76 protein-coding genes, 3 tRNA genes and 1 riboswitch are annotated in these 88,220 nt (G+C 73.5%); of the genes, 46 read left to right on the forward strand and 33 right to left on the reverse strand.

Features of this window, described 5'->3' with window-relative positions:
- Window positions 1-35: 35 nt before the first annotated feature.
- The 6 genes from DRV84_RS08045 (at window position 36) to DRV84_RS08070 (ending at window position 6,738) form a co-directional block, all read left to right on the forward strand.
- Window positions 36-722, forward strand: a complete 687-nt coding sequence (locus DRV84_RS08045) for an adenylate kinase (RefSeq protein ID WP_115979372.1) — start codon at window positions 36-38, stop codon at window positions 720-722.
- A 48-nt stretch (window positions 723-770) separates the two neighbouring features.
- A complete protein-coding gene (locus tag DRV84_RS08050) occupies window positions 771-1,049 on the forward strand; it encodes a DUF4212 domain-containing protein (RefSeq protein ID WP_115979373.1) in 279 nt (92 codons plus the stop codon).
- Window positions 1,050-1,053: 4 nt separating this feature from the next.
- Window positions 1,054-2,841, forward strand: a complete 1,788-nt coding sequence (locus DRV84_RS08055; protein WP_115979374.1) for a sodium:solute symporter family protein — start codon at window positions 1,054-1,056, stop codon at window positions 2,839-2,841.
- 54 nt (window positions 2,842-2,895) lie between these two features.
- Window positions 2,896-4,749, forward strand: coding sequence for a DUF294 nucleotidyltransferase-like domain-containing protein (locus tag DRV84_RS08060; RefSeq protein WP_115979375.1), 1,854 nt, complete (start codon window positions 2,896-2,898; stop codon window positions 4,747-4,749).
- 88 nt (window positions 4,750-4,837) lie between these two features.
- Entirely contained in the window at window positions 4,838-5,344 is a 507-nt protein-coding gene (locus DRV84_RS08065; RefSeq protein WP_115979376.1) for a hypothetical protein, read from the forward strand.
- Window positions 5,341-6,738, forward strand: coding sequence for a 3'-5' exonuclease (locus tag DRV84_RS08070; RefSeq protein WP_115979377.1), 1,398 nt, complete (start codon window positions 5,341-5,343; stop codon window positions 6,736-6,738). The genes DRV84_RS08065 and DRV84_RS08070 overlap by 4 nt, the downstream gene beginning before the upstream one ends.
- Window positions 6,739-6,887: 149 nt before the next feature.
- Here the strand turns inward: DRV84_RS08070 and DRV84_RS08075 are convergent, their stop codons facing one another.
- Both DRV84_RS08075 and DRV84_RS08080 read right to left on the reverse strand, forming a co-directional pair.
- The gene (locus DRV84_RS08075; RefSeq protein WP_115979378.1) at window positions 6,888-7,430 is read right to left on the reverse strand and encodes an RSP_2648 family PIN domain-containing protein; all 543 of its coding nucleotides are present in this window, start codon (window positions 7,428-7,430) and stop codon (window positions 6,888-6,890) included.
- Window positions 7,427-8,623, reverse strand: coding sequence for an RSP_2647 family RNA methyltransferase (locus tag DRV84_RS08080; RefSeq protein ID WP_115979379.1), 1,197 nt, complete (start codon window positions 8,621-8,623; stop codon window positions 7,427-7,429). Before DRV84_RS08080 ends, DRV84_RS08075 begins: the two co-directional genes overlap by 4 nt.
- Before the next feature lie 103 nt (window positions 8,624-8,726).
- Here DRV84_RS08080 and edd point away from each other — a divergent pair, with 103 nt between their 5' ends.
- Both edd and eda read left to right on the forward strand, forming a co-directional pair.
- Window positions 8,727-10,529 (forward strand): phosphogluconate dehydratase, encoded by a 1,803-nt coding sequence (edd, locus tag DRV84_RS08085; protein ID WP_115979380.1) that lies wholly within the window; start codon window positions 8,727-8,729, stop codon window positions 10,527-10,529.
- A 689-nt stretch (window positions 10,530-11,218) separates the two neighbouring features.
- Window positions 11,219-11,866: a bifunctional 4-hydroxy-2-oxoglutarate aldolase/2-dehydro-3-deoxy-phosphogluconate aldolase gene (eda, locus tag DRV84_RS15960; protein ID WP_239995028.1), complete on the forward strand. Its 648-nt coding sequence runs from the start codon at window positions 11,219-11,221 to the stop codon at window positions 11,864-11,866.
- Between the two features lie 438 nt (window positions 11,867-12,304).
- On the opposite strand, the gene DRV84_RS08095 is transcribed toward eda, so the two are convergent.
- Genes DRV84_RS08095 through DRV84_RS08105 form a run of 3 tightly spaced genes read right to left on the reverse strand, consistent with a single transcriptional unit; the run spans window position 12,305 to window position 15,530 of the window.
- Complete coding sequence (locus DRV84_RS08095) at window positions 12,305-12,571, reverse strand: hypothetical protein (RefSeq protein WP_115979382.1); 267 nt, start codon at window positions 12,569-12,571, stop codon at window positions 12,305-12,307.
- Window positions 12,568-12,750, reverse strand: a complete 183-nt coding sequence (locus tag DRV84_RS08100; protein ID WP_115979383.1) for a hypothetical protein — start codon at window positions 12,748-12,750, stop codon at window positions 12,568-12,570. Before DRV84_RS08100 ends, DRV84_RS08095 begins: the two co-directional genes overlap by 4 nt.
- On the reverse strand, window positions 12,747-15,530 hold the full coding sequence (locus DRV84_RS08105) for a [protein-PII] uridylyltransferase family protein (RefSeq protein ID WP_115979384.1): 2,784 nt from the start codon (window positions 15,528-15,530) through the stop codon (window positions 12,747-12,749). Before DRV84_RS08105 ends, DRV84_RS08100 begins: the two co-directional genes overlap by 4 nt.
- Window positions 15,531-15,630: 100 nt before the next feature.
- Here DRV84_RS08105 and DRV84_RS08110 point away from each other — a divergent pair, with 100 nt between their 5' ends.
- From DRV84_RS08110 to DRV84_RS08125, 4 genes are all read left to right on the forward strand, one after another.
- Window positions 15,631-16,098 (forward strand): YbaK/EbsC family protein, encoded by a 468-nt coding sequence (locus DRV84_RS08110; RefSeq protein WP_115979385.1) that lies wholly within the window; start codon window positions 15,631-15,633, stop codon window positions 16,096-16,098.
- A 135-nt stretch (window positions 16,099-16,233) separates the two neighbouring features.
- Window positions 16,234-16,641 carry a DUF2852 domain-containing protein gene (locus DRV84_RS08115; protein WP_115979386.1) on the forward strand — a complete coding sequence of 136 codons (408 nt, stop codon included), beginning with the start codon at window positions 16,234-16,236 and terminating at the stop codon, window positions 16,639-16,641.
- A gap of 58 nt (window positions 16,642-16,699) precedes the next feature.
- Complete coding sequence (locus tag DRV84_RS08120) at window positions 16,700-17,143, forward strand: RDD family protein (protein ID WP_115979387.1); 444 nt, start codon at window positions 16,700-16,702, stop codon at window positions 17,141-17,143.
- 79 nt (window positions 17,144-17,222) lie between these two features.
- Entirely contained in the window at window positions 17,223-18,044 is an 822-nt protein-coding gene (locus DRV84_RS08125) for an arginyltransferase (protein WP_115979388.1), read from the forward strand.
- Window positions 18,045-18,259: 215 nt separating this feature from the next.
- Here the strand turns inward: DRV84_RS08125 and DRV84_RS08130 are convergent, their stop codons facing one another.
- The 3 genes from DRV84_RS08130 to DRV84_RS08140 all read right to left on the reverse strand — a co-directional run bounded on the left by DRV84_RS08130 (window position 18,260) and on the right by DRV84_RS08140 (window position 22,783).
- Window positions 18,260-20,617, reverse strand: coding sequence for a TRAP transporter large permease (locus DRV84_RS08130; RefSeq protein ID WP_115979389.1), 2,358 nt, complete (start codon window positions 20,615-20,617; stop codon window positions 18,260-18,262).
- A 13-nt stretch (window positions 20,618-20,630) separates the two neighbouring features.
- Complete coding sequence (locus DRV84_RS08135; protein WP_115979390.1) at window positions 20,631-21,569, reverse strand: TRAP transporter small permease subunit; 939 nt, start codon at window positions 21,567-21,569, stop codon at window positions 20,631-20,633.
- Between the two features lie 128 nt (window positions 21,570-21,697).
- The gene (locus DRV84_RS08140) at window positions 21,698-22,783 is read right to left on the reverse strand and encodes a TRAP transporter substrate-binding protein (RefSeq protein WP_115979391.1); all 1,086 of its coding nucleotides are present in this window, start codon (window positions 22,781-22,783) and stop codon (window positions 21,698-21,700) included.
- Window positions 22,784-23,272: 489 nt separating this feature from the next.
- On the opposite strand from DRV84_RS08140, the gene DRV84_RS08145 reads away from it, so the two are divergent.
- The 4 genes from DRV84_RS08145 to DRV84_RS08160 all read left to right on the forward strand — a co-directional run bounded on the left by DRV84_RS08145 (window position 23,273) and on the right by DRV84_RS08160 (window position 27,189).
- A complete protein-coding gene (locus tag DRV84_RS08145) occupies window positions 23,273-25,030 on the forward strand; it encodes an acetolactate synthase 3 large subunit (RefSeq protein ID WP_115979392.1) in 1,758 nt (585 codons plus the stop codon).
- A 135-nt stretch (window positions 25,031-25,165) separates the two neighbouring features.
- Window positions 25,166-25,729 carry an acetolactate synthase small subunit gene (gene ilvN, locus DRV84_RS08150; RefSeq protein WP_115979393.1) on the forward strand — a complete coding sequence of 188 codons (564 nt, stop codon included), beginning with the start codon at window positions 25,166-25,168 and terminating at the stop codon, window positions 25,727-25,729.
- A 96-nt stretch (window positions 25,730-25,825) separates the two neighbouring features.
- Entirely contained in the window at window positions 25,826-26,980 is a 1,155-nt protein-coding gene (locus DRV84_RS08155; RefSeq protein ID WP_115979394.1) for an aromatic ring-hydroxylating oxygenase subunit alpha, read from the forward strand.
- Window positions 26,977-27,189: a hypothetical protein gene (locus tag DRV84_RS08160; RefSeq protein ID WP_115979395.1), complete on the forward strand. Its 213-nt coding sequence runs from the start codon at window positions 26,977-26,979 to the stop codon at window positions 27,187-27,189. The genes DRV84_RS08155 and DRV84_RS08160 overlap by 4 nt, the downstream gene beginning before the upstream one ends.
- A gap of 4 nt (window positions 27,190-27,193) precedes the next feature.
- Here DRV84_RS08160 and DRV84_RS08165 read toward each other — a convergent pair whose 3' ends face one another.
- The 5 genes from DRV84_RS08165 to DRV84_RS08185 all read right to left on the reverse strand — a co-directional run bounded on the left by DRV84_RS08165 (window position 27,194) and on the right by DRV84_RS08185 (window position 34,499).
- Window positions 27,194-28,021 (reverse strand): DUF2189 domain-containing protein, encoded by an 828-nt coding sequence (locus DRV84_RS08165; RefSeq protein WP_115979396.1) that lies wholly within the window; start codon window positions 28,019-28,021, stop codon window positions 27,194-27,196.
- A gap of 72 nt (window positions 28,022-28,093) precedes the next feature.
- Entirely contained in the window at window positions 28,094-29,221 is a 1,128-nt protein-coding gene (prfB, locus tag DRV84_RS08170) for a peptide chain release factor 2 (protein ID WP_115979397.1), read from the reverse strand.
- 77 nt (window positions 29,222-29,298) lie between these two features.
- On the reverse strand, window positions 29,299-31,815 hold the full coding sequence (locus tag DRV84_RS08175) for a penicillin-binding protein 1A (protein WP_115979398.1): 2,517 nt from the start codon (window positions 31,813-31,815) through the stop codon (window positions 29,299-29,301).
- Between the two features lie 115 nt (window positions 31,816-31,930).
- Window positions 31,931-33,142, reverse strand: coding sequence for an N-acetylmuramoyl-L-alanine amidase (locus DRV84_RS08180; protein WP_239995029.1), 1,212 nt, complete (start codon window positions 33,140-33,142; stop codon window positions 31,931-31,933).
- 202 nt (window positions 33,143-33,344) lie between these two features.
- Window positions 33,345-34,499 carry a pyridoxal phosphate-dependent aminotransferase gene (locus DRV84_RS08185; RefSeq protein WP_115979399.1) on the reverse strand — a complete coding sequence of 385 codons (1,155 nt, stop codon included), beginning with the start codon at window positions 34,497-34,499 and terminating at the stop codon, window positions 33,345-33,347.
- A 122-nt stretch (window positions 34,500-34,621) separates the two neighbouring features.
- Here DRV84_RS08185 and DRV84_RS08190 point away from each other — a divergent pair, with 122 nt between their 5' ends.
- Both DRV84_RS08190 and DRV84_RS08195 read left to right on the forward strand, forming a co-directional pair.
- Window positions 34,622-35,380 carry a DsbA family protein gene (locus tag DRV84_RS08190; RefSeq protein WP_115979400.1) on the forward strand — a complete coding sequence of 253 codons (759 nt, stop codon included), beginning with the start codon at window positions 34,622-34,624 and terminating at the stop codon, window positions 35,378-35,380.
- A complete protein-coding gene (locus DRV84_RS08195; protein WP_115979401.1) occupies window positions 35,361-36,086 on the forward strand; it encodes a DsbA family protein in 726 nt (241 codons plus the stop codon). Before DRV84_RS08190 ends, DRV84_RS08195 begins: the two co-directional genes overlap by 20 nt.
- Before the next feature lie 58 nt (window positions 36,087-36,144).
- On the opposite strand, the gene ispG is transcribed toward DRV84_RS08195, so the two are convergent.
- The 3 genes from ispG to hemA form a co-directional block, all read right to left on the reverse strand.
- Window positions 36,145-37,272 (reverse strand): flavodoxin-dependent (E)-4-hydroxy-3-methylbut-2-enyl-diphosphate synthase, encoded by a 1,128-nt coding sequence (gene ispG, locus DRV84_RS08200; RefSeq protein ID WP_115979402.1) that lies wholly within the window; start codon window positions 37,270-37,272, stop codon window positions 36,145-36,147.
- A gap of 77 nt (window positions 37,273-37,349) precedes the next feature.
- Window positions 37,350-38,633: a helix-turn-helix domain-containing protein gene (locus DRV84_RS08205; RefSeq protein ID WP_115979403.1), complete on the reverse strand. Its 1,284-nt coding sequence runs from the start codon at window positions 38,631-38,633 to the stop codon at window positions 37,350-37,352.
- Between the two features lie 103 nt (window positions 38,634-38,736).
- Entirely contained in the window at window positions 38,737-39,960 is a 1,224-nt protein-coding gene (gene hemA / locus DRV84_RS08210) for a 5-aminolevulinate synthase (protein WP_115979404.1), read from the reverse strand.
- 188 nt (window positions 39,961-40,148) lie between these two features.
- Between hemA and DRV84_RS08215 the strand changes: the two genes are divergently transcribed.
- Both DRV84_RS08215 and DRV84_RS08220 read left to right on the forward strand, forming a co-directional pair.
- The gene (locus DRV84_RS08215; RefSeq protein ID WP_115979405.1) at window positions 40,149-41,525 is read left to right on the forward strand and encodes a M20/M25/M40 family metallo-hydrolase; all 1,377 of its coding nucleotides are present in this window, start codon (window positions 40,149-40,151) and stop codon (window positions 41,523-41,525) included.
- Window positions 41,526-41,693: 168 nt separating this feature from the next.
- The gene (locus tag DRV84_RS08220) at window positions 41,694-42,464 is read left to right on the forward strand and encodes an IclR family transcriptional regulator (protein ID WP_115979406.1); all 771 of its coding nucleotides are present in this window, start codon (window positions 41,694-41,696) and stop codon (window positions 42,462-42,464) included.
- A 58-nt stretch (window positions 42,465-42,522) separates the two neighbouring features.
- Here DRV84_RS08220 and DRV84_RS08225 read toward each other — a convergent pair whose 3' ends face one another.
- The 6 genes from DRV84_RS08225 to DRV84_RS08250 form a co-directional block, all read right to left on the reverse strand.
- A complete protein-coding gene (locus DRV84_RS08225) occupies window positions 42,523-43,575 on the reverse strand; it encodes a glycosyltransferase (protein WP_115979407.1) in 1,053 nt (350 codons plus the stop codon).
- Window positions 43,572-45,155, reverse strand: a complete 1,584-nt coding sequence (locus DRV84_RS08230) for an ABC transporter permease (RefSeq protein ID WP_115979408.1) — start codon at window positions 45,153-45,155, stop codon at window positions 43,572-43,574. Before DRV84_RS08230 ends, DRV84_RS08225 begins: the two co-directional genes overlap by 4 nt.
- The gene (locus DRV84_RS08235) at window positions 45,152-45,961 is read right to left on the reverse strand and encodes an ABC transporter ATP-binding protein (protein ID WP_115979409.1); all 810 of its coding nucleotides are present in this window, start codon (window positions 45,959-45,961) and stop codon (window positions 45,152-45,154) included. The genes DRV84_RS08230 and DRV84_RS08235 overlap by 4 nt, the downstream gene beginning before the upstream one ends.
- Window positions 45,951-46,946: an ABC transporter substrate-binding protein gene (locus DRV84_RS08240; protein ID WP_115979410.1), complete on the reverse strand. Its 996-nt coding sequence runs from the start codon at window positions 46,944-46,946 to the stop codon at window positions 45,951-45,953. The genes DRV84_RS08235 and DRV84_RS08240 overlap by 11 nt, the downstream gene beginning before the upstream one ends.
- Window positions 46,947-47,008: 62 nt before the next feature.
- The gene (locus DRV84_RS08245) at window positions 47,009-48,643 is read right to left on the reverse strand and encodes an alkaline phosphatase family protein (RefSeq protein WP_115979443.1); all 1,635 of its coding nucleotides are present in this window, start codon (window positions 48,641-48,643) and stop codon (window positions 47,009-47,011) included.
- A complete protein-coding gene (locus DRV84_RS08250) occupies window positions 48,640-49,395 on the reverse strand; it encodes a CDP-alcohol phosphatidyltransferase family protein (RefSeq protein WP_115979411.1) in 756 nt (251 codons plus the stop codon). Before DRV84_RS08250 ends, DRV84_RS08245 begins: the two co-directional genes overlap by 4 nt.
- Before the next feature lie 123 nt (window positions 49,396-49,518).
- Between DRV84_RS08250 and DRV84_RS08255 the strand changes: the two genes are divergently transcribed.
- From DRV84_RS08255 to DRV84_RS08275, 5 genes are all read left to right on the forward strand, one after another.
- The gene (locus tag DRV84_RS08255) at window positions 49,519-50,055 is read left to right on the forward strand and encodes a cytochrome b (protein WP_115979412.1); all 537 of its coding nucleotides are present in this window, start codon (window positions 49,519-49,521) and stop codon (window positions 50,053-50,055) included.
- 25 nt (window positions 50,056-50,080) lie between these two features.
- Entirely contained in the window at window positions 50,081-51,658 is a 1,578-nt protein-coding gene (mdoH, locus tag DRV84_RS08260) for a glucans biosynthesis glucosyltransferase MdoH (protein ID WP_115979413.1), read from the forward strand.
- 622 nt (window positions 51,659-52,280) lie between these two features.
- Entirely contained in the window at window positions 52,281-53,786 is a 1,506-nt protein-coding gene (locus DRV84_RS08265) for a glucan biosynthesis protein (protein ID WP_115979414.1), read from the forward strand.
- A gap of 83 nt (window positions 53,787-53,869) precedes the next feature.
- Window positions 53,870-55,210, forward strand: a complete 1,341-nt coding sequence (locus DRV84_RS08270; protein ID WP_115979415.1) for an ABC1 kinase family protein — start codon at window positions 53,870-53,872, stop codon at window positions 55,208-55,210.
- A 121-nt stretch (window positions 55,211-55,331) separates the two neighbouring features.
- Window positions 55,332-56,777 carry a pyridoxal phosphate-dependent decarboxylase family protein gene (locus DRV84_RS08275; protein WP_115979416.1) on the forward strand — a complete coding sequence of 482 codons (1,446 nt, stop codon included), beginning with the start codon at window positions 55,332-55,334 and terminating at the stop codon, window positions 56,775-56,777.
- Between the two features lie 467 nt (window positions 56,778-57,244).
- On the opposite strand, the gene DRV84_RS08280 is transcribed toward DRV84_RS08275, so the two are convergent.
- A tRNA-Leu gene (locus DRV84_RS08280) sits at window positions 57,245-57,329 on the reverse strand.
- 134 nt (window positions 57,330-57,463) lie between these two features.
- Window positions 57,464-57,558, forward strand: a riboswitch (TPP riboswitch).
- 46 nt (window positions 57,559-57,604) lie between these two features.
- Here DRV84_RS08280 and thiM point away from each other — a divergent pair.
- The 5 genes from thiM to DRV84_RS08305 all read left to right on the forward strand — a co-directional run bounded on the left by thiM (window position 57,605) and on the right by DRV84_RS08305 (window position 60,967).
- Complete coding sequence (gene thiM / locus DRV84_RS08285) at window positions 57,605-58,396, forward strand: hydroxyethylthiazole kinase (RefSeq protein WP_115979417.1); 792 nt, start codon at window positions 57,605-57,607, stop codon at window positions 58,394-58,396.
- A complete protein-coding gene (gene thiE / locus DRV84_RS08290; protein ID WP_115979418.1) occupies window positions 58,393-59,001 on the forward strand; it encodes a thiamine phosphate synthase in 609 nt (202 codons plus the stop codon). The genes thiM and thiE overlap by 4 nt, the downstream gene beginning before the upstream one ends.
- On the forward strand, window positions 58,998-59,804 hold the full coding sequence (thiD, locus tag DRV84_RS08295) for a bifunctional hydroxymethylpyrimidine kinase/phosphomethylpyrimidine kinase (protein WP_115979419.1): 807 nt from the start codon (window positions 58,998-59,000) through the stop codon (window positions 59,802-59,804). The genes thiE and thiD overlap by 4 nt, the downstream gene beginning before the upstream one ends.
- Window positions 59,805-59,806: 2 nt before the next feature.
- Entirely contained in the window at window positions 59,807-60,571 is a 765-nt protein-coding gene (locus DRV84_RS08300; RefSeq protein ID WP_115979420.1) for a 3-oxoacyl-ACP reductase, read from the forward strand.
- Between the two features lie 321 nt (window positions 60,572-60,892).
- Window positions 60,893-60,967 (forward strand) — tRNA-Val (locus DRV84_RS08305).
- 43 nt (window positions 60,968-61,010) lie between these two features.
- Here the strand turns inward: DRV84_RS08305 and DRV84_RS08310 are convergent.
- The 3 genes from DRV84_RS08310 to DRV84_RS08320 are packed head-to-tail and all read right to left on the reverse strand — an operon-like array spanning window position 61,011 to window position 63,651.
- On the reverse strand, window positions 61,011-61,826 hold the full coding sequence (locus DRV84_RS08310; RefSeq protein ID WP_239995030.1) for a 3-deoxy-manno-octulosonate cytidylyltransferase: 816 nt from the start codon (window positions 61,824-61,826) through the stop codon (window positions 61,011-61,013).
- 4 nt (window positions 61,827-61,830) lie between these two features.
- The gene (gene kdsA, locus DRV84_RS08315; RefSeq protein ID WP_115979421.1) at window positions 61,831-62,658 is read right to left on the reverse strand and encodes a 3-deoxy-8-phosphooctulonate synthase; all 828 of its coding nucleotides are present in this window, start codon (window positions 62,656-62,658) and stop codon (window positions 61,831-61,833) included.
- A gap of 24 nt (window positions 62,659-62,682) precedes the next feature.
- Window positions 62,683-63,651, reverse strand: a complete 969-nt coding sequence (locus DRV84_RS08320) for a KpsF/GutQ family sugar-phosphate isomerase (protein ID WP_115979422.1) — start codon at window positions 63,649-63,651, stop codon at window positions 62,683-62,685.
- 232 nt (window positions 63,652-63,883) lie between these two features.
- Here DRV84_RS08320 and DRV84_RS08325 point away from each other — a divergent pair.
- Window positions 63,884-63,960 (forward strand) — tRNA-Asp (locus DRV84_RS08325).
- A gap of 192 nt (window positions 63,961-64,152) precedes the next feature.
- On the opposite strand, the gene DRV84_RS08330 is transcribed toward DRV84_RS08325, so the two are convergent.
- The gene (locus tag DRV84_RS08330; RefSeq protein WP_115979423.1) at window positions 64,153-64,578 is read right to left on the reverse strand and encodes a Fur family transcriptional regulator; all 426 of its coding nucleotides are present in this window, start codon (window positions 64,576-64,578) and stop codon (window positions 64,153-64,155) included.
- A gap of 95 nt (window positions 64,579-64,673) precedes the next feature.
- On the opposite strand from DRV84_RS08330, the gene DRV84_RS08335 reads away from it, so the two are divergent.
- A complete protein-coding gene (locus DRV84_RS08335) occupies window positions 64,674-65,615 on the forward strand; it encodes a DMT family transporter (RefSeq protein ID WP_338052689.1) in 942 nt (313 codons plus the stop codon).
- 18 nt (window positions 65,616-65,633) lie between these two features.
- Here DRV84_RS08335 and DRV84_RS08340 read toward each other — a convergent pair whose 3' ends face one another.
- Together DRV84_RS08340 and DRV84_RS08345 are read right to left on the reverse strand one after the other, a co-directional pair.
- Window positions 65,634-67,046, reverse strand: a complete 1,413-nt coding sequence (locus DRV84_RS08340; protein WP_115979424.1) for an FAD-binding oxidoreductase — start codon at window positions 67,044-67,046, stop codon at window positions 65,634-65,636.
- Window positions 67,047-67,112: 66 nt separating this feature from the next.
- Complete coding sequence (locus DRV84_RS08345) at window positions 67,113-67,484, reverse strand: VOC family protein (RefSeq protein WP_115979425.1); 372 nt, start codon at window positions 67,482-67,484, stop codon at window positions 67,113-67,115.
- 92 nt (window positions 67,485-67,576) lie between these two features.
- On the opposite strand from DRV84_RS08345, the gene DRV84_RS08350 reads away from it, so the two are divergent.
- Window positions 67,577-69,025 (forward strand): TrkH family potassium uptake protein, encoded by a 1,449-nt coding sequence (locus DRV84_RS08350; RefSeq protein WP_115979426.1) that lies wholly within the window; start codon window positions 67,577-67,579, stop codon window positions 69,023-69,025.
- Between the two features lie 277 nt (window positions 69,026-69,302).
- Here the strand turns inward: DRV84_RS08350 and DRV84_RS08355 are convergent, their stop codons facing one another.
- Window positions 69,303-71,051 (reverse strand): trypsin-like peptidase domain-containing protein, encoded by a 1,749-nt coding sequence (locus DRV84_RS08355; RefSeq protein ID WP_115979427.1) that lies wholly within the window; start codon window positions 71,049-71,051, stop codon window positions 69,303-69,305.
- 169 nt (window positions 71,052-71,220) lie between these two features.
- Between DRV84_RS08355 and DRV84_RS08360 the strand changes: the two genes are divergently transcribed.
- The 9 genes from DRV84_RS08360 to DRV84_RS15600 all read left to right on the forward strand — a co-directional run bounded on the left by DRV84_RS08360 (window position 71,221) and on the right by DRV84_RS15600 (window position 82,199).
- Complete coding sequence (locus tag DRV84_RS08360; protein ID WP_115979428.1) at window positions 71,221-72,159, forward strand: glycine--tRNA ligase subunit alpha; 939 nt, start codon at window positions 71,221-71,223, stop codon at window positions 72,157-72,159.
- Window positions 72,160-72,202: 43 nt separating this feature from the next.
- Window positions 72,203-72,727, forward strand: coding sequence for a DUF6446 family protein (locus DRV84_RS08365; RefSeq protein WP_115979429.1), 525 nt, complete (start codon window positions 72,203-72,205; stop codon window positions 72,725-72,727).
- Between the two features lie 9 nt (window positions 72,728-72,736).
- Window positions 72,737-75,001, forward strand: coding sequence for a glycine--tRNA ligase subunit beta (glyS, locus tag DRV84_RS08370; protein WP_115979430.1), 2,265 nt, complete (start codon window positions 72,737-72,739; stop codon window positions 74,999-75,001).
- A 139-nt stretch (window positions 75,002-75,140) separates the two neighbouring features.
- Window positions 75,141-77,681 (forward strand): putative PEP-binding protein, encoded by a 2,541-nt coding sequence (locus DRV84_RS08375; protein WP_115979431.1) that lies wholly within the window; start codon window positions 75,141-75,143, stop codon window positions 77,679-77,681.
- Between the two features lie 169 nt (window positions 77,682-77,850).
- Window positions 77,851-78,492: a cell wall hydrolase gene (locus DRV84_RS08380; RefSeq protein WP_115979432.1), complete on the forward strand. Its 642-nt coding sequence runs from the start codon at window positions 77,851-77,853 to the stop codon at window positions 78,490-78,492.
- Window positions 78,493-78,587: 95 nt separating this feature from the next.
- Window positions 78,588-79,514 carry a dihydroneopterin aldolase gene (locus DRV84_RS08385; RefSeq protein WP_115979433.1) on the forward strand — a complete coding sequence of 309 codons (927 nt, stop codon included), beginning with the start codon at window positions 78,588-78,590 and terminating at the stop codon, window positions 79,512-79,514.
- A gap of 41 nt (window positions 79,515-79,555) precedes the next feature.
- Window positions 79,556-80,563 carry a dihydropteroate synthase gene (gene folP / locus DRV84_RS08390; RefSeq protein ID WP_115979434.1) on the forward strand — a complete coding sequence of 336 codons (1,008 nt, stop codon included), beginning with the start codon at window positions 79,556-79,558 and terminating at the stop codon, window positions 80,561-80,563.
- Window positions 80,560-81,906, forward strand: a complete 1,347-nt coding sequence (glmM, locus tag DRV84_RS08395) for a phosphoglucosamine mutase (RefSeq protein ID WP_115979435.1) — start codon at window positions 80,560-80,562, stop codon at window positions 81,904-81,906. Before folP ends, glmM begins: the two co-directional genes overlap by 4 nt.
- A 131-nt stretch (window positions 81,907-82,037) precedes the next feature.
- A complete protein-coding gene (locus DRV84_RS15600) occupies window positions 82,038-82,199 on the forward strand; it encodes a hypothetical protein (protein ID WP_158547777.1) in 162 nt (53 codons plus the stop codon).
- Between the two features lie 61 nt (window positions 82,200-82,260).
- Here DRV84_RS15600 and ilvC read toward each other — a convergent pair whose 3' ends face one another.
- Window positions 82,261-83,283, reverse strand: coding sequence for a ketol-acid reductoisomerase (gene ilvC / locus DRV84_RS08400; RefSeq protein ID WP_115979436.1), 1,023 nt, complete (start codon window positions 83,281-83,283; stop codon window positions 82,261-82,263).
- 133 nt (window positions 83,284-83,416) lie between these two features.
- Between ilvC and DRV84_RS08405 the strand changes: the two genes are divergently transcribed.
- From DRV84_RS08405 to DRV84_RS08420, 4 genes are all read left to right on the forward strand, one after another.
- Window positions 83,417-83,872, forward strand: coding sequence for an Lrp/AsnC family transcriptional regulator (locus tag DRV84_RS08405; protein WP_115979446.1), 456 nt, complete (start codon window positions 83,417-83,419; stop codon window positions 83,870-83,872).
- The gene (locus DRV84_RS08410; RefSeq protein WP_115979437.1) at window positions 83,869-84,321 is read left to right on the forward strand and encodes an Lrp/AsnC family transcriptional regulator; all 453 of its coding nucleotides are present in this window, start codon (window positions 83,869-83,871) and stop codon (window positions 84,319-84,321) included. The genes DRV84_RS08405 and DRV84_RS08410 overlap by 4 nt, the downstream gene beginning before the upstream one ends.
- A gap of 453 nt (window positions 84,322-84,774) precedes the next feature.
- The gene (locus tag DRV84_RS08415; RefSeq protein ID WP_147298843.1) at window positions 84,775-85,173 is read left to right on the forward strand and encodes a hypothetical protein; all 399 of its coding nucleotides are present in this window, start codon (window positions 84,775-84,777) and stop codon (window positions 85,171-85,173) included.
- Window positions 85,174-85,324: 151 nt separating this feature from the next.
- The gene (locus DRV84_RS08420; protein ID WP_115979439.1) at window positions 85,325-85,861 is read left to right on the forward strand and encodes a hypothetical protein; all 537 of its coding nucleotides are present in this window, start codon (window positions 85,325-85,327) and stop codon (window positions 85,859-85,861) included.
- A gap of 763 nt (window positions 85,862-86,624) precedes the next feature.
- Here DRV84_RS08420 and DRV84_RS16235 read toward each other — a convergent pair.
- Window positions 86,625-86,879, reverse strand: a complete 255-nt coding sequence (locus tag DRV84_RS16235) for a DUF6538 domain-containing protein (RefSeq protein WP_115979440.1) — start codon at window positions 86,877-86,879, stop codon at window positions 86,625-86,627.
- A gap of 380 nt (window positions 86,880-87,259) precedes the next feature.
- Window positions 87,260-87,691 (reverse strand): hypothetical protein, encoded by a 432-nt coding sequence (locus DRV84_RS08430; RefSeq protein ID WP_115979441.1) that lies wholly within the window; start codon window positions 87,689-87,691, stop codon window positions 87,260-87,262.
- Window positions 87,692-88,220 lie beyond the last annotated feature (529 nt).

An 88,220-nucleotide genomic window follows, 5' to 3' on the forward strand; every position in this document is an offset into this window, starting at 1 on the left:
CTCGTCGAAAACCGCATGAACCGGGAGGACACGTGATGGACGGCACGGCGACGGGGGCCACGGGCCCGGTGCTGATCCTGCTCGGCCCCCCGGGCGCGGGCAAGGGTACGCAGGCGCGCCGGCTGCAGGAGGCCTTCGGCCTCGTGCAGCTTTCGACCGGCGACATGCTGCGCGCGGCGGTCGCCGAGGGCACCGAGGCCGGGCGCGCGGCGAAGGCGGTGATGGACGCGGGCGATCTGGTCTCCGACGAGATCGTGACCGCGATCCTCGCCGAGCGGCTCGACGCGCCGGACTGCGCGCAGGGCGCGATCCTCGACGGCTTCCCGCGCACGACGCCGCAGGCCGAGGCGCTCGACCGGCTTCTGGCCGAGCGCGGGCGCGGGCTCGCCGCGGCGATCAGCCTCGAGGTGGACGACGCGGCGATGGTCGACCGCATCGCCGGCCGCTTCACCTGCGCCGGCTGCGGCGAGGGCTACCACGACAGCGCCAAGCGCCCGGCGGTGGCCGACACCTGCGACCGCTGCGGCGGCACGGAGTTCACCCGCCGCGCCGACGACCGCGCGGAGACCGTGGCCGCGCGGCTCGAGGCCTACCACCGCGAGACCGCGCCGCTCGCGGCGCATTACGACGCCCAGGGCAAGCTCGAGCGCATCGACGCCATGGGCGAGATCGACCGGATCGCGGCGGACCTCGCCGCGATCGTCCAGCGGGCGCAGGCCTGATCCACCGCGCCCGGAACGGCGCACGCGACGAAAGAGGAGGAGCCGCCGATGGCGGAAAGAACGAACGACGGGGCCGCCGGATCCGGCAAGGCCTACTGGACCGCGAATCTGAGAGTGATCAAGTGGAGCCTGGTGATCTGGGCGGTGGTGAGCTTCGGCTTCGGCATCCTGCTGCGCCCGCTCCTGTCGGGGATCGAGGTCGGGGGCACGGACCTCGGCTTCTGGTTCGCGCAGCAGGGCTCGATCCTCGTCTTCCTGGCGCTGATCTTCTTCTACGCCTGGCGCATGAACAAGCTCGACCGCGAGCACGGCGTGGACGAGGAGTGAGATCATGGACCAGTTCACAATAAACGTTCTCTTCGTGGGCGCCTCCTTCGCGCTCTACATCGGCATCGCGGTCTGGGCGCGCGCGGGCTCCACCTCGGAGTTCTACGCGGCGAGCCGGGGCGTGCACCCGGTGACCAACGGCATGGCCACGGCGGCCGACTGGATGTCGGCGGCCTCCTTCATCTCGATGGCGGGCCTCATCGCCTTCACGGGCTACGACAACTCCAGCTACCTGATGGGCTGGACGGGCGGTTACGTGCTGCTCGCGCTGCTGCTCGCGCCCTACCTGCGCAAGTTCGGCAAGTTCACGGTGCCCGAGTTCATCGGCGACCGCTTCTACTCGAAGCCCGCGCGGCTCGTCGCGGTGGTCTGCCTGATCGTGGCCTCGGTGACCTACGTGATCGGGCAGATGACCGGCGTCGGGGTGGCCTTCGGGCGGTTCCTCGAGATCTCGAACACCGCCGGGCTCCTGATCGGGGCCTGCGTCGTCTTCGCCTACGCCGTCTTCGGCGGCATGAAGGGCGTGACCTACACGCAGGTCGCGCAGTACTGCGTGCTGATCACCGCCTACACGATCCCGGCGGTCTTCATCTCGCTGCAGCTGACCGGCAACCCGATCCCGGGGCTGGGGCTCTTCGGCGAACACCAGGCGAGCGGCGAGCAGCTGCTGGTGAAGCTCGACCAGATCGTGACCGAGCTCGGCTTCAAGAGCTACACCGAGCATCACGGCTCCACGATCAACATGGTGCTCTTCACGCTCTCGCTGATGATCGGCACAGCGGGTCTGCCGCACGTCATCATCCGCTTCTTCACCGTGCCGAAGGTCTCGGACGCGCGGTGGTCGGCGGGCTGGGCGCTCGTCTTCATCGCGCTCCTCTACCTCACGGCGCCGGCCGTGGGCGCGATGGCGCGGCTCAACATCACCGACCTGATGTGGCCGCAGGGCACCGACCAGCAGGCGGTGAGCGTCGAACAGATCGAGAGCGATCCGGCCTACGACTGGATGGCGACCTGGCAGGAGACCGGGCTCCTCGGCTTCGAGGACAAGAACGGCGACGGGCGCATCCAGTACTACAACGACGCCGACCCGGCGATGCAGGAGCGCGCGGCCGAGGAAGGCTGGGAGGGCAACGAGCTCACCAACTTCAACCGCGACATCCTCGTGCTCGCCAACCCGGAGATCGCCAACCTGCCGGCCTGGGTGATCGGCCTCGTGGCGGCCGGCGGCATCGCCGCGGCGCTCTCCACGGCGGCGGGGCTGCTGCTCGCGATCTCGGGCTCGGTGGCGCACGACCTCTTCAAGGGGCAGCTCACGCCGAACATCTCCGAGAAGGGGGAGCTTCTGACCGCGCGGATCGCCATGGCGCTCTCGATCGTGGTGGCGAGCTATCTCGGCCTCAATCCGCCGGGCTTCGCGGCGCAGACCGTGGCGCTCGCCTTCGGGATCGCGGCGGCCTCGATCTTCCCGGCGCTGATGATGGGCATCTTCTCGACGCGCATCAACAACCACGGCGCGGTCGCGGGGATGCTGACGGGTCTGCTCTTCACGCTGATCTATATTTTCCTGCACAAGGGCTGGTTCTTCATTCCGGGCACGAACAGCTTCCCGGACACGGTGGACGGCTCGCTCTTCGGCATCCAGTCGACGGCGATCGGCGCGATCGGCGCGGTGCTGAACTTCGCGGTGGCCTACGCGGTCTCGCTCTCGACGGCCGACACCCCGCGCGAGATCAAGGAGCTCGTGGAAAGCGTCCGCGTGCCCCGCGGCGCGGCCGAAGCGCAGGATCACTGACGCGACAGGGGCGGGCCCACGGGCCCGCCCTTCCCTTATCAGGAGGCGCGGCACATGACCGAGCCGGTCCCCGACACGCCTGCCGCCGCCCCCGATCCGGAGGCGGACGCGGCATTTCTGGCCGCCGCGCACCCTTGGGACATCCTCTCGCGCGAGCGGCTCGAGGCGATCGCCCGGCAGATGGGCCGCCGCCGCCTCGCCCCCGGAGAGACGCTCTACGACGTGGGCGAGACGCTGGATTTCGTGGCCGTGCTGCGCGCGGGCGGGGCCGAGCGGCTGGACGCGCGCGGCGCGACCGTGGCCGAGCTCGCCCCCGGCGCCACGCTCTCGCGGCGCGGCGCGCTGCGCGGCGAGCCCACGCGCACCGCGCTCCGCGCCACGCAGCCGAGCGAGGCGCTCACCCTCGAGGGCGCGGAGTTCCGCGCGCTCTGCCGCGACGTGCCCGCCTTCGGGCGCTTCTTCTCCGCCGGGCCGCCGCGCGCCGCGGCGCGCTCCGATCTGGCGAGCCTCGCGGTCTCGGCGCTGATGACCGCCACGCCCGAGACCTGCCCGCCCGAAACCCCTGCGCGCGAGGCCGCCGCGCGGATGCACGCGCGCGGCATCTCCTCGCTCTGCGTGGCGACCGACGGGCAACTCCTCGGGCTGCTGACGCTGCGCGACCTGACCGGGCGGCTCCTCGCCGAGGGGCGCGCGCCCGAAACGCCGGTGGGCGAGATCATGACCGCCGCGCCGATCACGCTGCCGCCCTCGGCGCTCGGCTCCGACGTGCTGTCGCTGATGATGGAGCGGCGCGTCGGCCACGTCCCGGTGGTCGAGGGCGGGCGGCTCGTCGGCATCGTCACGCAGACCGACCTGACGCGCGCGCAGGCGCTCGGCGCGGGCGAACTGGTGCGCGGCGTGGCCGAGGCGCCGGACGCCGACGCCATGGCGCGGGTCACCGCGCGGTTGCCCGAACTCCTCGCGCAGCTCGTCGCCGCCGGCGCCCGACCCGAGGCGGTGACGCGCCAGATCACCGACGTCGCCGACGCCGCGACGCGACGGCTGCTCGCGCTGGCCGAGGACCGGCTCGGCCCGCCGCCGGTGCCCTACCTCTGGCTCGCCTGCGGCAGCCAGGGCCGGCAGGAGCAGACCGGCGTCTCGGACCAGGACAACTGCCTGATGCTGAGCGACGCGGTCACCGACGCCGACATGCCCTATTTCGAGCGCCTCGCGCGCTTCGTCTCGGACGGGCTCGCCACCTGCGGCTACGCCTACTGCCCGGGCGACATGATGGCGACCAACCCGCGCTGGCGCCAGCCGGTGCACGTCTGGCGGGACTACTTCGCCGGCTGGATCGCGCATCCCTCGCCCGAGGCGCAGATGCTCGCCTCGGTGATGTTCGACCTGCGCCCGATCGGCGGCGACGCCTCCCTCTTCGAGGGGCTCCACCGCGAGACGCTGGACGCCGCCTCGCGGAACTCGATCTTCACCGCGCACATGGTCTCCAACTCGCTCAAGCACGCGCCGCCGCTCGGGCTCTTGCGCGGCTTCGCGACGATCCGCTCGGGCGAGCACCGCCACCAGATCGACCTGAAGCTGAACGGGGTGGTCCCGGTGGTCGACCTCGCGCGGGTCTATGCGCTGATGGGCCGGATCGAGGACGCGGGCACCCGCGCCCGGCTCACGGCCGCGTCGGCCGCCGGCGTCGTCTCGGAGGCCGGGGGGCGCGACCTGATCGACGCCTGGGACCTGATCGCGGCGACGCGCCTCGGCCATCAGGCGCGGCGCATCGCGCGCGGCGCCGCGCCCGACAACTACATGGCGCCCTCGGAGCTTTCGGAGTTCGAGCGCAGCCACCTGCGCGAGGCCTTCGTCGTCGTGCGCACGATGCAGTCCGCGCTCGGCCACGGCAAGGGCGCGCTGTCGTGACCGCGCGCCGCGCCTTGCCGCGCGCGGCGCGGGCGCCCTAGGATCACGGGCGGCGCGCAAAGGGGGAGGCGCGCCGGGGAGGAGAGCGATGTTTCTGGAACTGATCGCCACGATCTTCGCCGGCTTCGCCGCGGCGGGCGTGGTGCTGCTGATCGACAAGGCGACGCGGGGGCGGCTTCCGCGCTGGCTCGCGCCGGTGGCGGCGGGGGCGGCGATGCTCGCCGCGACGATCTCGAGCGAGTACAGCTGGTACGGGCGCACCGCCGGCGCGGTGCCGCACGACTTCACGGTGATCGAGACTGTGGAGAGCCGCGCGATCTGGCGGCCCTGGACCTATCTCGCGCCCTTCACCGAGCGCTTCGTCGCGCTCGACCGCGCCTCGGTCCGGCAGAACGCCGTGCGCGCGGAGGAGCGCCTCGCCGATCTCTATTTCTTCGGCCGCTGGGCGCCGGTGCGCCAACTCGAGATCCGGGTGGACTGCGCGCGCGGCGCGCGGGCGCTGCCGGGCGACGGCGCGGGGGGCGAGGTCGTCTGGCAGGAGGTCGGCGCGGAGGATACCATCGTCGCCGCCGTCTGCGGGGAGGCGGCGGCATGACCCCTCTGCGCTGGAGCCTCAGATTGCGCATCCTCCTCTTCTTCGTGGCGCTCTGGGCGGCGGCGAGCCTCGCGGTGGCCGGCGCGCTCTGGCTCGGCTGGGCGCGCGGCGGCGGCTCGGGGGGCTTCGTGCTCGCCGGTGTGGCCTCCGCCTTCGCGCTGATGGGGCTCTCGGCGGCGGTCTGGCGGCTCTTCGACGCGCATGTGGCCGTGCCGGTGGAGCGGCTGGCCGCCGGTCTGCGCGCTGGCGCGCACGGCGGCACGGGGCCGGACCGGGAGACGGCGAAGTTCCTCGGCGATCTGGGCGACGCCGCGGCGGAGGCGGCCGACCGGCTGGGCGCCGCGGAACTGACGGCGGCGAAGCGCGTGGCCGAGACGACCGCCGCGCTCTCGGCCGAGCGCGAGCGGCTGACCGCGCTCCTCTCGGAGCTGCCGGTCGCCACGGTTCTCATCGGGGCGGACCGGCGCATCGCGCTCTACGACGGGCAGGCGGCGGCGCTTCTCGCGCGGGCGGGGGTCCCGCGGCTCGGCGCGCCGATCACCGACTACCTCGAGGGCGCGCCGATCGAGGCGGCCTACGCCGCCGCCGCCACGGGCGAGGCGCGCTTCGAGGCGGTGCTCGCGCGGAGCACTACGCGCGCGCCGGCGCGGCTGCGCCGGCTCGACGGGGACGGCAGCGCGCTCCTGATCCTCGACGAGACGGCGGCGCTCGCGCCCGAGGACGCGCGGCCGATCGTCTATGACTTCACCCTGCTGGAGCGCGCGCCGGAGCCCGTGCTGGAGCACCGGGCGCTGCGCGATCTCGCCTGCGTGGTGCTCGACACCGAGACGACGGGCCTCGACCCCGAGCGCGACGCGCTGGTGCAGATCGCCGCGGTGCGCGTGCTGGGCGCGAAGCCGGTGCCCGGCGAGCGCTTCGAGACGCTGGTGAACCCCGGCCGCCGCATCCCGCCCACGGCGACGCGGGTGCACGGGATCGGCGACGCGCATGTGGCGGAGGCGCCGGATGTGGCGGAGGCCGTCGCGCGGCTGGGCGATTTCGCGCGCGACGCGGTGATCGTGGCGCACAACGCGCCCTTCGACCTGCGGTTCCTGACCCGCGCGGGCGGCGACTGGCGCCACCCGGTGCTCGACACCGTGCTCCTCTCGGCGGTGCTCTTCGGGACGGGCGAGGCGCATTCGCTCGACGCGCTCTGCGCGCGCCTCGGCGTCGAGATCCCGGAGGACCGGCGCCACACCGCCATGGGCGACACCGAGGCGACGGCGGAGGCCTTCTGCCGGATGCTCCCGATGCTGGAGGCCAAGGGGCTGACCACCTTCGGCGACGTGGTCGCCGAGACGCGCCGGCACGGCCGGCTGCTCGCCGATCTGAACGCCGCGCCCGCGCGGGCCTGAGCCTCAGCCGAGCGCCCGGCGCCGGAGCGATGGCCACCGGACAGGGCCCGGCCCATGCGCCGCCACGACGCGCGGGCAGGACCGGGCGGCCGCGAGGGACCGACGGCGGACGGGACGCGCCGGCGCGAAGCGGGGCCCGGGACGCAGCGTCAGCCGAGCGCCTTGCCGAGGCGCGGCAGCCGCGCCTTCTTCAGGAGGCGGCGCATCTCCCAGCGCTCGCCCGAGAGCGCCTCGGCCCGCGCGCGCACGGCCTGTGCCGCCTCTTCCACCATGCCGGGCGCGCCCTTCCAGAGCCCGAGGAGGAGCGCGTCCGGGTCCGCGCGAGAGAGCCCGACCTCGGCGAGCACGCCGCGCGGGAAATCCTGCGCGTTCGCCGTCACGATCACGTCGGCCGCCCCCTCGATCGCCGCGGCGAGCACATGGACGTCCGCCGGATCGGGGAGCCAGAGCCGCTCCGTCAGCGCCTCCGCGGGCGGCGGCAGCATCGCCTGCGGCCATGCGGCGGCCAGCTGCGCGATCTCGCCCTGCGCGACGGCGCGTTCGGCGTCGCCGCGCCGGGCCGCGGCGCGCTCCCACTCGCGCAGGAGGCGCGCGGTCCAGAGCGGCCGGAGCCCGCCGCGCGCCGCGACCTCCAGGAGCATCTCCCGCATGACGGTGGGATAGAGGACGCAGGCGTCGAGCAGCGCCCTCACAGCCGGAAGGCCAGCGTCTTGAGATAGCCCGTCTCGGCGAGCATCGGATGCTGCGGGTGATCGGGCCCCGCGCCGCCCGTGCGCAGAAGCTGCCCGCGCCGGCCGCCGCGCCCGATGCCGCGCACGCTCGCTTGCCGGAAGCGGGCGAGATCGGCGGCATGCGAGCAGGAGCAAAGCATCAGGAAGCCGCCCTCGGCCACCAGCGGCGCGGCGAGGCGCGCGACCCGCTCGTAGGCGCGCAGCCCCTTGTCGAGCGCGGGCTTCGAGGGCGCGAAGGCCGGCGGGTCGCAGACCACGAGATCGAAGCGCGCGCCCTCGGTGGCGAGCGCCTCCATTGCCTCGAAAGCATCGCCGCGGCGGGTGGCGAAGCGATCGGCGACGCCGGTGCGCGCGGCGCCCGCCTCCGCCAGCTCCAGCGCGGCCGCCGAGCCGTCCACGGCGAGCGCCGCCTCCGCCCCGCCCGCGAGCGCGGCGAGGGAAAACCCGCCCGCGTGGGAGAAGACGTCGAGCATCCGCGCGCCCCGCGCGAGCCGCGCGGCGAAGGCGTGGTTCGGCCGCTGGTCGTAATAGAGCCCGGTCTTCTGCCCGCCGGTCAGATCGGCGAGATAGGTCGCCCCGGTCATCTCCACGGGTACCGGCCCGTCGGGCGCCTGCCCGATCAGCACGGCGCTCGCGTCGTCGAGCCCCTCGAGCGCGCGGGCGCGGCTCGCCGCGTTCTTCAGGACATGGCGCACGCCGGTCACTTCCGCCAGCGCCTCCGCGAGGGGACCGAGCGCCGCCTCGGCCCAGGCGGCGTTGGGCTGGATCACCGCCGTGTCGCCGAAGCGGTCGATCACCACGCCGGGCAGCCCGTCGCCCTCCCCGTGCACGAGCCGGTAGAAGGGCGCGTCGTAGAGCCGCGCGCGCAGGTCGAGCGCCGCGGCGAGGCGGGCGCGCAGCCAGTCCGGCCCGATCTCCGCGCCCGGGTCGCGGTCGAGCACGCGCAGCGCGATCTTCGAGCCCGGGTTGACGGCGACCGTGGCGAGCGTCTGGCGGCCCGCGTCCTCGAGCGTGGCGATGGTGCCGGGGGCGAGCGCGCGGGTGCGCCGGTCGAGCACCACCTCGTCGGCGAAGACCCAGGGCGCGCCGTGGCGCACCGGGCGGGGATCGGCCTTGGGCCTCAGGCGGACGACGGGGCGGGGATCGGCGGTCATGCCCGCCCCATAGCCCGCCCGCGCGCCGGACGGAAGCCCGCGCCAGGGCGCGCGGTTGTTAGCGCTGACAGCGGATGCTATCTCTCACCTCGGGAGGAGAGCCATGCCCCTCGATCCGACCATCGCCCGGGTCACCGAGACCATCGTCGCGCGCTCGGCCGAGACGCGGCGCGAGTACCGCGACCGCATGCGCCGCGCCGCCGAGGACGGGCCGCGCCGCGCGCATCTGTCGTGCTCCAACCAGGCGCATGCCTACGCCGCCTCCGGCCCCGACAAGGAAACGCTCGCGGGCCACCGCGCGCCCAACCTCGGGATCGTGACGGCCTACAACGACATGCTCTCGGCGCATCAGCCGTTCGAGCGTTTCCCCGACGTGATCCGCGCCGCGGCGCGCGCCGCGGGCGGCACCGCGCAGGTCGCGGGCGGCGTGCCGGCGATGTGCGACGGCGTCACCCAGGGCCAGACGGGGATGGAGCTCTCGCTCTTCTCGCGCGACACCATCGCGCTCGCCGCCGGCGTGGCGCTCAGCCACAACACCTTCGACGCGGCCGCGTATCTCGGCGTCTGCGACAAGATCGTGCCCGGCCTCGTCATCGCGGCGGCGACCTTCGGGCACCTGCCCACCGTCTTCGTCCCCGCCGGCCCGATGACGAGCGGCCTGCCCAACGACGAGAAGGCCGAGGTGCGCAAGCGTTTCGCCGCCGGCGAGGTGGACCGCGAGGCGCTGATGCGCGCCGAGATGGCGGCCTATCACGGGCCGGGCACCTGCACCTTCTACGGCACGGCGAACTCCAACCAGATGCTGATGGAGATCATGGGCCTCCACCTCCCGGGGGCGAGCTTCGTGAACCCCGGCACGCGCCTGCGCGACGCGCTGACGGCGGCGGCGGTGGAGCGGGTGCTGTCGCTCACGCAACTCGGAAACACCTACACCCCGGCCTGCGACGTTCTGGACGAACGCGCCTTCGTCAACGGGATGGTCGGGCTGATGGCGACGGGGGGCTCGACCAATCTCGCCATTCACCTGCCCGCGATGGCGCGCGCGGCGGGCATCCTGCTCGAGCCGGAGGATTTCGCCGCCGTCTCCTCGGTCACGCCGCTGATGGCGCGGATCTATCCCAACGGCCTCGCCGACGTGAACCACTTCCACGCCGCGGGGGGCATGGCCTACCTGATCGGCGAGCTTCTGGAGGCCGGGCTTCTGCACGCCGACGTCGCCACCGTCGCCGGCCCCGGCCTCGCCCGCTACACCGAGGAGCCCAAGCTCCGGGGCGAGACGCTCACCTGGGAGCCCGGCCCGCGCGAGAGCGCGAACGACCGCATCCTGCGCCCGCACGCCGATCCCTTCCAGCCCACGGGCGGGATGGTGCAGCTCACCGGCAACCTCGGCGAGGGGGTCGCCAAGATCTCGGCGGTGAAGGAGGAACACCTCGTCGTCGAGGCCCCGGCCCGCGTCTTCGAGGCGCCCGAGGACGTGCTCGCCGCCTTCAAGGCCGGCGAGATCGCCGAGGACTGCGTGATCGTCCTGCGCTTTCAGGGGCCGCGCGCGAACGGCATGCCGGAGCTGCACGGGCTGACGCCGGCGCTCTCGGTGCTTCTGGATCGCGGGCTGAAGGTGGCGCTCGTCACCGACGGGCGCATGTCCGGGGCGAGCGGCAAGGTCCCCGCGGCGCTCCACCTCAGCCCCGAGGCCGCCGCCGGCGGACCCCTCGCGCGGGTGCGCGACGGCGACGTGATCCGCCTCGACACGACGGCCGGCACGCTGTCCGCCGAGGCCGACCTCGACGCGCGCACCCCGGCCGCGCCGGATCTCTCGGGCAACCAATGGGGCACCGGGCGCGAGCTCTTCCAGCTCTTCCGCGACCGCGTGGGCGAGGCGCGCCGCGGCGCGTCGAGCCTGATCTGAGCGATGGCGCGCGGGGTCCATCGAAGCGCCCCGGACGGGCGCGCTCGCCCGTCCGACACGGGGCGGCGCCGCGCCGCCACGTCGCGGGTCGGCGCATGGCGGACGCCGGCCGCCAGCGCGGTATTCTGCGACAGCACCCGACGCGGGCGCGCTAGCCCTTCCGCCACGGGGCGGGGCAGTGCCGCGACATCGCGGTTCTGCGTAAGGCGGACGCCGGCCGCCAGCGCGGTATTCTGCGACAGCACCCGACGCGGGCGCGCTAGCCCGTCCACCACGGGGCAGTGCAATACCGCCACGTCGAGGGAGAGCGCATGGCGGACGCCGGTCGCCAACATGGCATCCTCCGAAAGCACGCGACGTGGGCGCCGGGCCCTCACCGCCGCGAGCCGTCCCGCGCGCGCGGCATCTCCCGAGGGCGCCGCGCCCGCGGCGCGCGCCAGGGTTGCCCGCCGACGCCACGCCACAGGACCGCATCGCCCGGGCGAGCGCCCCGCACACCCGCGCGACGCGTGCGCCCCGCGCCGCCCCGACGCCGCGGCGTCCGGTGTCCCGGTCTGCGGGACACTACATGGCGTCGCCCGCCGCCTCCCCGCGGCGGAGGCGCGGCGCGTCGCCCCCGGCGCCTTGGCCGATCCGGACCGGACGGGTCCCGGTTCCCCGGCTCCGAGATCCCGCCGCCGAGGCCGCCCGTGACGGCGCCCCAGCCCCCCGCCGAGGCGAGCCGCAGGCTCCGCGCCCTCTGCGCCCGCGCGCCGGTGATCCCGGTTCTGGTGATCGAGGACGCGGGCACCGCCCGCCCGCTCGCCGAGGCGCTGGTCGCCGGCGGGCTTCCGGTGCTGGAGGTCACGCTGCGCACCCCCGCCGCGCTCGACGCGATCCGCGCGATGGCCGCGGTGGCCGGCGCGGAGGTCGGCGCGGGTACCGTGCTCGGCCCCGAGGACGTCGCGGCGGCGCGCGCGGCCGGGGCGCGCTTCGCGGTCTCGCCCGGCGCGACACCCGCGCTGCTCGCGGCGGCGGAGGGCGAGGGCCTGCCCCTCCTGCCCGGCGCGGCGACGGCGTCGGAGGCGATGGCGCTCCTGACTCGCGGCTACGACGTGGCGAAGTTCTTCCCCGCCGCGCCCATGGGCGGGCCGGCAACGCTCGCGGCGCTGGGCGGCCCGCTGCCGCAGATGGCCTGGTGCCCGACGGGCGGCATCACGCCCGAGACCGCGCCGGACTACCTCGAGCTCGACACCGTGCTCTGCGTCGGCGGCAGCTGGATCGCGCCGCGCGCCCTGCGCGACGCGCGCGACTGGCCCGCCATCGAGGCCCGCGCCCGCGCCGCCGCGGCGCTCTGAACGCGGGGCGCGCTGCAGCCTGTCGGAGACAGCGCCCGCGGACCTCGGGTCCCGCGAGAGGGTAAACCCATCGCGGGATCGCGGCACCAGAGTGCCACGAGCACCGCCCGCCGCCGCCACGCGGCGACCCGGCAGGGGTCACGCGCCGGTCGAGCGAGGAGCGCCGTCACGCGCGACGCGCGCAGCCCGGCCTCGGCGAGGACGGCGCGACCGACGCGACGGGCGCGCGAGCCACGCGGCGCGACTTGCGCGGCGCAGGCGCGACCGCCATGCCGGGGCCGCGCGGCGGGGCAAACCGGTTGCGCGAGGGGCGCGCGGCCCGATTTCGCCGCGACCGGCGCGCGTCAGCGCGGGCCATGCGGCGGGAAGTGTCTCGCTGATCCCGCGCCCGGCGAGGAGCGCGGTCACGCGCGACGAGCGCGCCCGCCCGACGCGTCCTCAGTCCCGCGCGCGCCGCCGTGCGCCGCCGCGGCGGCGGGGGGTGGCGCTCTCGGCGAGGCCCTCGCGCAGGACGCGGGTCATCGGGTGATCCTCCGGCGCATCGGCGTGGCGCGCGAGCAGCGCCTCGATCGCCGCGCGCGGCGCGGCGCCCTCGGGGAGCGCGAGCGCCCAGTCGAAGAAGATCGAGCGGCACTCCGCCTCGGTGATCCCCTCGATGCGGTAGGCCTCCCGGATCAGGCCCTTGGGGTCTGGCTCCGCGGTCATGCCCCGCGCGCCTCCGGCATCAGCCCCACGCGACCGCCATAACCCGGCGCCCGCGTCGCGCAGCACGATGCCGCCCGCTCGCCCGCGCCGCGCCGCGCCTCCGCGCGGCGCGCGCCCGCGACCCCGTCGGCCCCACGCCGCGACAGGATCGTCGCCCCGGCGCCCCTCTCCTCGGTCATGCCTCGCGCTCCTCCGCCTCCGGCAGCGCGGCGTCGATCGTCCGGGCCGCGCGCGCCGTCACCTCGTCCAGCCGTGCCCGCAGCGCCGCCGGCCCCTCGATCCCCGTCAGCCGGGCGAGGAAGGCGCCGCCCCCCTCGCCGATGCGGTCCTCGTCGAGCGGTCCCTCGCTCAGGAGCTTCGAAGCGAGCTGCACCTGCCAGAGAAGCCGCGCCGCCCCGGCGAGCGCCGCGTGCCCCTCGGCGTCGATCAACCCCACCTGCGCCGCCGCCGCGAGCCCGTCCGCGGCATTCTGCGACGCCTCCGCGGCAAGAAGCGCGCCGGTCTGCGCCACGAGGTCCACGTCCTGCAGCCGCCCCGGGCCCAGCTTGGCGTCCCACGGCCCCTCGGGGCTCTTGGCCGCGCGCACCCGCGCGCGCATCGCGGCCGCCTCGCGCAGCACCGTCCCGCGCGGCTTGCGGCCGAGCACGCCGCGGCGCACCGCCTCCACGTCCGCGGCGAGATCCGCCTCGCCCGCCACCGCCCGCGCCCGCGTCAGCGCGAGGTGCTCCCAGACCCAGGCCTCGTCGCGGTGGTAGCTCTCGAAGCTCGCGAGCGAGGTCGCCACCGGACCCTGCCGGCCCGAGGGGCGCAGGCGCATGTCCACGTCGTAGAGCTGCCCCTCCGCGGTCTGCGCGCTCATCGCGGTCACCAGCGCCTGCGTCAACCGCGCGTAATAGGCCCGCGCCGAGAGCGGGCGGCGCCCCTCCGACCCTTCGGCCCCCGCCGGGTCGTAGATCACGATCAGGTCGAGGTCGGAGACCGGCGTCATCCGCCGCGCGCCGAGCGATCCCATGCCGAGCACCACCGCGCCCCGCCCGGGCGGCGCGCCGTGCTTCTGCGCGAACTCCGCCACCACCTCGGGCCAGAGCGCGCGGAGGCTCGCCTCCGCCAGATCGGCATACTGCGCGCCCGCCTCGGTGCAGCCGATGCGCCCGCGCAGGAGATGCACACCGATGCGGAAATGCACCTCCTTCGCCCAGCGCCGCGCGGTGTCGAGCTTGCGCTCGTAGTCCTCCGCCTCGGCGAGCTCGCGCTGCAGCGCCTCGGTCAGCGCCGCCACCCCCGGCACGGGCTCGAAGAAATCGCCCGCGATCACCGCGTCGAAGACGCCCGAATGCCGCGCGAGATACCGCGCGAGCGCGGGCGCGGTGCCGGCAATGTCCACGATCAGGTCGACGAGCTGCGGGTTGGCCTCGAAGAGCGCGAAAAGCTGCACCCCCGCGGGCAGCCCCGCGAGGAAGCCGTCGAAGGCGGCCAGCGCCTCCTGCGGGTGGGCGGTGCGCGCGAGCCGGGCGAGGATGTCGGGCTTCAGCCGCTCGAAGATCGCCACCGCCCGGCCCGAGCGCAGCGCCGGATAGGTGCGCCAGCGCTCGGTGATCGAGGTATCGAGCTCGGGCACCGGCGCCGCGGGCCGCGCCGCGTCGGGCGCGAAGAAGCCCTCGGTCAGCTCGTGCACCTCCGTCAGCCGGTCGTGCAGGTCGCGGCGCAGCTCGCCCTCGTCGCGGTCCATGAAGGCGGCGAGCCGGGCGAAGCCTTCCTCCGTGCGCGGCAGGTCGTGGGTCTGCTGATCGCGCAGCATCTGCACGCGGTGCTCCACCTCGCGGTGGGCGCGGTAGTGATCGGCGAGCGTCTCCGCCGCCGCCTCGGGCACCCAGCCCTTGCGGGCGAGCACGCCGAGCCCCTCGACCGTGCCGCGCACGCGCAGGTCCGGATCGCGCCCGCCGGCGATGATCTGGCGGGTCTGGGTGAAGAACTCGATCTCGCGGATGCCGCCGCGGCCGAGCTTCATGTCGTGCCCCGGCAGGGTGATCGGCCCGGCGAGGCCCTTGTGCTCGCGGATGGCGAGGCGCATGGCGTGCGCGTCCTCGATCGCCGCGAAATCCAGATGCTTGCGCCAGACGAAGGGCCGCAGCGCCTCCAGAAATCGCGCGCCCGCCTGCACGTCGCCCGCCGCGGGCCGCGCCTTGACGTAGGCCGCGCGCTCCCAGGTGCGCCCGAGGCTCTCGTAGTAGCTTTCGGCCACGCCCATGCTCAGGATCACCGGCGTCACCGAGGGGTCGGGCCGCAACCTGAGATCGGTACGGAAGACGTAGCCCTCCGCCGTCTGCTCGGCCAGAAGCGCGGTCATCCGGCGCACCGCCCGCACCAGCCCGGCGCGCGCCTCCTGCACCGCGTCCTCCGGATAGCGCGTCTCGTCGAAGAGGCAGATGAGATCGATGTCCGACGAATAGTTGAGCTCGAAGGCGCCCATCTTGCCCATGGCGAGCGCGACCGCCCCGCAGCCGGCGGCGAGGTCGTCCTCCCCCTGCCCCGGCAGCCGCCCCCGCCGGATCTGCTCGGCGAGCCCGGCGCGCAGCGCGAGGCCCGCGGCGTGGTCGGCGAAGCGGGTGAGCGTGCCGGTCACCTCCTCGAGCGGCCAGACGCCGGCGAGATCGCAGAGCGCGACGGCGAGCGCGACGCGCCGTTTCGCGCGGCGCAGCTCCGCGCCGAGCTGGTCGGGCGCCACCTCGGCCACGCGCGCCAGCTCCGCCGCCACCGCCGCCTCCGGGTCGGCGAAAAGCGCGGGCAGCCAGGCGCATTCCTTCTGCACGAGGGTGGAGAGATAGGGGCTGCACCCGGCCGCGCCCTCGATCAGCCGGGCGAGATCGCCCTCGGCCTCCGGGCAGGCGGCGCGGGCCTCCGCCCCGAGATCGGGCTCGTGGGGGCGGGGCAGACGGGTGATGCGATGCGCGAGATCCATGCCCGGAGATGGACACGCCCGCGCGGCGGGGTCAATCCGCGCCGCCCCCTTGTCAATCCGGGCGAAAGCCTCTTGGCTCGGGAGCACTGGAGGGCACGGCATGAGCAAGAGCGTGACCCGCGTGCGCGCGGCGCTGGAGGCGGCGGGGCTGCCCGCGGACATCCGCGAACCGGGCGAGACGCGCACGGCGGAGCAGGCGGCGGCGGCGGTGGGCTGCGCGCCGGACCAGATCGTGAAGTCCCTGATCTTCCGCGGCGAGGAGAGCGGGCATGTGCGCCTTTTCCTGGTGCCGGGCGGGCGGCGCCTCTCCCCGGTGAAGGCCGCGGCGGCGGCGGGCGAGGCGCTCGGCAAGGCCGACGCGGCGCTCGTCCGGGCCGAGACGGGCTTCGCCATCGGCGGCGTCGCGCCGGTGGGCCACATCGCGCCGGTGGCGACCTGGATGGACCCGCGGCTTCCCGAGTTCGCGGAGGTCTGGGCGGCCGCCGGCACGCCGCGCCACGTCTTCTCCGCCGCGCCGGAGGCGCTGCGCCGGGTCACCGGGGCCGTGACCCGCGACGTGACGGAGTGATTTTTCGCCGTCAGAGAAGGACTTGCGCCGGAAATGTAAAAAGGTTTCACATGGCCCCTTGCAAGAGCCCGGCGGGCGCACGATCTGGGTGATGTGAAAGGCATTCACATCAACGACCACGCACCGGAGAGAGACATGACACACGCCGCGACCGACCTCCCCCACCGCCCGAGCGCCTCCGGCTGGCTCGCCCGGGCCGAAGCCTGGCTCGACGCGCGCGGAAAATTCGCCTGGATCGCCGCGATGGTCCTCGGCTTCGTGCTTTTCTGGCCCGCAGGCCTCGCACTGCTCGCCTACATGATCTGGAGCAAGCGCCTTGGCACGTCCTGCCGCGGTCGCGCCGAGCAAGCACACGTCGGGGCGACCGGCAACAGCGCCTTCGACGCCTACAAGGCCGAGACGCTGCGCCGGCTGGAGGAGGAACAGCACGCCTTCGAATCCTTCCTCGAACGGCTGCGCGCCGCGCGGGACAAGGCGGAGTTCGACCAGTTCATGGAAGAGCGCGCCCGCAAGGCCGCCGAAGCCCGCCCCGACGACGCCTGAGACGACCGCCGCCGCCCGCACCGGGCGGCGGCCTGCCCCCGACCGGAAAAGGCCCGAGATGCACAGCTACGACGCCCGCCTGCCCGACCCGGACCGCCAGCCGGAGTTCTACGCCGACGTCCCCGTAAAGCGGCTCGTCGCCTGGGCGATCGACGTGGCGCTCGTCGCCGTGCTCTGCCTGCTCGTCCTGCCCTTCACCGCCTTCACGGGGATCTTCTTCTTCCCATTCCTGATGCTGGCGGTGGGCCTCGCCTATCGCACGCTCACCATCGCCGGACGCTCCGCGACCTGGGGCATGCGGCTCATGGCGATCGAGCTGCGCGACCGCCGGGGCGAGCGGCTCGACGGCGGGCAGGCGCTTTTGCACACGGCGGGCTACACGATCTCCATCGCGGTGCCGCTCCTGCAGGTGATCTCGGTCGTGCTGATGCTGACCGGCGCGCGGGGTCAGGGGCTCACCGACCTCGTCCTCGGCACGGTGATGCTGAACCGCCGCGCCTGATCCGGCGCCCCCGCGCCGGGGCTCTTGGCCCGCCGCGGAGGCCTTGCTATCGTCGCGCTAAAGGATAGCTGGGACGGGAATGCGACACACCCTTCCGATCGCGCCGCAGTTCTACGTGACGGCCCCGCAGCCCTGCCCCTATCTCGAGGGGCGGATGGAGCGTAAGCTTTTCACCGCGCTCACGGGCGAGAACGCCGAGGCGCTCAACGACACCCTGTCGAAACAGGGCTTCCGGCGCTCGCAGAACGTGCTCTACCGCCCCTCCTGCTCGGAGTGCTCGGCCTGCCTGTCGGCGCGGATCGACGTGGCCGCCTTCACACCCTCCAGGAGTCAGCGGCGCACGCTGCGCCGCAACGCGGGCCTCCTGCGCCGCGTCACCTCGCCCTGGGCGACCGAAGAGCAATACGCGCTCTTCCGCCGCTACCTCGACAGCCGGCACTCCGACGGCGGCATGGCGGACATGGACGTCTTCGAGTTCGCCGCCATGATCGAGGAGACGCCTGTGCGCTCGCGCGTGATCGAATACTCCGACGGCGACACCGGCGAGCTCGTCGCGGTCTGCCTGAGCGACATGCTCGACGACGGGGTGAGCATGGTCTATTCGTTCTACACGCCCGACCGCCCGAAGGCGTCGCTCGGCACGCATGCCATCCTCGACCACGTGGAGCTCGCGCGCGAGGCCGGGCTTCCTTACGTTTACCTCGGCTACTGGGTCCCCGGCAGCCCCAAGATGGGCTACAAGGCGAATTTCGCCGGCCTCGAGGTCTACGCCCAGGGCCATTGGCAACGGATGCGCGACCCGCGGGACTACGACACCGAGCTGCACCCGCTCTCCACCGATCCGATCGCCGAACAGGTGGCCGGGATCACCCTGCCCGGCGCACGCCCGGCCAAGGGCTGACGCTTGAGCGATGGAGGGGGCGCTGCCCCCTCTTGGCCTCCGGCCAATTCACCCCCGGAGTATTTGGACCAAGATGATGGGAGCGGTCAGCGTCTCCCAGCCCATCATCTTGGCATAAATACTCCGGGGGGTGAGGCCCGGACCAGGCCGAGGGGGGCAGCGCCCCCCTCACCGCACGAAGTGCCACAGCGTGTGCGGCCGCGAGGCCGCTCATCTCAGTTCGGGATCAGGTCCGGAACGATCGTGACGATGCCCGGGAAGAACCAGAGGATCGCGAGGCCGAGCACCTGGATCGCCACGAAGGGCAGCACTCCCTGGTAGATCTGTCCGGTCGTGATGCTCCGCGGCGCGACGCCCCTCAGGTAGAAGAGCGCGAAGCCGAAGGGCGGCGTCAGGAACGAGGTCTGCAGGTTCACCGCGATCATGATCGTCACCCATTTCGGATCGAACCCGCCGCCGTAGATCACCGGGCCGACGATCGGGACGACGATGTAGATGATCTCGAGGAAGTCGAGCACGAAGCCCAGCATGAAGAGCACGAGCATCACGATGAGGAAGACCGTGTACTCGTTGTCGAAGCTCCTGAGGAACTGCTGGATGTAGTGCTCGCCCCCGAAGGAGATCAGCACCAGGTTCAGGAGCTGCGAGCCGATCAGGATGGTGAAGACCATCGAGGTGACCTTCGCCGTCTCGCGCACCACCGGCGTCAGCACCCCGCCGCGGAAGAGCACGAAGCAGCCGTAAAGCAGCCCGAAGAGGGCGAAGAGATAGGCCGCCTGCGCCACGAGGAAGGCCACCCAGGTGTCGAAGCCGGCCGCCTCGGTCTCGATCCGCAGGTCGAAGTTCACGCCGACGAGCAGCATGATGATGAGCGCGAAGGTCGCGCGGATGATGATCTTGCCGGAGCGATTCTCATCCCGCAGGCGCCGGTAGGCGGCGAGCATGATCGCCCCGGCCGCGCCGAGCGCCGCCGCCGGCGTCGGGTTGGTGATGCCGCCGAGGATGGAGCCCAGCACCGCGACGATCAGCACGAGCGGCGGGAAGACCACGCGCAGGAGTTCGTTCTGCGCGAGCCGCGCGAAGGCGTGGCGCACGCCGTAGAGCGTGAGGGCGATCGGCACGGCGAGCCAGAGCGTCGTCACCGCCGGCGACGTCAGCGGCGAGATCAGGACCACGTCCGCGAGGATCGCGAGCGCCACGCCGCCGAGGCCGACGGCGATGGGCGTCGGATCGGCCGACGGCGCGATGCCGCGCGCCGTCGTCAGCACCAGCGCGAGCAGCAGGAACGCGACCGCGATGCCGGTGCCGACGGGGGCGACCTCGGCCAGGTTCTCCTGAAGCCGCGCCGCGCGCTGCTCCTCGGTCAGTTCCTCGGCCTCCTCGACGCCGCCCGCGGCGTCGAGCGCCTCCTGCTCGGCGACCGCCTGATCCCAGGCGTCCTGGCCGTGCACGTCGATCATCGCCGCGCGGCATTCGTCGGAGACGTTGGTGCGCAGCGAGGCGCCCTCGCCCTGTTCGGAGAAGCGCGCGACGCTCACGTCCTGGCTGCCGACGAGGCCGATCTGCCCCGAGAGCACGGTGAGCCCGATCAGCGCCGCCGGCACGGCGGCGAACCACGTCCAGCGCTCGCCCGGCGTGGTCGGTTCGCTCGCGTCGCCGCCCTCGGAGACGACGGGCGGCGCCTTCGATGGGTTGAAGAGCGCGAAGCCGAAGGCATAGGCCGCGTAGAGCCCGGCGAGCACCAGCCCCGGCAGCAGCGCCGCCTGGAAGAGGGTGCCGACCGAGACGACCGCCGGCTCGCCGAGGAGCGTCAGCGCGTCGCGGCAGCCGAGGTTCTGCGCGCGCTGCTCCTGCGCGCGGGCGTAGATGTCGCCGGCGAGCGTGCCGAGGAGGACGATCACGATCGAGGGCGGGATGATCTGCCCCAGCGTGCCGGAGGCGGAGATCACGCCGGTGGAGAGCTGCGGCGAATATCCCGCGCGCAGCATCGTCGGCAGCGCCAGGAGGCCCATGGTCACGACGGTCGCGCCCACGATCCCGGTGGAGGCGGCGAGGAAGGCGCCCACGACCACGATCGACACGGCGAGGCCGCCCGGCAGCGGCCCGAAGACGCGCGCCATGGTGGTCAGCAGCTCCTCGGCGATGCGCGAGCGCTCGAGCGTGATGCCCATCATCACGAACATCAGCACGGCGAGCAGCGTCTCGATCGACTGCCCGGCGAGCACGCGCTCGTTGATGCGGTTGACAATGAAGCTGATGTTGCGGTCGAGCGCCGTCTCCCAGCCGCGGGGGAAGACGGATTCCTCGATGCGAGGCAACTCGGGGTATCGGAAGACGGAGATGCTGTCCGGCCTGACGCCCTGCTGCACGAGGGCGTTGTAGGCCTGCGAGCCCGTGTCGATCGCCTGATGGATCAAGAGGCCGGCGCTGTCGAGCGCGGCGATGATCCCGAAGGAAATCACGCCGGCGCCGCCGATGGCGAAGGCCACCGGGAAGCCCGACAGAATTCCTGCGAACAGACACAGGAAGACGATGATCAGGCCGATCTCGACGCCGTCCAGTCCGAATAGCATGTGTCCCCGCCCCTCAGCGTGTTTCGAGCACGTGTTCCGCGCTTTCCGTCGTCGTGTCGCTCAGCGAATCGCGATCGAGATACCTGGCCTCGCTCTCCTCGCCCTCGCGGAACTCCAGATACGACCGCCAGAGCAGCGCCACCGCCTGCAGGAAGACGAGCCCGGCGAAGGCGACGAGGAGCACCTTGAAGAGGAAGTAGGCGTTGAAGCCGTTCGGGCTGAAGCCGATGGTCTCGACGTTCCAGCGAAAGGCGCGCGCCTTCATCAGGAGCCGGTCCAGACCTTCGGAGGCCGAGGGCTTCGGCGTGACGAGGTGGCGCCAGAGAAAGAACCAGCCGTACATCCAGGTGATGACGGCGATCGGCATCATGAAGAAGAGCGCGCCGAAGATGTCGATGATCTTCTTGGTGCGGAAGCGCGCCGGCGAATAGAAGAGGTCCACGCGCACGTGGCCGTGCTGCACGAAGGTGTAGCTCACGCAGAGCGCCACGATCATCGCGTTGTAGAGCTTGAGCTCTTCGGACCACCAAGAGACGTCGAAGCTGACGGCGGTGCCGAAGCCGAGCGAGATCTCGGAGGCGGCGAAGATGCGCTGCATGAAGACGATGATCACCTGCTGCAGCACCATGATCAGCCCGGCCCAGGCCGCGACGCGCCCGAGCGCGTTGGCGAAACCCTCGAGCGCGATCACGCCGCCCCAGAGGAAGGCGTTGCGCCAGATGCCGACGGCGGTCAGCACCAGCACGGTCGTGAACACCACGAAGAAGAATTCGACCGAGCCGCCGTAGTAGACGACCCGCATGACGGCCTCGGGGTTGGACCAGTCGAGCCAGAGCTGCGGATGGGTGATCGCGTAGCCCAGATTGTAGAAGGCCATCGCGATCTGCGTGACCAGCCACGTCACGGCGTCCAGAAGACCGCCGAGAACCCCAGTGGTGTTTGCCTCGTCCATGGTCGAAACCGCTGATGCCCTGTGGTGGGTTGGCGTCGCGGGGGCGGCTCAGCCGCGGCGAACGCCCCCGCGACGCATCGCGCCCCCGCACGGGATGCGGGGGCGCGCGCAGGCGTGTGGCGCGGGGCTCAGATGCCCACGACGCGGTTGCGCTGCTGCGTGAAGGTGCCGGAGGAGCGGCTGATCCACTCGGCCGAGCTGCGCAGCGATTCCATGTAGCTGTCGTAGCACTCGGCGTAGATCGGGTCGTCCATGGGCTCCTGCGCGACTTCCTCGGCGGCGGCGCCGAAGGCGTCCCAGACGGAGTCGGGGAATTCGCGGATCTGCACGCCCTCGGACTGCAGGCGCTGCAGCGCCGAGGAGTTGTTCGCCATGAAGAGCGACATCGTCCAGAGGTTCGAGGCGCGCGCGGCCTGCTCGATCGCGGCCTGATGCGCCTTCGGCAGATCCTCGTAAACCTCGCGGTTGACCGTGAGGTTCAGGTTCGGACCCGGCTCGTGGAAGCCCGCCGTGTAGTAGGTCTTGGTGATCTCCTGGAAGCCGGCCGATTCGTCGGCCCAGGGGCCGATCCACTCGGTGCCGTCGATCGCGCCGGAGGCGAGCGCCTGATAGACCTCCGCGCCCGGCAGGTTCTGCACCGAGGCGCCGAGCTTGCCGAGCACCTGGCCGCCCTGCCCCGGCATGCGGAACCGGAGACCCTGGAAGTCCTCGGGGCCGTTGATCTCCTGGCTGAACCAGCCGCCCGACTGCGGCCCGGTGTTGCCGGCCGGGAAGGCCTTCAGGCCGAAGATGCCGTAGAGATTGTCGGCGAGCTCCATGCCGCCCTGGTGGTAGTACCAGTTGTTGAATTCCTGGAAGGTCATGCCGAAGGGCAGCTGCGCGAAGAACGACAGCGCCGGGTGCTGACCGAGGAAGTAGTAATCCACCCCGTGGTACATGTCGGCCTGGCCGGCCGAGACCGCGTCGAAGACCTCGAACGCGCCGACGAGCTCGCCGGCGGCCTTGAGATCGACGGTCAGCGCGCCGTCGGTGATCGCGGTGATCGCGTCGGCGCAGTATTGCGCGCTGTCATGGACACCGGCGAGGCCGCGGCCCCAGGTGGTGACCAGCGTCAGCGTGCGGCGGCCCTGCGCGATGGCGGGGGCGGCGAGCGCGCTCGCGGCGGCGGCGGAGCCCCCGAGCGCGGACGCGCGAATGAACGAACGACGATCCATCGTGTAACTGTCCTCCCTTGTTTGCGGCCCGCCGCAGACGTGGCCGGGCCGTTCCGAAGCGTGGCCGGACACTAGCGAGGCCATTTCGCGTTTGGAACAGCAAACTTCCACTTTCCGCAGGGTCGCCGGGTAATTTTCTGACCCGCGGGCGCGCCTGCGGGACCGAATGCCTCGCGTCGCGGCAATGCGTCGCAGGCATGAGCTGCGCAAGATCATGACCCGTGCACCCCCGTTTGGCGAAATCTTCTCCACCGACCGCGCCGCGCGCGGGCGCTTTGCGGTTGACGGGACGGGGTCTGCATGCCTATCTCGCGGGCAGACGAGGAGAGCGCGCAGTGACGACCCCGATCGTAATCGTAGGTGGATGGCGCATGGGCCGGTGATCCGGAACCCTCACGGGACCCCCATGCGCCCCCGGATCGGTTCGACGGGGGCTTTTTTGTGCCTGTTCTCGGCACGATGACTGAACGCCGGAGATGGAGTGACGGCATGACCAGGGCGATGACCGGAGCGAAGATGGTGGTCCAGGCGCTGAAGGATCAGGGCGTGGACACGGTATTCGGCTACCCGGGCGGCGCGGTGCTGCCGATCTACGACGAGATCTTCCAGCAGAGCGACATCCGCCACATCCTCGTCCGGCACGAACAGGGCGCGGTGCACGCCGCCGAGGGCTACGCGCGCTCCACCGGCAAGCCGGGCGTCGTGCTGGTGACCTCCGGCCCCGGCGCGACCAACTCGGTCACCGGCCTGACCGACGCGCTGATGGACTCGATCCCGATCGTCGTGCTCACGGGGCAGGTGCCGACCTTCCTCATCGGCTCCGACGCCTTCCAAGAGGCCGACACTGTGGGCATCACCCGTGCCTGCACGAAGCACAACTGGCTCGTGAAGGACCCGGCGCGGCTCTCGGGCACGATCCACGAGGCCTTCCACGTCGCCACCAACGGCCGGCCCGGCCCGGTTCTGGTGGATATCCCCAAGGACGTGCAGTTCGCCACCGACAGCTACACGCCCCCCGCGCAGGCGAAGCTCGGCCACTACCAGCCGCAGGTGAAGGGCGACATCGAGGGGATCACCGACCTCGTCGCCGCGATCGAGCGCGCCGAGCGGCCCGTCTTCTACACCGGGGGCGGCGTCGTGAACTCCGGCCCCGCGGCGAGCCAGCTCCTGCGCGAACTCGTGGACGCCACCGGCATCCCGATCACCTCGACGCTGATGGGCCTCGGCGCCTACCCGGCCTCGGGCGACAACTGGCTCGGGATGCTGGGGATGCACGGCCTCTACGAGGCGAACCTCGCGATGCACGGCTGCGACCTGATGATCAACCTCGGCGCGCGCTTCGACGACCGGATCACCGGGCGCATCGACGCCTTCTCGCCGGGCTCGAAGAAGGCGCATGTCGACGTGGACCCCTCCTCGATCAACAAGGTGGTCAAGACCGACTACCCGATCGTCGGCGACATCGCCCATGTGCTCGAGGACGTGCTGCGCGTCTGGAAATCGCGCGGGCGCAAGGTCAACCGCGAGGCGATCACCCGCTGGTGGCACCAGATCGAGGAATGGCGCAAGGTCGACTGCCTCGCCTTCAAGGCGGCGCCGCAGACCATCAAGCCGCAGCACGCCATCGCCCGGCTCGAGGCGCTCACGAAGCACCGGCGCGACCGCTACATCTGCACCGAGGTCGGCCAGCACCAGATGTGGGCCGCGCAGTACCTCGGCTTCGAGGACCCGAACCGCTGGATGACCTCCGGCGGCCTCGGCACCATGGGCTACGGCGTGCCGGCCTCCATCGGCGTGCAGGCGGCGCATCCCGACGCGCTGGTGATCAACGTCGCCGGCGAGGCGTCGTGGCTGATGACCATGCAGGAGATGGGCACGGCGGTGCAGTACCGCCTGCCGGTCAAGCAGTTCATCCTCAACAACGAGCGCCTCGGCATGGTGCGCCAGTGGCAGGAGCTCCTGCACGGCGAGCGCTACTCGCACAGCTGGTCCGAGGCGCTGCCGGATTTCGTCAAGCTCGCCGAGGCCTTCGGCTGCAAGGGCATCCAGTGCAGCGACCCGGCCGACCTCGACGACGCGATCCAGGAGATGCTCGACCACGACGGGCCGGTGATCTTCGACTGCCTCGTGGAGAAGCACGAGAACTGCTTCCCCATGATCCCCTCCGGCAAGGCGCACAACGAGATGCTGCTCGGCGAGGCGGAGACGCAGGGCGCGATCGACGAGAAAGGCTCGGTGCTGGTGTGACCGCGGGAGGGGGGCTGTCCGCCCCCCTCTTCGCCTGCGGCGAATTCACCCCCCGAGAGTATTTCGGCCAAGATGATGGGCCGGGGGCAGCGAAACGAAGCGGCCGCCCCGGGCGGCGACGAGAGGACGAGGCGGATGTCCGCACTGAATATCGAAAAGGGCTCGAGCAAGCATTCGGCCTACAACCTGCGCCCGACCTTCTCGGACGTGCAGGAGACGCACACGCTCGCCGTGCTGGTGGACAACGAGCCCGGCGTGCTCGCGCGGGTGATCGGGCTCTTCTCCGGGCGGGGCTACAATATCGAGAGCCTGACGGTGGCGGAGGTGGATCACACGGGCCATCTCAGCCGGATCACCATCGTCACCACCGGCACGCCGCAGGTGATCGAGCAGATCAAGGCGCAGCTCGGGCGGATCGTGCCGGTGCACGAGGTGCACGACCTGACGGCCGAGGGCCGCGCGGTCGAGCGCGAGCTCGCACTCTTCAAGGTCGCCGGACAGGGCGACAAGCGGGTGGAGGCGCTGCGCCTCGCCGACATCTTCCGCGCCAACGTCGTGGACAGCACGCTCGAGAGCTTCGTCTTCCAGATCACCGGCACCTCGGAGAAGGTGGACGCCTTCGCCGACCTGATGCGGCCTCTCGGGCTGATCGAGATGGCGCGCACGGGCGTCGCCGCGCTCTCGCGCGGGGCGGAGTGAGCGCGCGTGTCGGCGGCGGATAAGCGAGGTCGCAAAGAGGCGCGCGCGATCTGACGGAGAGTCTAGTCTCGCTCCACCCAACAGGAGAGCGAGGCAATGACCGTGACCGATCTGTCGCATGTCCGTCGCCCCGTCGCCGAGGCGCAGGGGCTGCCCAACGCGCATTACACCGACCCCGCCCTCTACGCCGAGGAGCGGGAGGCGCTGCTCTTCCGGCAATGGGCCGGGCTCGCCGTGGCCGCCGACGTGCCCGAGCGCGGCGACGCGGTGCCGATCGATTTCCTCGGCATGCCGCTTCTGCTGCTGCGCGACCGGGCGGGCGCGGTGCGCGTCTTCATGAACACCTGCCGCCACCGCGGCATGATCCTCGTCTCCGAGCCGCGGCGCATCGAGGGGGCGATCCGCTGCCCCTATCACTCTTGGTGCTACGGCACCGACGGGCGGCTCGTCTCGACGCCGCACGTCGGCGGGCCGGGGCGCAACACCCACGACGCGATCCGGCGCGACGAGCTCGGGCTGATCGAGGTGCCGAGCGCGGTGCGCTTCGGCGTGGTCTGGATCAACGTCTCGGGCGACGCGCCGCCCTTCGAGGAGGCGATGGGCGATCTGCTCGACCGCTGGGCGGAGTTCGACCGCGACTGGGTGCACGGCGGCGCCGACAGCCGCTGGGACCTGACGGTGGAGGCGAACTGGAAGCTCGCGGTGGAGAACTACTGCGAGAGCTACCACCTGCCGTGGGTGCATCCGGGGCTGAACAGCTACTCGCGGCTCGAGGATCACTACAACATCGCCCTGCCGGGGCGCTTCTCGGGTCAGGGCACGCGGGTCTATCGCCAGCTCCGGGGCGAGGACGGCGCGGTCTTTCCGGATTTCGACGGGATTTCGCAGGCCTGGGACACGGCGGCGGAATACATCGCCGTCTATCCCAACGTGCTCCTCGGGGTGCACCGCGACCACGCCTTCGCGATCCTGCTGATCCCGCAGGGCCCGGAGCGCACGCTGGAGCGCGTGCATCTCTTCTACCCCACGGCCGAGACCGACGCGGGCCTGCGCGCGAAGAACACCGAGCAGTGGCATACCGTCTTCGCCGAGGACATTTTCGTCGTCGAGGGCATGCAGCGCGGGCGCCACGCGGCGGGCTTCGACGGCGGACGCTTCAGCCCGGAGATGGACGCGCCCACCCACTGCTTCCACGACTGGGCGGCGGCCGGGCTTCAGGCGTGGCGGGCGATGGCCCGCGCGGCGGAATGAGCGGGCTCGACGCCGCGCTGATGGCGGCGCACGAGGCGGGCGACGGCGCCGGGCTCGCCCGGCTCTACGAGCGCGCGGCGGAGACGGCGGGCGACGTGGACGCGGCCTGCTTCTTCCTGACGCATGCCTATGTCCATGCGCTCGAGGCGTGCGACCCGCGCGCGCGCCACCTGCACGGGCGGCTCAAGGCGCACGGGCGCGAGGCCTGAGGGCTCAGGGCGCGGCGTCGCCCCCGGCCGCCGCCGCGGGGGCCGCGCCCGGCGCGGCGGCCTCGGCCTTCATCCGGCTGTAGAGATGCCAGGAGGCGTGGCCGAGGAGCGGCAGCACCACGAAGAGGCCGAGGAACCACGGCACCATCGCCGCGAAGGTCAGCGTCGCCACCGCCGCGCCCCAGCCGAGCATCGTGACCGGGCGCGCCGCGACGCTCTGAAAGCTCGTGATCATGGCGGTGACGAAGTCCACCTCCCGGTCGAGGAGGAGCGGCAGGGCGACCACCGTCAGCGAGAAGAGCACCGCCGCGAAGCCCGCGCCCACCGCCGCCTCGACGCCCAGCATCGCGAGGCCATTGGGCGTCAGGTAGATCTCGTAGGAGGTCGAGACGTTGGTCATCGTCGACAGCCCCATGAAGAGCGCGAAGATCATGTGGGCGAGGAAGAACCAGAAGAGAAAGAGGATGATGATGACCGCCGAGATCGAGGGCAGCTGGCGCTGGCTCTGGCGCAGGACGACGCCCGCGACGCCGGGCCAGTCGAGCGGGCGCCCGGCCTCCAGCCGGCGGCTCACCTCGTAGATGCCCACGGCGGCGAAGGGGCCGATCAGCGGAAAGCCGATCGCCGCGAAGACGAGCCAGTAGCTCTCGCCCGTCCAGCGGGTCACGAAGACCATCGCCCAGCCGCCGAGCACGTAGACCGCGGCGAAGCCGAGCCCGTAGGCCGGCGCGCGGCGGAAGTCGCGCCAGCCGCGCACCAGCGCCTCGCGCAGCATGGCCACCCGCACGGGGGCGAGCGGCGGCACCCCGTGGGGCGGCGTCTCCTCGGCCATGGGCCTCCCCTCCCTGCGACCGTCCGCCGCATGAGATAGGGGGCCGGCCCCGGAATCAAGGGGCGGTGGGCCTCAGGCCTCTTCCTGCATGTCCGAGCGGCTCTTGCCCGCGGCCTCGTCGGCGAGCGCGGCGGCCATGAAGGCGTCGAGATCGCCGTCGAGCACGCCCTTGGTGTCGGAGGTCTCGTGGTGCGTGCGCAGGTCCTTCACCATCTGGTAGGGCTGCAGCACGTAGGAGCGGATCTGGTTGCCCCAGCCGGCCTCGCCCTTGGCGGCGTGCTGCGCCTCGATCTCGGCGTTCCGCCGGTCGAGCTCCATCTGGTAGAGCCGCGACTTCAGCGCCTTCATGGCGATGTCGCGGTTCTGGTGCTGCGACTTCTCGGAGCTGGTGACGACGATGCCCGTGGGCTCGTGGGTGATGCGCACCGCCGAATCGGTGGTGTTGACGTGCTGCCCGCCCGCGCCGGAGCTGCGGAAGGTGTCGACGCGGATGTCGGCGGGGTTCACCTCGATCTCGATGTTGTCGTCCACCACCGGATAGACCCAGACCGAGCTGAACGAGGTGTGCCGCCGCGCCGAGCTGTCGTAGGGCGAGATCCGCACGAGGCGGTGCACGCCGGATTCGCTCTTCAGCCAGCCGTAGGCGTTGTGGCCGCGGATCAGGTAGGTCGCGGACTTGATGCCCGCCTCCTCGCCCGGCGTCTCGGCCTGAAGCTCGACCTTGTAGCCGCGCTTCTCGGCCCACCGCACGTACATCCGCGCGAGCATCGCCGCCCAGTCGCAGCTTTCCGTGCCGCCGGCGCCGGCGTGGATCTCGAGATAGGTGTCGTTGGGGTCCGCCTCCCCGTCGAGGAGCGCCTCGAGCTCCTTCGCGCGGGCGGTCCGGGCGAGCTCGGTGAGCGCGGTCTCGGCCTCGGCGACGACCTCCGCGTCGCCCTCGGCCTCGCCCATCTCGACGAGCTCGACGTTGTCCTCGAGCTGCTGCTGTAGGGACTTAACCGTCTCGATCCGGTCGACCAGCGTCTGGCGCTCGCGCATCAGCTTCTGCGCGTGGGCCGGATCGTTCCAGAGGTCCGGGTCCTCGACGCGCGCGTCGTATTCCTCGAGCCGGTGGGCGGCGGTCTCCCAGTCCATCCGCTGACGCAGGAGCGCCAGCGACTTCTCGATCTCGTCCACCGCGTTCTGTGCCTCGGCACGCATGTGCAAATCCCCGGAACTTCAGGTCGGCCCGTCGAGCGGGCGTGATATCGGAGCCGCCCGCGGGCGGCAAGGCGCGCTCAGTAGAGCCCGCCGGAACTCATCGAGCCGAAGCTCGCGCGCGGACCGACGGTGCCCGAGTCGCCGGTGGAGGTCGTGACCTCGCGCGAGCTGTCCTCGCCGGGCGCGATCCGGTCGAAATCGCTGCCCACCGCGAAGCCGCCGTCGTAGGCGACGCCGAAGATCGGCTCCTCGCCCTCGCGGAAGTATTCGGCGACGACGTTCTCGCCCGTGGCGTCGTCGGGCAGGCGCGCGCCGCTGTAGCGGTCGATCTTGATGAACCGCCCGCCCTCGGGCACTTCGAAGGCCTCGCCGCCGTATTTCTCGACCGCCTCGGTCATGAACTCCTGGAACACCGGCCCGCAGAACGCCCCGCCGGAGGCGCCGCGCCCGAGCGGGCGGGGCTGATCGTAGCCGATGTAGCACCCGGCCACGAGGGTCGAGGTGAAGCCCACGAACCAGACGTCGCGCGCCTCGTTGGTGGTGCCGGTCTTGCCGGCCGTCGGCACGGGAAGGTTGACCGTGCGCGCCGCCGTGCCGCGCTCCACCACGCCCTGCATCATCGAGGTGAGCTGATAGGCGGTGATGTCGTCCATCACGCGGCGGCGGTCCGAGACGATGCGCGGCCCCTGCCCCTGAGGCAGCGTGGCGTCGTCGCAGTCGATGCAGTCGCGCTGATCGTGGCGGTAGATGGTGCGCCCGTAGCGATCCTGAATTCGATCCACGAGCGTCGGCTCCACCCGCTCGCCCCCGTTGGCGAACATCGCGTAGGCGGCGACCATGCGGTAGAGCGTCGTCTCGTCCGAGCCGAGCGCGTTGGCGAGATAGCGGCCCATGTCCTCGTAGACGCCGAAGCGTTCGGCGTAGCGCGCCACCGTGTCCATGCCCACCTCCTGCGCGAGGCGCACGGTCATCAGGTTCCGCGACCGCTCGATCCCGGTGCGCAGCGGCGTCGGCCCGTAGAAGCGGTTCGAGGCGTTGCGCGGGCGCCAGACGCCGTCGGGCGTCTCCACCTCGATGGGCGCATCCACGACGATGGTGGCCGGCGAATAGCCCGAATCGAGCGCCGCGGCGTAGACGAACGGCTTGAACGAAGATCCCGGCTGGCGCTGCGCCTGCGTGGCGCGGTTGAAGACCGAATGCTGGTAGGAAAACCCACCCTGCATGGCGATCACGCGGCCGGTGTTGACGTCCATCGCCATGAATCCGCCCTCGACCTCCGGCACCTGGCGCAGCGTCCAGCGCAGGAAATTCCCCGCCTCGTCCCGCATCCGGCGGACATGCACCACGTCGCCCCGCGCGAAGGTCTCGAAGAAATCGCCCGGCAGCCAGTCGATATCCTCGCGCGGGATGGCGATGGGCGCCTCGCCGGAAAAGGGCACGCCCTCGATACCGACGAGCAGCCGCTGCGCCTCGATCTCCAGCACCACCGCCGGGCGCCATTCGCCGTCGAGATCGATGTCGCGCGCCACCTCCGCGTCCGAGAGCGCCGCGCGCCAGGCCGCCTCGTCGTCGAGGAGCGCCGGGTCGATCCGCTCGCCCGTGCCGCGCCATTCGCCCTGCTGGCGGTCGTAGTCCTCCAGCTTGCGGCGCAGCGCCTCGGCCGCGACCTCCTGCATCTCGGGGTCGATCGTGGCGCGCACCGTCAGACCGCCGGTGAAGAACTGCTCCTCCCCGAAGTCGCGGGACAGCTGGCGGCGGATCTCGTCGGTGGGATAGTCGCGCGGCGGCAGCTTGGCGCGGAAGCTCTCGAAGGCGCCGCCCTGCACCGTCCGCAGCGGCCGCTCGCGCTCCCGGTCGTAGGCCGCGCGGTCGAGATAGCCGTTCTCGTACATCTCCTCGAGCACGAAGTTCCGCCGCGCCATGAGGCGCTCGGCGTTGCGGACCGGGTGATAATCCGACGGCGCCTTGGGCAGCGCGGCGAGCGTGGCCGCCTCGTGCGGGGCGAGCTCGCCCAGCGTCTTGTTGAAGAAGGTCTGCGCCGCCGCCGTCACGCCGTAGGAGTTCTGCCCGAGGTAGATCTCGTTCAGGTAGAGCTCGAGGATCTCCTCCTTCGTGAGGGTCTGCTCGAGCCGGGTGGCGAGGATGATCTCCTTGATCTTGCGCTCGATCCGCCGGTCGCCGGACAGCAGGAAGTTCTTCATCACCTGCTGCGTGATGGTGGAGGCGCCGCGCAGCGTCTCGCCGCGCGTGCGCACGGCCTCCACGATGGCGGCGGCGATGCCGCGCGCGTCGTAGCCCGAATGCTGATAGAAGTTCTTGTCCTCGGCCGAGATGAAGGCGTGCTTCACCAGCTCCGGGATCTCCTCGGCGGGGGTGAAGAGCCGGCGCTCGCGCGCGAACTCGTCCACGATCGCGCCCTCGACGGAGTAGATGCGGCTGATCGTCGGCGGCTGATACTGCGCGAGGCTCTCGTGGCTCGGCAGGTCGCGGCCGTAGACCCAGAAGACGCCCCCGATCGAGAGCGCCGCGACCACGAGGCCGAGGGTGAGGAAGCTGAAGATCGCTCCGAAGACCGAAAGGATGAACCTGAGCACGCCGCGCTCCCGCAGATTTGGTCGCCTTGCTACACCCGCGCGGTGCGGCGGTCAAAAGAGCCGCGCGCGTCGTCCGGATATGGGGACGCGCAGCGCGGATGTCAGGGGGCGCGCGTCACCGCCGCCGCAGCGCCGCCTCCGCCGCGTCCGCCGCCGCCCAGGCGCGCACCCCGTCGCGCACCCCGCGGGCGAGGCGCGCGCGCCAGTCGGGATCGGTCAGCCGCTCGAGGTCCTCCGGCGTCGAGAGGAACCCCGCCTCCAGAAGCACTGAGGGGATGTCGGCGGCCTTGAGCACGGAAAACCCCGCGCTGCGCAGCGGGCGGGAGTTCACATGCCCCGTCGCGCTCGCGATGCCGTCCACCATCGCCCGCGCCAGCGCCTCGGCGCGGGGCTGCGTGTCGAGCCGGGCGAGATCCATCAGCACGTCGGCCACCACGTCGTCCGTGCCCCCGAGGTCGAGCCCGGCGAGCAGATCGGCGCGATTGTGCCGCTCGGCGAGCGCGGCCGAGGCGGCGTCCGAGGCGCTCTCGGACAGGGTGTAGACGGTCGCGCCATGCGCCACGCCGGCGGCCAGCGAATCGGCGTGCAGCGAGATGAAGAGATCGGCCCGCGCCCGGTGCGCCCGCGCCACGCGCCGCTCGAGGGAGACGAAGACGTCGTCCTCGCGCGTCAGCACCACCTCGAAGCCCGCGCGCACCAGCACCTCGCGCAGCTCGCGGGCGAAGGTCAGCATGAGATGCGCCTCGTTCACCCCGCCCGCCTCGGCGCCCGGGTCGATGCCGCCGTGGCCCGGGTCGAGCACGATGCGCAGGGGGCCGTCCCGCGCGCTCTCCCGCGCGGGCTCCACCGGCGCGGGCTCCGGCAGGTCGAAGCGCGGGTCCTCCGGCGCCCCGGCGCGCGCGTCGAACTCAGCCTCCGACACCGGGGCGAGGAACACCCGGAGGCTCGCCTGCCCCGTCAGCGCGCTCACCGAGAGCCCCGCCTCCTCCACGGCGAGGGGGCGGTCCAGATCGGCGACGAAGCGGGTCCAGCCATCGCGGAAGGCCCCGAAGCGCACCGCGCCGAGGCCCTCGGCCGCGAAGAGCGCTGGATCGACGCCGGTCCAGTCCACCTCGCGGAAGTCGAGCACCAGCCGGTCGGGGTCGGCGAGCGTGAAGACGCGCCACGGCACGCCCTGCGTCAGCTCGAGGTCGAGTCGCACCCCGCCCCCGGCGGCCTCGGCGCCCGTATATTCCGGCACGACGCGGGCGAGGCCGCCCGGCGTCTCCGCGGCGGTCATGCCGGCGGCCCACGCGATCCAGAGCGCGGCTGTCACGATCAAGCGCATTGCAAAGCCCTGCCCGGCCCTTCGGTGTTTCGCCGAAGGCTACCCGAAACGCGCGCGCCGCGGAACCGCCGCCGCTCATCGGTCCCTCCGGTCCCTCTTCGCGAGGAGCGCCCGCCCGGGCGCGACCGTGCGTCAGGCAATGTGCCCCACCCGGGCGCGCCCGGGCGTCAGCCGTTGTGCCCCCGCTCGGCGCGCCCGGGCGTCAGGCGATGTGCCCCCGCGCGCGCATGAAGGCCTCGAGCCGGGCGAGCCCCTCGCGGATGTCGGCCGTGCCGGTCGCGTAGGAAAAGCGCAGCGTGCCGCCGCCGCGCGCCGGGTCGAAATCGAGCCCCGGCGTCACGGCGACGCCCGCCTCCTCGAGGATCGCCTTGGCGAAGCCGAGCGAGTCGTCGGTGATCGCGCTCACGTCCGCGTAGACGTAGAAGGCGCCGTCCGGCGGCGCGATCTCGGTGAAGCCCGCCTTCGGCAGCCCCTCCAGCATCAGCCGGCGGTTCTCGGCGTAGGCGGCGAGGTTCGCCCGCAGTTCCTCGCCCGCGTCCAGCGCGGCGAGCGCGGCGACCTGCGCGGCGTGGGACGGGCAGATGAAGAGGTTCTGCGCCAGCCGCTCGACGCGGCGGACGTGGTCGGGCGGCACCACCATCCAGCCGACGCGCCAGCCGGTCATCGAGAAATACTTGGAGAAGGAATTGATGACATAGACGTCGTCCGAGACCTCGAGCGCCGTGACCGCCTTCGCCTCGTATTCGATGCCGTGGTAGATCTCGTCGCTGACGAAGGCCGCGCCCGCGCCCTGCGCCCAGCCGATCAGCCGTGCGAGGTCGTCCCGCCCGAGCATCGTGCCCGTCGGATTGGCCGGCGAGGCGACGAGAAGCCCCGGGAGCCCCTGACCCTCGAGTTCCGCCGGCACCGGCTGATAGCGGTTTTCGGGCTGCGTCGGGATATCCACCGCCTCGAGGTCGAGCGCGCGCAGGATCTGGCGGTAGCTCGGGTAACCCGGCGCGCCGATGCCCACCCTCTCGCCCGCGTCGAAGAGCGCGGTGAAGGCCAGCACGAAGGCGCCCGACGATCCTGCCGTCACCACCACCCGCGCCGGGTCGAGGTCGAGGCCGTACCACTCCCCGTAGAGCCGGGCGATGCGCGCGCGCAGCTCCGGCAGGCCGAGAGCGACGGTGTAGCCGAGAGGCCCCGCCTCCATCGCCTGCGCGAGCGCGGCGCGCGCCGCGGCGGGCGCCGGCGTACCGGGCTGGCCCACCTCCATGTGGACGATGTGACGGCCCGCGGCCTCGGCCGCACGCGCGGCCTCCATCACGTCCATCACGATGAAGGGATCGACCTCGCCACGCCTTGAGTTCCGCATCGCACCCTCGCAGATTGTCCCCGACGCTTGTTCCAGCCGCCGGGGACGAGGTCAATCCGGCCCGGCCTTGGCGGCCGAGCGCCGATGTGATCTTGTCGCCGCGCCCCAAGACGGAGACCCGAATGACCCTTTTCCGCCCCCGCGCCGGCGCGCTTTTCGCCGCGCTCACGCTCGCCGCGCCGGTTCAGGCCCTCGACCTGACCGACATGACCGAGGCCGAGCGCGCGGCCTTCCGCGCCGAGGTGCGGTCCTACCTGCTCGAGAACCCGGACGTCATCATGGAGGCGGTCTCGGTCCTCGAACAGCGCGAGGCCGAGGCGCAGCGCGCCGCCGACCGCGAACTCGTCGCGGCCCACGCGGACGAGATCTTCGACGACGGCTATTCCTGGGTCGGCGGCAACCCCGAGGGCGACGTGACGCTGGTCGAATTCCTCGACTACCGCTGCAGCTACTGCCGGCGCGCGCACGACGAGGTGGCCGAACTCGTCGAGAGCGACGGGAACATCCGCCTCGTCGTCAAGGAATTCCCGATCCTCGGGCCCGAGTCGCTCGCCTCCTCGCGCTTCGCCATCGCCGCCAAGCAGGTGGCCGGGGACGACGCCTACCACGCCGCCAAGGAGGCGCTGATCCGCATGACGGGCGAGGTGACGGAGGTCACGCTCAGCCGCCTCGCCGAGACGCTCGGCCTCGACGCCGACGCGATCCTCGCGCAGATGGAAAGCCCCGAAGTGACGGAGGAAATCCGGCGCACCCGCGCCCTCGCCGACACGCTGGGGATCACGGGCACGCCGACCTTCGTACTGCCGGACCGCATGCTGCGCGGCTATGTGCCGCTCGAGGGAATGCGCCGGGTGGTGGCCGATGTGCGCGACGCGGAGTAACGCGGCGCTCGCGCTCCTCCTCGCCGCCACGCCGGCGGCGGCCTTCGACCCGGGCGACATGACGGCGGCCGAGCGCGCGGCCTTTGGCGCGGAGGTGCGCGCGCTCCTGCTCGAGGAACCCGAGATCGTGGGCCGCGCCCTCGCCCCCGGCCCGAGCTACGCCGAGGAGGCCGCGCGCGACAGCGCCATGCTCGACGGCCTCGCGGGGGCGCTTTACGACGATCCGGCGGATTACACGGCCGGAGCGGAAGAGGGCACGCCGCTCGTCGCCTTTCTGCCGGCGGCCTGCGACACCTGCGCCGAGACGCTGGCGCAGCTTCACGCGATTGTCGAAGACAACGGCGCAACGCGCCTGATCGTGAAGGATTTTCCGGCATCAGCGCAGAGTAGCCCCGCCGGGGCGGCCTTTCTGACGGCGCTGCTCGAGGATATGGGGCCAAAGGCCTGGACACAGGCGAGACAGGCGCTTTCGGAGTTGCCCGACCCGGGCGACCGTGTCGCGCTGCGGCGGCTGGCCGAGGCGATGGGCTGGCCGGCCGACCAGCTGATGGCCCGGATGGCGGGCGGCGCGACCGAGGCCGTGCTGGAGCGTCGCCGCGGGCTCGCGCGCGAGCTCGGCTTCGACGTCTTTCCGTCCTACGTGGTCGGCGGCACGATGATCCGGGGCGACGTGCCGCCCGCGCTGCTCGCGCGCTACCTGCCCTGACGCGAAGAGCGCCGCGAGGCGCGATGAGCCGCTCCTCGGCCCTCGCGGGCCGCGTCGCTCACTCGGCGGCGTCGGCGCGCTCGGCGGCCTCGATCTCGGCGGCCTTCGCCTCGACCTGCTCGACGATGTGCTCGATCATATCCTCGTTGGATATCTTGTGGCTCTGATCGCCGGCGAGATAGACCATGCCGTGCCCGGCGCCGCCGCCGGTGAAGCCCACGTCGGTCATCAGCGCCTCGCCCGGGCCGTTGACCACGCAGCCGATGATCGAAAGGCTCATCGGCGTCTTGATGTGCTCCAGCCGCTCCTCGAGCACTTTCACCGTCTCGATCACGTCGAAGCCCTGCCGCGCGCAGGAGGGGCAGGAGATAATGTTGACGCCGCGGTGGCGCAGGCCCAGCGACTTCAGGATCTCGTAGCCCACGCGGATCTCCTCCACCGGGTCGGCGGAGAGCGAGACGCGGATCGTGTCGCCGATCCCCATCCAGAGAAGGTTGCCGAGGCCGATGGCCGACTTGATCGTGCCCGACATGAGCCCGCCCGCCTCGGTGATGCCGAGGTGGATGGGCGCGTCGGTGGCATCCGCGATGCCTTGGTAGGCCGCGGCGGCGAGGAAGACGTCGGAGGCCTTCACGCTGATCTTGAACTCGTGAAAGTCGTTGTCCTCGAGGATGCGGATGTGCTCGAGGCCGCTCTCGACCATCGCCTCCGGGCAGGGCTCGCCGTATTTCTCGAGGAGGTGCTTCTCGAGACTGCCGGCGTTCACGCCGATGCGGATGGAACAGCCGTGATCCTTCGCGGCGCGGATCACCTCCTGCACGCGCTTTTCGTCGCCGATGTTGCCCGGGTTGATCCGCAGGCAGGAGGCGCCGGCCTCCGCCGCCTCGATGCCGCGCTTGTAGTGGAAATGGATGTCGGCGACGATCGGCACCGGGCTTTCGCGCACGATCTCGTGCAGCGCCTGCGACGAGGGCCGGTCGGGCACCGAGACGCGCATGATGTCCGCGCCGGCGTCGGCGCAACGCTGGATCTGCTCGATCGTGCCCTTGACGTCGGTCGTCTCGGTGTTGGTCATGCTCTGCACCGCGATCGGCGCGTCGCCCCCGACGGGCACGGGCCCGACGTGGATCTGGCGGCTCTGACGGCGGTAGATGTTGCGCCACGGGCGAACGTGGTTGAGCGTCATGGGACCTCGGCCTTTGCGCAGGATCTTTGCGTCCAAGGATAGGCGCCACGCCCGGCGGGGGCAATGCGTCCCCTAGGCTATTCGCCCTCGGCTGCCTCCGCGTCGAGGCGGGCGACGAGGCGGGAGAGCTCCGCGTCGTCCTCGAGATCGGCGAGCGCGAAACCCTCGCGCACCGCGTCGGCAGAGATGGCGAGGTCGCGCACCACGTTCGCGCCCTGCCCCGCCGGGCCGTAGAGCGTGTCGCCGATGCCGAAATAGACGGAGCCGGACATCCCGGCCCGCAGCGTCGGCGCCTCCGCGTCGCGGGGCAGCGCGTAGGTCTCGCCCGCCGCGAGCGTCTTTTCGAGGATCACAGACCCGTCCCCGGCCCGCACCCGGACCCAAGCCGGGCGGACGGCGACGAGGGTGACCGTCTCCGGCGCGTCGGCCATGACCTGCGGCATCGTCGCCGTCTCGCGCGGGCCGGCCTCCGCCCCGCCCGCCGCGGGTACCTCGGGGGCGGCCTCCGGCGCGGGCGCCGCGATGTCTGCGCGGCGCTCGGGCGCGGCGCGCTCGGCCGCGGCCGGGCGGTCGGTGCGCGCGAAGGCGCCCATGGTGTCGGGGTCGAGCGTGGAGATCGGCGCGTCGCGCGCCACGAGCACCGGCACGTCGAGCGGCTCGGGCCGGTAGAGCCGGTCGAGCGCCGCGCGCGACGGGGCGTCTCCGGCATCCTCCCCGTCTTCGGCCGGTGTCGCCCCGGCGAGCGGGTCGAGATCGGAGAGCACCACCGGCGTCTGGTCGACCGGGGCGAGCTGCACGCGCTGGATTTCGTTCAGCACGCTCCAGCCGCCGTAGCCGATCCCGGCGACGAGCGCGGCGAGCACGAGAAGCGAGCCGATCGCGCCGGGCTCCACCCGGGCGAGGAACGGCTCCGCCGGCGCGCCGAAGGCGAACCGCGACTCGGCCAGCGGATCGCGCGCCGGACCGGTGACGATCCGCTCGGGCCGCTCGGGCGCGCGCCGCGCCTCGCTCCGGGCCGCGCCGAGGCCCGCCTCTCCGGCCATGCCGTGCGCCGGGGTGAAGCCGCTTTCGGCGCAGAACGCCTCGAAGGTGCGGTCCGGGTCCATGTCGAGATAACGCGCGTAGGAGCGCACGTAGCCCGCGATGAAGCCCGGCGTGTCGAAGGCCGACGGGTCGCAGTTTTCGATGGCGGCGATGTAGCTCGCCTTGATGCGGAGCTCGCGCTGAACGTCGAGGAGCGACTTGCCCATCGTCGCGCGCTCGCCGCGCATCAGGTCACCGAGGCGAAGGTCGAAGTCGTCGAAGCTCTGCGGCCGCACCTCCGGCGCGTCCTCGATCCGGGGTGTCCTGCGCCCGATCATCCCTGCCGCCTATCCCCGCTCAAGCCTGCCCCGCGCGATTCGAGTCGCGTACTTTGATCAGTGAGGCTAGCACAAACGGCGAAGGGCGTCAGCGGTCCTGCGCTCAGGCCGTGGCCTCGGCGCGATTCAGCGCACAATGCGACCAGAGATCGTCCATGGCATGCACGAGGCGGTCCATCTCGTCGGGCCCATGCACCGGCGAGGGCGTGAACCGCAGCCGCTCGGTGCCCCGCGGAACCGTGGGGAAGTTGATCGGCTGGCAGTAGATGCCATGATTCTCGAGCAGCATGTCCGAGATCATCTTGGTGTGCACCGGGTCGCCCACGATCACCGGCACGATGTGGCTGCCGTGGTCGATGATCGGTAGGCCGAGCCCCTTGAGGCGCGTCTTGAGGATGCGCGCCTGCGTCTGGTGCTGGTCGCGCCGCGCCTGATCGGTCTTGAGGTGCCGGACCGAGGCCGCCGCGCCCGCCGCAACCGCCGGCGGCAGCGAGGTGGTGAAGATGAAGCCCGGCGCATAGGAGCGGATCGCGTCGCACATCCGGTGGCTCGCCGCGATGTAGCCGCCCATCACGCCGTAGGCTTTGGCGAGCGTGCCGTTGATGATGTCGATGCGGTGCATCAGCCGGTCGCGCTCGGCCACGCCGGCGCCGCGGGGGCCGTACATGCCGACGGCGTGCACCTCGTCGATGTAGGTGAGCGCGTTGAACTCGTCGGCGAGATCGCAGATCGCCTCGATCGGGCCGAAATCGCCGTCCATCGAGTAGATCGATTCGAAGGCGATGAGCTTCGGCGCCTCCGGATCGTCGGCGGCGAGCAGTTCGCGCAGGTGGTCCACGTCGTTGTGGCGGAAGACGCGCTTGGCGCCGCCGTTGCGGCGCACGCCCTCGATCATCGAGGCGTGGTTCAGCGCGTCGGAATAGATGATGAGCCCCGGGAAGAGCTTCGGCAGCGTCGAGAGCGTCGCGTCGTTGGCGATGTAGGCCGAGGTGAAGAGAAGCGCCGAGTCCTTGCCGTGCAGATCGGCGAGCTCCGCCTCGAGGCGCTTGTGATGGATCGTCGTGCCCGAGATGTTGCGCGTCCCGCCCGAGCCCGCGCCCGTCGTCTCGATCGCCTCCTGCATCGCGGCGAGCACCGCGGGGTGCTGGCCCATGCCGAGGTAATCGTTGCCGCACCACACGGTGATCGGGCGCTCCTCGCCGTCCTCGCGCCGCCAGGTGGCGTGCGGATAGGCGCCGCGCTTGCGCTCGATGTCGATGAAGGTGCGATAGCGTCCCTCGTCGTGCAGGCGCTGGATCGCTTGGTCGAGCTTGGCCGTGTAGTCCACTTCGGCGTCTCCCGGTCGCGTCTGAGCGCAGCTCCCGCTGCGCTCGTGGAATGGATATAATTGGGCACCGCCCGTGGCAACAGGCTACAGTTTGCCGCGCCGGGCTCCTTGATCTGCGTCAAAACGGCCCGGCTGGACACCCCCGGCGGCTCTGCTAGCGTCGCGCCCCGTCACAGCGAGGAGTCCCCATGTCCGCCGATCCCGTGCTCGCCCGTCTCGACGCCGACCTGCCGCAGGCGCTGGAGCGGCTGATGACCTTCCTGGCGATTCCGTCGATCTCGACCGACCCGGCCTACGCCGCCGACTGCGACCGCGCGGCGGACTGGCTCGTCGCCGACCTGAAAGCCCTCGGCGCGACGGCGGAGAAGCGCGCCACCCCCGGTCACCCGATGGTCGTCGGCCACATCGGCGAAGGCGCGCCGCATCTCCTCTTCTACGGGCATTACGACGTGCAGCCGGCCGATCCGCCGGAGCTCTGGCACCGCGATCCCTTCGACCCGGCGGTGGAGGACACGCCGGCGGGCCGGGTGATCCGCGGCCGCGGCGCGGCCGACGACAAGGGCCAGCTGATGACCTTCGTCGAAGCCTGCCGCGCCTGGATCGCGGAGCACGGGGCCCTGCCCTGCCGCATCACCTTCTTCTTCGAGGGCGAGGAGGAATCGGGCTCGCCCTCCCTCGTCCCCTTCCTGCGCGAGAACGCCGATGAGCTCGCCGCCGATCTGGCGCTCGTCTGCGACACCGGCATGTACGACCGCAAGACGCCCTCGATCGTCACGCAGCTGCGCGGCATGCTGCGCGAGGAGGTCGTGCTGCGCGGCGCCTCCCGCGATCTGCACTCCGGCCTCTACGGCGGGCTCGCGGTCAACCCGATCCACGTGCTCTCCCGCGTGCTCGCCGATCTGCACGACGACACGGGCCGCGTCACCCTCGAGGGCTTCTACGACGGCGTCGCCGAGACGCCGCCCGAGGTGCGCGCGCAGTGGGACGCGCTCGCCTTCGACGCGGAGGGCTTCCTCGGCCGCGTCGGGCTGTCCCACGGGGCGGGCGAACGGGACCGCACCGCGCTCGAACGCCTTTGGGCGCGCCCCACGGCCGAGGTCAACGGGATCGAGGGCGGCTACACCGGCGCGGGCTTCAAGACGGTGCTTCCGGCGGAGGCGCGCGCCAAGGTGAGCTTCCGCCTCGTCGGCGAGCAGGACCCGGAGGCGATCCACCGCGCCTTCGTCGATCACGTCGAGCGCCGCCTGCCGCCCGACGTCACCGCCGAGTTCCCGATGGGCGACGGCGCGCCGGCGACGCAGATGGACGTCTCGCGCCCCGCGTTCGAGGCCGCGCGCGCCGCGCTCTCGGCGGAATGGGAGACCGAGGCGGTCTTCGCCGGCGTCGGCGGCTCGATCCCGGTGGCGGGCTACTTCCAGAGCGTTCTCGGCACCGAGCCCATGCTGATCGGCTTCGGCCGCGACGACGACGCGCTGCACTCGCCCAACGAGAAATACGACCTCGAGAGCTTCCACAAGGGCGCGCGCAGCTGGGTGCGCATCCTCGAGGCGCTGACGCGCGGCTGACCGGGCGACGGGCCACGCGCGCCGGCGTTCCCGCGCGCGGGCGCCTGCCCTGTGGCGCGCGCGTGGGCGCGGCCCGGAAAAGCGACGCCACCTGCCCGCGCGGGCCACTCTCCGCTTCAAGGTGCCGCAAGGTCGCGCTAGGCTGTTCGCTCACCTTCCGCGGGATCGATGCCGAATTCCACCGACATACCCCCTTCAGACACCTCGCTGACGTTCGCCAAGGGTCTCGCGGTGCTGGAATGCTTCAACACCGCCACGACCGCGCTCGGCGTCCCCGAGATCGCGCGACGCTGCGGGCTCGACCGGGCGGTGGCGCGGCGTCTGGTGCTGACGCTGGTGCGGGCGGGCTACGTCCGTCAGCGCGGGCGGGCCTATGCTCTCTGCCCCGGCAGCCTCGTGCTCGCGGCGGGGCTGCTTCAGGGCCAGCGGTTCGGCCTGACGGTCCAGCCGGTGCTGGAGGGCTTCGCGGCGCAGGCGCGGCAGCCGCTGATGCTCACGCTTCGCGACGGCCACGACGCCGTCTACGTCGCCCACGCCGGCGGCCCAGGCATCCTGCCCCGGCTCGGCTTCACGCTGGGCAGCCGACTGCCGCTCCTGTCCACGGCGGTCGGCCGCGCGATGCTCGGTGCGGAAACGCCGGGGGCGCGCGCGAAGCTGCTCGCGGAGGCGCCGCTCACGGCCTGGACCGAGCGCACCGTGACCGAGCGCAGCCGCCTCGCGCAGGTCGTCGCGGAGACGCCGCCGGGCACGGCGGTCCGCAATGACGGCGAGTTCGAACCGGGAATCACGGCCACCGCCGTCGGCTTTCGCTGCGAGAGCGGCGAGGTGGCCGCCGTCGGACATTCCGCAGAGCGCGCGCTTTACGCCGAGCCCGGCACCGCGGAGCGGATCGAGACCGCGCTCGTGCGCTGCGCCGAGGCGCTTCGCACGCTCCTCTGAGCGGGAGACCCGCGTTCGCGGCACGCGCGAACCGCCCCACCGCGTGGGTACCGCCCGCTCAGCCGCCCGCCAGCCGGTCGAGGACGGCGCTCATCACCGCCACGGTCTCCGACCAGCGCGGCAGCGCGCGGCCCGCCTCCGCCGCCCCGGCGGCGAGGCGCGCGCGCGCGGCGTCGTCCCCGAGCAGCGCGCGCAGCGCCCCGGCGAAGGCCGCCGGGTCGTCCGGCGCGACGAGCCGGCCGGCGGCGGCGGGCACCGTCTCGGGCACCGCGCCCGCGCGGCAGGCGACGACCGGCAGGCCGTGCGCCAGCGCCTCGGCGAAGGCCATGCCGTAGCCCTCGTAGCGCGAGGCGAGCGCGAAGAGCGTGGCGCCCCCGTAGAGCCGGGCGAGCTCCGCCCCGGACACCCGGCCCGCGAAGCGCGCGCGCCCGCCGAGGCCGAGCGCGCCCAGCAGCGCGTCGAGCTCGGCGGCATGCGCCGGGTCGTGATCGCCGCCCACCACCACCGCCTGCCAGTCGAGATCGCCGATCCGCGCGAGCGCCTGCAGCAGCACGTCGTGCCCCTTGCGCGGGTGGCGGATACCCACCGACAGGATCAGCGGCGGCGCGACCGGCGCGGGCGCGGCGCCGGGCCGATCCACGCCCGGCAGCGCCGTCGAGAGGCGCGCGGGCGGCACGGCGTAGTCGCGCACCAGCACCTCCGCCGTGTGCGGGCTGTTGACCACCACGTGATCGGCCAGCGCCAGATTGTCGCGCTCCCGCTCGAACAGGAGCCGCCGCCGCGCCTCCGACAGCCCGGCCTCCAGCGCGAGCGGGTGGTGGATCATCGCCACCACCGGCGCCGCGACCCGGCCGAGGCCCGCCGTCTCCACCGCGCCGAAGACGAGTCCGTCGACGATCAGCGGCACGTCGCGCGGCACGGCGGCCATCTGCGCCACCGCGTCGGCCATCTCGGCCGGGGTCGGGTCGGGAAAGCCCGCGCCGAGGCGCAGATGCGCCACCTCCCGCCCCTCGGCGCGCAGCCCCTCGAGCAGCCGGCGCTCGTAGATGAACCCGCCCGTCAGCGTGGCGATGTCCCCCGGAATGGCGAAGGCGGCGGGCGCGCGGGTCATCGCCGCTGCTCCCCGGCGTAGCGGGCGAGCACCCGCGCCTCCGCCGCCGCCACCAGCGCGTGGCCCGCCACGGTAGCGAGCGCGACGACGACCACCGCGCTCCAGAGCATCGCGTAGTCCGAGAGCGAGGCCGAGATCGCCATCAGCGCGCCGACGCCCCGCCCGGTCGCCAGCCACTCGACCACCGTCACCGCGAGGATCGCCGCCGGCAGCGACATCCGCGCCGCGGCGAAGAAGGCCGGCAGCATCGCGGGAAGCTGCGCGTGGACGAGCCGCCGCAGCGGGCCGGCCGCGTAGCTCTCGAAAACGTCGAGCACCTGCCCCGGCGCCCGCGCGAGGCCGTGGAGCGCCGCCACGAAGACCGGAAAGAAGATCATCACCGCGACGAGCGCGATGGTCCCCGCCGCGCCGCGCCCCATCAGCAGGACGACGAGCGGCGCGGTGGTCACGATCGGCACGGCGCGCAGCGCCACCGCCACCGGCATCGCCACCGCCGCCGCCCCCGGCGCGAGCGTCAGCGCCACGGCGAGCGCAGCGCCCGCCGCGAGCCCGGCGAGGTAGCCCGGCACGGCGAGCGCCAGCGTGTCGGCCAGCGCGCCGAAGAGCTCCGCCCGGTGCGCCGCCGCGCCCGGATCGGTGACGAGGAAGGCCCAGACGTCGCCCGGCCGCTTGGCGAAGAAGGCGTTCAGACCGAAGGCCTCCATCGCGCCCCACCAGAGCGCGAGCGCCACGCCCCCGGCGAGCGCCGCCTGCCCCAGCGCCGCGCCCGGCCGCGCGCCGCCGCCCGCCCCCGGCGGCGCGAGCAGCACCGGCGGCGGCTCCCTGAGGAGGCGGCGGCCCGCGGCCCCGATCGCCGCGTAGACCGCGATCGAAACCAGCGCGGCGACCGTGGCGAGCGCCCAGGTCGCCTCCACGTCGAGGGCGCGCAGCGCCCGGATGGTGAGCACGCCCATGCCCCGCTCGGCGCCCGTGAACTCCCCCACCATCGCGCCGAGAAAGGCCGCCGGCGCCGCGATCTGCAGCCCGGCGACGAGATAGGGCGCCGCCGCGAAGAGCCGGACGTGCAGGATCTCGGCCCAGCGCCCGCGCCCGTAGCTCGCCACCACGTCGAACCACGCCGCCGGCGCGGCGCGCAGCCCGACGAGGAGCGGCACGAAGGTCGTGTAATAGACCGCGAGCGCGGCGAGCGTGACCTGCGGCCCCGGCCCCGGGCCGTAGAGCACCCGCAGGATCGGCCCCGTCGCCACGAGCGGCAGGCAGAACACCAGAAGCGCGAGCGCCGCGATCAGCCGCTCCGCCCGCGGCCAGGCCACCGCGCAGAGCGCCAGCGCCACCGCCGCGAGGTTGCCGAGCGCGAAGCCCGCCGCGGCCTCCGCCCCCGTCACGGCGAGCGCGCGCGCCATGAGCGCGCCGTTCTCGCCGAGCCAGAGCGCCACCGCCATCGGCCCGGCGAGCAGCACCTCCGCCCCCGGCAGCCGCGCGAGTGCCTCCCAAACGACGAGAAGGCCCGCCACCCCGGCCAAGGGCGCGCCCGGCAACGCGCGCCGGGCCGGGGCGGCCGCCGCCTCCGCCGCGCTCATTGCGCGGCGAGCCCCGTCTGCCCGCCCTCCGCCGCGCCGCGGGCGAGCGCGGCCGAGACCCGCTCGGCGAGTTCCGCGAAGGCGACCGTGAGCTCCACCCCCTCGGGCCGCGGCCGGTCGAGCGTCACGGGAATGTCGGCCACCACCCGCGCGGGCCGGGGCGAAAGGACCAGCACCCGGTCCGCGATCAGCACCGCCTCGGTCACCGAATGGGTCACGAAGAGCGTCGTCGTGCCCCGCGCCTCCCAGAGGCGGGGCAGGTCGTGGGCGAGCTGGCGGCGGGTGAGTTCGTCCACCGCGCCGAAGGGCTCGTCGAGCAGCAGAAGCTCCGGCTCGGTGACGAGGCAGCGCGCGATCGCCGCGCGCTGGCGCATGCCCCCCGACAGCGCGCCGGGCCGCGTCCCGGCGAAGCCCTCGAGCCCCACGAGCGCGAGCAGCCGGTCGATCGTCCCCGCCGCCGCGCGGCGCCGGGCGAGCGTCAGCGCCAGCGCCACGTTCCCGCGCACCGTGCGCCACGGCAGGAGCGAGGGGTCCTGAAAGCTCACGGCGAGCCCGGCGCGGGCGCGCACCTCGGCCGGCGTCTCGTCCCCGATGGCGACGCTCCCCGCGCTCGGCGTCTCGAGCCCGGCGATCATGCGCAGCAGCGTGGACTTGCCGCAGCCCGAGGGGCCGACGAGCGCCGTCGTCGCCCCGGCCGCGAACTCGCGCGTGAAGGGCGCGACCACCTCGAGCCCGCCGCCCGCGGCGGGAAAGCGCTTCGCCAGCCCGGCGCAGGATATCCCCGGCGGCCCGGGCTCAGCCGGCATGGACCTCCTCGAGGATAGAACGGTCCCAGAGATCGGGCGAGACGTCGTGGCCGAGCACCGCGAGCGTCTCGATCGTCTCCTCCACCGTGGCCGCCGAGAACCAGCCGAAGCCGCGCGCCTCGGTCAGCTCGGAGAACATGAGCGGCACCTGCCGCTCGGCCTGCATCCGCTGCGCGCGCGGGTCGAGGTTGGCGTCGGGGTGCATCTCGAGCGTGGTCGCCACCGCCGCGTCGAGATCGGCGCGATAGGCCGCCCAGCCGCGCGTCTCCCCGCGCATGAGGCCGACGAGCTCCGCGCGGCGGGTGCGGAGGCTTTCGTCCGTGGCGATGTAGGTCTGCGACTGAAGCGCGTAGCCGTGATCGGCCATCAGCATCGTCACGCTCTCGACCCCCTGCACCGCCATCGCCACCGGCAGGTCCGTCGCCCAGCAGAGGAGGCAGTCGACCTCTCCGGCGAGGAGCGGCGCGGCAGAATACTGCGTCGGCACGATCTCGATGCGGTCGATGTCCACGCCGTTCAGCGTGCAGAGCGCCTCGAGCACCGGCATGTTGGCGAGCGCCATGCCGATGCGCTTGCCCGGCAGGTCCTGCGGCCTCTCGACCGGGTTTTCCGGCAGGGAGGCGACGGCGAAGGGGTTTTTCTGCATCGCCACGCCGATGATGCGGAAGGGCGCGCCCTGCGCCACCGCGGCGGCCGTATAATCCGCCGCCGAGACGCCCACGAGCGCGCGGCCCGAGACGACCGGCGGCTCCACCGGCGCGTTCGGCCCGCCGGGCGCGAGGGTGACGTCGAGCCCGTCCTCGGCCCAGTAGCCGCGCGCCTGCGCGATGTAGGAGCCCGCGAACTGCACCGAGTGCAGCCACGACAGCTGCAGCGTCGCCGGCGTCGCCGCGCGCGCCCCGGCGCCCAGCATCCCCGCCGCCGCCGCGCCGCCCGTGAGGGCGAGCGCGCCGCGCCGCGTCAAGTGTGTTCGTCCGTTGCGCATGCGTCACCTCCTCGCGCCGCGATCAAGCCTAGAGCCTCCCGCACGGCGATCAAGCCGCAGTCTCACCGCCCGGCCCCGCGCGCGGGCGCGCCGCTCGAATAGGCGGCGAGAAAGCGGTCGCGGAAGCTCTCCATCCCCGCCACCGGCGCCTCCGCGCCGGGCAGGAGCCCCGGCGTCCAGCCCCAGCGCGCCGCCCGCGCCACGAGCGCGGGCGGCCCGATCAGATGCGCGGGCACCGCGCGGCTGTCGGTGCGCGCGACGAAGCCCGCCGGCGGGTGGTCGCCGAGGATCAGCATGAGCGGCGCCTCCGGCCCCGCCCGCCGCGCCGCCCAGCCCATCGCCGCGCGCAGGCTGTAGTCCACCGCCTTGCGGTATTGCGCGCGGATGCGGTCCGGGTCGCGCCAGACGACCTCCGGCGGATCGCCCGCGTTCGCCCAGCGGGCGTAGGCCGCGCCCTCGTCCGCGCGCGGCCACGGCACGAGCTCCGGAACCGGCACCCACGGCGCGTGCGAGGAGATGAGCGCGATCTGCGCGAACCACGGCCCGCCGTCATCGAAAAGCGCCTCCGCCCGCGCGAGCGTGAACTGGTCGGGCATCGTCACCCAGTTGAAGGGCGGCCCGTCGTAGCCGAGCGCGGCGGCGTCGTGGACGGTCTCGAAGCCCATGCGCGGCCCCTCGGGCCAGGCGAGGGTGATCGCCGGCATCACCGCGGCCGTGCGGAACCCCGCCTCGCCCGCGATGTGCCAGAGCGTGCGCCGCCCGCTCGTCGCCGCGGCCGAGTGCCGCGTCTGATCCGTGACCGACAGCCCCGAGGCGAGCGTCATGTGCGAGAGCCAGCTGCGGCCGCCCGCCGTCGGCGCCCGGAGCCAGCCGGAGCGCATGGCGAGCCCGCGCGCGCGCAGGTCCGCCTCCACCTCGGCGAGCGTCGCGCGGTGCGTCGGCGCGTAGAGCGGATGCTCGAGGCTCGAGCGGCCGTAGCTTTCCACGAAGACGACGAAGACGTCGCGCCCGATCCGGTCCAGCAGTCCTTCGCGCCCGGCGTAGGGATCCTCCGCCGCCGCGGCGGCGAAGGCTTCGAGATCGGCGCGCGCGGCGGCGGTTCGGATCACGGTCTCGGCGGCGACGCGGGCAGTGAAGGCCGCGCCCGGCGGCTCCGCCGGCAGCCGCAAGCGCCCCAGCGACTGCCCCGCCTCGGCCACCGCGACGGCGGCGGCGAGCATGGCAGCCCCGCCCGCGGCGAGCGGCCAGCGTCCCGGCAGGCGCACCGCCGCCCAGCGCCCCGTCGCCCACCAGAGCGCCGCCGCGAGCCCCATCAGCGCGGCGGCGAGGCCGAGAACCCCCGCCGCGGCGAGCGCCGGGCCCACTGCCCCGGCGGCGAGGCGCCAGCCCGCCACGGCGAGCGGCCAGTCCACCAGCGGATTGACCCCGCGCGCGAAGGCCGCGTGGCTCGCCAGATCGGCGAGCTTCAGCGCGGCGAGCAGCGTGAGCGCGAGGGCGACCGCGCCGCGGAACGCCCGCGTGGCCCGCGCCGCCGCGGGCAGCGCGACGAGCGCGGCGAGGAGCGCGGGCAGCTCCAGCGGCAAGAGCCCCAGCGCGGCCCAGGTGAGCGCCGCCGGATGGTTCGGCTGCACGAGCACGAGATGCAACAGCCCCGCGGCCACCGCGAGGCCCAGAGCCTGCGCGAGGCGCGCCCTCACCGCCGCCGCCGCGCGCGCCACAGCGCCCGGATGTCGATCGCGAAGGAGCCGGCGACGAGCGCCGCCGCGCCGAGACCCGCGAGCGTCGCCGCCCGCCCCTCCACCGGCGGCGCGAGGAGCGCCGTCAGAACGGCGATCTGGACGACGCAGATCGCCTTGCGCCGGGTCCGCTCCGGCAGCGGCGCGGCGAGCCACGGCGCGACCGCCCCGGCGGCGAGGAAGAGATAGCGCGCCGCGCCGAGGATCGCCGCCTCCGCCGGGCCGATCTTGCCCGCGGCGACGGCCGCCCCCGCGAGCACCAGCGCGACGAGCGCATCCGTCTCCACGTCGAAGCGCGCGCCGAAGCCCGAGACGAGCCCGCGCCGCCGGGCGAGCCAGCCGTCCACCCCGTCGAGCGCGAGCGTGGCCGCGGCGAGCGCCGTGAGCCCCCAGGCCTGCGCCGGCGTCGGCCCCGTGAGAAGCGCCGCGGCGAGAAAGAGCGCGCCGGTCGCGCGCAGATGCGTGACCGCGTTGCAGAGCCCGAGCGCGCGATGCGGATAGCCCCGCGCGAGGCCCGCGCCCGCCGCCGCGCTGACGCCGAGATGCGCGGCGAGCGCGCCGATCCAGACCGGCGCCGGCACCGCGCCGGGCCAGAGCGCGAGCGCACCCGCCAGCAAAGCGAACCACCCCGCCGCGACCGCCGCGAACTGCGCCGCCGCCGGCGCCTCCGCCGCGCGGGCCGCCACGAGTGCGTCGGTGCCGGGCTGCGTCATCTCGCCTCCGTCGAAACAGGTCCAGAGGATAGCGCCGCGCCGCCGGGATCAAGCCGCGCGCCCGCGGCTCGATTGATCGCGGCGCCCGCCGTGCTACCCTATTCTGTATCACTAGAGGGCGCGATGACCGGATACCGCACGCCGGCCCGACTGTTCCACTGGATCGTGGCGCTTCTGGTGCTGGCGACCATCCCGGCCGGGCAGATCATGATTCAGGACGGCCTCTCCCGGTCGGTGCAGAACGCGCTCTTCATCTTCCACAAGAACGTGGGCGTGGTGATCCTGCTCGTCGTGCTCGCGCGGCTCGCCTACCGGCAGGTCGTGCCGCCCCCGCCCCTGCCGCTCTCGGTGCCCGAGTGGCAGCGCCGCGTCGCGGGCCTCACCCATGCCGCGCTCTACGGGCTCCTGATCTTCATGGCCGTGACCGGCTACCTGCGCGTCCGCGCCGGCGGCTTCCCGATCGAGGCGCTCGACGCGCTCGGCCTGCCGACGTTCGTGCCCCGGTCGGAGGCGCTGGAGGCATGGGCGAAGGCGGCGCACTGGTGGGGGCGCATCGCGCTCGTCGCGGTGATCGCGCTGCACGTCGCCGCCGCCGCGTGGCACGGTCTGGTGCGCCGCGACGGCGTGATGGCGCGCATCTGGCCGCCGGTCGCGCGGTGATCCCGCCGCCGGGGAAGGAGCGCCGATGACCACGCCGACGGCCCCGAGCCTCGCCCGCCCCGTCGGCGCGCGTCTGCGCGTGCCGGCCGGGGCGCGCCACCGGATGCGCCGGGCCGGGGTCGCGGCGCTGACCCTCGCGCTGGCCGCGCCGCTTATCGCCGGGCTCGCCCGCGACGTGGGCGCGGGGCCGGCGGGCTGGCTCGCCACGGGGCTCTTCGCGGTCAACACGCTCTGGGTCGCCTTCGGCGGCGCGACCGCGCTTCTCGGCGCGGCGGCGGCGGCCCCGGCGCGCCGGCCGGAGGCCCCGGCGCCGCGCGGCGGGCGCGTCGCGATCCTCTGGCTGCTCTGCGACGAGGACCCGGCGCCGCTCGCGCGGGCGGCCGCGCGGCTCCGCGCCGATCTCGACCGCACGGCACTCGGGCCGCGGGCGGATATCTTCGTCCTCTCCGACAGCGCGGCGGAGCGGGAGGCCGCCGAACGACGCGCGCTCGCGCCCCTCCTCGCGGCGGGGCGGGTGCACTATCGCCGCCGCGCCGAACGGCGCGGGCGCAAGCCCGGCAACATCGCCGACTGGGCGCGCGCCCATGGCGCCGATTACGAACAGATGGCCGTGCTCGACGCCGACAGCCGCATGAGCGCCGCGCGCCTCGGCGCGCTCGTCGCGCGCCTCGACCACGCGCCGGAGGTGGGGCTCGTGCAGGCGGGCATGCGCCTCCTGCCGGGGCGCAGCCGTCTCGGCCGCGCGCTACGGCTCTCGGGCCGGCTCGGCGGGCCGGTGGCGACGGCGGGTCTCGCCGCATGGTCGGGGCCGGCGGGCAACTACTGGGGCCACAACGCGGTGATCCGCATGGCGGCCTACCGCGCCGCGCGCCGCCTGCCGCGCCTGCCGGGGCGCGCGCCGCTCGGGGGCGCGCTGCTGAGCCACGATTTCGTCGAGGCGGCGCTCATCCGCCGCGCCGGCTGGGCGGTGGAGATCGCCCCCGAGAGCCGCGGCAGTCATGAGGACGCGCCGCAGACGCTGGCCGCCTTCCATCGGCGCGACCGGCGCTGGTGCCAAGGGAACCTGCAGCACGCGCGGCTTCTCGCCCTGCCCGGCCTCGACGCGGCGAGCCGGGTGCACCTCGCTTCCGGCGTGATGAGCTACCTCGCCGCGCCGGTCTGGCTGGCGCTCGTCGCACTCTTCGCGAGCGGCGCGGCGCCCGCGCCGGGGCTCTGGGCGGTGGGCGGCGTGCTCGCCCTGCTCGCGGTGCCCAAGGCGGCGGCGCTCGCGCCGTGGCTCGTCCGCGCGCGGCGCGGGCGCGCCCGGCGGGTGGCGCTGAGGGCCGCGGCGGCGGAGGCCGCGCTCTCCACCCTGATCGCGCCGCTCCTCCTCGTGCGCCAGACGGGCGCGGTGCTCGCCGTGCTCTCGCGCCGCGACTGCGGCTGGAAGGGCCCGGCGCGGGCGGGCCCGGCGTTGCCCGCGGGCGCGCCGGAGGCCGCGAGCGGCGCGGCGCTCGCCGCGCTCGCGCTCGGTGCGGGCGGCGTGGCGGCCTGGTGGCTCGCGCCGCTCGTCCTGCCGCTGCTGGCGGCGCCGGCGCTCCTGCGCTGGCTGGAGGCGGCGTGAGGGGGCGGCGGACGCACCGGCAGCACGCTGGCGCCGCGACCGGCACACGCGTCGCGGTCGCGGGGCGCCATGGGGCGGCGAACGGGCGACAGCTTGCGGTGCACCGGAGAACCAGGCGGTCGCGCGTCCCGGTAACGGGCACGCCCGGCTGGCGCGCGACTGCGACGAAGGCCACCGCAGCGTCCGCAAGGCGACTCGGTCAGCGCGTGACGGGCCAAGGGGCAGCCAGCGCCCCGCGCCGTTGGACGACGCGCCCGCGCCGCCGTCAGGTGCCCCGTAGCATCGGGCGCCCGAGCGTCGGAGGGCCGCAGGCGACCGCCCGTCTCCCGGCCTGGGCGGGCGGCCTTGCGATCGCGGCTGGCGGCGCGAAGAGTCTCGCGTCACGGATGTCGCGCGCGGCGTGCTTCGCGCGCGGGGCAGTGCCCGCCCGGCGCCCGGCCGGGCGGGGGTCCTCTGCAGGCTCCGCAAGCGGGCTCGCGTCACGCATGGCGCGCGCCACATGGACCGCGCGGGGCTCAGCGATGCCGAGCGCACGACAGGACGCCCCGGTGCGCCGCGGTCACGCCCACGGCTCCGTGTGTCGCGGCCCGAACCCCGCGGTCTCGCGCGACGGGGCGATGCCATGATCGGCCGGCGTGGCTTTCTCGCCGCGAGTGCGGCGGCGTTCGTCGTGCCGCGCGGGGGCGGCGCGGCGGAGGGCTCGCTCCTCGCCGCCGCGCGGCGGCGGGCGGAGCGGCCCTTCGCGGACGAACCGCCGCCGCTGCCGCCGCCCTTCGCCGGGCTCGACTACGACGCCTACCGCGCGGTCCGGCCCAAGCCCGGCGCGGCGGCGCATCTGCCGCTCGGGCCGGGCTATGCCTTCGACCTGCTGCCGCCGGGTTTCTACCACGACACGCCGGTGACGGTGGAGGTGGCCGGGCCGAACGGCCTGCGCCCCCTGCCCTTCTCGCCCGCGCTCTTCGATTTCGCGCCGCGCTACTTCCCCGGCCCGATCCCGGCCGAGGCGCCGGGGGCGGGCTTTTCCGGCCTGCGCCTGCGCCATCCGCTGAACGCGCCGGACGTGATGGACGAGGTGCTCGTCCTGCAGGGGGCGAGCTACTTCCGCGCGGTGGCGGCGGGCACGGTCTATGGGCTCTCGGCGCGGGCGGTGGCGCTCGGCACCGGGGGGCCGGCGCCGGAGGAGTTCCCGGCGATCCGGCGCCTGCGCCTGACGCCCGCGACGGCCGACCGCCCGCCGCGGATCGAGGCGCTGATCGACAGCCCCTCGCTCGCCGCGCATCTCAGCCTGACGCCCATGCCGGGGGCCGAGACGGTGACGCGCTGCGCGCTCACGCTCTTCCCGCGCCGGCGGCTCGACGCGGCGGGGATCGCGCCGCTCACCTCGATGTTTCTCAAGGGGCCGATGCAGGGCGCGGTGGCCGATGACTTCCGCCCGCGCGTGCACGACAGCGCCGCGCTCCGGATCGACAACGGCGCGGGCGAGACGCTCTGGCGTCCGCTCGCCAATCCGGCGCGGGTCGAGACCTCGGCCTTCCTCGACCGGGACCCGCGCGGCTTCGGCCTGATCCAGCGCCCGCGCGCCTTCGAGGGGTTCGAGGACGCCGAGGCCGCCTATCACCGGCGCCCCACGGCCTTGGTCCGGCCGCGGGGCGACTGGGGCGCGGGCGCGGTCACGCTCGTCGAGATCCCCACGGCGGACGAGTTCATGGACAACATCGTCGCCTTCTGGCGGCCCGAGGCGCCGCTCGCGCCAGGGCGGGGGCACCGCTTCGCCTATGACATCACGTGGTCGGCCGGGGCGCCGCCGCGCGACGGCCGCGTCGCCCTGCGCGACAGCCGGAGCGGGCGCGTCCACGACCGCCCCGGCGCGCGGCAGGTCGTCGTGGATTTCGCCACGACCGACACCGCGCTCCTCCCCGATCTCTCGGTCACGGGCGCCGGGGTCGCGGCCGAGGGGCTCGCCGCCTATCCGCTGCCCGGCGGGCGGGGGCTGCGCGTGGGGTTTCAGCTGATCCCCGGCGCGGCGGATGTGGCGGAGCTGCGCCTTCTCCTGCGCGACGCTGAGGGCCGCGCGGCGAGCGACGTCTGGCTCTGGCGCTGGACGCGGGCGCGCGACGGCGGCGTCTGAGGGCCGCGTCGGCCCGCCGCGCTGTGCCGCGCGGGCCGAGGCCTTATGTCTATCCCCGACCGCATGACAGAAAGCGCCCACCGATGTCCCGACCGCCCCGCTCCCGCGCCCTGCCCGTCCCCGCGAGCCGCCTGTCCCGCCTGACCGGCTTCGGCGGCGTCATGGGCACCATGGCCGGCGGCATCGCCTCGGGCGGGCTGCGCGCGCTCGCCCGCGGCGAGCGGCCGGACATGCGCGCGCTCCTGCTGACGCCCGCGAACGCGACGCGGCTCGCCGACGAGCTCGCGCGGATGCGCGGCGCGGCGATGAAGGTGGGCCAGCTCGTCTCGATGGACGCGGGCGAGATCCTGCCGCGCGAGATCGCCGACCCCCTCGCGCGGCTCCGCTCGGAGGCGCACCACATGCCGCCCAAGCAGCTTCGCGCGGTGCTCGACGCGGAATGGGGCGCGGGCTGGCAGCGCCGCTTCGCGGGCTTCGAGGTGCGCCCGATCGCCGCCGCCTCCATCGGGCAGGTGCACCGCGCGCGGCTGCCGGACGGCCGGCCGCTCGCCATCAAGGTGCAGTATCCGGGCGTGCGGCGCAGCATCGACAGCGACGTCGCCAACCTCGGCACGATCATCCGCATGTCGGGCGTGGTGCCGAAGGGCGTGGACCTCGACCCGCTGCTCGAGGCCGCGCGGGTGCAGCTCCACGAGGAGGCCGACTGCCGCGCCGAGGGCGCGCGCATGACCGCCTACGCCGAGATGCTCGGGGAGGATCCCGCCTTCACCGTGCCGGGCGTGCACGCGGATCTGACGACGGACAACGTGCTCGTCATGGACTACGCCGAGAGCGCGCCGCTCGAGACGCTGGAGCACGCGCCGCAAGAGACGCGCGACCGGGTGGTGACGCGGCTCCTCGGCCTGACGCTGGCCGAGCTCTTCGCCTTCCGCGTGATGCAGACGGACCCGAACCTCGCCAACTACCGCCACGACGCGGCGACGGGGCGGATCGTGCTTCTGGATTTCGGCGCGGTGCGCGACATCCCCGACTGGCTCTCGGACGGGTTCCGCCGCATCCTCGCCGCCGGGCGCGCGGGCGACCGCGCCACGCTCGAGGCGGCGGCGCTCGATCTCGGCTACCTGCCGCCGGACATGACCGCGGCGCAGCGGGGCGAGCTCGTGGACCTGATGGAGCTCTCGCTCGAGCCCCTGCGCCGCGGCGGGGTCTTCGACTTCGGCGCCTCGGACATGGCGCGGCGCGTGACGGAGGCGGGCGAGGCGCTCTCGCGCCGGCAGGAGGCGACGCATGTGCCGCCCGTCGACGCGCTCTTCGTGCAGCGCAAGATGGGGGGGATGTACCTGATGGCGACGCGGCTCGCGGCGCGGGTGGACCTCGACCGCCTGATGGACGACGCGCTGGCGGCGCGGCCGGGCGCGGCCTGAGCGGCGCACGCCCGGCGCCGCGCGCGCGCCGGCCGCGCGGCGGGAAGGGGGCGCGCGCCCCCTTCCCGCTTGCCCTCGCCGGCGATCCGTCCGATCACCGTCAGAGGCTCAGGAGGACCGGATGAGCGACCAGGACGACCCCCGCCCCTTCCCCGATCCGGCGCAGCTGCCGGAGGTGCCGCCGGACACGCTCGGCCTCGACGCCGAGGAGATGCGCCGCCTCGGTCACAAGGTCGTGGACATGGTGGTCGACCGCGCCATGGCGCGCGGGCAGGAGCCGGCGATCCGGACGGGCGACGCGGCGGATCTGCGCGACCGCCTCGGCGGCCCCCTGCCGGAGGCGCCGGGCGACCCGGACGCCGCGCTGGAGCTCATGGCCGAGGTCGCGCTCGCGCACCAGCAGCACGGCGACCACCCGCGCTACTTCGCCCGCGTGCCCGGCCCCGCCGCCTTCGCGGCGATCCTCGGCGAGTGGATGGGCACCGGCTTCAACACCATCTGCGCGAGCTGGGGCGGCGCCTCGGGCCCGGCGACGGTGGAGCTCGTCGCGCTCGGCTGGCTCTCCGAGATGCTGGGCCTGCCCGCCGGGACCGAGGGCGTGCTGCTCTCGGGCGGGTCGATGGGCAATCTCACCGGCTTCGCCGTGGCGCGCGCGGAGATGGGGCCGGGCGTGGCCTATCTCACCGACCAGACGCATGCCTCGCTGCCGCGCAACCTCCGCGCGCTCGGCTTCGCCGGGGACGAGATCGCGCGGCTGCCCGCCGACGCGCGCTGGCGCATGTCGGCCGAGACGCTGCGCGCCGCCATTTCCCGCGACCGCGCCGCCGGGCGGCGGCCGATGATGGTGGTCGCCACGGCCGGCGCGACCAACACCGGCGCCGTCGATCCCCTGCCCGAGATCGCGGATATCTGCGCGTCCGAGGGGCTCTGGCTCCACGTCGACGGCGCCTACGGCGCGCCGGCCGCGATCACCGAAGAGGGGCGCGCGGCGCTCGCCGGCCTCGACCGCGCGGACAGCCTCGCGCTCGACCCGCACAAGTGGCTCTTTCAGCCCTACGATCTGGGCGTCTGCCTCGTCACGCGGCCGGGCGCGCTGGAGCGGTCGTTCGCGATCCACCCGGAATACCTGCGCGACGTGCGCGAGGGAGCGGGAGAGGTCAATTTCGGCGACCGCAGCCTCGAGCTGTCGCGGCGCTCGCGCGCGCTCAAGCTCTGGATGTCGCTGCGCACCTACGGCGCGGCGCGGTTCCGGCAGGCCGTGCGCGACGGGATCGCATGCGCCGAGACGGCCGAGGCGATGCTGCGCGCCGCGCCGGAGACCTGGGAGGTGGTGACGCCGGCGCAGCTCGGCATCGTCTGCTTCGCGGGCCGCGGCGCGGACGCGGCGGCGCACGAGGCCGCCGCCCGCGCGCTCGCCGAAAGCGGCTACGCCTGCGTGACCACCACGTCGCTCGGCGGGCGGAGCGTGCTGCGGCTCTGCACGATCAACCCGCTGACGACCGAGGACGACCTGCGCGGCACGCTCGACCGCCTCGCCGCGGCGCTTGCGGCCCCGCCGGCCGGCTGACCCGGAGGACCGCGCGCCGCACCGCCCGGGGATCGCGTCCGCGGCCCGCGGGCGCCGAGGCGCGACGCATGCCACGGCGACCGGTCGGTGGGGCCTGTTCCTGGCGCGAGCGCGCATGGCCGGCCTCCCGCGCTGACCCCGCATGCGCCACGCGCGCCCGAGACGCCCCGCCGCGACCGCGCGCCCCGCGCCCGGACGCGACGCCCCGACGTCGGCGCCGCGCGACAATGCGCCGCTGCGCGCCACGCGCCCTGCCCTACCGCGCGCGCAGCGCGCCCATCCAGAGGCGCGGCGCCGCGGCATCCCCATGCGCCGAGCGTCGGCGCGATGCCCGACGTGCGCAGCTCATGCGTAGCGCACAGCGCATGTCTACGCGGCCATGGCAAACAAGCTTTGCGCCTGAGCACCCGTTTCGCCAAGCGTGACCGGCACATGCGGGCAGACGGGCGCAGGCGGCTGCAAGCTCTTGGTGCCCAAGGTGAGATTCGAACTCACACGGCCAAAGGCCGGGGGATTTTGAATCCCCTGCGTCTACCGTTCCGCCACTTGGGCCCGGGGCGACGCTACCCCTGTCGGGCCGGTCCGTCCAGAGGGCGCGATCCGGGCGCGCGCTCGAGGCGTCTGGCGCGGGCCGTCGGGCGCTGACCGGGCCATTGCGTTCCCGGCGCGCGGGTGCCATGGTCTCCGCTACGCAACAGGGGCGTCCGCCGCGCGCGGGCTGAGAAGCACCCTCGAACCTGACCCGGATCATGCCGGCGGAGGAAGTTGCGCGGACGGTGCCCTCGTGCGGGTGACGTGCGCCGTGCCTCCGCCCGAAAGGAGGCACCATGCAGACCCCCGGCTCCCGTCTCGCCGCGATGCGCGCGACCGCGCCGCTCGTGCACAACATCACCAACTTCGTCGCCATGAACGTCATGGCGAACGTGCTGCTCGGCATCGGCGCCTCGCCCGCCATGGTGCACGCCCGCGAGGAGGCGGCGGAATTCGCCGGGCTCGCGCAGGCGCTCACGGTCAACATCGGCACCGCCGACGCCGACTGGGCCGCGGCGATGGAAGAAACGGCCGCCGTCATGCACGACGCGGGGCGGCCCTGGGTCTTCGATCCGGTGGGCGTCGCGGCGACGCGGTTCCGGCGCGATCTCTCCGCCCGCCTGCTCGAGCTGAAGCCCACGGTCGTGCGCGGCAACGCCTCCGAGATCCTGACCCTCGCCGGGCTCGGCGGGGCGGCGCGCGGCGTGGACGCCGGCGACAGCGTCGCGGCGGCCGAGGCGGCCGCGCGCGCCCTCGCGGCGCGCACCGGGGGCGTCGTCGCGGTCTCCGGGCCGGTGGATTTCGTCACCGACGGGACGCGCGCGGCGCGGGTGGCGAACGGGCATCCCATGATGGCGCGGATCACCGTCATGGGCTGTTCGCTCAACGGGGTGATCGCGGCCTTCTGCGTCGATCAGCCCGCCTTCGAGGCGACCCTCGCCGCGCTCGCCGCCTACGGCCTCGCGGGCGAGACGGCGGGCCAGCGTGCGGAGGGGCCGGGGAGCTTCCAGCCCGCCTTCCTCGACGCGCTGCACGCGCTGACGCCCGGGGCGCTCGACGAGCGCGCGCGGATCGAGGCGGCGGCATGATCGGCGCGGTCTACGTCGTGACGGACCCGGGCGCTCCGATCCCGGTGCTCGATCAGGCGCGCGCGGCCGCGCGCGGCGGGGCCTGGGCGGTGCAGCTCCGCGACAAGACCGCCTCCGACGCCGAGATCGCGCGCCTCGCCGAGACGCTCCTCGCCGAGCTCGCGCCCGGGGGCCTGCGCGTTTTCGTCAACGATCGGGTGGAGGTCGCCCGCGCCACGGGCGCGGACCTGCACCTCGGCCAGGGCGACGGCGACCCGCGCGCCGCGCGCGAGCGGATCGCGCCCGGGGCGCTTCTGGGGCTCTCGGTCGAGACGGTGGCGCAGTGCGCGGCGATCCCGGAGGGCGTGAGCTACATCGGCGCCGGCCCCGTCCGCGCCACGGCGACGAAGCCCGACGCGGCCGCGCCCATCGGCACCGATGGCCTCGCCCGGATCGTCGCGGCCGCGCCCGTGCCCGCGATCGCCATCGGCGGGCTCACCGCCGGGGACGCCCCGGCGCTCCGCCGCGCGGGCGCGGCGGGCATGGCCGTCGTCTCGGCCGTGACCCGCGCGCCGGACCCGGAGGCCGCCACCCGCGCCCTCGTCACCGCATGGAGGCAGAGATGATTCCCAATATCCTTTCCATCGCCGGCTCCGACCCCTCGGGCGGGGCGGGCATCCAGGCCGATCTGAAGGCGATCGCGGCGACCGGTGGCTACGGCATGGCCGCGATCACCGCCCTCACCGCGCAGAACACCCGCGGGGTGAAAGGATCCGCGCTGACCGACCCCGGGATGGTCGCCGCGCAGATCGCAGCCGTCCGCGAGGACATCCGGATCGACGCGGTGAAGATCGGCATGCTCGGAACCGCCGCCATCGTCGAGGCGGTGGCCCGCGCGCTCGAGGGGCTCGCGGCGCCGGTGGTGCTCGACCCGGTGATGGTGGCCAAGGGCGGCGACCGCCTGCTCGCGCCCGAGGCGGTGGCGGCCCTGCGCGACCAGCTCCTGCCCATGGCGACGGTCGTCACCCCCAACCTGCCCGAGGCGGCGGACCTGCTGGACGCGCCCGCCGCCGGGAGCCGCGCGGCGATGGAGGCGCAGGCCGAGGCGCTGCGCGCCCGCGGGCCCGCCGCCGTCCTCCTGAAGGGCGGGCATCTGGCGGGCGGGGAGAGCCCGGACCTCCTCTGCGACGGGGCGGGCCGGACATGGCTCGAGGGCGCGCGCCATGTGACGGCGAACACCCACGGCACCGGCTGCACGCTGTCCTCCGCGCTCGCCACCGAGGTCGGCCACGGCCGCCCGCTCGCCGAGGCGGTCGCCCGCGCCAAGGCCTACATCGGCGCGGCCATCGCCCGCGCCGACGACCTTTCCGTCGGCACCGGCCACGGCCCGGTGCACCATTTCTACGCCTTTCAAGAGCGGAGCGCCTGACCATGCCCGACACCTTCGAGAACCAGACCGTCCTGATCACCGGAGCGGGCCGCGGCCTCGGCGCCGCGCTCGCCCGCGCCTTCGCCCGCGAGGGCGCCCGCGTCGCGATCAACTACCGCCGCAGCGCCGCCGAGGCCGAGGCGCTGGCGCGAGAGATCGGGCCGCGCGCGGCCGCCGTCCGGGCCGACGTCACCGACGCCGAGGCCGTCCGCGCGATGGTCGCCGAGGTCGCCGCGCGCCTCGGGCCGCCAAGCGTGCTGGTGCACAACGCGCTCGCGGATTTCTCCTTCAACGGCGACGCGCGCGCGGGGCTCGACACCCTCGGCTGGGCCGACATCGCGCGGCAGGCCGAGGTGGCCGTGGGCGGCGCGCTCCACGCGATCCAGGCCATGCGCCCGCATTTCGAGGCCGCGGGCGGCGGCGCCGTGGTGACGATCGGCACGAATCTCCTGCAGAACCCGGTGGTGCCCTACCACGACTACACGGCCGCCAAGGCCGCGCTCATGGCCTTCACGCGCACGGCGTCGAAGGACCTCGGCCCGCTCGGGGTGCGGGTCAACATGATCGCCGGCGGGCTCCTGCGCACCACCGACGCGAGCGCGGCGACGCCCGAGGCGGTCTTCGACACCATCGCGGGGCTCACCCCGCTCGGCCATGTCACCACGCCGGAGGAGCTCGCCGACGCGGCGCTCTTCTTCGCGTCGCCCTGGTCGCGGGCGGTGACGGGGCAGACGCTGGTGGTCGACGGCGGGCTCGTCTGCGACTGACGCGGGCCGGAGCGCGGGCCGCGTCCTCCCGGTGCGCGGTGGCGTTTCGCGGGTCAATGCGCCGGGACTAAGGCCCCTTCGAGACGCGGGCCCCCTCCGCGAGTCGCCCTCCCGGGCCATGCCCCATGCGCGCCCCGCGCCGCCGGCCGGCGGCGCGGCGGAGGGGGCTTTCCGCCCCCTCTTGGCCTTCGGCCAATTCACCCCCGAGGATATTTGGGCCAAGAAGACGGACCCGGTGCAAGGCGGCGGGCCGGGGCGCGGCCCCTGCCGCCGCGGCGCCTCTTGCACATCGCGCCGGGCGGCGCTACACGCATCGCCGACGGGTGATTAGCTCAGTGGTAGAGCGCTTCGTTCACATCGAAGATGTCGGAGGTTCGAATCCTCCATCACCCACCATCCCTGCCTCGCGCGATGTCCCCCGAGGATTGGGTGCGATCCCTCAGTCGATGCCCATGCGCGCAAGGTAGCTCTCGATCAGCGCCACGTCGGAGGGATTGTTGAGCTCCCAGAAGGCGGCGCCGCGGCCGTCGAGCTCGACGGTCTGCACGGGGTGGCCGTTCTCGAGGAAGCGGAGTTGTTCCAGCCCCTCGAGCGTCTCCAGCGGGCCGGGCGCCCAGGCGGTGTAGGCGGCGAGCGCGTCGGCGCGGTAGGCGTAGAGCCCGACGTGGTGAAAGACCGGCACGACGCCGTCCACGACGCCCGCGCCGTTGGTGAAGGGCAGCACCTCCTTCGAGAAATAGAGTGCGCGCCCGGCGCGGTCGAAGACCACCGTGGTCGCGCCGACGCGGCCCGCCGCGCGGTCCGCGATCAGGTTTTTCACCGCCTCCGCGTCGCAGCGCAGGGCCGGCGTCGCCACCCGGACGGCCGGGTCGCGGCGCATCGCGTCGATCAGCGCGGCGACGAAATGCGGCGGCGTGAGCGGCGCGTCGCCCTGCAGGTTGACGACGATCTCCGCGTCGAGCGCGGCCGCCGCCACAGCCTCGGCGACGCGCTCGGTACCGTTGCGGCAGGTCTCGGAGGTCATGATCACGCCGGCGCCGACGCGGCGGGCCTCCTCGGCGATGCGGGTGTCGTCGGTCGCGACGAAGAGAGACATGCCGCCGCCCGCGTCCTCGATGGCGCGCCGTGCCGCGATCACGGAGCGCTCGAGCAGGCTGCGCGCGGTGCCGCGCGCCCCGCGCAGCGGCGCCAGGGGCTTCGCCGGAAAGCGGCTGGAGGCATAGCGCGCCGGGATCACGACCGCCACGTCGGACACGGGCTCAGCCCTCCTTCGCGAGCGCGTCGAAGGCGCGCAGCCGCCCGATCAGCGCCGCCATCGCGTCGAGCGGCACCATGTTCGGCCCGTCGGAGGGCGCATTCACGGGGTCCTGATGCGTCTCGATGAAGAGCGCCGCGACCCCCACGGCGCAGGCCGCCCGGGCCAGCACCGGCACGAACTCCGCCTGCCCGCCCGAGGAGGCGCCGCGCCCGCCGGGCTGCTGCACCGAATGCGTGGCGTCGAAGACGACCGGATACCCGGTTTCAGCCATCACCGGCAGGCCGCGGAAGTCGGTGACGAGCGTATTATAGCCGAAGGAGGTCCCGCGCTCGCAGAGCAGGATGCGGTCGTTGCCGGTGCTCGCCACCTTGGCGGCGACATTGCCCATGTCCCAGGGCGCGAGGAACTGGCCCTTCTTGACGTTGATCGCGCGCCCGGTCTCGCCCGCGGCGAGCAGGAGATCGGTCTGCCGACAGAGGAAGGCCGGGATCTGCAGCACGTCGCAGACCTCCGCCGCCGGCGCGCAGTGGGCGGGCTCGTGCACGTCCGTCAGCACCGGCACGCCGAACTCCTCGCGGATGCGGCCGAGGATCTCGAGCCCGCGCTCCATGCCGAGGCCGCGTTCCCCGGACAGGGACGAACGGTTGGCCTTGTCGTAGCTCGCCTTGAAGACGAAGCGCGTGCCCGTGGGCGCGCAGGCCTCCGCGATGCGTTCGGCCATCATGCGGGCGTGGTCGAGGCTCTCGAGCTGGCAGGGCCCGGCGATCAGGGCGACGGGCGCGCGCCCGCCGATCTCGATGTCGCCGATGGTGACGGTTTTCCCGGACATGGGGCGGCTCCCTCGTGGCGGCGCTCAGGCGACGCCCGCGCGCAGACAATCGTGCAGATGCAGGACGCCCTCGGGGCGACCCGCCGCGTCGACGACGAAAAGCGCGGTGATCGCGCGCTGGTTCATCACCGCGAGCGCCTCGGCGGCCAGCGTCTCAGGGCCCACGGTGACCGGCGAGGGCGTGGCGACCTCGCCCGCGGTGTGGTCGAGCAGCCCGTCCATCTTGCGCCTGAGGTCGCCGTCTGTGATCACCCCGGCGAGCCGGCCCTCCGCGTCGAGCACGCCCGCGACGCCGAAGCCGCGCGCGGTCATCACGATCAGCACCTCCGACATCGGCGTATCCGCCGCGACGGACGGCACCGCGGCGCCCGCGTGCATGAGCTGGCGCGCGGTGGCCAGCCGCGCGCCGAGCTTGCCGCCCGGGTGATAGGTGCGGAACTGCTCGGGGCGGAAGTTGCGCCGCTCCATCAGCGCCACGGCGAGCGCGTCGCCGAGCGCGAGCGTGACCGTCGTCGAGGTGGTCGGCGCGAGCCCGATCGCGCAGGCCTCGGCCATCTCCGGCAGCGTCAGGCGCAGGCGCGCGGCGCGCATCAGGGTGCTGTCCTCGCGCTTCGAGATGCCGATGATCGGCACACCGAAGCGCGCGCAATGGGCGATCAGGTCGCCGAGCTCGGTCGTCTCTCCCGAGTTCGAGATCATCACGCAGACGTCGTCGGGCGTCACCATGCCGAGATCGCCGTGGCTGGCCTCCGCCGGGTGGACGAAGAAGGCCGCCGTGCCGGTGGAGGCGAGCGTCGCGGCGATCTTGCGGCCGACGTGGCCCGACTTCCCCATGCCCGAGACGATCACCCGCCCGCGCGTCTCGAGGACGAGCTCGACGGCGGCGGCGAAATCCCCCGGAAGCCGCGCGGCGAGCGTGCCCAGCGCCTCGGCCTCGGTGGCGAGGACGCGGCGCGCGATCTCCTCGGCGGTGGCGGATGTGGCGGTCGTCATGGCGTCGTCGCGCTCCGGGCTGGCGGGCCGGGCGGCGGCGCCGCCCGTCTCGGGCGCAGACCTACGCGCGCGGGGGCGCTCGCGCAATCGGCGCGTCGCGGCCCCCGGCGCGGACCGGGCGCGGTTTCCGCAAGGGCGGGGCAATTTCTTGCGATCGGCCGCTTGACGCGCGCCGCAGCACGCCGTACATCCGCCTCCACCGGGTGCGGCGACGCCCCGGGCACACAAGCGGGCGGTTGTAGCTCAGTTGGTTAGAGTACCGGCCTGTCACGCCGGGGGTCGCGGGTTCGAGCCCCGTCAACCGCGCCACGCTTGAACATCACGTCAAAACGAAAAACGCGACCGCAGCCCTGCCACAGGCCGCGTCATGGGCGCCCGTCGCGCGCGGCGTCCGGTCCTTCTTCTTGGCGAAAATATCCCGGGGGTGAGGCCCGCAAGGGCCGAGGGGGCAGCGCCCCCTTCGCGACTCTTCCGATGCTTCGCGACGCCGCCGCTGCGCGCTCAGTCCCCTCGCGCGCCGCGCTTCAGGGGCACGCCGTAAAGCTCCAGCCGGTGGCCCTTCAGGCGATAGCCGAGGCGCTCGGCGATGCGTTCCTGCAGCTTCTCGATCTCCGGGTCCACGAACTCGATCACCTCGCCGCTGGCGAGATCGATCAGGTGGTCGTGATGCGCGCGCTCGGCGTCCTCGTAGCGCGCGCGGCCGTCGCCGAATTCCACCCGCTCGAGGATTCCCGCCTCCTCGAAGAGCTTGACCGTGCGGTAGACCGTGGCGAGCGAGATCGCCGCGTCGCGCGCCGCGGCACGGGCGTAGAGCTCCTCCACGTCCGGGTGGTCGCACGATTCCTCGAGCACCGTCGCGATGACGCGCCGCTGCCCGGTCATGCGCAGGCCCTTGGCTTCGCAGCGCTCGAGGATCGTCTCCGGCATCGTGCCTCCGGACATCGGCAGAGTGCGCACGATCTAGGCCAAAGCCGCGCGCAGATAAAGGGGCCGGCGCCGGGGCGGCCGCCGCGAACCAGCGCTTGACGCCGGGCGCGCGGGCGGCGCACCTGCGCGCCATGGAGCGCAAGACGAGCATGGATTCGGCCGGCGCGGCGCTGCTGATCGGCTGCGCGCTGCTCTTCGGGTTGAACAACGTCACGATCAAGGTCGCCAACGGCGGCTTCCAGCCGCTCTTTCAGGCGGGGCTCCGCTCGCTCGGGGCGGTGGCGCTGATCGGGCTCTGGATGGCGCTCCGGGGCATCCCCCTGCCGCGCCCCGGGGTCTTTCGCCGGGGCGGCCTGCTGATCGGGCTCTTCTTCACCGGCGAGTTTCTCTGTCTCTACATCGCGCTCGACCTGACGACGGTCACGCGGGCGAGCATCGTGTTCTACTCGATGCCCGTCTGGCTCGCGCTGGCCGCGCATGTCCTCCTGCCGGGCGAGCGGCTCTCGGCGGTGCGGCTCTCGGGGCTCGCGCTCGCCATGGCGGGCGTCGCCTGGGCGCTGCTCGACCGGCCCGGCGGCGGCGCGGCGGCGCCCTCGCTCCTCGGCGACGTGCTCGCGCTCGCGGCGGCGATGTTCTGGGCGGGCATCCCGCTGGTGATCCGGCTGACCGGGCTCGCGCGGGAGCGGGCGGAGACGCAGCTCTTCTGCCAGCTCGCGGTCTCCGCGCCGCTCTTCCTCGGGCTCGCGGCGCTCGGCGGGCCGCTCCTGCGCGATCCCGCGCTCGTCCATGTCGCGGCGGTGGTCTATCAGTTCGCGGTCGTGGCGAGCGTGGTCTTTCTCGTCTGGTTCTGGCTGATCTCGATATACCCGGCCTCGGCGGTCGCCTCCTTCAGTTTCCTGACGCCGGTGGCGAGCGTCGCGCTCGGCTGGTGGCTTCTGGACGAGCCGGTGGGGCCCGGCATCCTCGGCGCGCTGGCGCTGGTGGCGGCGGGGCTCTACCTCGTCAACCGACCGGCGCGCGCGCCGACGCCCGCCTGAAGCGCCCCCGCCTGCGCGTCAGTCGGGCAGCACCTTGCCGGGGTTCATCAGGCCCTTCGGGTCGAGCGCGGCCTTGAGGCTGCGCATCACGGCGATCGCCTCGGGCCCCTGCTCCCGCGCGAGGTAGTCGCGCTTGCCGAGGCCCACGCCGTGCTCGCCGGTGCAGGTGCCGCCCGCGGCGAGCGCGCGCTCGACCATGCGGGCGCTGACGCCCTCGGCGCGGGCGACCTCCTCGGGGTCGTCGGGATCGAGCATCAGGATCATGTGGAAATTGCCGTCGCCCACGTGGCCGAGCACCGGCGCGGGAAGGCCCGCCGCGGCGGCGTCGGCGCTGGCGGCGAGGATGTTCTCGGTGAGCGCCGGGATCGGCACGCAGACATCCGTCGTCAGCATCCGCTTCGGCCGGTGGTTGGCCATGCAGGCGTAGGCGCAGTCGTGGCGCGCGCGCCAGAGCCGGGCGCGGTCCTCGGCGCTCTCGGCCTGCGCGAAGCCCGCGCCGCCGGCCTCCGTCGCGATCGCCTCGGCCGCCTCGGCGTCGCGGCGCGCGCTCTCGGGGTCACCGTGAAACTCGAGGAAGAGATGCGGTGCGACGGCGAGATCGGTGCCCGAATAGGCGTTCACCGCCTCGATCATCGCCGCGTCCAGAAGCTCCACCCGCGCCACGGGGATGCCGGCCTGCATGATCTCGACCGCCGTCTCGACCGCGGCCTCGAGCGTCGCGAAGCGGCAGGTCGCGGCGATCACCGTCTCGGGGATCGGGGCGAGGCGCAGCGTCGCCTCCGTGACGATGCCGAGCGTGCCCTCCGATCCGGTGAAGAGATGCGTGAGGTCGTAGCCCGCCGCCGACTTGCGCGCGCGGGTGCCGGTGCGGATCACCGTGCCGTCGGCGAGCACCACCTCGAGCGCGCGCACCGCCTCGGCCATGGTGCCGTAGCGCACCGCGTTCGTCCCGCTCGCCCGCGTGGCGATCATGCCGCCGATGGAGGCGTCGGCGCCGGGATCGACGGTGAAGGTGAGCCCGGTGTCGCGCAGGTGCTCGTTGAGCGCGCGGCGCTGCACGCCCGGCTGCACGGTGCAGTCGAAGTTGCCCGGATCGACCGCGAGCACCCGGTTCATCCGCACGAGGCTCACCACCACGCCGCCCGCGACCGGGATCGCCGCGCCCTCGACCGAGGAGCCGACGCCGTAGGGGATGATCGGCACGCCGTGGCGGTGACAGATCGCGCAGACGGCCGAGACCTCGGCGGTCGTCTCGGGAAAGACCACGGCGTCGGGGCGGTGCGGGCGGTGCCAGCTCTCGTCCCGCCCGTGCTGGTCGCGCACCGACTCGCCGGCCGAAAAGCGATCGCCGAGGCGCGCGGCGAGCGCCTCGAGCGCGGCGGCCGTCGCGGCCGTGTCGGGGCGGGCGGTCTGCGGGTCGGCGACGGTCATCTCTCTCGCTCCTCCATGTCCTCTCGCCCGCGCCATACAGCGCCGCGGCGGGGCCGCGCCAGAGGGTCAGCCGCGGTCGCGGCTCAGCCACCAGGTGATGGCGTTGGCGTCGCGCACGCCGCCGCGGCGGACGCCCTCGGGGCGGTCCTGCACCGGCTCCACCTCCGCGGCGCCGAAGGCCAGCGCGGCGCGCTGCGCGCCGTCGGGGTCGGCGACGTAGACGTGGACATGCGCCGCCGGCCCGCCGGGCGCCTGTCCGAGCATCACGACCGTGTCGTCGATCCGCATCTCGGCATGGGTGATCGCGCCGCTCGCGCCGCGCCGCACCTCGAGCGTCTCGGCGCCGAAGACCGCCGCGGCGAAATCGAGCGTCGCCTGCGCGTCGGTCACGACCAGATAGGGCGCGACGCTGGTGTAGCCCTCGGGTTTCCAGTGCATGACGCTCCTCCCGGTCGGAGCGTGGCACGGCGCGCCCCGGCCCGGCAAGGCGCGCTTGACAGCCGCGCGGGGGCGCGCCAACGCTCGCCGGCATGTTCGATCTGCGCCCCGTCGGATACGTCATCGGCCTTCTCGTGGTCACGCTGGGCGCGGCGATGCTGGTGCCGCTCGCGGTCGACGTCTGGGCGGGCAACGGGCACTGGCCGGTCTTCGCGCAGAGCGCGATCGTCACCGCGCTCGCCGGGGGGCTGATCGCGCTCGCCTGCGCCAACGGCGCCGGGGCGGGGCTCTCGCTGCAGCAGACCTTCCTGCTGACCACCGGCGTCTGGCTGGTGCTGCCGGCCTTCGGCGCGCTGCCCTTCGTCTTCGGCGTGACGGAGGCGCGCGCGGTCGACGCCATGTTCGAGGCGATGTCGGGGCTGACGACGACCGGCTCCACGGTGCTCTCGGGGCTCGACACGCTGCCCGCCGGGCTGCTGATGTGGCGCGGGCTCCTGCAATGGCTCGGCGGAATCGGCATCATCGTCGTGGCGATGGTGTTCCTGCCCGAACTCCGCGTGGGCGGCATGCAGATCTTCCGCGCCGAGGCCTTCGACACCATGGGCAAGATCCTGCCCCGCGCCGCAGAGATCGCGACGCGCATCTCCTCGATCTACGTCGGGCTCACCGGGCTCTGCGCGCTCGCCTACCTCGGCGCGGGGATGACGCCCTTCGACGCGGTCGTGCATTCCATGACCACAATCGCCACCGGCGGTTTCGCCAATTCCGACGCCTCCTTCTCGGCCTTCGGCCCGGCGGTGCAGTACTGGGCGGCGCTCTTCATGCTGCTCGCCGCGCTCCCCTTCGTGCGCTTCGTGCAGTTCACCGCCGGCACCGCGCGGCCGCTCCTGCGCGACAGCCAGGTGCACGGGTTTCTCGGCGTCGCCGGGGTGGTGGTTCTCCTGCTGACGGCGGCGCAGGTGGTGCGGGAGGGCGCGCTCGCCGAGGAGACGGTGCGCGGCGCACTCTTCAACGCGGTCTCGATCCTGACGGGGACGGGCTACGCGAGCGCGGACTACATGCAGTGGGGCGCCTTCGCGGCGCTGGTCCTCTTCTTCGCGGGGCTGATCGGGGGCTGCGCCGGCTCGACCTCCTGTTCGATCAAGATCTTCCGCTATCAGCTGCTGCTCGCCTCGATCCGGGCGCGGCTCGCGCGGATCAACGCGCCGCACGGCGTGTTCGAGCCGCGCTATCAGGGCCGCCCGGTGAGCGAGGAGGTGATGAACTCCGTCATCGCCTTCTTCGTGTTCTTCGTCGTGACGCTCGGCGTGCTCTCCGTGGCGCTCAGCATGACGGGTCTCGACTTCGTCACCTCCGTCTCGGGCGCGGCGACGGCGCTGGCCAACGTCGGCCCCGGCCTCGGCGGGGAGATCGGGCCGACGGAGACCTTCGCCGGGCTCAACGACGCGGCGAAGTGGATGCTGGTCTTCGCGATGCTCCTCGGGCGGCTGGAGCTTCTGGCGGTCTACGCGATCTTCACGGTCACCTTCTGGCGCGCCTGAGGGGTGGCCGGGACTGTCGCGCGGCGCAAGATCGTGACCGCGCTGATCCCGGTCGCGCCCCTGTTCCGGCGCGCCTCGCGGGCAGCGCGCCACGCCCCGTCGCCGCTCGCGGCGCGGCGAAGGCGGCGGCGCGTCCGGTTCCGTCGGCGCAGGTGGCCGCCGGGCGCGACGCTTGCGCGGCGTCGGGCCGGAGGACATCGGGGCGCGGCGGACGCCGGACGGCGGGGCGACGTGCCGCCGGCGCGGCGCGCGACCTCGCCGACAGGCCGCGCCCGCGTTAGTCCCAGCAGGCGACCCGCACGGTGAGCGCCTCGGCGCGCCGCGTGAGGTCCTCGGCGGCGAGCGCCGCGCCACCGCCGCCGCGCCGCGCCTCGATCCCGGCCCCGGCCAGCAGATCGCGAAGCGCGCCCGCGTCGGCGGAGAAGCGCACCGTCTCGGGCGGGCGGCGCGCGCCGTCGTCACGCGGCAACAGAAGGCCCACCACCGCACCGGCGGCGTCGAAGACCGGCCCGCCGGTATCGCCGGGGCGCACGTCGAGCGTCAGGCGGTCGCGCGTCGCCGCGCCGTCGAGGTCGGTCTCCGCCTCGAAGCGGCCGAAGGTGAGCGTCGGCGCCGGAAGCTGGCCGCCGTAGGAATAGCCCGCCACGGCGATCTCGGCCGTGCGGCGCGGCGGCGTCGCGGCGAAGGCGGCCACGCCCTGCGGCGCGAGCCGCGTCTCCGGGCGCAGCACCGCGGCGCCGAGCGCGGCGTCGCGGGCGACGACCCGCGCCTCGATGTCGCCGTCGAGGGTGACGCGCGCGCAGCCCTCCACGGCCTCCGCGCTCGTGAGCACCGCGCCCTCGGCGTCCACGAAGAAGCCCGAGCGCGCCCGCACCGGCCGGCGCACCGCGAGCCCGGCGACCAGATCGACGCCCGACGGCGCCTCCGCCGCTTCGGGGGCGAGCGTGCCGGGCAGGCGGGCGAAGCTGTCGCGCATCTCCTCCAGAAGGCGGGTGCGCCGCGCCTCGTCGCCCGCGGGCCAGACGAGGGTGAAGCCCTTGATCGCGCCGTCCACGAGCGCCGCCTCGGTGACCGAGACGATCTCGCCGTCCCGCCCCTCGATGGAGAAACGGCGGCCGTCGCGCTCCCGCGGGCCGTCGAGCGGCACGATCTCCAGCGTCTGCATGATCTCGTAAAGCCCGGCGAGGCGCCCGCGGTCGCCCTCCTGGCTGATGAGAAGGACCCGCGCGCCGGGCACCTCGCCCGTGCTCTCGTAATGCGCGAAGGGGTAGTCGTAGCGCTCGAAGGCCACCGCGCCCCGGGGCAGCGCGATCCGAATGCCGGCGCGGTCGTCGGTGACGGTCTCCAGCGCGAGCCCCTCGAGCACCGCGTTGTAGTCGGCGAGCAGCGCGGCGCGCTGGCGCGTGGTGAGCACGCCGGTCGGGTCGAAGCCCCGGTCGCGCTGCCAGCCGGCCATCGCGCCGCGCGTGCCCGGCCCGAAGGCCGCGTCGATCGCGCCGCGGTAGTAGCCCGCCCAGCGCAGCGCCTCCTGCAGCGTCTCGCGCTCCGCGCGCGTGAGCCGCCCCTCGCTGCGGCGCGCCTCGGGCAGCGTCTCTTCGGGCAGCGTCTCCTCAGGCAGGGTCTCCTCGACCGTCTCGCCAACGTCGCGCCCCTCTGCCCCGAGGTCGCGGTCGAGGTCGACCGGCGCCCCGGAAAGCGCCGCCGCCCCGATCGGCCAGAACTGGCGCTCGTAGTCCGAGGCGCGCGCGATGTAGCTGTCGCGCGGGATCTCCGCCGCGGCGCGGTAGCGCGCCAGAACGTCCTCGGCCGTCTCGCGCGTGTAAGGGCCGAGCGTGACGGCGTACCAGCCGCCCCCGAGCGCGAAGCCCGCGACGTCCGGCAGCCGCCGGGCGAAGAGCCGCGCGCGCTCTTCCGCCTCGGCGAGCGTCGGATGCGCCTCGATCTGGACCCAGGCCGTCTCCTGCGCGCGGAGCGGGCCGGCGAGCACGGTGAGCGCCAGAAGAAGAAGGCCGATGATGTGCCACATGTGTCCTGCCTGCGTTGTCCTTGCCCTGCGTCAGCCGCATCTATACCCCACGCGGGCGGCGGCGCACCCTCGAATCCGCGGTCGCCCGCCGTCGATTGACCCTGCGCGGCGCGCAGCCTAGGAAAGCCGCGCCGGGCTTGAGCGCGGCGCAGCGTGAGGGGCGAGAGCCATGGCGGACGAGCGGCCGCGGAGCTTTCAGGAGGTCTGGCAGCGGCTTCAGGACTACTGGGCGCGGCAGGGCTGCGCCGTGCTGCAGCCCTACGACATGGAGGTCGGCGCGGGCACCTTCCACCCGGCGACCACCCTGCGCGCGCTCGGATCGAAGCCCTGGGCGGCGGCCTACGTGCAGCCCTCGCGCCGGCCGACGGACGGGCGCTACGGCGACAACCCGAACCGCCTGCAGCACTACTACCAGTTCCAGGTGCTCATAAAGCCCTCGCCGCCCGAGCTGCAGGAGCTCTACCTCGGCTCGCTCGAGGCCATCGGCATCGACATGCACCTCCACGACATCCGCTTCGTCGAGGACGACTGGGAAAGCCCGACGCTGGGGGCCTGGGGCCTCGGCTGGGAGGTCTGGTGCGACGGGATGGAGGTGAGCCAGTTCACCTATTTCCAGCAGGTGGGCGGGCACGACTGCCACCCCGTCTCGGGCGAGCTGACCTACGGGCTCGAGCGGCTGGCGATGTATGTCCTCGGCATCGATCACGTGATGGAGATGCCCTACAACGACCCCGCCGCGGCCATTCCGCTCGCCTACGGCGACGTCTTCCGCCAGACGGAGGAGGAGTTCTCGCGCTTCAACTTCGACGTGGCTGAGACGGAGATCCTCTTCCGCCACTTCGAGGACGCCGAGCGCGAGTGCGAGGCGATCCTCGCCCATCCGGCCGAGGACCCGAAGACCGGGCGGCGCATCGTCATGGCGCACCCGGCCTACGACCAGTGCATCAAGGCGAGCCACCTCTTCAACCTGCTCGACGCGCGCGGCGTGATCTCGCCCACCGAGCGGCAGGCCTACATCGGCCGCGTGCGGACGCTGGCGAAGAAATGCGCCGACGCCTTCGTGGCGACCGAGGCGGGCGGCTGGACCGCCGCGGCGGAGGCCTCCTGAATGCCCCGACGCGCGCGCCGCGCCCGGCCCGGGGGCGCCTGAGATGTCCGGACGCCTGATCGGCCTCTTCCTGCTCGCCGTCGCGGTGATCGGCGGCGTGGGGATCTGGTATCTCCAGATCCACGCCTTCTACGAGGAGGTGCCGCCCTCCGGCCCGCGCGACGTCGTGCTCACCCCGCAGGGCGGCGGCGCGCCGGAGCCGGTCGCGCACGACGACTTCCGCGCCATCGACTCGGCGAGCTCGCCGATCCGCTACCGCGCCTGCTTCACCGTCGAGGCCGAGCGCGCGGCGCTCGCCGAGGCCTACGTGACGCTCGACGACGCGGTGCCCCTCGTCGCGCCCGGCTGGTTCGACTGCTTCGACGCCGACGCGATCGGCGCCGCGCTGGAGGCGGGCCGCGCCACCGCCTTCATGAGCGTCGCGCAGCTCGAATACGGCATCGACCGCGTGGTCGCCGTCTTCGAGGACGGCCGCGGCGTCGCCTGGAACCGCATCAACGACTGCGGCGCGGCCTTCTTCGACGGCGACCCGGTGCCGCCGGGCTGCCCGCCGCCGCCCGAGACCTGAGGAGAGACGATGCCCGACCTCCTGATCGAACTCTTCTCCGAGGAGATCCCCGCCCGCATGCAGCCGCGCGCCGCCGCCGATCTCAAGGCGCGGATGACCGACGCGCTGGTGGAGGCGGGGCTGACCTATGCCGGGGCCGAGGCCTTCGTGACGCCGCGCCGCCTGACGCTCACTGTCGAGGGCCTGTCGCCCCGCTCGGCCGAGACGCGCGAGCGCCGCCGCGGCCCGCGCGTAGACGCGCCCGAAAAGGCGGTGCAGGGCTTTCTGCGCGCCACCGGCCTCTCGCTCTCGGATCTCTCGATCGAGGAGGACAAGAAGGGCCGCGTCTACGTGGCCGAGGTGGTCACCCCCGGCCGCGACGCCGCCGAGATCGTCGCCGAGACGCTCGAGGAGGTGATCCGCCGCTTCCCCTGGCCGAAGTCGATGCGCTGGGGCGCGGGGAGCCTGCGCTGGGTGCGTCCGCTCAAGTCGATCCTCTGCCTCCTGTCGGACGAGGCGGGCGCGGAGGTCGTGCCGCTCGAGGTGGACGGCCTGCGCGCGGGCGACGTGACGCGGGGCCACCGCTTCCTCGCGCCGGAGCCGTTTTCCGTCACCGGCTTCGAGGATTACGAGGCGAAGCTCAAGCGCGCGCATGTCCTCCTGCGCCCCGAGGAGCGCGCCGAGCGCATCCGCCACGAGGCCGCCAACCTCGCCTTCGCCGCCGGGCGCGAGGTGGTCGAGGACGAGGGTCTCCTGCGCGAGGTCGCGGGCCTCGTCGAGTGGCCCGTGCCGCTCATGGGCGAGATCGGGACCGAGTTCCTAGACCTGCCGCCCGAGGTGCTGCGCACCTCGATGAAGGAACACCAGAAGTTCTTCTCGCTCCGCGAGCCGGGGACCGGTCGGATCACCCATTTCCTCACCGTCGCCAACATCGAGGCGCCCGACGGCGGCGCTGCGATCCTCGCCGGCAACCGCAAGGTGCTCGCCGCGCGGCTCTCGGACGCGAAGTTCTTCTGGGAAAGCGACCTGCGCGTGGCGCGGGAGGCCGCGATGCAGCCGTGGCGCGACCGGCTGGAGACGGTGACCTTCCACAACAGGCTGGGCAGTCAGGGCGACCGGGTGCGCCGCATCGCCGCGCTGGCGCGCGAGATCGCGCCGAAGGTGGGCGCCGATGCGGATTTGGCCGAAGAGGCGGCGCGCGTGGCCAAGGCCGACCTCACCTCGGAAATGGTCTACGAGTTCCCCGAGCTTCAGGGCCGCATGGGCCGGCTCTACGCCGAGGCGGCCGGGATGCGCGACGAGGTCGCGGCCGCGGCCGAGGAGCACTACGCCCCCCTCGGCCCCGAGGACGGCGTGCCCGAGGCGCCGGTCTCCGTCGCCGTGGCGCTCGCCGACAAGCTCGACATGCTCACAGGTTTCTGGGCGATCGACGAGAAACCCACCGGCTCCCGCGACCCCTTCGCGCTGCGCCGGGCTGCCTTGGGTGTGATCCGGGTGGTGCTGGCGAACGGGCTGCGCCTCGATCTGGACACATGGATCGACACGGGGCTCCTGCGCCACAAGATCGAGCTCCACCGCGCCGAGGCCGGCGACGGGGAGATCGACGCCCTCGAGGACGTGCTCGACGAGGTCGCCCGGCGCGGCGTCTTCGGCGCGGCCTGGTGCGCGGTGCTCGACGCCCGGCGGGACGAGGGGCGCGACGGGGGGCGCCCGGTGCCCGAGGACGCGCCGGTGCTGCGGGCCGTGGGCGATCTGGTCCCCGATCTCTCCACCGATCTCCTCGCCTTCCTGCACGACCGGCTGAAGGTCCACCTGCGCGCGGAGGGGCTGCGCCACGACGTGATCGACGCGGTGCTCGCCATGCCGGGTTCGGACGACCTGACGCTGGTGGTGGCGCGGGCGCGGGCGCTGGGCGCGGTGCTCGCCACCGAGGAGGGCGAGAACCTCGTGCAGGGCTTCAAGCGCGCCAACAACATCCTGACCCAGGCCGAGGAGGCCGACGGCGTGGAATATTCCTTCGGCGCCGACCTGCGCCACGCCGTGGCCGAGGAGGAGCGCGCGCTCTTCGCCGCGCTCGACACGGCGGACGCCGAGATCGCCCCGGCGCTGGAGGCGGAGGATTTCGCCCGCGCCATGGCCGCGATGGCCGCGCTGCGCGGGCCGGTGGACGCCTTCTTCGAGGCGGTGCAGGTCAACGATCCCAACCCGATCCTGCGGCGCAACCGGCTGAACCTCCTGTCGCGCATCCGCGACACCTGCCTTCAGGTGGCCGACCTGCGCCGCATCGAGGGCTGAGCGCGCCCCGCTCATCGCGCCCCGCCGGGCGCTCATCGCGCCCGAGCGACGACGCCCGCGAGGGCGGAGGAGCGACGACGCGCCCCCTTGCCAGACCGGGCGCGCGGCGTATGCTGCGCGTGCTGAACGAGGTGCCGCAGTGCAGCAAGAGCCCTCCCGCATAACGCCCGTCGCGGCGGACGCGCCGATCGCCACGCCGACCCACGGCGGGCGCGCCAAGTGCCTGCAGCGCCTCGTCCGCCTCGACCTGCCGGTGCCGCGCACCGTCGCGCTCTCCTTCGACGCGGTGCACGACATCGCCGCCGGCGGCGCCCCCGACGCCGAGGCGATCCTCGCGGGCTTTCCCGCCGACGCGCTCCTCTGCGTGCGCCCCTCCTCGCAGGACCCGGACTGGGGCGGGCCGGGCGCGGTGCTCAACATCGGCATGAACGACGCGCGCCGCGCCGCGCTGGCCCCCCTGCTGGGCGAGACGGCGGCGGCACGGCTCTACCTGCGCTTCGTGCAGGCCTACGCGCTGCAGGTCGCGCGGCTCGACCCGGACCTCTTCGAGCGCTTCGAGGACGACGGGCCCGAGGCCCTCGCCGAGGCGCTCGCCGTCTACGAGGAGGAGGCCGAGGAGCCCTTCCCGCAGGACCGCGCCGTGCAGCTCGCCGCCGTCCTGCGCGCCATGGCCCGCGCCTGGGAGGGGACGAGCGCGCGGCTTCTGCGGCAGGCGCGCGGCGCGCCGGCCGACGCCGGGCTCGGCCTCGTCGTGCAGGAGATGGCCTTCGGCCTCGGGCGCGGCGAATGCGGCTCCGGCGTGTTGCAGCTCGTCTCCTCCGAAACCGGCGAGCCGCGCATCACCGGCCGCTACCTCCGGCAGAGCCAGGGGCGCGAGGCGCTGTCCGACACCGAGGCGGCGCTCTATCTCGCGCGCGACCCGCGCGGACCGTCGCTGGAGGAGGCCGCACCCGAGGCCTTCGCGGAGCTCGTCGCCCACGCCCGGCACATGCGCGAGAAGCTGCGCGAGGAGATGCAGGTCGAGTTCACGCTGGAGGACGGGCGCGTGCTGATCCTCGACGGCGTGCGCGTCGCGCGCACGCCGCGGGCGGCGCTGCGGATCGCGGTCGCGCTCGCCGAGGACGGCATCCTCCCGCGCGAGGAGGCGCTGATGCGCGTCGAGCCCGGCGCGCTCTCGGAGCTTCTGCACCGGCAGGTGGCGCCGGGCGCGCGGCGCAACCGCCTCGCCTCGGGCGTGGCGGCGAGCCCGGGCGCGGCCTCGGGGCGCATCGTCTTTTCCGCCGACGCCGCGCAGGCGGCCGCCGCGCGCGGCGAGGCGGCGGTGCTCGTCCGGCGCGAGACCTCGCCCGCCGACATCCGCGGCATGCACGCCGCGGTCGCCGTGCTGACCGAACGCGGCGGCATGACGAGCCACGCGGCGGTGATCGGGCGCGGCCTCGGGCTCCCGTGCGTCGTCGGCGCCTCCGAGCTCGGCTTTCACATGCAGGACCGCGCGCTCGTCGCGCCGGACGGGCGGACGCTGCGCGAGGGCGACATCATCACCGTGGACGGCACCACGGGCGACGTGCTCGCCGGCGCCCCGGCGATGGTGGAGGCGGCGCTCGACGACGCCTTCCGCACCTTCCTGTCGTGGGCCGACGCGGTGCGCGACATCGGCGTGCGCGCCAATGCCGACACGCCCGACGACGCGCAGACCGCGCGTAACTTCGAGGCGCAGGGAATCGGCCTCTGCCGCACGGAGCACATGTTCTTCGAGGGCGACCGCATGACTCCGATGCGGGAGATGATCTTCGCCGACACGCCCGAGGACCGCCGCGCGGCGCTCGAGCGGCTTCTGCCCATGCAGCGGCGCGATTTCGTCGAGCTCTTCCGGATCATGCAGGGCAAGCCGGTCTGCATCCGCCTCTTCGACCCGCCGCTGCACGAGTTCCTGCCGCGCGACCGCGCGGGGCTGCGCGAGCTCGCCGCGGCGCTCGACCTGCCGCTCTCGGACGTGACGCGCCGGGTGGAGGCGCTCGGCGAGTACAACCCGATGCTGGGAATGCGCGGCGTGCGCCTCGGCATCGCGGTGCCCGAGATCTACGACATGCAGGCGCGCGCCATCTTCGAGGCGACGGAGGAGGCGAGCCGCGAGGGCGCGCCGGTGGTGCCCGAGATCATGATCCCCCTCGTCTCGGCCCGGCGCGAGGTGGAGCTGGTCAAGACCCGCATCGACGCGGTGGCGGCGGCGGTGATGACCGAGCGGACCACGCGGCTCGACTACCGGCTGGGCGTGATGGTCGAGACGCCGCGCGCCTGCCTGCGCGCCGAGGACATCGCGCAGCACTCCGCCTTTCTCAGCTTCGGGACGAACGACCTGACTCAGATGACCTACGGCCTCTCGCGCGACGACGCGGGGCGCTTCATGTCGGCCTATGTCACGCAGGGCGTCTTTCCCGAGGACCCGTTCCACGTGCTCGACGTCGAGGGCGTGGGGGAGCTTCTGTCCATCGCCGCCGAGCGCGGCCGCGCGGGCCGGCCCGACGTCGTGCTCTCGGTCTGCGGCGAGCACGGGGGCGACGCCGAATCGATCGCCTTCTGCCGGCGGGCCGGGTTCGATTACGTCTCCTGCTCGCCCTTCCGCGTGCCGGTGGCCCGCCTCGCTGCGGCGCAGCTCGCCATCGCGGACAGGATGGCGTAGGGGCGCGCGCCGCCCCCGCCAGACCTTGGGGCAGACGGACCCGCGCGCTTCGGGACGCGCGGATTTCTGCCGAGAGCGAGGGGGTTTCTGGACAGTCCGCGGCTGACTGGGCTAAGGCCCCGCCGGTTGCCCCGGCCGGACCGGCCGGACCATGTCCTTGGGGGATGTCATGCGAAAGCTCTTCGCCGCAGCGGCTGCGGCGCTCACCGTGCTGGCCGCCCCGTCGGGCGCCGAGGTCGCCTCCGACCCGGCGCGGCACCTGATGAGCATCGAGCGCGCGGCGCTCGATTCGCTGCCGCGCGACCGGCTGGAGCGGCTGATGCGCACCTCCGCCGGGGGCGCCGACGACACGCGCGTGCGCTACGACCGCGACTGGCTCGCCCGGCAACCCGCGCCCGAGGGCGGGGCAGAGTGGCAATGCCTCGCCGAGGCGCTCTACTTCGAGGCGCGCGGCGAAAGCGTGCGCGGGCAGTTCGCCGTGGCCGAGGTGATCCTCAACCGGGTGGAAAGCGCGATCTATCCCGACACCGTCTGCGGCGTGATCGAGCAGGGCACCGGCGAACTCTACCAGTGCCAGTTCACCTACACCTGCGACGGCGCGGCCGAGACGATCCACGAGCCGAGGGCCTGGGCGCAGGTCGGCAAGGTGGCGCGCGCCATGCTCGACGGCGCGCCGCGCGTGCTGACCAAGGGCGCCACGCATTACCACACGAAGCACGTCAGCCCCCGCTGGGCGCGCGTCTATCCGCGCACCGCGACGATCGGCGTGCATCACTTCTACCGCAAGCCGATCCAGCTCTCCTCGAACTGAGCGTGCCGCGAACGGGCGCCGGTGTGCCGCTCGGCGCCCTGTCGGCGCCGGGCCGCGCGGGGTAGGGTCGCGCCCGAATCGGCCCGGAGAGCCCCATGTCCGACATCCGCCTCGCCTTCTCGCACCCGGTGGAGCGTGCCGTCGCCACCGCCGACGACCGCCCGCGCGACCGCATCTCGCTGCGCGATCACGTCGTCGAGGTCGAGATCGGCGCCTTCCAGGCCGAGCGCGGCGCGACGCAGCGCGTGCGCTTCGACGTGGTGGTGGAGGTGCGCCCGCTGACCGAGCCGGTGGCCGACGACGTGGACCGCATCCTGAGCTACGACCGCCTGACCGAGGCCATCGCGCAGGAACTCGCCGCCGAGCGCGTGAACCTGCTGGAAACGCTCGCCGAGCGCATCGCCGAGCGTATCCTTCTGGAGCCCATGGCGATGCGCGCCTTCGTGCGCGTCGAGAAGCTCGACCGCGGGCCCGGCGCGCTCGGCGTCGAGATCGTGCGCACGCGGCGCGACCTGCCGCGCGACCTGCACCTCGTGCGCGACGAGGATCGCCCGCATCCGGTGATCGTCTATCTCTCGAACGCCGCGATCGCCTCGGACCGGCTCGCGCCCTGGCTCGACGGGCTGGAGGCGGCGGGGCGGCCCGCGATCCTCTGCGTCGGCGCGCCGGAGATGCCGACGCCCCGGGCGCGCGCGGGGCTCGCGCAGCGGCGCATCGACCTGCTCGCCCTCGAGCAGAACGCCTGGGTCCTCGCGGGGCGCGACGCGCGCTGCGTCGTCGTCGAAAGCCGGACGGAACTCGACTGGGCGATGAAGCACGGGCAGATCAGCGTCTGGGCGCCCTCGAAGATCGTGCTCGACGCGGTGGACAGCCCCGAGGCGCAGCCGCGCGACGGCGTCGCGCTCGCCGCGTGGCTGGGGCGACAGATGCAGGCGGCCGAGCTCATCGTCGTCGGCGAAACCCCGCCGGAGGAGGCCGGGCTGCCCGTGCGCGCGGCGGGGCCGGACGCGCCCGCGCTCTGAGCCGCTTGCCAAGCGCCGCGCGCTCGCGCATTGAACCGGCCATGACGTATTATCGCCCGATCGTGCGCCGCGGGCGCGCGCGCCCCGCCGGCGCGCTGCCGCTCGCCGGCGGCCCCGCCTGGTTCGCCGAGGCCGAGTGCCTCTCGCGGGGGGCGGCCCCGCGCCTCGTCCCCGCGTCCGATCTACCCGAGGGCTGGCGCGCGGCGCTCACCGCGCCGCGCGCGCCGTTCGCCGGGCTCGCCATGGACCGCGCGCGGATCATGGGCATCCTGAACGTCACGCCGGACAGCTTCTCGGACGGCGGCGCGCATAGCGACCCCGACACCGCCACAGCCGCCGCCCGCGCCATGGCCGAGGCGGGCGCCGAGATCATCGACGTGGGCGGCGAATCGACCCGCCCCGGCGCGACGGAGGTCCCCGAGCGGGAGGAGATCGCGCGCATCGCCCCCGTGATCGGCCCAGTCGCCGCGCTCGGGGCTCCCGTCTCGATCGACACGCGCAAGGCCGGCGTCGCGCGCGCCGCGCTCGCGGCCGGCGCGGCGGTGGTCAACGACGTCTCGGCGCTCACCTTCGACCCGGATCTCGCGGGGGTCTGCGCCGAAACGGGCGCGCCGGTGATCCTGATGCACGCACAGGGCGCGCCCGAGACGATGCAGGACGACCCGCGCTACGAGGACGTGCTGCTCGACGTCTTCGACGCGCTCGAGGGCCACCTCGCGCGGGCCGAGGCCGCGGGCATCCCGCGCGCCCGCTGCGTCGTCGATCCCGGCATCGGTTTCGGCAAGACGCTCGCGCACAACCTCGCGCTGATCCGGGGCATCGCGCTCTTTCACGGGCTGGGCGTGCCGGTCCTGCTCGGCGCGTCGCGCAAGGGCTTCATCGGGCAGGTCTCGGGCGCGCCCGGCGGCGCGGCGCGGGCGCCCGGCTCGGTCGCCGTAGCGCTGCGGGCGGCGGCCGAGGGCGTGCAGCTCCTGCGGGTGCACGACGTGGCCGAGACGGCGCAGGCGCTCGCGCTCTGGCAGGCGACGGAGGAAGGAGAGGCCGCATGACCCGCAAGTTCTTCGGCACCGACGGCATCCGCGGGCGCGCCAACACCGCGCCCATGACCGCCGATCTCGCGCTGCGCCTCGGGCAGGCGGCCGGGCGCTATTTCCGCCGCGACGGCGGCAGCGCGGTGCACCGCGTGGTGATCGGCAAGGACACGCGGCTCTCGGGCTACATGTTCGAGACCGCGCTGACCGCGGGGCTGACCTCGGCCGGCATGAACGTCTTACTGCTCGGCCCGGTGCCGACGCCGGCGGTGGGGCTGCTGACGCCATCGATGCGCGCCGACCTCGGCATCATGATCTCGGCCTCGCACAACCCGGCCGAGGACAACGGCATCAAGTTCTTCGGCCCCGACGGCTTCAAGCTCTCGGATGCGGCGGAAGTCGAGATCGAGGCGCTCATGGAGGCGGGCGTCGATCCCGCGCCGGCCTCCGGGATCGGGCGCGCGCAGCGCATCGACGACGGCCGCTTCCGCTACGTCGAGCGGGTGAAATCCACCTTCCCGCAAGGCATGCGCCTCGACGGGCTGAAGATCGTCGTGGACTGCGCCAACGGCGCCGCCTACCGCGCCGCGCCCGAGGTACTCTGGGAGCTCGGCGCCGACGTCGTGGCGCTGGGCACCGCGCCGGACGGTGCGAACATCAACGCCGGCTGCGGCTCCACGCAGCCGCAGGCCGCCGCCGAGGCCGTTGTGGCGCATGGCGCGGACGTCGGCATCTGCCTCGACGGCGACGCCGACCGCATCGTGCTCATCGACGAGACGGGCACGGTCGCCGACGGCGACCAGCTGATGGCGCTGATGGCGGCGCGCTGGGCCGAGGAAGGCCGGCTCGCCGACGGCACGCTCGTCGCCACGGTGATGTCCAACCTCGGGCTGGAACGCTTCCTCGCCGCGCGCGGCCTGCGCCTCGAGCGCACGCGGGTCGGCGACCGCTACGTGGTCGAGGCGATGCGCGCGGGCGGCTGGACCCTCGGGGGCGAGCAATCGGGCCACATCGTCATGACCGATCACGCCACCACCGGCGACGGGCTGATGGCGGGGCTCCAGTTCCTCGCCGAGATGGTGCGCAGCGGCCAGCCCGCCAGCCGCCTCGCCCGGCAGTTCGAGCCGGTGCCGCAACTCCTGCGCAACGTGCGCTACGCCACCGGGCAAGCGCCGCTCGAGGCCGCGGCCGTGCGCGACGCCATCGCCGCGGCGGAGGCGCGCCTGACCGGGCAGGGCCGCCTCCTGATCCGCCCCTCGGGCACCGAGCCGCTCATTCGCGTCATGGCCGAGGCCGAGGACGAGGCGCTGATGGCCGAGGTCGTCGCCGAGGTGGTCGCCGCCGTCGAGCACGCCGCCTGAACGCGGGCCTGCGACGTCGCGCCGCGGAACCGCGGGGCGGGGGCGCACCGTTTCCGCGGTGATCCCGACGCGGCGCCGGGGATCCTCCGCGGCGCCGGCGTGTCCGGGTCCAAGCTCAGGAGGTGACCGAAATGGAAGCCTACATCATTCCGACGCTCGCGATCGTGACGCTCGGCATCGTCGCGATCATCGCGATCAACTCCAAGCGCGTGACCGAAAAGCGCAAGCACGACCCGAGGGTGCCGGCCAGCGCGCTGGCCGAGGACGGCGACCCCCACCGCAAGGACGAGTGAGGGCGCGCCGCGCCCGCCACGGCCCGGGCGCCGCGGCCCGGGCCGGTCGCGTCGCCGGGGCTCAGTTGCGCTCCCGGTCCACCATCTTGCCGGCGGTGATCCACGGCATCATGTCGCGGAGCTTCTCGCCCACTTCCTCGATCTGGTGCGCGTCGTTGAGGCGCCGCGTCGCCTTGAACATCGGCTGGCCCACGCTGCACTCCTGCATCCAGTCGCGCGTGAAGCGGCCCGTCTGGATGTCGGTCAGGATCGCCTTCATCCGCGCCTTCGTCTCGTCGTAGGGCAGCACCCGCGGCCCGCTGACGTATTCGCCGTACTCGGCGGTGTTCGAGATCGAGTAGTTCATGTTGGCGATGCCGCCCTCGTAGATCAGGTCCACGATCAGCTTCACCTCGTGCAGGCACTCGAAATAGGCCATCTCGGGCGCGTAGCCCGCCTCGACCAGCGTCTCGAAGCCCGCGCGGATCAGTTCCACGAGGCCGCCGCAGAGCACCGCCTGCTCGCCGAAGAGATCGGTCTCGCACTCCTCCTGGAAGGTCGTCTCGATGATCCCGGAGCGCCCGCCGCCGATCGCGGCGCAGTAGGACAGACCGAGCTCCAGCGCCTTTCCGGAGGCGTCGTTCTGCACCGCGACGAGGCAGGGCACGCCGCCGCCCTTGACGTATTCGCCGCGCACCGTGTGGCCGGGGCCCTTCGGCGCCATCATGATGACGTCGACGCCCGGCTTCGGCTCGATCAGCCCGAAATGCACGTTGAGCCCGTGCGCGAAGGCGATCGCCGCGCCCTCCTTCAGGTTGTCGTGCACGTACGTCCGGTAGGTCTCGGCCTGCAGCTCGTCAGGCATGGTGAACATCATCAGGTCGCACCAGGCCGCCGCCTCGGCGATGCCCATGACCGACAGCCCCTCGGCCTCGGCCTTCTTCGCGCTCGCCGACCCCTCGCGGAGCGCCACGACCACGTTGCGCGCGCCCGAGTCGCGCAGGTTCAGCGCATGGGCGTGCCCCTGGCTGCCGTAGCCGAGGATCGCCACCTTCTTGTCCTTGATCAGGTTAATGTCGCAGTCGCGGTCGTAATAGACGCGCATCGCTCGCCCTCCTTGGATCCTGTCAATGCCGCGCACTCTAGGCCGCTACGACGGAGAAGGGATTTTGTTTCACCCGCGAAAAGGCTATACTGCGCAACGACCATTCATCGAACAGGGCTTAATGGCGCAATCCATGCTCGACGACCTCGACCGCCGCCTCCTCCGCCAACTGCAGGCCGACCCGGGCCAGAGCATGGCCGCGCTCGCCGACCGGGCAGCGACCACCCCCTCCGTCGCCTCGCGCCGCCTCGCGCGGCTGCGCGCCGCGGGCGTCCTGCGCGGCACGCGCGCGGTGATCGACTGGCGCGCGCTCGGCTGGTCGGTGGAGGTCTCGCTGCGCTTCACCCTCGACAAGACGCAGCCCGACGCCTTCGACGCCTTCCTCGCCGCCGCCCGCGCGGTGCCCGAAGTGCTGGAGATCCAGACCTTCCTCGGCTCCGTCGACGCGCGCCTCGCGGTGATCGCCCGCGACATGGCGCATTACCAGCGCATCTACCGCGAGCGCATCCTGACCCTGCCGCATATCGCCGACATCGAGGCCCTGATGCATGTCGCGCGCCTCGAGGAGCGCGAGGCGCTTCCGCTGTGACCCTCGACGCCACCGACCGCGCCCTCCTGCGCCTCGTGGCCGAGGACGCCACGCGCTCCGCCGCCGAGCTCGGCCGCGCCCTCGGCATCTCGCAGCCCGCCGCCTGGCGCCGGCTCCGGCGGCTGGAGGCCTCGGGCGTCATCCGCGCGCGCCGCCTCGACATCGACCCGCAGGCGGCCGGCTTCGGCGTCACCGTCTTTCTCGGGGTGAAACTCGCCGCCAAGGGCCGCGCGAGCCTCGAGGACTTCGAGCGCGCCGCCGCCGCCATCCCCGAGGTGCAGACGATCGAGCACATCCTCGGCCTCTACGACTACCGCCTGCGCGTCGTCGCCCGAGACATCCCCGATTTCGAACGCCTCCTGCGCCGGCGCATCATGACGCTCCCCGGCGCCGGCGCGGTCGAGGCCAACGTCCTCCTCTCCGAGGAACGTCGCCCCGGCCCGCTCTGACGGCGCGCCCATCATCTTGGCTCAAATACTCTCGGGGGGTGAATTGGCCGCAGGCCAAGAGGGGGGCGGACAGCCCCCCTGCCCCGGCCGGCGGCATCGCTCGCGCAGACCGCGGCGTGCGTCGCGGGGCGTGCGCGCGACCGACCCCCGGGATCCCGGGCCGTCGGGGGACCGCATTCGGCCCGCGCGCGGATGCGGATCGCCCCGCCGCCGTTTCGGACATCCCCGATCTCCCGATCCGGCCGCAGCGGCAGCGCGGACGCGAGGAACCGGCACAAGGGACGATGGCGCGGATGGATCCGGGGGACCGTCGTCGCCGCCCGCTCCGGACGGTATCGCGAACGGCCGGGAGAACGCTCCGAGACCCCCGAAGCGCCGAGGCCGGCAAAACGAACGACAGCATGATCGGCGTGGACGTGGCAAGACGTGTTGTCCCGCTCCCGCGCTGCGACGATGACGGGCCACGCGACGTTTCGCGAGACGCTGACGCCCGGGCGGGCCCGTCGGTTCATGGCCGAACGGCGGTCCTGCAGGGGGCCGTTCGAGGCCCGCGGCAGCGCCGGCTCCCGGGCGCGCGAGATGGCGGTCATGTCCCGGGCCGTGGTGCGGGAACTGGCGACAACCTGCTTCGACGTAGCTGGTGTCGCGCGTTCACCGGGCGGCGCGCGTCGTCGCGAGCCTCGTCACACCTGCCCCACCAGCCCGGCCGCGCGGCGCGACGGCGCGCCGCTGATCCTGCCCGTGGACCTGCCGCCGGTGGATCTGCCGCCGGTGAAGCTGGACCCGGTGGTGGCTGCGGGCTGCGCGCTGCCTCCCGCGGCGGCTGCGGGACCGGACGCGCCCGCTCTCTGATCCCCGACAGACCGCCTGCGCCGGTGCCGGGCCGGGGCGGGGCGTCGCACACCCTCCCGCCTCGCGGCGCGCCGCGCGCCGTCTCCCGGCCGGCCCGTGTCCGGCCGGGCGGAGCGGTGCGCCGTCCCACAGAGATGACAGGAGCTTTTCCGTGCCCATCAAAACCCTTCGTGACCTCCTCGCCGACGACGATCTGCTGCGCGACGCCTTCGACGATCTCGGCGCCTACCCGAATGTCTCCCCCGAGGCCCTCTCGCGCCGCGCCCGCATGATCGGGCTGGCCGGAGAGGCGCTGGTCGACAGCCTCCTGCTGCGCCACGGCCTTCTCCCTTCGCCGGTGCCCGACGGCTCGTCCTCCGACCGCTTGCTCCCGCTCGCCCGCCGCACCGTGCGGCTGCAGATCAAGACCCGGACCCGCGCCAGCGCGCGGGGCTACGAGTTCCGCATGCAGAAAGGCTATCGGGGCAACCCATCGGGCCGGCGGAATTACGCGCCCGGGGACTTCGATCTCGCGGCCCTCGTCGCGCTGCCGCTGAACACCGTGCTCTTCACGGCCGCCCGGGGCTCCCAGCTCCTCATGCCGCGGGCGGCGCTCGCCCGGCTCGCGGAGCGCCCGCTCGCGAGCCTCGATGCCGCGCTGCGCGATCTCGACCTGCCGGCCCCGGCGGCGGCGCCCGGCGCCGCCTGAGCGAACGGCGTAATCACCGCCGCGCCCGCGCGGGCTGCCTCGCGGCCCGCGCTCCGTCCGCCTTCGATGGAGTTTTCCGCCATGCCGACGACCCCGTCTCCCGCCCGCGCGCCGCGCGGCACCGCCGCCCGGCCGGACTGGCTGGCCTTCGCGCGCGAGCTGCTGCGTGCGCTCGCCGACGACCCGCTCACCCGTGAGACGCTCTGGCCCGACGGCCTGTCCCCCGCCGCCGAGCGCGCGCTCTCGGCGCCGGGCGCCGATGCCGCGCTCGCCGATATCCGCCCGCCCGAGGAGGTCGCCGAGATGCTCGCCGCCGGCGAGGACCCCTTCCGCGTGCCCGCCGAGCCGCAGGCGGGGGTGCCCGAGACCCCGGCGCCGCCGCGCGCCACCGGGCTGCAGGCGCTCCTGCGCCTCTGCGCCGCTCTGCCCGACGCCGCCGCGCTCGAGGACGCGCTCCTCCGCCCCGGCGCCGTCACGCTGATCGAGAGCGGCGACGCGGGCCTGACCCGCGCGCTCTCGCGGCTCGTCCCGGTCCTGCCGGCCGTGCGGCGCGCGCCCCTCCAGCCGGTGATCCACTGCGTCGAGGACGCGCTGAGCGCGCGCGCCCCGCAGCCGGACGAGATCTGGCCCGAGCTCGCGCGCGAGCTGCGCGAGGCGCTCGAGAGCCACCGCCCCGTCGTGCTGATCGCGCCGGGCGCCGCGCGCCTGCCGCGCGCACCAGGAGCTCGTCGACGGGCAGATCCGCGACATCGCATGTCGGCCGTTAGGTCAGGCCGCGACGCGCGGCGATCTCCCGGGCCACCGCCAGCCGCGTGGCGGCGTCATCGGATCGACTGGCGAGCTGCGCTTCCCGCCCTCCGATCAGGCCTTCCCAGACCGCCGTCGCCGTCCGGGCCGCCACCAGGCGCGCGTCCGTCTTCAGTGACACCCATACCTCGCGCCGCGGCTCCACCTCCGCGAACCGCACCGGCATGCGCCGCCGCAGGTGCCACGTGCCGCCCCGCATGATCAGCGGCATCTGACCCTCCACATCACCCCGGCGTGTAGCAAAATATGTCGCAGAATCGGGCGCAGAGAAATGGCGTACCCGCGAGAAACGCGGCGCATGGCAGCCCAGGCCCTTGATTGAAGGACATATTTTTTCGCCGAGGGGATCGTTAAGCTGGCGGAGCGACAGGGAGAGAGTTCAAACACCTTTTTCGAGCAGCTGGAGGAGCTCGGGAAGTTGTTTACAGCGCTTGGGGACTGAACGGTGGCGCTATCGAGCGTCGCGCCCTCATGCCGGCAACGGTCGAAGTCACGATGCTGCTGCCGTTGCTAATTTTTCTGCAGGGGTTGTGGCCGCGAATGCATCCGCGGCCACGCCCGGCAGGACCAACAATTTCGCACCTGTGCCGTCTATGCGGACTTACTCATGGCATTCCGATGGTACTCAAGAGCTGACTCTGCGGCGAGGCGGTCCGCGACGCGCCAGCCGATCTCGGCTAACGCCGCAAGCGCGCGGCGCACTTCCGCGAGCCTTCGGCCCGTCGCGCTGCCCCCGACGAGGCAGAGTTGACCCTCCTCACTGCGCACCTCTGATGGACCACCGCCTTCTTGATCGATGATATCGTCGAGTGCCGCCACAAGATCACCGACATACCCCAATACCTCGGGGGTAAAGAGCTCCGGTCCCGCCGTGGCAGTTGCCAGATCGTCGAGGAGCCCGGCCATATCTTCGGGGAGAATCGCCCGATTTTCGGCGAGCGTTCTTGAGAGCACGCGCCGCCGGGCAAAAGCTTCGGCGGCGCTGACCGATAGGTCGGTGAAAGTGTCTTGAACGTGTTTCATGGTTTCTCCTGATTGACGCCCGGACTCTGGCGCGGGCTGTCAGGATCGGGGCGCGGCTTATGCCTGTCCTGTGGAGCTTGTGCCCTATCGCTGTAGAACTACCCGATACGGCACGCTCAGAGCGCCTCGGCCTTTCGCACCGGTCAACTGGACAAACTTTCGCAGCTCTATAGGTCTTCTTCCATACAGAATTATATGAGCAAGGATCCGCAGGTGCCCTTTTCGCTTTTGAGGCATCGTTGGAGGACTGAGATGGTTTCGACACTGCAGCTACGCGCGGCACTGCAGCCAACAACGGTATGGGGCTACATAGACTACCGTGAGCTCCCACGCCCTGTAAAGCTGCGATTACAAATACCTTTACATTCGAGGGCATGGTCTCTTTTTTCTTAAAGCGAGTCAAAATACGCCAGTTTTTAGACACTACGACTTGCACGTTGCCGCGATTAATCTTGATATGGGCCGACATCCGAGTCGGCGAAGCATGTGAAACAAAATATTTGCTGTGAACCGGCATGGAAAAAGGACC

The organism is Rhodosalinus sediminis, assembly GCF_003385555.1.
GTDB lineage: Bacteria > Pseudomonadota > Alphaproteobacteria > Rhodobacterales > Rhodobacteraceae > Rhodosalinus > Rhodosalinus sediminis.

Bases quoted from the DNA above. Each gene is read 5' to 3' on its own strand.
- DRV84_RS08240 (WP_115979410.1), bottom strand. From the start codon at position 46,946: ATGCGCAACGGACGAACACACTTGACGCGGCGCGGCGCGCTCGCCCTC.
- DRV84_RS08095 (WP_115979382.1), bottom strand. From the start codon at position 12,571: ATGACCGCGGAGCCAGACCCCAAGGGCCTGATCCGGGAGGCCTACCGC.
- DRV84_RS08180 (WP_239995029.1), bottom strand. From the start codon at position 33,142: ATGCGCTTGATCGTGACAGCCGCGCTCTGGATCGCGTGGGCCGCCGGC.
- DRV84_RS08155 (WP_115979394.1), top strand. From the start codon at position 25,826: ATGACCGTGACCGATCTGTCGCATGTCCGTCGCCCCGTCGCCGAGGCG.
- thiM (WP_115979417.1), top strand. From the start codon at position 57,605: ATGCAGACCCCCGGCTCCCGTCTCGCCGCGATGCGCGCGACCGCGCCG.
- DRV84_RS08405 (WP_115979446.1), top strand. From the start codon at position 83,417: ATGCTCGACGACCTCGACCGCCGCCTCCTCCGCCAACTGCAGGCCGAC.
- DRV84_RS08195 (WP_115979401.1), top strand. From the start codon at position 35,361: ATGTGCGCGACGCGGAGTAACGCGGCGCTCGCGCTCCTCCTCGCCGCC.
- DRV84_RS08230 (WP_115979408.1), bottom strand. From the start codon at position 45,155: ATGAGCGCGGCGGAGGCGGCGGCCGCCCCGGCCCGGCGCGCGTTGCCG.
- edd (WP_115979380.1), top strand. From the start codon at position 8,727: ATGCCCCTCGATCCGACCATCGCCCGGGTCACCGAGACCATCGTCGCG.
- DRV84_RS08320 (WP_115979422.1), bottom strand. From the start codon at position 63,651: ATGACGACCGCCACATCCGCCACCGCCGAGGAGATCGCGCGCCGCGTC.
- glyS (WP_115979430.1), top strand. From the start codon at position 72,737: ATGCCCGACCTCCTGATCGAACTCTTCTCCGAGGAGATCCCCGCCCGC.
- DRV84_RS08190 (WP_115979400.1), top strand. From the start codon at position 34,622: ATGACCCTTTTCCGCCCCCGCGCCGGCGCGCTTTTCGCCGCGCTCACG.
- DRV84_RS08140 (WP_115979391.1), bottom strand. From the start codon at position 22,783: ATGGATCGTCGTTCGTTCATTCGCGCGTCCGCGCTCGGGGGCTCCGCC.
- DRV84_RS08220 (WP_115979406.1), top strand. From the start codon at position 41,694: ATGCCGAATTCCACCGACATACCCCCTTCAGACACCTCGCTGACGTTC.
- DRV84_RS08415 (WP_147298843.1), top strand. From the start codon at position 84,775: ATGACGGGCCACGCGACGTTTCGCGAGACGCTGACGCCCGGGCGGGCC.
- DRV84_RS08115 (WP_115979386.1), top strand. From the start codon at position 16,234: ATGACACACGCCGCGACCGACCTCCCCCACCGCCCGAGCGCCTCCGGC.
- DRV84_RS08065 (WP_115979376.1), top strand. From the start codon at position 4,838: ATGTTTCTGGAACTGATCGCCACGATCTTCGCCGGCTTCGCCGCGGCG.
- DRV84_RS08145 (WP_115979392.1), top strand. From the start codon at position 23,273: ATGACCAGGGCGATGACCGGAGCGAAGATGGTGGTCCAGGCGCTGAAG.
- DRV84_RS08080 (WP_115979379.1), bottom strand. From the start codon at position 8,623: ATGACCGCCGATCCCCGCCCCGTCGTCCGCCTGAGGCCCAAGGCCGAT.
- DRV84_RS08380 (WP_115979432.1), top strand. From the start codon at position 77,851: ATGCGAAAGCTCTTCGCCGCAGCGGCTGCGGCGCTCACCGTGCTGGCC.
- DRV84_RS08270 (WP_115979415.1), top strand. From the start codon at position 53,870: ATGTCCCGACCGCCCCGCTCCCGCGCCCTGCCCGTCCCCGCGAGCCGC.
- DRV84_RS08360 (WP_115979428.1), top strand. From the start codon at position 71,221: ATGGCGGACGAGCGGCCGCGGAGCTTTCAGGAGGTCTGGCAGCGGCTT.
- DRV84_RS08300 (WP_115979420.1), top strand. From the start codon at position 59,807: ATGCCCGACACCTTCGAGAACCAGACCGTCCTGATCACCGGAGCGGGC.
- DRV84_RS08205 (WP_115979403.1), bottom strand. From the start codon at position 38,633: ATGATCGGGCGCAGGACACCCCGGATCGAGGACGCGCCGGAGGTGCGG.
- DRV84_RS08125 (WP_115979388.1), top strand. From the start codon at position 17,223: ATGCGACACACCCTTCCGATCGCGCCGCAGTTCTACGTGACGGCCCCG.
- DRV84_RS16235 (WP_115979440.1), bottom strand. From the start codon at position 86,879: ATGCCGCTGATCATGCGGGGCGGCACGTGGCACCTGCGGCGGCGCATG.
- DRV84_RS08045 (WP_115979372.1), top strand. From the start codon at position 36: ATGGACGGCACGGCGACGGGGGCCACGGGCCCGGTGCTGATCCTGCTC.
- DRV84_RS08160 (WP_115979395.1), top strand. From the start codon at position 26,977: ATGAGCGGGCTCGACGCCGCGCTGATGGCGGCGCACGAGGCGGGCGAC.
- mdoH (WP_115979413.1), top strand. From the start codon at position 50,081: ATGACCACGCCGACGGCCCCGAGCCTCGCCCGCCCCGTCGGCGCGCGT.
- DRV84_RS08165 (WP_115979396.1), bottom strand. From the start codon at position 28,021: ATGGCCGAGGAGACGCCGCCCCACGGGGTGCCGCCGCTCGCCCCCGTG.
- DRV84_RS08100 (WP_115979383.1), bottom strand. From the start codon at position 12,750: ATGACCGAGGAGAGGGGCGCCGGGGCGACGATCCTGTCGCGGCGTGGG.
- DRV84_RS08070 (WP_115979377.1), top strand. From the start codon at position 5,341: ATGACCCCTCTGCGCTGGAGCCTCAGATTGCGCATCCTCCTCTTCTTC.
- folP (WP_115979434.1), top strand. From the start codon at position 79,556: ATGACGTATTATCGCCCGATCGTGCGCCGCGGGCGCGCGCGCCCCGCC.
- DRV84_RS08365 (WP_115979429.1), top strand. From the start codon at position 72,203: ATGTCCGGACGCCTGATCGGCCTCTTCCTGCTCGCCGTCGCGGTGATC.
- DRV84_RS08235 (WP_115979409.1), bottom strand. From the start codon at position 45,961: ATGCCGGCTGAGCCCGGGCCGCCGGGGATATCCTGCGCCGGGCTGGCG.
- thiD (WP_115979419.1), top strand. From the start codon at position 58,998: ATGATTCCCAATATCCTTTCCATCGCCGGCTCCGACCCCTCGGGCGGG.
- DRV84_RS08265 (WP_115979414.1), top strand. From the start codon at position 52,281: ATGATCGGCCGGCGTGGCTTTCTCGCCGCGAGTGCGGCGGCGTTCGTC.
- thiE (WP_115979418.1), top strand. From the start codon at position 58,393: ATGATCGGCGCGGTCTACGTCGTGACGGACCCGGGCGCTCCGATCCCG.
- kdsA (WP_115979421.1), bottom strand. From the start codon at position 62,658: ATGTCCGGGAAAACCGTCACCATCGGCGACATCGAGATCGGCGGGCGC.
- DRV84_RS08060 (WP_115979375.1), top strand. From the start codon at position 2,896: ATGACCGAGCCGGTCCCCGACACGCCTGCCGCCGCCCCCGATCCGGAG.
- DRV84_RS08055 (WP_115979374.1), top strand. From the start codon at position 1,054: ATGGACCAGTTCACAATAAACGTTCTCTTCGTGGGCGCCTCCTTCGCG.
- DRV84_RS08355 (WP_115979427.1), bottom strand. From the start codon at position 71,051: ATGTGGCACATCATCGGCCTTCTTCTTCTGGCGCTCACCGTGCTCGCC.
- DRV84_RS08345 (WP_115979425.1), bottom strand. From the start codon at position 67,484: ATGCACTGGAAACCCGAGGGCTACACCAGCGTCGCGCCCTATCTGGTC.
- DRV84_RS08110 (WP_115979385.1), top strand. From the start codon at position 15,631: ATGAGCAAGAGCGTGACCCGCGTGCGCGCGGCGCTGGAGGCGGCGGGG.
- DRV84_RS15600 (WP_158547777.1), top strand. From the start codon at position 82,038: ATGGAAGCCTACATCATTCCGACGCTCGCGATCGTGACGCTCGGCATC.
- DRV84_RS08225 (WP_115979407.1), bottom strand. From the start codon at position 43,575: ATGACCCGCGCGCCCGCCGCCTTCGCCATTCCGGGGGACATCGCCACG.
- DRV84_RS08350 (WP_115979426.1), top strand. From the start codon at position 67,577: ATGTTCGATCTGCGCCCCGTCGGATACGTCATCGGCCTTCTCGTGGTC.
- DRV84_RS08120 (WP_115979387.1), top strand. From the start codon at position 16,700: ATGCACAGCTACGACGCCCGCCTGCCCGACCCGGACCGCCAGCCGGAG.
- prfB (WP_115979397.1), bottom strand. From the start codon at position 29,221: ATGCGTGCCGAGGCACAGAACGCGGTGGACGAGATCGAGAAGTCGCTG.
- ilvC (WP_115979436.1), bottom strand. From the start codon at position 83,283: ATGCGCGTCTATTACGACCGCGACTGCGACATTAACCTGATCAAGGAC.
- ispG (WP_115979402.1), bottom strand. From the start codon at position 37,272: ATGACGCTCAACCACGTTCGCCCGTGGCGCAACATCTACCGCCGTCAG.
- DRV84_RS08215 (WP_115979405.1), top strand. From the start codon at position 40,149: ATGTCCGCCGATCCCGTGCTCGCCCGTCTCGACGCCGACCTGCCGCAG.
- DRV84_RS08385 (WP_115979433.1), top strand. From the start codon at position 78,588: ATGTCCGACATCCGCCTCGCCTTCTCGCACCCGGTGGAGCGTGCCGTC.
- DRV84_RS08430 (WP_115979441.1), bottom strand. From the start codon at position 87,691: ATGAAACACGTTCAAGACACTTTCACCGACCTATCGGTCAGCGCCGCC.
- DRV84_RS08250 (WP_115979411.1), bottom strand. From the start codon at position 49,395: ATGACGCAGCCCGGCACCGACGCACTCGTGGCGGCCCGCGCGGCGGAG.
- DRV84_RS08185 (WP_115979399.1), bottom strand. From the start codon at position 34,499: ATGCGGAACTCAAGGCGTGGCGAGGTCGATCCCTTCATCGTGATGGAC.
- glmM (WP_115979435.1), top strand. From the start codon at position 80,560: ATGACCCGCAAGTTCTTCGGCACCGACGGCATCCGCGGGCGCGCCAAC.
- DRV84_RS08130 (WP_115979389.1), bottom strand. From the start codon at position 20,617: ATGCTATTCGGACTGGACGGCGTCGAGATCGGCCTGATCATCGTCTTC.
- DRV84_RS08340 (WP_115979424.1), bottom strand. From the start codon at position 67,046: ATGACCGTCGCCGACCCGCAGACCGCCCGCCCCGACACGGCCGCGACG.
- DRV84_RS08255 (WP_115979412.1), top strand. From the start codon at position 49,519: ATGACCGGATACCGCACGCCGGCCCGACTGTTCCACTGGATCGTGGCG.
- DRV84_RS08135 (WP_115979390.1), bottom strand. From the start codon at position 21,569: ATGGACGAGGCAAACACCACTGGGGTTCTCGGCGGTCTTCTGGACGCC.
- DRV84_RS08330 (WP_115979423.1), bottom strand. From the start codon at position 64,578: ATGCCGGAGACGATCCTCGAGCGCTGCGAAGCCAAGGGCCTGCGCATG.
- ilvN (WP_115979393.1), top strand. From the start codon at position 25,166: ATGTCCGCACTGAATATCGAAAAGGGCTCGAGCAAGCATTCGGCCTAC.
- DRV84_RS08105 (WP_115979384.1), bottom strand. From the start codon at position 15,530: ATGGATCTCGCGCATCGCATCACCCGTCTGCCCCGCCCCCACGAGCCC.
- DRV84_RS08050 (WP_115979373.1), top strand. From the start codon at position 771: ATGGCGGAAAGAACGAACGACGGGGCCGCCGGATCCGGCAAGGCCTAC.
- DRV84_RS08275 (WP_115979416.1), top strand. From the start codon at position 55,332: ATGAGCGACCAGGACGACCCCCGCCCCTTCCCCGATCCGGCGCAGCTG.